Annotated in this window: 107 protein-coding genes, 2 pseudogenes and 1 riboswitch (2 of these 110 only partly in view); of the genes and pseudogenes, 52 read left to right on the top strand and 57 right to left on the bottom strand. The window is 67.2% G+C overall.

Translation table 11 applies throughout. The features are described from left to right. From A2G96_RS26745 to A2G96_RS26700, 13 genes and pseudogenes are all read left to right on the top strand, one after another. A protein-coding gene (locus A2G96_RS26745; protein WP_062803206.1) for a polysaccharide biosynthesis/export family protein crosses the window boundary here: on the top strand, window positions 1–1,754 show its 3' portion. It extends 1 nt beyond the left edge of the window; 1,754 of the gene's 1,755 nt are visible here — the last part of the coding sequence; its start codon straddles the left edge of the window (only 2 of its three bases are visible, at window positions 1–2); its stop codon occupies window positions 1,752–1,754. A 266-nt stretch (window positions 1,755–2,020) separates the two neighbouring features. Next, on the top strand, window positions 2,021–2,632 hold the full coding sequence (locus A2G96_RS33545) for a hypothetical protein (RefSeq protein ID WP_150124258.1): 612 nt from the start codon (window positions 2,021–2,023) through the stop codon (window positions 2,630–2,632). A 10-nt stretch (window positions 2,633–2,642) separates the two neighbouring features. Next, a complete protein-coding gene (locus A2G96_RS33540; protein ID WP_150124257.1) occupies window positions 2,643–3,098 on the top strand; it encodes a hypothetical protein in 456 nt (151 codons plus the stop codon). A gap of 99 nt (window positions 3,099–3,197) precedes the next feature. Continuing rightward, on the top strand, window positions 3,198–5,399 hold the full coding sequence (locus tag A2G96_RS33535; protein WP_150124256.1) for an HAD family hydrolase: 2,202 nt from the start codon (window positions 3,198–3,200) through the stop codon (window positions 5,397–5,399). A gap of 81 nt (window positions 5,400–5,480) precedes the next feature. Then, window positions 5,481–5,621, top strand: a pseudogene (locus A2G96_RS34180) (3-deoxy-8-phosphooctulonate synthase); the annotation flags it as partial. A gap of 85 nt (window positions 5,622–5,706) precedes the next feature. Further along, the gene (locus A2G96_RS26735; RefSeq protein WP_062799342.1) at window positions 5,707–6,810 is read left to right on the top strand and encodes an IS5 family transposase; all 1,104 of its coding nucleotides are present in this window, start codon (window positions 5,707–5,709) and stop codon (window positions 6,808–6,810) included. A gap of 119 nt (window positions 6,811–6,929) precedes the next feature. Continuing rightward, window positions 6,930–7,667 (top strand): 3-deoxy-8-phosphooctulonate synthase, encoded by a 738-nt coding sequence (kdsA, locus tag A2G96_RS26730; RefSeq protein ID WP_062803204.1) that lies wholly within the window; start codon window positions 6,930–6,932, stop codon window positions 7,665–7,667. Between the two features lie 63 nt (window positions 7,668–7,730). After that, window positions 7,731–8,693, top strand: coding sequence for a KpsF/GutQ family sugar-phosphate isomerase (locus A2G96_RS26725; protein ID WP_062803203.1), 963 nt, complete (start codon window positions 7,731–7,733; stop codon window positions 8,691–8,693). After that, complete coding sequence (locus A2G96_RS26720; RefSeq protein WP_231909663.1) at window positions 8,626–10,797, top strand: capsular polysaccharide biosynthesis protein; 2,172 nt, start codon at window positions 8,626–8,628, stop codon at window positions 10,795–10,797. The genes A2G96_RS26725 and A2G96_RS26720 overlap by 68 nt, the downstream gene beginning before the upstream one ends. Window positions 10,798–10,862: 65 nt before the next feature. Continuing rightward, window positions 10,863–12,293, top strand: a complete 1,431-nt coding sequence (locus A2G96_RS26715; RefSeq protein ID WP_231909662.1) for a capsule biosynthesis protein — start codon at window positions 10,863–10,865, stop codon at window positions 12,291–12,293. A 504-nt stretch (window positions 12,294–12,797) separates the two neighbouring features. Continuing rightward, complete coding sequence (locus A2G96_RS26710; RefSeq protein ID WP_062803201.1) at window positions 12,798–13,139, top strand: hypothetical protein; 342 nt, start codon at window positions 12,798–12,800, stop codon at window positions 13,137–13,139. Further along, window positions 13,139–14,317 (top strand): hypothetical protein, encoded by a 1,179-nt coding sequence (locus A2G96_RS26705; RefSeq protein WP_062803200.1) that lies wholly within the window; start codon window positions 13,139–13,141, stop codon window positions 14,315–14,317. Before A2G96_RS26710 ends, A2G96_RS26705 begins: the two co-directional genes overlap by 1 nt. A gap of 19 nt (window positions 14,318–14,336) precedes the next feature. Further along, window positions 14,337–15,698, top strand: coding sequence for a cytochrome P450 (locus A2G96_RS26700; protein ID WP_062803199.1), 1,362 nt, complete (start codon window positions 14,337–14,339; stop codon window positions 15,696–15,698). Window positions 15,699–15,716: 18 nt separating this feature from the next. Here A2G96_RS26700 and A2G96_RS26695 read toward each other — a convergent pair whose 3' ends face one another. Next, on the bottom strand, window positions 15,717–16,766 hold the full coding sequence (locus tag A2G96_RS26695; RefSeq protein WP_150124255.1) for a hypothetical protein: 1,050 nt from the start codon (window positions 16,764–16,766) through the stop codon (window positions 15,717–15,719). A 239-nt stretch (window positions 16,767–17,005) separates the two neighbouring features. Between A2G96_RS26695 and A2G96_RS26690 the strand changes: the two genes are divergently transcribed. The 4 genes from A2G96_RS26690 to alaC all read left to right on the top strand — a co-directional run bounded on the left by A2G96_RS26690 (window position 17,006) and on the right by alaC (window position 20,458). Continuing rightward, complete coding sequence (locus A2G96_RS26690; RefSeq protein ID WP_062803197.1) at window positions 17,006–17,713, top strand: PadR family transcriptional regulator; 708 nt, start codon at window positions 17,006–17,008, stop codon at window positions 17,711–17,713. A 78-nt stretch (window positions 17,714–17,791) separates the two neighbouring features. Beyond that, entirely contained in the window at window positions 17,792–18,619 is an 828-nt protein-coding gene (locus tag A2G96_RS26685; protein ID WP_174549327.1) for a siderophore-interacting protein, read from the top strand. Between the two features lie 73 nt (window positions 18,620–18,692). After that, the gene (locus A2G96_RS26680; protein ID WP_062803195.1) at window positions 18,693–19,085 is read left to right on the top strand and encodes a hypothetical protein; all 393 of its coding nucleotides are present in this window, start codon (window positions 18,693–18,695) and stop codon (window positions 19,083–19,085) included. A gap of 143 nt (window positions 19,086–19,228) precedes the next feature. Next, window positions 19,229–20,458 carry an alanine transaminase gene (gene alaC / locus A2G96_RS26675; RefSeq protein WP_062803194.1) on the top strand — a complete coding sequence of 410 codons (1,230 nt, stop codon included), beginning with the start codon at window positions 19,229–19,231 and terminating at the stop codon, window positions 20,456–20,458. Between the two features lie 13 nt (window positions 20,459–20,471). Here the strand turns inward: alaC and A2G96_RS26670 are convergent, their stop codons facing one another. The 6 genes from A2G96_RS26670 to A2G96_RS26645 all read right to left on the bottom strand — a co-directional run bounded on the left by A2G96_RS26670 (window position 20,472) and on the right by A2G96_RS26645 (window position 26,916). Continuing rightward, window positions 20,472–21,137, bottom strand: a complete 666-nt coding sequence (locus A2G96_RS26670; protein ID WP_062803193.1) for a Crp/Fnr family transcriptional regulator — start codon at window positions 21,135–21,137, stop codon at window positions 20,472–20,474. 14 nt (window positions 21,138–21,151) lie between these two features. Beyond that, window positions 21,152–22,279, bottom strand: coding sequence for an enoyl-CoA hydratase/isomerase family protein (locus A2G96_RS26665; protein ID WP_062803192.1), 1,128 nt, complete (start codon window positions 22,277–22,279; stop codon window positions 21,152–21,154). Window positions 22,280–22,288: 9 nt separating this feature from the next. Then, window positions 22,289–23,059 (bottom strand): enoyl-CoA hydratase, encoded by a 771-nt coding sequence (locus A2G96_RS26660; protein ID WP_062803191.1) that lies wholly within the window; start codon window positions 23,057–23,059, stop codon window positions 22,289–22,291. Next, window positions 23,056–23,961 carry a 3-hydroxyisobutyrate dehydrogenase gene (mmsB, locus tag A2G96_RS26655; protein ID WP_062803190.1) on the bottom strand — a complete coding sequence of 302 codons (906 nt, stop codon included), beginning with the start codon at window positions 23,959–23,961 and terminating at the stop codon, window positions 23,056–23,058. Before mmsB ends, A2G96_RS26660 begins: the two co-directional genes overlap by 4 nt. A 245-nt stretch (window positions 23,962–24,206) precedes the next feature. Continuing rightward, a complete protein-coding gene (locus tag A2G96_RS26650) occupies window positions 24,207–25,730 on the bottom strand; it encodes a CoA-acylating methylmalonate-semialdehyde dehydrogenase (protein WP_062803189.1) in 1,524 nt (507 codons plus the stop codon). Window positions 25,731–25,782: 52 nt separating this feature from the next. Then, window positions 25,783–26,916 carry an acyl-CoA dehydrogenase family protein gene (locus tag A2G96_RS26645; RefSeq protein WP_062803188.1) on the bottom strand — a complete coding sequence of 378 codons (1,134 nt, stop codon included), beginning with the start codon at window positions 26,914–26,916 and terminating at the stop codon, window positions 25,783–25,785. Between the two features lie 151 nt (window positions 26,917–27,067). On the opposite strand from A2G96_RS26645, the gene A2G96_RS26640 reads away from it, so the two are divergent. Continuing rightward, window positions 27,068–28,081, top strand: coding sequence for an AraC family transcriptional regulator (locus A2G96_RS26640; protein WP_062803187.1), 1,014 nt, complete (start codon window positions 27,068–27,070; stop codon window positions 28,079–28,081). Window positions 28,082–28,089: 8 nt separating this feature from the next. Here A2G96_RS26640 and fghA read toward each other — a convergent pair whose 3' ends face one another. From fghA to A2G96_RS26590, 10 genes and pseudogenes are all read right to left on the bottom strand, one after another. Further along, window positions 28,090–28,932, bottom strand: coding sequence for an S-formylglutathione hydrolase (gene fghA / locus A2G96_RS26635; protein WP_062803186.1), 843 nt, complete (start codon window positions 28,930–28,932; stop codon window positions 28,090–28,092). A gap of 13 nt (window positions 28,933–28,945) precedes the next feature. Continuing rightward, window positions 28,946–30,051, bottom strand: a pseudogene (locus A2G96_RS26630) (S-(hydroxymethyl)glutathione dehydrogenase/class III alcohol dehydrogenase). 149 nt (window positions 30,052–30,200) lie between these two features. Beyond that, window positions 30,201–31,583, bottom strand: a complete 1,383-nt coding sequence (locus A2G96_RS26625) for an NTP/NDP exchange transporter (RefSeq protein WP_082819104.1) — start codon at window positions 31,581–31,583, stop codon at window positions 30,201–30,203. 11 nt (window positions 31,584–31,594) lie between these two features. Beyond that, the gene (locus A2G96_RS26620) at window positions 31,595–32,512 is read right to left on the bottom strand and encodes an aldo/keto reductase (protein WP_062803185.1); all 918 of its coding nucleotides are present in this window, start codon (window positions 32,510–32,512) and stop codon (window positions 31,595–31,597) included. An 85-nt stretch (window positions 32,513–32,597) separates the two neighbouring features. Continuing rightward, complete coding sequence (locus A2G96_RS26615) at window positions 32,598–32,978, bottom strand: type II toxin-antitoxin system VapC family toxin (protein WP_062803184.1); 381 nt, start codon at window positions 32,976–32,978, stop codon at window positions 32,598–32,600. Beyond that, window positions 32,975–33,181: a type II toxin-antitoxin system VapB family antitoxin gene (locus A2G96_RS26610; protein WP_062803183.1), complete on the bottom strand. Its 207-nt coding sequence runs from the start codon at window positions 33,179–33,181 to the stop codon at window positions 32,975–32,977. Before A2G96_RS26610 ends, A2G96_RS26615 begins: the two co-directional genes overlap by 4 nt. 164 nt (window positions 33,182–33,345) lie before the next feature. Continuing rightward, the gene (locus tag A2G96_RS26605) at window positions 33,346–34,707 is read right to left on the bottom strand and encodes a GntP family permease (protein ID WP_062803182.1); all 1,362 of its coding nucleotides are present in this window, start codon (window positions 34,705–34,707) and stop codon (window positions 33,346–33,348) included. 227 nt (window positions 34,708–34,934) lie between these two features. After that, window positions 34,935–35,327 (bottom strand): RidA family protein, encoded by a 393-nt coding sequence (locus tag A2G96_RS26600; protein ID WP_012355941.1) that lies wholly within the window; start codon window positions 35,325–35,327, stop codon window positions 34,935–34,937. A 52-nt stretch (window positions 35,328–35,379) separates the two neighbouring features. After that, on the bottom strand, window positions 35,380–36,834 hold the full coding sequence (locus tag A2G96_RS26595) for an N-acyl-D-amino-acid deacylase family protein (protein ID WP_062803181.1): 1,455 nt from the start codon (window positions 36,832–36,834) through the stop codon (window positions 35,380–35,382). Window positions 36,835–36,836: 2 nt separating this feature from the next. After that, window positions 36,837–37,742: a MurR/RpiR family transcriptional regulator gene (locus tag A2G96_RS26590; RefSeq protein ID WP_062803180.1), complete on the bottom strand. Its 906-nt coding sequence runs from the start codon at window positions 37,740–37,742 to the stop codon at window positions 36,837–36,839. A gap of 245 nt (window positions 37,743–37,987) precedes the next feature. Between A2G96_RS26590 and A2G96_RS26585 the strand changes: the two genes are divergently transcribed. The 3 genes from A2G96_RS26585 to A2G96_RS26575 are packed head-to-tail and all read left to right on the top strand — an operon-like array spanning window position 37,988 to window position 40,901. Beyond that, the gene (locus A2G96_RS26585) at window positions 37,988–39,256 is read left to right on the top strand and encodes an amino acid deaminase (protein WP_062803179.1); all 1,269 of its coding nucleotides are present in this window, start codon (window positions 37,988–37,990) and stop codon (window positions 39,254–39,256) included. Between the two features lie 13 nt (window positions 39,257–39,269). After that, the gene (locus tag A2G96_RS26580) at window positions 39,270–40,205 is read left to right on the top strand and encodes a sugar kinase (protein ID WP_062803178.1); all 936 of its coding nucleotides are present in this window, start codon (window positions 39,270–39,272) and stop codon (window positions 40,203–40,205) included. Window positions 40,206–40,256: 51 nt separating this feature from the next. Beyond that, window positions 40,257–40,901: a bifunctional 4-hydroxy-2-oxoglutarate aldolase/2-dehydro-3-deoxy-phosphogluconate aldolase gene (locus tag A2G96_RS26575; RefSeq protein ID WP_062803177.1), complete on the top strand. Its 645-nt coding sequence runs from the start codon at window positions 40,257–40,259 to the stop codon at window positions 40,899–40,901. 85 nt (window positions 40,902–40,986) lie between these two features. Here A2G96_RS26575 and A2G96_RS26570 read toward each other — a convergent pair whose 3' ends face one another. From A2G96_RS26570 to A2G96_RS26560, 3 genes are all read right to left on the bottom strand, one after another. Then, entirely contained in the window at window positions 40,987–41,118 is a 132-nt protein-coding gene (locus A2G96_RS26570; RefSeq protein ID WP_012355947.1) for an entericidin A/B family lipoprotein, read from the bottom strand. A gap of 145 nt (window positions 41,119–41,263) precedes the next feature. Then, window positions 41,264–42,589, bottom strand: coding sequence for a GGDEF domain-containing protein (locus tag A2G96_RS26565; protein WP_062803176.1), 1,326 nt, complete (start codon window positions 42,587–42,589; stop codon window positions 41,264–41,266). 313 nt (window positions 42,590–42,902) lie between these two features. Continuing rightward, entirely contained in the window at window positions 42,903–44,216 is a 1,314-nt protein-coding gene (locus A2G96_RS26560) for a hemolysin family protein (RefSeq protein ID WP_062803175.1), read from the bottom strand. Window positions 44,217–44,242: 26 nt separating this feature from the next. Here A2G96_RS26560 and A2G96_RS33760 point away from each other — a divergent pair, with 26 nt between their 5' ends. After that, on the top strand, window positions 44,243–44,401 hold the full coding sequence (locus tag A2G96_RS33760; protein WP_154676091.1) for a hypothetical protein: 159 nt from the start codon (window positions 44,243–44,245) through the stop codon (window positions 44,399–44,401). Window positions 44,402–44,409: 8 nt separating this feature from the next. Continuing rightward, a complete protein-coding gene (locus A2G96_RS26555) occupies window positions 44,410–45,303 on the top strand; it encodes a helix-turn-helix domain-containing protein (RefSeq protein ID WP_062803174.1) in 894 nt (297 codons plus the stop codon). On the opposite strand, the gene A2G96_RS26550 is transcribed toward A2G96_RS26555, so the two are convergent. Further along, a complete protein-coding gene (locus tag A2G96_RS26550; protein WP_062803173.1) occupies window positions 45,278–45,802 on the bottom strand; it encodes an acyloxyacyl hydrolase in 525 nt (174 codons plus the stop codon). The genes A2G96_RS26555 and A2G96_RS26550 overlap by 26 nt on opposite strands. A 356-nt stretch (window positions 45,803–46,158) precedes the next feature. Further along, window positions 46,159–46,317: riboswitch (FMN riboswitch) on the top strand. 165 nt (window positions 46,318–46,482) lie between these two features. Between A2G96_RS26550 and ribB the strand changes: the two genes are divergently transcribed. Continuing rightward, complete coding sequence (gene ribB, locus A2G96_RS26545) at window positions 46,483–47,190, top strand: 3,4-dihydroxy-2-butanone-4-phosphate synthase (protein ID WP_062803172.1); 708 nt, start codon at window positions 46,483–46,485, stop codon at window positions 47,188–47,190. 103 nt (window positions 47,191–47,293) lie between these two features. Beyond that, window positions 47,294–47,881, top strand: coding sequence for a surface-adhesin E family protein (locus A2G96_RS26540; RefSeq protein WP_062803171.1), 588 nt, complete (start codon window positions 47,294–47,296; stop codon window positions 47,879–47,881). 36 nt (window positions 47,882–47,917) lie between these two features. Here the strand turns inward: A2G96_RS26540 and A2G96_RS26535 are convergent, their stop codons facing one another. Further along, a complete protein-coding gene (locus tag A2G96_RS26535) occupies window positions 47,918–48,343 on the bottom strand; it encodes an RT0821/Lpp0805 family surface protein (RefSeq protein ID WP_062803170.1) in 426 nt (141 codons plus the stop codon). Between the two features lie 201 nt (window positions 48,344–48,544). Here A2G96_RS26535 and A2G96_RS26530 point away from each other — a divergent pair, with 201 nt between their 5' ends. From A2G96_RS26530 to mdoH, 3 genes are all read left to right on the top strand, one after another. Next, window positions 48,545–48,916 (top strand): hypothetical protein, encoded by a 372-nt coding sequence (locus tag A2G96_RS26530; protein WP_062803169.1) that lies wholly within the window; start codon window positions 48,545–48,547, stop codon window positions 48,914–48,916. 378 nt (window positions 48,917–49,294) lie between these two features. Beyond that, window positions 49,295–50,893: a glucan biosynthesis protein G gene (locus A2G96_RS26525; protein ID WP_062803168.1), complete on the top strand. Its 1,599-nt coding sequence runs from the start codon at window positions 49,295–49,297 to the stop codon at window positions 50,891–50,893. Then, window positions 50,866–53,490: a glucans biosynthesis glucosyltransferase MdoH gene (gene mdoH / locus A2G96_RS26520; protein WP_082819103.1), complete on the top strand. Its 2,625-nt coding sequence runs from the start codon at window positions 50,866–50,868 to the stop codon at window positions 53,488–53,490. The genes A2G96_RS26525 and mdoH overlap by 28 nt, the downstream gene beginning before the upstream one ends. 66 nt (window positions 53,491–53,556) lie before the next feature. Here the strand turns inward: mdoH and A2G96_RS26515 are convergent, their stop codons facing one another. Next, complete coding sequence (locus tag A2G96_RS26515) at window positions 53,557–54,144, bottom strand: hypothetical protein (RefSeq protein WP_062803166.1); 588 nt, start codon at window positions 54,142–54,144, stop codon at window positions 53,557–53,559. A gap of 391 nt (window positions 54,145–54,535) precedes the next feature. Here A2G96_RS26515 and A2G96_RS26510 point away from each other — a divergent pair, with 391 nt between their 5' ends. Continuing rightward, the gene (locus A2G96_RS26510) at window positions 54,536–55,759 is read left to right on the top strand and encodes a Bcr/CflA family multidrug efflux MFS transporter (protein ID WP_062803165.1); all 1,224 of its coding nucleotides are present in this window, start codon (window positions 54,536–54,538) and stop codon (window positions 55,757–55,759) included. Between the two features lie 18 nt (window positions 55,760–55,777). On the opposite strand, the gene A2G96_RS26505 is transcribed toward A2G96_RS26510, so the two are convergent. Beyond that, window positions 55,778–56,647 carry a mechanosensitive ion channel family protein gene (locus A2G96_RS26505; RefSeq protein ID WP_062803164.1) on the bottom strand — a complete coding sequence of 290 codons (870 nt, stop codon included), beginning with the start codon at window positions 56,645–56,647 and terminating at the stop codon, window positions 55,778–55,780. A gap of 214 nt (window positions 56,648–56,861) precedes the next feature. Next, the gene (locus tag A2G96_RS26500) at window positions 56,862–58,064 is read right to left on the bottom strand and encodes an ammonium transporter (protein ID WP_062803163.1); all 1,203 of its coding nucleotides are present in this window, start codon (window positions 58,062–58,064) and stop codon (window positions 56,862–56,864) included. 525 nt (window positions 58,065–58,589) lie between these two features. On the opposite strand from A2G96_RS26500, the gene A2G96_RS26495 reads away from it, so the two are divergent. The 3 genes from A2G96_RS26495 (at window position 58,590) to A2G96_RS26485 (ending at window position 60,031) form a co-directional block, all read left to right on the top strand. Next, window positions 58,590–58,844 (top strand): HU family DNA-binding protein, encoded by a 255-nt coding sequence (locus A2G96_RS26495; protein WP_231909761.1) that lies wholly within the window; start codon window positions 58,590–58,592, stop codon window positions 58,842–58,844. Between the two features lie 197 nt (window positions 58,845–59,041). Then, complete coding sequence (locus A2G96_RS26490) at window positions 59,042–59,527, top strand: acyl-CoA thioesterase (protein WP_062804144.1); 486 nt, start codon at window positions 59,042–59,044, stop codon at window positions 59,525–59,527. A gap of 21 nt (window positions 59,528–59,548) precedes the next feature. Next, on the top strand, window positions 59,549–60,031 hold the full coding sequence (locus A2G96_RS26485) for a CreA family protein (RefSeq protein WP_062803162.1): 483 nt from the start codon (window positions 59,549–59,551) through the stop codon (window positions 60,029–60,031). Between the two features lie 24 nt (window positions 60,032–60,055). Here A2G96_RS26485 and A2G96_RS26480 read toward each other — a convergent pair whose 3' ends face one another. The 5 genes from A2G96_RS26480 to A2G96_RS26460 form a co-directional block, all read right to left on the bottom strand. Beyond that, entirely contained in the window at window positions 60,056–60,898 is an 843-nt protein-coding gene (locus A2G96_RS26480) for an acid phosphatase (RefSeq protein WP_231909753.1), read from the bottom strand. 48 nt (window positions 60,899–60,946) lie between these two features. Beyond that, window positions 60,947–62,695, bottom strand: a complete 1,749-nt coding sequence (locus A2G96_RS26475; protein WP_062803160.1) for a class I adenylate-forming enzyme family protein — start codon at window positions 62,693–62,695, stop codon at window positions 60,947–60,949. A 97-nt stretch (window positions 62,696–62,792) separates the two neighbouring features. After that, window positions 62,793–63,557: an SDR family oxidoreductase gene (locus tag A2G96_RS26470; RefSeq protein ID WP_062803159.1), complete on the bottom strand. Its 765-nt coding sequence runs from the start codon at window positions 63,555–63,557 to the stop codon at window positions 62,793–62,795. Between the two features lie 248 nt (window positions 63,558–63,805). Then, window positions 63,806–64,672 carry an arylamine N-acetyltransferase family protein gene (locus tag A2G96_RS26465; protein ID WP_062803158.1) on the bottom strand — a complete coding sequence of 289 codons (867 nt, stop codon included), beginning with the start codon at window positions 64,670–64,672 and terminating at the stop codon, window positions 63,806–63,808. 27 nt (window positions 64,673–64,699) lie between these two features. Further along, window positions 64,700–65,401 (bottom strand): Crp/Fnr family transcriptional regulator, encoded by a 702-nt coding sequence (locus tag A2G96_RS26460; RefSeq protein WP_062803157.1) that lies wholly within the window; start codon window positions 65,399–65,401, stop codon window positions 64,700–64,702. A gap of 216 nt (window positions 65,402–65,617) precedes the next feature. On the opposite strand from A2G96_RS26460, the gene A2G96_RS26455 reads away from it, so the two are divergent. Continuing rightward, window positions 65,618–66,115: an Mpo1 family 2-hydroxy fatty acid dioxygenase gene (locus tag A2G96_RS26455; protein ID WP_062803156.1), complete on the top strand. Its 498-nt coding sequence runs from the start codon at window positions 65,618–65,620 to the stop codon at window positions 66,113–66,115. 251 nt (window positions 66,116–66,366) lie between these two features. Beyond that, entirely contained in the window at window positions 66,367–66,825 is a 459-nt protein-coding gene (locus A2G96_RS26450; protein ID WP_026163989.1) for an HU family DNA-binding protein, read from the top strand. Window positions 66,826–67,072: 247 nt separating this feature from the next. Here A2G96_RS26450 and A2G96_RS26445 read toward each other — a convergent pair whose 3' ends face one another. The 3 genes from A2G96_RS26445 to A2G96_RS26435 form a co-directional block, all read right to left on the bottom strand. After that, window positions 67,073–67,441, bottom strand: coding sequence for a 5-carboxymethyl-2-hydroxymuconate Delta-isomerase (locus A2G96_RS26445; RefSeq protein WP_062803155.1), 369 nt, complete (start codon window positions 67,439–67,441; stop codon window positions 67,073–67,075). A 193-nt stretch (window positions 67,442–67,634) separates the two neighbouring features. Continuing rightward, window positions 67,635–68,231: an HAD domain-containing protein gene (locus A2G96_RS26440; protein ID WP_062803154.1), complete on the bottom strand. Its 597-nt coding sequence runs from the start codon at window positions 68,229–68,231 to the stop codon at window positions 67,635–67,637. Window positions 68,232–68,417: 186 nt separating this feature from the next. Further along, the gene (locus A2G96_RS26435; protein ID WP_062803153.1) at window positions 68,418–70,043 is read right to left on the bottom strand and encodes a methyl-accepting chemotaxis protein; all 1,626 of its coding nucleotides are present in this window, start codon (window positions 70,041–70,043) and stop codon (window positions 68,418–68,420) included. A gap of 244 nt (window positions 70,044–70,287) precedes the next feature. Between A2G96_RS26435 and A2G96_RS26430 the strand changes: the two genes are divergently transcribed. Beyond that, entirely contained in the window at window positions 70,288–72,138 is a 1,851-nt protein-coding gene (locus tag A2G96_RS26430) for an EAL domain-containing protein (RefSeq protein ID WP_062803152.1), read from the top strand. A gap of 32 nt (window positions 72,139–72,170) precedes the next feature. On the opposite strand, the gene A2G96_RS26425 is transcribed toward A2G96_RS26430, so the two are convergent. After that, window positions 72,171–72,926 carry a response regulator transcription factor gene (locus A2G96_RS26425; protein WP_062803151.1) on the bottom strand — a complete coding sequence of 252 codons (756 nt, stop codon included), beginning with the start codon at window positions 72,924–72,926 and terminating at the stop codon, window positions 72,171–72,173. 461 nt (window positions 72,927–73,387) lie between these two features. On the opposite strand from A2G96_RS26425, the gene cls reads away from it, so the two are divergent. From cls to A2G96_RS26400, 5 genes are all read left to right on the top strand, one after another. Then, window positions 73,388–74,824 carry a cardiolipin synthase gene (cls, locus tag A2G96_RS26420; RefSeq protein ID WP_062803150.1) on the top strand — a complete coding sequence of 479 codons (1,437 nt, stop codon included), beginning with the start codon at window positions 73,388–73,390 and terminating at the stop codon, window positions 74,822–74,824. A gap of 124 nt (window positions 74,825–74,948) precedes the next feature. Then, entirely contained in the window at window positions 74,949–75,593 is a 645-nt protein-coding gene (locus A2G96_RS26415) for a TetR/AcrR family transcriptional regulator (protein ID WP_062803149.1), read from the top strand. 368 nt (window positions 75,594–75,961) lie between these two features. Beyond that, window positions 75,962–76,303, top strand: a complete 342-nt coding sequence (locus A2G96_RS26410; protein ID WP_062803148.1) for a hypothetical protein — start codon at window positions 75,962–75,964, stop codon at window positions 76,301–76,303. Between the two features lie 77 nt (window positions 76,304–76,380). Beyond that, on the top strand, window positions 76,381–76,563 hold the full coding sequence (locus A2G96_RS26405; protein WP_062803147.1) for a hypothetical protein: 183 nt from the start codon (window positions 76,381–76,383) through the stop codon (window positions 76,561–76,563). Window positions 76,564–76,688: 125 nt separating this feature from the next. Next, window positions 76,689–77,792, top strand: coding sequence for an IS5 family transposase (locus A2G96_RS26400; protein ID WP_062799342.1), 1,104 nt, complete (start codon window positions 76,689–76,691; stop codon window positions 77,790–77,792). Window positions 77,793–77,938: 146 nt separating this feature from the next. Here A2G96_RS26400 and A2G96_RS26395 read toward each other — a convergent pair whose 3' ends face one another. Continuing rightward, entirely contained in the window at window positions 77,939–78,364 is a 426-nt protein-coding gene (locus A2G96_RS26395; RefSeq protein WP_062803146.1) for a hypothetical protein, read from the bottom strand. 242 nt (window positions 78,365–78,606) lie between these two features. After that, window positions 78,607–79,728 (bottom strand): site-specific integrase, encoded by a 1,122-nt coding sequence (locus tag A2G96_RS26390; protein ID WP_062803145.1) that lies wholly within the window; start codon window positions 79,726–79,728, stop codon window positions 78,607–78,609. Window positions 79,729–79,841: 113 nt separating this feature from the next. Here A2G96_RS26390 and A2G96_RS26385 point away from each other — a divergent pair, with 113 nt between their 5' ends. From A2G96_RS26385 to A2G96_RS26375, 3 genes are all read left to right on the top strand, one after another. Next, window positions 79,842–80,810: a DNA-binding protein gene (locus A2G96_RS26385; protein WP_062803144.1), complete on the top strand. Its 969-nt coding sequence runs from the start codon at window positions 79,842–79,844 to the stop codon at window positions 80,808–80,810. Between the two features lie 93 nt (window positions 80,811–80,903). Continuing rightward, the gene (parS, locus tag A2G96_RS26380; protein ID WP_062804143.1) at window positions 80,904–81,419 is read left to right on the top strand and encodes a type II RES/Xre toxin-antitoxin system antitoxin; all 516 of its coding nucleotides are present in this window, start codon (window positions 80,904–80,906) and stop codon (window positions 81,417–81,419) included. Further along, a complete protein-coding gene (locus A2G96_RS26375; RefSeq protein WP_062803143.1) occupies window positions 81,416–81,889 on the top strand; it encodes an RES family NAD+ phosphorylase in 474 nt (157 codons plus the stop codon). The genes parS and A2G96_RS26375 overlap by 4 nt, the downstream gene beginning before the upstream one ends. A 7-nt stretch (window positions 81,890–81,896) precedes the next feature. Here the strand turns inward: A2G96_RS26375 and A2G96_RS26370 are convergent, their stop codons facing one another. Continuing rightward, a complete protein-coding gene (locus A2G96_RS26370) occupies window positions 81,897–83,474 on the bottom strand; it encodes a fatty acid--CoA ligase (protein ID WP_062803142.1) in 1,578 nt (525 codons plus the stop codon). A 185-nt stretch (window positions 83,475–83,659) separates the two neighbouring features. Here A2G96_RS26370 and A2G96_RS26365 point away from each other — a divergent pair, with 185 nt between their 5' ends. Continuing rightward, window positions 83,660–85,981, top strand: a complete 2,322-nt coding sequence (locus A2G96_RS26365; RefSeq protein WP_062803141.1) for an ATP-dependent DNA helicase — start codon at window positions 83,660–83,662, stop codon at window positions 85,979–85,981. 149 nt (window positions 85,982–86,130) lie between these two features. Next, a complete protein-coding gene (locus A2G96_RS26360) occupies window positions 86,131–86,454 on the top strand; it encodes a thioredoxin family protein (RefSeq protein WP_062803140.1) in 324 nt (107 codons plus the stop codon). Window positions 86,455–86,475: 21 nt separating this feature from the next. Here A2G96_RS26360 and A2G96_RS26355 read toward each other — a convergent pair whose 3' ends face one another. Beyond that, entirely contained in the window at window positions 86,476–86,907 is a 432-nt protein-coding gene (locus A2G96_RS26355) for a VOC family protein (protein WP_062803139.1), read from the bottom strand. Window positions 86,908–87,029: 122 nt separating this feature from the next. Here A2G96_RS26355 and A2G96_RS26350 point away from each other — a divergent pair, with 122 nt between their 5' ends. Then, window positions 87,030–87,914, top strand: a complete 885-nt coding sequence (locus A2G96_RS26350; protein WP_062803138.1) for a LysR family transcriptional regulator — start codon at window positions 87,030–87,032, stop codon at window positions 87,912–87,914. Window positions 87,915–87,921: 7 nt separating this feature from the next. Here A2G96_RS26350 and A2G96_RS26345 read toward each other — a convergent pair whose 3' ends face one another. The 6 genes from A2G96_RS26345 to A2G96_RS26320 all read right to left on the bottom strand — a co-directional run bounded on the left by A2G96_RS26345 (window position 87,922) and on the right by A2G96_RS26320 (window position 93,526). Then, complete coding sequence (locus A2G96_RS26345) at window positions 87,922–88,257, bottom strand: cupin domain-containing protein (protein ID WP_062803137.1); 336 nt, start codon at window positions 88,255–88,257, stop codon at window positions 87,922–87,924. A 124-nt stretch (window positions 88,258–88,381) separates the two neighbouring features. Further along, window positions 88,382–88,723 (bottom strand): hypothetical protein, encoded by a 342-nt coding sequence (locus A2G96_RS26340; protein WP_062803136.1) that lies wholly within the window; start codon window positions 88,721–88,723, stop codon window positions 88,382–88,384. Window positions 88,724–88,904: 181 nt separating this feature from the next. Continuing rightward, entirely contained in the window at window positions 88,905–90,392 is a 1,488-nt protein-coding gene (locus A2G96_RS26335; protein ID WP_062803135.1) for an efflux transporter outer membrane subunit, read from the bottom strand. Continuing rightward, window positions 90,389–91,297 carry an efflux RND transporter periplasmic adaptor subunit gene (locus A2G96_RS26330; protein WP_062803134.1) on the bottom strand — a complete coding sequence of 303 codons (909 nt, stop codon included), beginning with the start codon at window positions 91,295–91,297 and terminating at the stop codon, window positions 90,389–90,391. Before A2G96_RS26330 ends, A2G96_RS26335 begins: the two co-directional genes overlap by 4 nt. After that, a complete protein-coding gene (locus tag A2G96_RS26325) occupies window positions 91,294–91,512 on the bottom strand; it encodes a DUF1656 domain-containing protein (protein WP_062803133.1) in 219 nt (72 codons plus the stop codon). Before A2G96_RS26325 ends, A2G96_RS26330 begins: the two co-directional genes overlap by 4 nt. Window positions 91,513–91,534: 22 nt before the next feature. Beyond that, complete coding sequence (locus tag A2G96_RS26320; RefSeq protein ID WP_062803132.1) at window positions 91,535–93,526, bottom strand: FUSC family protein; 1,992 nt, start codon at window positions 93,524–93,526, stop codon at window positions 91,535–91,537. Window positions 93,527–93,734: 208 nt separating this feature from the next. Here A2G96_RS26320 and A2G96_RS26315 point away from each other — a divergent pair, with 208 nt between their 5' ends. Further along, the gene (locus tag A2G96_RS26315) at window positions 93,735–94,652 is read left to right on the top strand and encodes a LysR family transcriptional regulator (protein WP_062803131.1); all 918 of its coding nucleotides are present in this window, start codon (window positions 93,735–93,737) and stop codon (window positions 94,650–94,652) included. A 10-nt stretch (window positions 94,653–94,662) separates the two neighbouring features. Here the strand turns inward: A2G96_RS26315 and A2G96_RS26310 are convergent, their stop codons facing one another. The 3 genes from A2G96_RS26310 to A2G96_RS26300 form a co-directional block, all read right to left on the bottom strand. Continuing rightward, window positions 94,663–95,100 (bottom strand): hypothetical protein, encoded by a 438-nt coding sequence (locus A2G96_RS26310; protein ID WP_335340567.1) that lies wholly within the window; start codon window positions 95,098–95,100, stop codon window positions 94,663–94,665. Window positions 95,101–95,350: 250 nt separating this feature from the next. Further along, window positions 95,351–97,690 (bottom strand): cytochrome P450/oxidoreductase, encoded by a 2,340-nt coding sequence (locus tag A2G96_RS26305; RefSeq protein WP_062803129.1) that lies wholly within the window; start codon window positions 97,688–97,690, stop codon window positions 95,351–95,353. Between the two features lie 86 nt (window positions 97,691–97,776). After that, the gene (locus A2G96_RS26300; RefSeq protein WP_062803128.1) at window positions 97,777–98,772 is read right to left on the bottom strand and encodes a Bug family tripartite tricarboxylate transporter substrate binding protein; all 996 of its coding nucleotides are present in this window, start codon (window positions 98,770–98,772) and stop codon (window positions 97,777–97,779) included. A gap of 181 nt (window positions 98,773–98,953) precedes the next feature. On the opposite strand from A2G96_RS26300, the gene A2G96_RS26295 reads away from it, so the two are divergent. Beyond that, the gene (locus A2G96_RS26295) at window positions 98,954–99,787 is read left to right on the top strand and encodes an IclR family transcriptional regulator (protein WP_062803127.1); all 834 of its coding nucleotides are present in this window, start codon (window positions 98,954–98,956) and stop codon (window positions 99,785–99,787) included. 4 nt (window positions 99,788–99,791) lie between these two features. On the opposite strand, the gene A2G96_RS26290 is transcribed toward A2G96_RS26295, so the two are convergent. The 7 genes from A2G96_RS26290 to phnG are packed head-to-tail and all read right to left on the bottom strand — an operon-like array spanning window position 99,792 to window position 105,757. After that, on the bottom strand, window positions 99,792–101,018 hold the full coding sequence (locus A2G96_RS26290; protein ID WP_062803126.1) for an alpha-D-ribose 1-methylphosphonate 5-triphosphate diphosphatase: 1,227 nt from the start codon (window positions 101,016–101,018) through the stop codon (window positions 99,792–99,794). A 27-nt stretch (window positions 101,019–101,045) separates the two neighbouring features. Next, complete coding sequence (gene phnL, locus A2G96_RS26285) at window positions 101,046–101,777, bottom strand: phosphonate C-P lyase system protein PhnL (RefSeq protein ID WP_062803125.1); 732 nt, start codon at window positions 101,775–101,777, stop codon at window positions 101,046–101,048. Window positions 101,778–101,782: 5 nt separating this feature from the next. After that, complete coding sequence (gene phnK, locus A2G96_RS26280) at window positions 101,783–102,559, bottom strand: phosphonate C-P lyase system protein PhnK (RefSeq protein ID WP_062803124.1); 777 nt, start codon at window positions 102,557–102,559, stop codon at window positions 101,783–101,785. Next, entirely contained in the window at window positions 102,556–103,458 is a 903-nt protein-coding gene (locus tag A2G96_RS26275) for an alpha-D-ribose 1-methylphosphonate 5-phosphate C-P-lyase PhnJ (RefSeq protein WP_062803123.1), read from the bottom strand. Before A2G96_RS26275 ends, phnK begins: the two co-directional genes overlap by 4 nt. Beyond that, window positions 103,455–104,615 (bottom strand): carbon-phosphorus lyase complex subunit, encoded by a 1,161-nt coding sequence (locus tag A2G96_RS26270; protein ID WP_062803122.1) that lies wholly within the window; start codon window positions 104,613–104,615, stop codon window positions 103,455–103,457. Before A2G96_RS26270 ends, A2G96_RS26275 begins: the two co-directional genes overlap by 4 nt. Before the next feature lies 1 nt (window position 104,616). After that, window positions 104,617–105,234 (bottom strand): phosphonate C-P lyase system protein PhnH, encoded by a 618-nt coding sequence (phnH, locus tag A2G96_RS26265; RefSeq protein WP_062803121.1) that lies wholly within the window; start codon window positions 105,232–105,234, stop codon window positions 104,617–104,619. A gap of 1 nt (window position 105,235) precedes the next feature. Further along, a complete protein-coding gene (gene phnG / locus A2G96_RS26260) occupies window positions 105,236–105,757 on the bottom strand; it encodes a phosphonate C-P lyase system protein PhnG (RefSeq protein WP_062803120.1) in 522 nt (173 codons plus the stop codon). 178 nt (window positions 105,758–105,935) lie between these two features. Between phnG and phnF the strand changes: the two genes are divergently transcribed. The 3 genes from phnF to phnN all read left to right on the top strand — a co-directional run bounded on the left by phnF (window position 105,936) and on the right by phnN (window position 108,106). After that, window positions 105,936–106,670, top strand: coding sequence for a phosphonate metabolism transcriptional regulator PhnF (gene phnF, locus A2G96_RS26255; RefSeq protein ID WP_062803119.1), 735 nt, complete (start codon window positions 105,936–105,938; stop codon window positions 106,668–106,670). 126 nt (window positions 106,671–106,796) lie between these two features. Continuing rightward, window positions 106,797–107,519, top strand: coding sequence for a DUF1045 domain-containing protein (locus A2G96_RS26250; protein WP_062803118.1), 723 nt, complete (start codon window positions 106,797–106,799; stop codon window positions 107,517–107,519). Next, window positions 107,516–108,106, top strand: a complete 591-nt coding sequence (gene phnN / locus A2G96_RS26245; RefSeq protein ID WP_062803117.1) for a phosphonate metabolism protein/1,5-bisphosphokinase (PRPP-forming) PhnN — start codon at window positions 107,516–107,518, stop codon at window positions 108,104–108,106. Before A2G96_RS26250 ends, phnN begins: the two co-directional genes overlap by 4 nt. A 43-nt stretch (window positions 108,107–108,149) precedes the next feature. On the opposite strand, the gene phnE is transcribed toward phnN, so the two are convergent. From phnE to phnC, 3 genes are all read right to left on the bottom strand, one after another. After that, window positions 108,150–108,962: a phosphonate ABC transporter, permease protein PhnE gene (gene phnE / locus A2G96_RS26240; protein WP_062803116.1), complete on the bottom strand. Its 813-nt coding sequence runs from the start codon at window positions 108,960–108,962 to the stop codon at window positions 108,150–108,152. Between the two features lie 105 nt (window positions 108,963–109,067). Further along, complete coding sequence (phnD, locus tag A2G96_RS26235) at window positions 109,068–110,075, bottom strand: phosphonate ABC transporter substrate-binding protein (RefSeq protein WP_062803115.1); 1,008 nt, start codon at window positions 110,073–110,075, stop codon at window positions 109,068–109,070. A 50-nt stretch (window positions 110,076–110,125) separates the two neighbouring features. Continuing rightward, the gene (phnC, locus tag A2G96_RS26230; RefSeq protein WP_062803114.1) at window positions 110,126–110,980 is read right to left on the bottom strand and encodes a phosphonate ABC transporter ATP-binding protein; all 855 of its coding nucleotides are present in this window, start codon (window positions 110,978–110,980) and stop codon (window positions 110,126–110,128) included. A gap of 194 nt (window positions 110,981–111,174) precedes the next feature. Here phnC and ampC point away from each other — a divergent pair, with 194 nt between their 5' ends. Beyond that, window positions 111,175–111,744: the start of a class C beta-lactamase gene (gene ampC / locus A2G96_RS26225; protein WP_082819102.1), read on the top strand. It continues 627 nt past the right edge of the window; only the first 570 of its 1,197 coding nucleotides appear in the window; it begins with the start codon at window positions 111,175–111,177; its stop codon lies beyond the right edge, outside the window.

Genomic DNA, 111,744 nt, shown 5'->3' with positions numbered 1-111,744 from the left:
TGCTTCGAAGAATTCTTGCTATCGCGGTCGCCGCAGCCGGCCTGGCCGGCACCTGCGGCGCGCATGCCCAGGGCGGCATGCGATTGTCCCAATCGCCTGCTGTCGGCCAGATGGAATACGCCGCGCTGGCTGCGCAGGGCGCTACTACGCCCAGTGGCGCCGTGGTCGGAAATCCCGCCGCGATCGGCGGCGTTGCCACGATCCCGGCACGTGCCGACACGCCGCTGCCAGACAGCGCGCCGCAGAACAACGACTACACCGCCAACATGGCCAGCGACGCCTTTGGCGCGCAGCTGTTCACCGGCGCATTCAGCCGCGACAGTGCTTCCGTCTTCAATCCCAGCCATGTCATCTCCGTTGGTGACCGCATCCAGCTGCGCATCTGGAACGGATACAACGTCGACACCGTATTGACCGTTGACGCCGGCGGCAACATTGTTTTGCCGGAAATTGGGCCGTTCCGCGTGCAAGGCATCACCAACGGCAATCTGCAGACCGCCGTCGGTAATGCACTGCGGCGCGTCTTTGCCAGCAAGGTGTCGATCTACGCCAGCCTGCTGGCCGCACAGCCGGTGCGCGTCTACGTTACCGGGGCGGTACGCCGCCCCGGCATGTACGACGGCACCTCCAGCGACAGCGTGCTGCGCTACCTCGATCAGGCCGGCGGCATCGACCCAGACCGCGGTTCCTTTCTTGACGTTGCGATCAAGCGCGGCAACCAGACGCTGGAAGTCGTCAATCTCTATGACTTCCTGCTCAAGGGCGACCTGACCTCGCGGCAGCTGAACAATGGCGACGTCATCTTCGTCCAGTCGCGCAAGAAGACCGTCAAGGTCAGCGGCCTGGCTGAAAACGCTAAGCGCTTCGAATTCCTTGGCGAACAGGCCAGGCTCGACCAGATCGTGCGGCTGGCCAAGCCGCTGCCCGAAGCCACCAACGTCCGCGTGGTGCGCAATACCGGCACGGTCCGCAATGTCGAGTATTTCCCGATCTCGCAGGGCAACCAGATCGACCTGCGCAACGGCGACGAAATCGAATTCACCGCCGACAAGCGGCCCGGCACCATCACCGTCCGCGTCGAAGGCGAACACACCGGCCCGCAGGAATACGTGCTGCCGTATGGCAGCCGCATGGGGCAACTGCTCAGCCAAGTGCATTTCACGCAGGAGTCAGATACCGAAAGCATCCAGCTCTTTCGCCAGAGCGTGAAGGCACGCCAGAAGACGCTGCTTGGTACAACGCTCAAGAGCCTGGAATCGAGCGTGCTGACCGCACGTTCCGGCACGGCGGAAGAGGCCCAGCTGCGCAAGGAAGAAGCCGCGCTGGTGCTGCAGTGGGTGGAACGCGCCAAGAAGATCGAGCCGTCAGGTCAGACGCTGATCGCGAAATCGAGCACCCGCAACGATCTGCTGCTGGAAAACGGCGACATTCTCCGTGTGCCGGTCAAGGATGGGCTGGTGCTGGTCAGCGGGGAAGTGCTGTTCCCGAATGCCGTTGCCTATGACAAGAGTCTGGACCTGGATGACTTTATTCAGCAGGCGGGCGGCTTTTCGCAGAACGCGGATACGTCGCGAATCATCATTGCGCATCGGGATGGAAGTTTCTCGGATGGCAAGAAGGATGATGCGGTGAAGGCGGGCGACGAGATCATGGTGTTGCCGAAGGTTGATTTCAAGACGCGGCAGTTTGCTAAGGACGTGTTTCAGATTCTTTATCAGATTGCGATTAGTGCGAAGGTGGTGCTAGGACTGTAGGCATGAAAGTATTGTGCGTTATCTCGCTTGCATTCGTGAACGCTTCCCCGAGTCCTGGCAAGCGATGGGATGTTGATAAAAGTGGCTGTAGGAGAATTACGTATTTACCTTCTGATGCCGGTATGTGAGCTGCATGAAGTTATTTCCGATGCAAAATACTTGGTAAGTTGGTAAAAAAATTCTAATGAGAAACAACGCATACTAAGCTGTCGGCCAATTGATTGAGTGTTTGGCTATTTGGTGGATCGAAGGACGAGTAAATCGAGATGAAAGCTATGAAAAAAAAGAGAGTGGTGTTTGCTGCCGATTTTTTGATGACGAAAGTCAGCGAGCAAGTCAGTAATCTGCGATGGGTTAAAGATCTGCTTGCACGTCCTGTGCGCGACGCTGTGGGGCTGACGCCATATGTGCTTTGCGCTCAATTTAACAAAGAATTCAACTTTGATAGATCGCGATTCTTCGCGCTGTGCGGCTTGGAGCTAGATGCATTTGCTACCCAGGCATATTTTAATGCCGCTGATGTTGCCGATGAGGCGCTGAAATATGTTTCTCAATGGTTATCGCCAGACGATTTGGTTATCGGCTATGAACTTTCCGAGCAGACTAAGCACGTCTTAGATGTTCTGGGCATTAAATACATCGATTTTTGGCTTCATCCGGTTAGGTTTCTGGATGATGTGCTTTTCGGATTTACTTCAAATTGCCCTAAAATTCAGGCAAGGATCGCAACATTCGATACTCCTGCAGCGCTGTTTTATTCATACGCAGATCGTCTAAAAGTACAAGCTTACAGAGGGTTTAGACGTGTAAATTTTATTGCTCGCGAAAACTCGGCTCTTTTTATCGGGCAAACCTTGGGCGATAAAGGCAATTTGTAGCGACGGGAAGATGCTCACTTTGCTAGATTTTAGCGAGCGATTTGAGGAGATCGCGGCTAGATACAATCACGTCTACTATAGTCGGCATCCATTCGTCAAAAGTGGCGATGAGGAAATATTGAGTTTTATCTCGCGTTTCCGAAACGTGTCCGTTGTTGATGTCCCCTCGTACAGCCTGCTCGCACTGGATGAAATAAAACTTGTCTTTGCAATTTCTTCCTCTGTCGTCGAGGAGGCGCGGTATTTTGATAAGGATATCGAATATCTTTTCAAGCCTGCGGTTCCCCTTGGTACGGATTGTGGGAGGTTTGTGTCTGTATATCAGGATTTTGTGATGCCCCATTTCTGGGCTGAAATTCTGTCCCCAGATTTTCACGTCAACGTATCTGCGCCACTTCGTTATTTAGACGGGAAGGATAAGATCCGCGGATATGCTGTCATTCTACTGGGGATATCGGAACATTGATAAGGTCGAAAGCCTTAAGCAGACCGTCTCCAGCATGCGGAATGGCGATGCTGGAGAAGGTCAAAAAAAAAATAATCCTGAGCACTAAGGGGGCGATTTTTGGAGGATTTTAGAGCGAAGATTGCGACGGCTTCAACCGTCACATTTGATGTGTTTGACACTCTTATTGCCCGTACCGTTCTTTCTCCAGGTGATGTTTTTACACTCATGGAAGAGCGCGTGCGAGAAATTTCCGATGGCCTAATAGTAGACTTTCGACGTTTCAGAGTGCAAGCTGAATCTCGCGCGCGCGAAATTGCTCGAAATGATTTCGGATATCAAGATGTCACTCTCGCGGAAATTTATGCGGAGTTTAAGTCCATGCTTGATATTCCGGATGAGTATATCGGTAAAATATGCGACCTTGAGATCGAGACGGAACATGCCGTGGTGATACCTCGAGCAATCGGTGCTGATATGTTGCGAGTGGCATTACGCGACGGTAAAGATGTGATGCTGATCTCGGATATGTATCTCTCCGCGTCCCAGATCCGTGATTTATTGGCGGCTGTTGGAATTAGTGGCTATGAGGCGATATATGTTTCCAGTGAAATCCGGAAGTCAAAAAAGGAAGGCGATCTTTTTGATTACATAATACAAAGGCATGGCCTTGTTGCGACCGACATTGTCCACGTCGGCGACAATGCCATTGGTGATTTTTCAGTCCCCGCTCATAAAGGTATCGGTGTGACGCGCCTCCGTCGCGCAGAGGAAGCGTTGTTTTCTGAAAAACGAATTGGCATGGCTTTGGCTCCCCTCAAAAAGAGCCGAACTCTATCGGATAGCTTGCTTTTTAGCACAGTTGCACGAGGCGTATTCGATACGCCTGGAAGCGAGGGGCTGGATTCATTTTCAACTGGCGATCCCGTCCGTTTTGGGTACGCGGTATTCGGGCCCACCATCGTCGGATTTGCTTCTTGGATTTACCGAGAAGCCGTGCGCGATGGGGTGAAAGACCTGTACTTTCTATCTCGGGACGGCTGGATTGTAAAAGAGGTCTTCAGCCTCCTTTTCGCGAAGTACTCAGACTGTCCGAAGGTGCATTATTTCCACGCTTCGCGGAGAGCCACGCGGGTAGCCCAGATTTCTGGGCGTGCTTCTATTCTAAAAATTCTCGCGCTGCCAATTTACTCTATTGAAATTGGGCGGTACTTCGAGACGAGATTCGGCTTGAGATTAAGTGATATTCCACTGGAGGTTTTACGAGCTCATGGGGTATCGAGTCATTCGCATCGGATTGGTGCGAAATTTGACAGGGAAAAATTGAAGAATATCGCGCTCGATCTGGAGGTTAATATTCTGCGGGTTGCGAGGGCCGAGCGGCAAGCTTTATGCAAAGCTATGGAGAAAGCGCGTGTGATATCTCCGTATTCAGCTATCGTCGATATCGGATACGCCGGAACAATGCAGAGTGCTTTTAGTTCTCTCGGAGCTAAGGATATAAGAGGGTATTATTTTGCTACTTTTGATTCTGTATTTTCAAATCTGCCGCCGGGTAAAGTAGCAAAAGGTTATATCTGCGAAGGCGCAACGCCCGATCAGGTGAGGCACGGAATTGGTACTCATCGGTTTGTGTACGAATCCGTATTTTGTAGTCGTGAAGGAACATTCATTAGATACGAGGAAGATGAGAGTGGGGATGTGATTAAGGTCTTTGGCCAGCATGAAGATCGAGCCCGAGAGAAATTAGTTGATCTTGCGTATTCAGGTGTGCTGCGGTTGGCTTCAGATCTTTCTCAACATTCGAAATGTCTGTCTTCGCCCTTGTACATAGACTCGAGACCAGCAACGATGGTCTTTGAAAAGTTTATCACTGTGCCGGCGCATACGGATGCGATGTTGTTTGAGGGCGTGAAGTTCGAAGATAGTATGGGGCCCGATACAATCAGGTATCTTGTCCCACCTACTGAAAAGATCTTAGAAAAGAGTATGACTGATGCTGCAATTTGGGCTGAGGGGACACGAGCCCTCGCGGGGCATGTCAAGCGCAACCAAATGCCAAACAGCACAAGAAGCGAACGCTCCGTGAAAACGAATCATGCACCCGCGCGTTTGACAGATCCTCAACATACACCAGTGGTGAAGGCGGCTGCGTGGTGGCAAAAAGGGATCTTAGCTGCCGAGTATTATTTGGCTTCTAAATTCTTGGCAGAGCGAAAGTTTAAAAAATATATTAGGGATCGCGAGATATTTTTCGTCGACTCGCGCAAGGAAGTGATGCGGAAATACTATCGATACTTCGGGAGATTTGCAGCTGCATAGCATTTGTTATATTGAAGCCATTGAGGATTTGGCGATTGATTGCCTTATTGGTTGCGATAAAGAGATTGAGGATTTAAAAGAATGGCGCTGTGCAGAGTCGGAGAATCTGTTGTTTTGGGGAATTCGCTTCCCTTCGTGCTGGTTGGGGGCATAAATGTTCTCGAGTCACGCGATCTAGCACTTCGTGCTTGCGAGGAATATGTTCGTGTTACCGAGAGCCTAGCAGGCCGCTGAAATACCTCCGGTGGACGTCAGCGCGACAACTGGCTGAAGCGTTGATTTGAGGAACCCATCCAACTCCACTTTCATGCGCGGCGCAGATACCTTCACGGAAAGTTTGTTCACTATGCGGAGGCTGGATGATTTCGTGCCGAAGTCCCACCCGCTGCGCTCGATCCGCGCCATGGCCAACCAGGCGCTGGTAAAGATGGACCGGTTGTTCGCACAGATGTACGAGGACGATATCAAGGGTGGCCAGCCCAGCATCGCGCCGGAGAAGTTGCTGCGGGCCATGCTGCTGCAGGTGCTCTACAGCGTTCGCTCCGAACGCCAACTCATGGAGCAGACGCAGTACAACCTGCTGTTTCGCTGGTTCATCGGGCTGTCGATGGACGACACCGTTTGGGTGCCCACGGTCTTCACCAAGAACCGCGAGCGGCTGATCAAGCATGATGCGGTGATCCAGTTTTTCAACGAGGTGCTGGCCATCGCGCAGAAGAAGAACTGGCTGTCGGGCGAGCACTTCAGCGTGGACGGCACGCTGATTCAGGCGTGGGCAGGCCACAAGAGCTTCGTGCGCAAGGACGGCGGCGACGACAAGGACGACAACGACGGCGCCAACTTCAAAGGTCGCACGCGCAGCAACGAGACGCACGAGTCCAAGACCGATCCCGATGCCAAGCTGTACCGCAAGGGCAAAACTGCGAGTGAACTTCGCTATATGGGTCATACCCTGAGCGACAACCGTCACGGCCTGGTGGTGAGCGCCATGGTGACCAATGCGGACGGACATGCTGAGCGCGAGGCCGCGAAGGTGATGCTCAACGATGCCCGACAGGTGACGGACGACCCGAACACCGAAATCACGGTGGGTGCAGACAAGGGCTACGACGCGCAAGAGTTCATTCAAGCCTGCCTGGAACTGAAGGTGACGCCCCACGTGGCACAGAACACCTCGGGGCGCCGCTCGGCCGTTCCTGATGCCATTGCTTGCAGCGCCGGGTATGCCGTTTCGCAGCAAAAGCGCAAGCTGATCGAACAAGGCTTCGGATGGGTCAAGACTGTCGGGCGCATGCGCCAGGTGATGGTGCGTGGACTGAAGCGAGTCGACCAGATGTTCGTGCTGAGCATGGCCGCCTACAACCTCGTGCGCATGCGCTCACTGGGACAAATCCGTCCGCAGTTGCAGTAATCGCGGTAATGAGGCCGGAATCGGGCGCCAAACCGCCGAAAAAATCGATGTAGGGACGTCCCGCTTCCAGATTGTGAAAAATCGCAAGCCTACTGCCTTGCAGGGGGAAGCCTCGCCTCTTGTACGGGGAGTACTTCAGCAACCTGCTAGACATACCTTACACATTCAAAGCAAGCTTCGATAAAGCGAACCGCTCATCGATTCACTCTTATCGCGGCCCTGGACTTGAAGAAGGGCTGAAGATTTTCGAAGCTGTGAAGGCCGCCTTCGATGTGCCGGTCATCACGGACATCCACGAACCTTGGCAAGCCGCACCCGCAGCCGAGGTAGTCGACGTCCTTCAGCTACCTGCATTCTTAGCCCGCCAAACCGACCTCGTTGTCGCTTTGGCGAAAACCGGCAAGCCCGTCAACATCAAGAAGCCTCAATTCCTGAGCCCGACGCAGGTAGTCAACATCGTCGAAAAGTTCAAGGAAGCTGGCAACGACCAACTGATCCTCTGCGACCGCGGAACCTGCTTTGGTTATGACAACCTCGTCGTCGACATGCTCGGTTTCGGCGTGATGAAGCGGGTCACCAACGACATGCCGATCATTTTCGACGTCACGCATGCCTTGCAGCAGCGCGATCCTAATGGCGCCGCGTCGGGTGGCAGGCGCCAGCAAGTCGTTGAACTTGCTCGTTCGGGCATGGCGGTCGGTCTGGCCGGCCTCTTCCTCGAGGCGCATCCGGATCCTGCCAATGCCAAGTGCGATGGACCGAGTGCCTTGCCGCTGGACAAGCTCGAGCCATTTCTGACTCAGGTAAAGGCAGTGGACGACCTGGTGAAGTCGTTCGCGCCGCTTCATATTGAGTAGCAGTTTGTTGTCACCGGTGGGCAATGACCGGCACGCATAACAAGTAGGGAATGTGAGAGAACGATGACTGAAGTCATTGCATTGGCACGCAACGTCGTTGCCACCGAGATCCAGGCACTGGACGGCATGTCGGGGCGGATCGATGCGGGATTCGAGAAGGCGGTCGATATCATCTTGCGTGCGCGCGGCCGCGTGGTGGTGGTCGGCATGGGCAAGTCCGGGCTGATCGGCAAGAAGATCGCCGCAACCATGGCGTCGACGGGTACGCCGGCGTTTTCCGTTCATCCGGGCGAAGCCTTCCATGGCGATCTCGGCATGATCAAGCCGATTGATGTCGTGCTGATGATCTCGAACAGCGGGGAAACGGAAGAACTGATCCGGATCCTGCCGTTTCTCGAGCATCAGCAGAATCCGGTCATCGCGATGACCGGAAAGGTGCATTCGACGCTGGCGCGGCATGCGGATGTGGTGCTGGACATCTCGGTCGAACGCGAAGCCTGCAATAACAACCTGGCACCGACCAGTTCCACCACCGCCACGCTGGTAATGGGCGATGCGCTCGCCGTGGTCCTTTCGGTCAAGCGGGGTTTCCAGCCTGAGGATTTCGCGCGATTCCACCCGGGCGGCAGCCTGGGCCGGAAACTGCTGACTCGCGTAACGGATGTCATGCACAAGGAGAACCTGCCGGTTTGTCGCCCGGATGCATCGTTCCGCGATGTAGTGCATGTCATCAACCGCGGCCGCCTCGGCATGGCGCTGGTGATGGAAGGCGAGCAACTGCAGGGCGTTATCACGGATGGCGACGTGCGCCGCGCGTTCGACTCCGACCGCGACTACAAGGCGATCATGGCGAGGCACATTATGTCCACCGATCCGAAGACCGCCTCGCCGGGCGAACGCTTCGCCGATGCGGAAGCGCGGATCCATGCCGCCAGGATCGGCGCACTGGTGGTGAAGGATGAATCGGACCGTGTCGTCGGCATCCTGCAAATCCACGATCTGGGAAGCGATGAGCCTGCCGTCTGAGGGCGCGATCGGCGTTCTTTCCCACGGCATTCGCCGAATTGAATACCTGTCCGCCTTCCTGGGCGAGCCGGTGGCCCCGGTGCATCCATTGCGAGGCGCAGCGGTACCGCTGTCCGCCGTTGCCGCATGGGGGCGGCGGCCTACCGCCCGCAAGGCCCGGGCGTTCGCGAATTCCCAAGGCATCGAGCGCTTCCTGTGTCTCGAAGACGGCTTTCTGCGCTCGCTGTACCCCGGAGCGTCGTCCCCGACTTGCTCGCTGGTAGTGGATGATCGCGGCATCTATTACGACGCGTCGCAACCTTCCCGGCTGGAGGAGCTGGTTTCCTCGCCGTTGCTGCCGTCCGAGCAGGCAAGGGCCCGGCAACTGATCGAACGCTGGCGCGAGGCGGGCATTTCCAAGTACAACTATGCGCCGGCGCCGGCATCGCTGCCGCCACAGCCATACGTGCTGGTGGTTGACCAGACCGCGAACGATGCCTCGGTGCAGTTTGGCCTGGCGGACGGCGACAGTTTCCGGCGCATGCTCGAGTCTGCGTTGCAGGCATATCCGGATTGCAGAATCCTGGTCAAGGAGCACCCTGAGGTCGCGCTCGGACGTAAACGTGGTTATCTCGGGCAGATCCTCGACCACGGCGGCTATCCGCGCGTGGAGCGGATCCAGGACGACGTCCACGTGGTGCCGCTGATCCGCGGCGCGCGGGCCGTCTTCGCCGTTACCTCGCAGGTCGGTTTCGAAGCGCTCCTGCATGGAAAGACGGTCCATACATTTGGCATGCCTTTCTATGCCGGATGGGGCCTGACGATTGATGCATTGCCGGCCCCGGCGCGGCGGCATCCCGTTTCGGTGGAGCAGCTGGCATTTGCCGCGCTGGTCCGCTACACGCGCTACGTCCAGCCTCATACCGGAAGCCGTTGTCAGGTGGAAGACGCCATCGACTACCTGGCACTGCAGCGCCAGCTGGCTCAGCAGTTTCCGCGGCGCCTGCATGCAGCCGGTTTTTCCCGCTGGAAACGGAAAATCCTGAAGGACTTCCTGCAAGGCCATGAGGTGATTTTTCATCGCGACGTGCGATCTGTACCGCAAGGCGCGACGCTGCTACGCTGGGGCCAGAGTGTCGACACAACGGTGCGACCCGATCTGGCCGTGACCACGGTGGAGGACGGCTTCCTGCGCTCCGTCGGCCTGGGCGCGCAACTGGTCCGTCCGCTGTCATGGGTGTTTGATCGTTCCGGCATCTATTACGACGCGACCTCCGAGTCCGACCTGGAGCGACTGTTGGCGAATGCCGAATTCGGCGTCGCTACTCTTTCGCGCGCAGCACAATTGCGCGAATCCATCATCCGTGCCGGGCTCACCAAGTACAACGTCGGGTCAGGCATGTGGACCCGGCCTGCAGGCGTTGGCCGCGTGATTCTGGTCGTCGGCCAGGTGGAGGCGGATGCGTCGCTGCGTTTCGGGGCCCCTGGCATCCGCACCAACCGCGCGCTGCTCGAGGCGGTGCGCGCCGAGGCACCTGACGCGTATCTCGTCTACAAGCCCCATCCCGATGTCATGAGCGGCTTGCGCGGCAATCGCGACGAGGAAAAGGCGCTCGCCGCGCTGTGCGATGAACTGGTGACGGACTGCCCGATGGATCGGCTCATTGCCGCTGTCGACGGCGTCCATGTCCTGACCTCGCTTGCCGGGTTCGAGGCCCTGCTTCGTGGCAAGCCGGTCACGACGCACGGCGCGCCGTTCTATGCCGGTTGGGGCCTCACGGATGACCGCTGCGAAATGCCGCGCCGGCATCGTCGTCTTTCGCTCGACATGCTCGTTGCGGGTGCGCTGATCCTGTATCCGCGCTATGTCTTGCGCGATGGCAAGCATGGATTCGCGACGCCGGAAATTGTGGTGGACCACATCATGTCGTGGCGCGATGAGGCACCAGCCCGTGCCTCGGGACTCCGGCGCCATTTGATCCAGTCGCTGCTGCGTCCATGGATCCGCTGGCGCGACGGCGCCGCTCGGCGAGACAGTCGGTGGCGCGGGGGAGCCGACGCTGCCGGTCTGGCGCATCCGCAGCATTGCGCGGCGCATCGACGGGTATCTGCGCCAGAACAATAAGACGCTGCAGAACAAAGACAGAATCACCAATAACGGAATACAAGAGCAGCACGAGGGTCGAGGAAATGTTGTCGTTCAGGAAGCCATCCGGAAATATCGACATCCCCAGTCTGTCGAAGGGAAGCGGAGGGACCACTCCGCACGATGCTGCAGGGCCTGCCGCGACGGAGCCGGCAAGCCTGGACCAGATTGCCAGGCATCGCCGCATCCTGCTGCTGCAAGGACCGAACGGCCCGTTCTTCGCGCGCCTGCGCGACCTGCTCACGGCCAAAGGCTGCCAGGTCACCAAAGTCAACTTCAACGGCGGCGACGATGCCTTCTATCGTCGCGGTGACATTGTCAGGTTCGTGCAGCCGATGGTGCTGTGGGAATCAGTGCTCCGTAGCCTGGTTGCGGAACGCCGCATTGACGCCATCGTGGTATTCGGCACCAGCCGCCGTCATCACCGCATTGCCGCGCGGGTGGCTGAGGCTCTGGGCATTGCATTCTGGGCGTTCGAAGAAGGCTACGTGCGCCCCGATTACATCACGCTGGAGTGCGGCGGCGTGAATGCGGACTCTCCGCTGGCTCCGCTTGCGAACGCGGAGATTCCGAAGGTCACTGCGCCGCCGAAGCCCCGCAAGTTCCGGCATTCATTCCGTAAGATGGCGCTGTATTCGTTCTGGTACTTTGCCGGCGGCATGGCCGGTGCGCGCCGCTATCCGCATTACCAGCATCACAAGCCGTTCGGCGTGCATGAACTGGGGCAATGGACACGGGCGGCATACCGCAAGCAGGTATATCGCTGGCAGGAGCGGTCGCTGCGCGAGCAGTTGCTGGCAAACGAGCATCCACACTTTTTCCTGGCTCCGCTGCAGGTGTACAACGACAGCCAGATTCGGGTGCATAGTCCCTGGCGCCGTATCGAGGATTTCATCGAGTGGACAGCGCATTCCTTTGCCGAGCATGCGCCGGCCGACAGCGTGCTGGTGTTCAAGCACCATCCCATGGATCGGGGTCATACCGACTACGCAGCCTTTATTGAGGCATGCGCCGCACGCTTCGGTGCCAGCGGCCGCATCGTCTATATTCACGATGCCCACCTGCCTTCGTTGCTGCACCGATGCATGGGATTGGTGACGGTGAACTCCACGACCGGTTTGCAAGCCTTGTTTCACCGCGTTCCCGTCATTGCGCTTGGTCGCTGCTTCTACGCCAAGCCCGGCCTGACTTACCAGGGGTCGCTGGATGCCTTCTGGAATGATCCAGGCGCTGTCGACATGCGGGTCTATTCGCGTTTTCGCAACTACCTGGTGCGGGTGTCGCAAATCAACTCGTCGTTCTATGCCGACGACATGCTGGTGCCCGTTCCGGAGCAGCGTCGCAAGGATCTGCAAAGGCGAAAACTGGCGCGGCTGCTGTTTGTCGCCGGTCTCGTCGCCGCCGATGCCTATAGCGGTCGGGTCTGGGATATCAACGCAACCGTCAACGTGCTGGCGGCGCTTCTGGTCGGATAACCCATAAATCCGGCCGCGCGGCCAAAGCTCTGCATGACGAGGTCACTGGCCTGTTTCCATCATATGTGTTCGTCACACCAGTCTTGCACAGCGGATTCCATCACAAGGGCGGCAAGGGCAACTATCGCAAGTAGAACAAGGCTGAGGGGCAGCATGCGAGTCCTTTTGTCGAGCGTTCAGCTCCGTGTTCTATTCAACGGCTGGTGCGGGGCAGTCACAAATTGGAGGAAACCCGGATGCCGGCCCGAATTTTCGCATTGAGTAAGCCCCGGGTTTTTTCGCCGCCGAATAGCGGATCGCGGCCAGCAAATTGGATATTGTTTCAAAACTACAACAGTCAAGTCCGTGGCATTCTCGACCCGGCTTGCCGGCCCGATATCCGGCTGTTCCGTGCTTGATCTGTCGCTATACTGTCGGGCGCCTTGGCGCCGTTAGCGGCACCGGATAGCAGGTCCAACCGCATTACCCCCGCTGCGCCCCCAGCCCCCATTCTTCGCCCCCGCCATGAGAGAACGCATCGCCGGCTTCCTGCTGATGATCTTTATCGTCCCGTTGGCCGTCCTCGGATACCTCCTGATCGTCTATATCGGTTTCTTCGGCAAGACCGAGCGCGGTCGGGCAGGGGTGCGGGCGCTCGATCATTTCGTCAATGCGACGCTGTTCAATGGCTATGCCTGGGAGTCGGTGTCTTCGCACGCCTGGCGCGAACAGCATCGCTGGTGGGCCCGTTTCATCATCTGGTTTACCGACAAGTTCCAGCAGGACCACTGCCGGCGCGCCAACAAGCGTGAGCAGCCGATCGTGGACCTGGTACTGAAGAAGAATCTGCACCACCGAACGCAATGATGAGCGCTGCCCTTCAGGAAACACCGGCGCAGGCTGCTCCTGGCCTCGTAAGGCGCCGCAAGGTCTATTACGTCAGCGGCTTCGATCCACGCGGCGCGGCGTTCTATCACCGCCTGTATCGCGAAGAGTCGGCGAAGCAGGCCGTCCATCATGGCGGTTCGGTCGCCGTGGGAAGCCGCTCGCGGCTGGGGGAGCATGTCAGCGCCTGGAACGTCGACAGTGAATGGGATGGCCATCCGGTTTCCACGGAGTACCAGTTCCTGCATTGGGACGACCTGGTGCGTCGGCACTGGGAGCCGAGCCTGCCGCGGCTGGTGTGGTCGACGCTCGCCAGCTATGCGCGCTATATCGGTTGCGGCGCATTCGGCCGCCTCAGCAAGACCTTCCGCGGGCCGTTCTTCAGTGCGTTGTATCCGCTGGTTTATCTGGCGCTGCTGCTGATGCTGTCGCTCGGTATCGGGATTGGCGCTTCGGCGGCGCTGTCAGCGGTGGGAGTGCCTGGATGGCTGGCGGTGGCGGGCGGGATGGCCGCCGGCGCCGTGCTGTTCGGCGGCGGGGTTGCGCTGGCGAACCGCCTGGCGGTGTTCTGGCTGCTGCGGATCTACCGTTTCGTGCAGGCGTGGGGCGAGCGCGAGCCCGAGGATGTCCGCCAGCGCATCGAAGCGTTTGCGGACTGGATCCGCCGTGACCTGGAAGCATCGCCCTGCGATGAGGCGCTGGTGGTGGGCCATAGCGTCGGCTCGATCGTCGGCGTGTCGCTGGCGGCGCGCCTGGCAGATGCGCTGATGCCGGCGCAGCGCCGCGGCCTGACGCTGGTGACGCTGGGGCAATGCATTCCGCTTTTGAGCCTGATGCCGTCGGCCACTGCGTTCCGCCGTGATCTGCAGTGCCTGTCGGCAGAGCGGGAGATGCAGTGGCTGGACATGAACGCCCGTGCCGATTCGCTGTGTTTCTCGCAGGCCAATCCGCTCGATATTTCGGGAATTCCCGGCGCGGCCTCGGGCAGGCCCACCGCGCAGGTGGTGCGCCCGTTCCGCATGTTCGGCAAGCAGGAATACGCGCGCATGAAGCGCAGCAAGCAGCGCTTGCATTTCCAGTACCTGATGGCAAGCGCCTTACCTAACGAGTATGACTATTTCCGGATGACGGCCGGCCCGCGCCGCATCCAGCCTTTCTGACACCCGCAGTTCGCCCCCCATGAATTTCCAGCCCCCGTATCCCAAGCCGCATGTGCGCAAGAGTTCGTTCCTGTTGCGCTTTCTGCGTGGCTGGAATTCCTGGATCGATGTGCTGTTCGAGCGCAGCTATTCGATGAAGATGGGCAAGATCTCGCAGCCCGGCATGGACATCTACATGGTGAACGATGCCGACTGGGTGCGCCGGATCCTGGGGGATGCGCATGCGTATCCCAAGCACAAGCTGATGCACAGGATGCTGGAGCCGCTGCTGGGCACCAGCATCTTCACCACCAACGGTGAGCTGTGGGAGCGGCAGCGCCGTCTGGTGGAGCCGGCGTTCGCGCAGGCGCGGCTCCGGCTGGTGTTCGCGCTGATGGCCGATTCGGTGGCGGGCATGACGCAACGCCTGGATGAGGTGGCGGACGGGCGTTCGTTCGAGGTCGACGGCGAGATGACCTACGTGACGGCGGACATCATCTTCCGCACCATCCTGTCGGAAACTCTGGAAGAATCCGCGGCGAAGGAAATCTACGACGCCTTCCTGGAATTCCAGCATCACGCGCAACGGGCGATGATCCTGATGATCTACCGGTTGCCGCCGCTGTATTCGGCCTGGGCCAGCAAGCGTGCGGCAAAGAAGATCCGGTCGATCCTGTCGGGGATCATCGCGCGACGGATGGCGGAGCGCGACAACGGGCAGGGCAGCGCAAGGCAGGACATCCTGGCCGCGATGATGGACGCTGTCGATCCGGTCAGCGGCGATCGGCTTACCTATGAAGACCTGGTGGACCAGGTCTGCATGCTGTTCCTGGCCGGGCACGAGACTTCGGCCAGTGCGCTGACGTGGGCGCTTTACCTGATGTCGCAATGCCCGCACCTGCAGAACCAGATGCTGTCAGAGATCCAGGCCGCGGTGGGCGAGCGGGAATTCGAGCTGAGCGATATCAAGAGCCTGCCGACGGTTGGCAATGTGTTCCGCGAAACGCTGCGCCTGTACCCGCCGGTGGGGTTCTTCGTGCGCGAGGCCGCGCAATCGCAATGCATCCGCGACAAGTCGGTGAAGGAAGGCTCGCCGATCCTGATTTCGCCGTGGCTGCTGCATCGGCACCGCACGCTGTGGGAGCGGCCGGACGAGTTCGATCCGGATCGTTTCGATACGCCGGCCGGCAAGGAGTCGTCGAAATGCGCATATATCCCGTTCAGCAAGGGGCCGCGCGTGTGCATCGGCGCTGCCTATGCAACGCAGGAAGCCGTGCTGATACTCGCCAGCATCGTTCGCCGGTATCGCGTCGAAGCGGATCCGGGACACGTGCCGAAGGTGGTGGGGCGCGTAACGGTCCGTTCCGGCAACGGGGTGCGAGTCCGGCTGCAGCGCCGCTGACCGTCGTTCTCGCTGCGACTAGAACCCGCTGATCCGCAACCCGATTGAAAACAACCCATAGGTCCGGTCAAGCCGGCTTGCGGTGACCGGGTTGTACAGCATCGGCACGTAGCCCATCAGGCTATTCTGTGCCCCTTGCCCACGCACGAAGACATCGACGTGGCGGTTGATCGCGTAAGACGCCTGCAACAGCACGGTCTGGTTGAACTGGGTCCTGGCCGATCCATACGCCATGTAGCGATTGTCCAGTTCGCGGAAGAAGTACTGGACGTGGTAGCCCGCGGTCAGGCTCCATGCGCCCAGGCCCCAGCGCCATGAGCCGCCCGCGCCGACGAATGCGCCGCTGTCATTGAAACTTCTGCCGGCGTCGACGCCGACATCGGCGGCATTGAGGCGAAAGCCGCCGCCGGACGCGGTGGCGCGGCCCACTCTGCATGGCGCCGCCAGCGTACCGGTCGCCATGTTGTCGGCACCGACCCTGACGTTGTAAAGGCAAGAGCCTTGCTTGAGCGTGCCCTGTATATCGCCGGCCCGGACCCAGCTATAGCCGCCACTGATAAAGCCGGTCAGGGACTGGCTCGGCCACGGCTGACCGGTGTAGACCAGATCGGCCTGCACCTGCGTGTCGTTCGGATGGGCGATGCTGTAGTCGGCGAGCTTGCTTCCCGGCATTGCGCCGGATTTGCGCAGGCTGCCGGTGTAGTTGCCCCAGGCCGACAGGCGCAACGTGAGCTTGCGGCCAGCGTCCGGCGTCGTGATCAGGCCATAGCTGGTCGACGCCAGCCAGCTGTCAATGCCGGCGGAGTCGTCGCCGTGGCTGAGGTGGCGGCGCCAGTAGCCTGCTTCCAGCGACCAGTCTGGGGACAGCTTGTAGCCGAGCCGCAGATGGCCGCCCTGGTAATGGGTGCCCATGTCATACGCCGGTTCGGCGTAATAGCCCCGCGCCGCCGCCCCGACCGGCTCCGCGCTCAGCAGCGCATCCTCCATGGCGCCGAACGCCATTCCCGCTGGCGCCATCATCATGGCGCCGATGCAGGCCCTCAGCCTGCGCTGAATCCTGGCGTCCATCCTTGTCCCCCGATTGGCCTGTTGTTGTTCACTGTCGTGCCGGCCGCTGCGCCGTCTGTCGCGATGCTTGGCGTTAAATGAATGTTGGAAAGCGGCAGGACGATAGACAACCCGGCTTGGTGCGGCGGCGCACGCACGGAAGGCTTGGCGAAGGGAGGGGACGGTAATGTGAAGAGCCTTGACTTTAGCTCGTACGATATATATCGTAAGATATGTCTAGCGACATATAGGAGAGCTTCATGCATCACCACCACCCCCATCACCCCGGCTTCGCTCCCTACCCGGACTTTCTCGGAAGAGCCCGCCATCTCATGATGCGCCTCGCTCCGCACATGGCCCGACACGCCATGGGCCGAGGACACGGCAGCTTCTGGGGTGGCCGCGACGATGATGCCTTCGGCCCCGGCGGCCCTGGCGGCTTCGACGAGGAAGGCTGGCGCCGCGGCCGCAAGTTCAGCGCGGACGACCTGCAATTGCTGCTGCTGTCGTTGCTGGAGGAAAAACCCAGCCACGGCTACGAGCTGATCAAGGCGCTGGAGACGCGTACCAACGGGTTCTACAAGCCAAGCCCCGGCGTGGTCTATCCCGCGCTGACCTACCTGGAAGAAGTCGGCTATGCCACCGTCGACACCGAAGGCAACAAGAAGCGCTACCAGTTGTCGGAGACCGGCAAGGCCCATTTGGCGGCCAATCGCGAGCGGGTCGACGTGATGGTGGCGCGGCTGCGCCATGTGGCGCGCAAGATGGAGTGGATGCGCCGGGCGATGCGTGGCGAGCAGCAGCCTGATTCGGAGCAGGGCGGCTGGCTGCCCGAGCTGATGCAGGCGCGTGCCGCGCTGAAGCAGGCGTTGGTGATGCGCAGTGAAGCCAATGCCGACGAGCAGCGCCGCATTGCCGCGATCCTGGCGCGCGCGGCGGCGGAGATCGAAGCAGGCCCGCAGGCCTGAACCATGGCGCTGACCCTGGCATCGGCCTTTGGCAATCGTGCCCGGCAGGCGCAGGGCGCGCAGACAAGGAATTCCGATATGACGACAAACGCTACTGAATCCGCACGCAACCTGACGGTCGAGCGCGTGCGCCATCCGCTGAAGATACGCCTGCTGCAGGTGGTGCGCACCACGCAGGTATCGCCGCAACTGCTGCGCGTGACGCTGGGCGGCGCCGACTTGCAGGGCTTTGTTTCGGCGTCGTTCGACGATCACGTCAAGGTGTTTTTCCCGGCTGCCGGCGAGGACAAGCCGGTGCTGCCGCAGGTCACCGCGGACGGCATTGCGTTCCCCGAGGGCCAGCCGCGTCCGGCGGCACGCGACTATACGCCGCGCCGCTACGATGCCGCGAAGCAGGAGCTGGACCTCGAATTCGTGCTGCATGGCGACGGGCCCGCGTCGACGTGGGCGGCCCAGGCGCGGCCGGGCCAGTACCTGGGCGTGGGCGGGCCGCGCGGTTCGTTCGTGGTGCCGACGGGGTTCGACTGGCACCTGCTGGTCGGCGACGATACGGCGCTGCCGGCGATCGCGCGCCGGCTGGAAGAGTTGGGCGCCGACACCCATGCCATCGTCGTGGTGGAAGTGGGCGATGCCGCCGCGCAGATCCCGCTGCCGAGCGCGGCGCAGGTCGACGTGCACTGGCTGCATCGCGGGGATGCTCCCGAAGGCAGCCTGCTGGAAGGCGCGCTGCGCAAGCTGGCGCTGCCGCGCGGCGAGGGCTATGTGTGGGCCGCCGGCGAGGGCGCGGCGATGAAGGCGGTGCGCCAGTATCTGGTGACGGAACGCGGCATCGACAAGAAGCGCATTCGCGCCTCCGCTTACTGGAAGCGTGGGGCGTCGGCGGTGCACGAGACGCTGGACGACTGAGCGCGCCAGCGCGGTGTACGCGGGCGCGGGCATGTCCTAAGATGGCGGCATCGCCATTGCCAGGAGCAGCGCCGTGCCATTTGCCATCCAGTCATTGCGCATCGCCGCGGCAGCGGCCTCCATCGCCACGCTGGCCGCCTGTGCGCCGGACTCCGTGCGCAATATCGAGGCCAGGGGCTTCAACGCCTATCTCGATTCGCTGCAGACCGCGTGCCCCAATATGGTGGTCGGCTCCAGCAATATCAGCGAGTGGCTGCGCACCAGCGGCAGCCGGGACGACGACAACTACGTCTACTGGCTGGACCAGACCTCGCGGCTGTACTACCGGCGCATTTCCCCGGCGCAGTATCGCGACTCGGTCAGCGCGGCGCTTGGCGGCAAGTCGGATGCGCGCGCGCTGGACTGCATCGTGCGCAACCTGCCGGCGGAGCGGCCGACGCATCCGCCGGGCGGCAAGCTGCTCTGAACGATCACGCACGATCGCGCATACGGTCGCACATGGCCGTTGTACAATCGCCGCATCCCCGCTAACATGAGTCCCCGGCAGACGAGACAAAGTCTGCCGACGTCGCTCGGACGGTTCCGGGCGCTTACGTAAAGGACTCCCTCATGACTGCCGCTTCCTCCGGCAAGCGCCGCTTTGCGCGCATCGATCGCCTTCCCCCGTACGTTTTCAATATCACCGCCGAGCTGAAGATGGCCGCCCGCCGCCGTGGCGAGGACATCATCGACATGAGCATGGGCAATCCCGATGGCGCCACGCCGGCGCATATCGTGGCCAAGCTGACCGAAGCGGCGCAGCGGCCCGATACGCACGGCTATTCGGCGTCCAAGGGCATTCCGCGGCTGCGCCGCGCGATCTCGCACTGGTACCGCCAGCGCTATGACGTCGACATCGATGCGGATACCGAGGCCATCGTCACCATCGGCTCCAAGGAAGGCCTCGCGCACCTGATGCTGGCCACGCTGGATCGCGGCGACACCGTGCTGGTGCCCGATCCCAGCTATCCGATCCACATCTACGGCGCGGTGATCGCCGGGGCCGATATCCGCTCGGTGCCGCTGGTGCCGGGCATCGACTTCTTTGCCGAGCTGGAGCGCGCCATCCGCGGCAGCTATCCCAAGCCCAAGATGATCGTGCTGGGATTTCCGTCCAACCCGACGGCGCAATGCGTGGAGCTGGACTTCTTCGAGCGCGTGATCGCGCTGGCGCGCAAGCACGACATCTTCGTGGTGCACGACCTGGCCTACGCGGATATCGTCTTCGACGGCTGGAAGGCACCGTCGATCATGCAGGTGCCGGGCGCCAAGGACATCGCGGTGGAATTCTTCACGCTGTCCAAGAGCTACAACATGGCGGGCTGGCGCGTGGGCTTCATGGTCGGCAACCCGGACCTGGTGGCGGCGCTGACGCGCATCAAGAGCTATCACGACTACGGCACCTTCACGCCGCTGCAGATCGCCGCCATTGCCGCGCTGGAAGGCGACCAGCAATGCGTGAGCGAGATCGCCGCGCAATACCAGTCGCGCCGCGACGTGCTGGCGCGCGGGCTGATCGAGGCGGGCTGGCCGGTGGAAATCCCGAAGGCCTCGATGTATATCTGGGCGCGGATTCCCGAACCGTACCGCGCGCTGGGCTCGCTGGAGTTCTCGAAGCAGCTGCTGGCCAAGGCCAAGGTCTCGGTGTCGCCCGGCATCGGCTTTGGCGACTATGGCGACGAGTACGTGCGCTTTGCGCTGATCGAAAACGAATCGCGCATCCGCCAGGCGGTGCGCGGCATCAAGGCGATGTTCCGGGCGGACGGTCTGGTGAAGCCATCGACGGCGGCACAGGCATGAACCTGCGCCGCGCTCAGTAGCGGCGCAGTGCTTCCAGGTCGAGCACATGCACGGCGCCGTGCTCGACCGCCAGCAAGCGTTCGCCCTCCAGCACCTTGAGCGCCGCATTGGCCCGCTGGCGCGAAATCCCCGCCAGCAGGCCCACTTCCTCCTGCGTCAGATACAAGGCCGGACCCAGGCCGGGGCATAGCACCGGATTGAACAGCGTCGCCAGCGCGCGCGCCACGCGGCCCTCGATGCCATGCAGCCGCTCATGCTCGACGGTGGCGATAAACAGGCCGAGCCGTTCGTTGAGCTGGTCGAGCAGGTAGCGGTTGAAGGGCAGGCTGGTTTCCTGCAACCAGCGGAACGTGGCACCGGGCATGCAGGCGATGCGCGAATCGCGCAGCGCCACCACGTCATAGCGCAGCGCCTCGCGCTTGAGCAGCGAGCCTTCGCCGAGCCAGCCGCCGGCCGGCACGCCGGTCAGCGTGGCGCGCTTGCCGGACGGCGCGGCGCAATGCACCTTGACCAGGCCGTCGGCGACGCCCAGCCAGCTGTCGGCGAGGTCGCCCTTGCGGATGACATAGGCGCCTTGCGGCACCGCACGCTCGCGCAGTTCGGCGCGCACGCGCTCGCGTTGCACCGGTGTCAGTGCCGCAGCCCAGGGGCTGCGCGCCAGCAGCGCGTCGAGGCTCACCGCAGCGCATCCGCTCAGTGGGGCAGGGCCAGCGGCTCCTCGCCCGGCGCCCACCACGGCCGGAACAGCGCCTGGACCCGGGCATCGTCCACGGCGTCATAGCTGGTGACGCGCCAGCGCGGGGCGTTGTCCTTGTCGACGATCAGCGCGCGTACGCCTTCGACGAAATCGCCTTGCGTGAAGGTGTTGACCACCACCGCCAGTTCCATGCGGAAGCAGTCGGCCAGGTCCATCCTGGGCCCGCGCAGCAGCAGCTCGCGCGTGGCACACGCGGACAGCGGCGAACGGGTGCGCAGCACGTCGATGGTGCGGGTGGCCCATGCGGTGTAGGCGGGGTCGTCCTGGCAAGCCAGTCCGGCCAGGATCTCCGGCAGCGTGGCATGTCCCGCGAAATGCTGCAGCAGCGCCGGCAGCACTTGCAGCAGCGGCGCTTCGGCGGCGCTGGCAACGGGCTCGCGCACCAGCGCGCGGCGCAGGTCCGTCAGCGTGTCATGGCCCCAGTCGATGCCGGCCAGGGTTTGCTCCAGTTCGTCCAGCGTGGCGCTGCCCACTGCCGCGTCGGCCAGTCCGCACAGCAAGGCATCAGCCGCACCGATGCTCACACCGGTCAGGCCCAGATAGAGCGCCAGCGGCAGCGGCAGCTTCGACAGGAAGTGGCTGGCCCCCACATCCGGCACCAGGCCGATGCCGGTCTCGGGCATTGCCACGCGCGAGCGTTCGGTGACGATGCGCAGATGCGCGGCCTGTGCCAGGCCCATGCCGCCGCCCATGACGATGCCGTCCATCAGCGCCACCAGCGGCTTGGGATAGCGGTGCAGGCGGTAGTCCAGCGTGTATTCGTCGATAAAGAAGCGCTGGTGCAGCGGCGTGCCGTCGCGATAGCTGTCGGTCAGCGCGCGGATATCGCCGCCGGCGCAGAAGGCCTTGGGGCCCGCGCCGCGCAGCACCACCGCGCGGATGGCATCGTCAGTGGCCCAGGCTTCGACCTGTGCGCCCAGCGCGACGACCATCTGATACGACAGCGCATTGAGCTGGCGCGGCCGGTTCAGCGTGGCGATGCCGACGCCGTTGACCACCTGGAACAGCACCTCCGGCTCGGCCACATCCAGGTTGGCGGCCTTGGTTTCTTCGGTCAGGCGCATGGCGCGCTCCTAGGCGTTGCGCCATTGCGGCGCGCGTTTCTCGAGGAAGGCATTGACGCCTTCGCGCTGGTCGGCATCGTCGAACAGGTCGACAAAGCGCTCGCGCTCCAGCGCCAGCGCGGCCTGGCGCGGCACGCCCTGGCGCGCCAGGTGCACCAGCCGCTTGCTGTGCGCGGCGGCGCGCGGGCTGACCTTGCCGGCGCGTTCGGCCATCGCCAGCGCCGTGGCAATGGCCTGGCCGCGCGGCACGACTTCTTCCACCAAGCCGATGCGCAGCGCGGTGGCCGCGTCGACGCGCTCGTTGGTCAGAATCATGCGCTTGGCCCAGCCTTCACCCACCAGCCACGGCAGCGTCTGCGTGCCGCAGCCGCACGGCAGCAGCCCCACGGCGGCTTCGGGCAGCGCCATCTGCGCCTGCTCCTCGGCGATGCGGATATCGCACGCCAGCGCGCATTCCAGCCCGCCGCCCATGGCATAGCCATTGATCGCGGCGATCACCACCGGACGCGCATTCTGCAGGGCTTCGAAGGCGCTGCCGAACTGCTGCGCCATCACGCGCGCGTGGGCGCGGTCACCCTCCGCAAAGCCGTTCAGGTCGGCGCCGGCGCTGAAGAATTTCTCGCCGGCTCCGGTGACGACCACGGCGCGGACTTCCGGGTTGGCGTCGATCCTTGCCACCAGTTCGCGCAACTGTTGCAGGCCTTCAGCGGTGAACGCGTTGGCGGGCGGGCGGCTCAGCGTGAGCGTGGCGACATGGCCGTGCAGGGCGAACTCGATCATTGCTGGTGCTCCTTGTCCGCGGCGGACAGGTACTGGCGGATCACGCCGGAGAAGTCGAGTTGGCCGTCGCCGGCATGGCTCACCGCCTGGTAGACCTGCTGCGCCAGCGCGCCGAGAAACAGCGGCTGCTTCACGCTGCGCGCGGCGTCGTTGGCCAGGCCCAGGTCCTTCAGCATCAGGTCGGCGCCAAAGCCGCCGCTGTAGCCGCGGCTGGCGGGCGCGGTCTCGATCACGCCGGGCCACGGGTTGCAGGTATCCGAGGCCCAGCAGCGCCCGGTGGAGGTATTGACGATGCCCGCCAGCACATTGGCATCGATGCCAAGCTTGACCCCCAGCGCCATCGCCTCGGAGACGCCGATCATGGAGATGCCCAGGATCAGGTTGTTGCAGATCTTGGCGACCTGGCCGGTGCCGGTGCCGCCGCAGTGGACCAGGTTACGGCCCATGCCGGCCAGCACCGGTCGCACCTGCGCGAACAGCGCTTCGGAGGCGCCGACCATGAAGGTCAGCGTGCCGGCCTGCGCGCCGACGGTGCCGCCGGAGACCGGCGCATCGGCCAACGAATTGCCGCGCGCTTCCGCCGCGGCGGCCAGTTCACGCACGGTGGCGGGGTCGATGGTGCTGGAGTCGACCAGCGGCACGCCGGGCCGCACCCCGGCCAGCACGCCGTCTTCGCCAAGGTAGGCGCTGCGCACGTGCGCGGCCGCTGGCAGCATGGTGATGACGAAATCCGCTTCGGCCGCCGCCTTGCGCGCCGAGTCGGCGCTGCCCGCGCCCTCGGCGCGCAGCGATGCCACCGCGGCGGCGTTCAGGTCGAATACGGTCAGCGTGTGACCGGCCTTGAGCAGGTTGCGCGCCATGGGCGCGCCCATGTTGCCCAGGCCGATGAAGGCGATATGCATGGGTGTCTCCGTCGTATCAGGTGTCAATATCCCGCTTGCTTGCTCCCCTCTCCCGCTTGCGGGAGAGGGGCGGGGGTGAGGGTAGGAGTGTCAATTGGCTACGGCGTCAGTCCAAATCCATCTGGCATTCGCATGCCGGGGGTGACGGTGCGATTGCGGTACTGCCGGCGCCGGCCCTCACCCCAACCCTCTCCCGCGAGCGGGAGAGGGAGCACACAAGCGGTTCGCGTCTGGCGTCGTCTCGGTTACTTCAAACTGATCGTCGTATTCACCCCATCATTGACCGTGGCGTCATCAAACCACCGCGCCGTCACCGTCTTGGTCTGCGTGTAGAACTGCACCACCTGCTTGCCGTACGGCCCCAGGTCGCCCAGCTTGGAGCCGCGCGAGCCGGTGAAGCTGAAGTAGGGCACCGGCACCGGGATGGGGATGTTGATGCCGACCTGGCCGACATCGATCTCGCTCTGGAACTTGCGCGCCGCGGCGCCGCTCTGCGTGAACACGCCGGTGCCGTTGCCGAACGGGTTGCGGTTGACCAGCGCGATGGCGTCGTCCAGCGTGTCGACGCCGATCACCACCAGCACCGGTCCGAAGATCTCTTCGGTGTAGATCGACATGTCGGTCTTCACGTCGGTGAAGATGGTCGGGCCGATGAAGTTGCCCTGCGGATATCCCGGAACTTCCACGCCGCGCCCGTCCAGCACCAGCGTGGCGCCTTCGCGCTCGCCGGCGGCGATCAGGCCGAGAATGCGCTCCCTGGCCGCGACCGAAACCACAGGGCCGACATCGGTGCCCGGTTCCACGCCGGCGCCTACCTTGAGCGACTTCGCACGCGCCACCAGGTCGGGCACCCAGTCACGCGCCGCGCCCACCAGCACCACCACCGAAGTGGCCATGCAGCGCTGGCCGGCTGCGCCGAAGCCGGCGCCCGCCAGCGCATTCAGGGTCTGCTCCTTGTGCGCATCGGGCAGCACCACCGCGTGGTTCTTGGCGCCCATCATCGACTGCACGCGCTTGCCGTGCGCGCCGGCGAGGTTGTAGACATGGGTGCCGACGGCGGTGGAGCCGACGAACGACACCGCCTTGATGTCCGGGTGCGTGCACAGCGCATCGACCACGTCCTTGGCGCCGTGCACCACGTTCAGCACGCCCGGCGGCACGCCGGCCTCCAGCGCCAGCTTGACCAGCTCCATGGTCGACAGCGGATCCTGCTCGGACGGCTTGAGCACGAAGGTATTGCCGCAGACGATCGCCATCGGGAACATCCACAGCGGGATCATCGCCGGGAAGTTGAACGGGGTGATGCCGGCGCAGACGCCGATCGGCTGCTGCAGCGTGTAGGTATCGACGGTGGCGGCCACGTTCTCGGCAAAGCCGCCTTGCTGCAGCGTGCCGATGGAGCACGCGTGCTCGACCACCTCCAGCCCGCGGAAGATATCGCCTTCGGCATCGGCCAGGGTCTTGCCCTGCTCGGCGGTCAGGATCGCGGCGATACGCTTGCTGTGCTCGCGGATCAGCGCCTGGAAGCGCAGCATGACGCGCAGCCGCGCGCCGATCGGCGTGTGGCGCCAGCTGGCAAAGGCGCGATGCGCGGCGCCCACGGCTGCCGCGACTTCGCTGGCGGTGGCGAGCGGCACGCGCGCCAGCACTTCCTGCGTCGCGGGATTGACCACGTTGCGGAATTCGGTGGCGGACGAATCCACCCATTCGCCGTTGATCAGCAGCGGTACGGTCGGCACGGCAGTGGCGGTGTTGGGCACGGCAGTCATTGGTTGTCTCCGGAGGATGTTGTTCTGCAGGGGAAGAGGGGAGTAGAGGGGGTCAGAGGCTGCGCGCGATCAGCATGCGCTGGATCTCGCTGGTGCCTTCGTAGATCTGGGTAATGCGGGCGTCGCGGTAATGGCGCTCGACCGGGTAGTCTTCGAGGTAGCCGTAGCCGCCGTGGATCTGCAGCGCCTTCGAGCACACGCGCTCGGCCAGTTCCGACGCATAGAGCTTGGCCTGCGACGCTTCGGACAGGCACGGCACGCCCTCGCTGCGCATGCGCGCGGCGCGATGCACCAGCAGCCGCGCGGCATTCAGTTCGGTGGCCATGTCGGCCAGCATGTTGGCGATGGGAGGATGCTCGCGCAGCGCACGGCCGAACTGGATGCGCTCGGACGCGTAGCGGCAGGCGGCCTCGAATGCCGAGCGGGCGATGCCGATCGCCTGCGCGGCGATGCCGATGCGTCCGCCCTCCAGGTTCGACAGCGCAATGCGCAGGCCCTCGCCGGGCTCGCCCAGCAGCGCGTCGTGCGGGACCACGCAGTCTTCCAGCGTGATGGCGCAGGTGTCCGAGGCGCGGATGCCCAGCTTCTTTTCCGGTGCGTGCACGATAAAACCCGGCGTGTCGGTGGGAACCAGGAACGCCGAGATGCCTTTCTTGCCGCGCTCCGGTTCGGTCGCGGCAAACACCACCGCCACGCCCGCGCGCTGGCCGTTGGTGACAAACTGCTTGCTGCCGTTGAGCACCCAGCCGTTGTCGGTAAAGCGGGCGCGGGTGCGCAGGTTGTGCGCTTCGGAGCCGGCCTGCGGTTCGGTCAGGCAGAACGCGCCGATCAGCTCGCCGCTGGCCAGCCGGGCCAGGTAGCGTTCCTTCTGCGCATCGGTGCCGTAATGAAGGATCGGCCCGCAGCCGACCGAGTTGTGCACGCTCATCATGGTCGCGCAGGCGGCGCAGCCGGCAGCGATCTCTTCGATGGCCAGCGCGTAGGCGACATAGTCGGTATAGGTGCCGCCCCATTCCTCGGGCACGATCATGCCCAGCAGCCCGAGCGCGCCCATTTCGGCGACGATCTCGTCGGGAAGGCGGCCGTCGCGGTCCCATTGCGCGGCGCCGCCGGTCAGCCGTTCGGTGGCAAAGGCGCGCGCGCTGTCGCGGATCAAGGTTTGCTCTTCGGTGTAGTCGCTGTGCATGGCAGATTGGGTGGGCGTTTGGAGCGGCGCTGCAACTCAGGCAGAATGCGCGCTCGGCGTTTGACCTGCGGGCAGTGTAGGAACGCCCGGGGCCGGCTCCTATGCCAAAATCCGCCAATCTTCGTGAACTCGTTTGCCACCCGCCAGCGCCATGGAAAAAGGCAGTGTCGCCATCTGTTTCGTCCACCACGCCATCGCGGGGCTGCGCGCGCGCGGCATCGACCCGGAGCCGGTGCTGCGCGGCGCCGGAATTGCCCCGGCGCTGCTGGCGGTGCCGCAGGCGCGGGTCTCGACCGCCAGCTACAGCGAACTGTGGCTGGCGGTGGCCGCGGCGCTGGACGACGAGTTCTTTGGCCAGGACTCGCGCAGCATGAAGTGCGGCAGCTTTGCCATGCTGTGCCATGCGGTGGCGGGCAGCCGCACGCTGGCGCAGGCGCTGGAGCGCATCACGCGGTACTTCCGGCTGCTGCTCGACGACATCGGCGTGCGGCTCGAGCGCCACGGCGACGAGGCCGCGCTGGTGCTGACCACGCCGAGCGCGCATCTGGGCCGGCAGCCCGGCGTGTTCGCGCAGGAAACCATGCTGATCATGCTGCATGGCCTGATGAGCTGGCTGCTGCGGCGGCGCGTGCCGGTCCGGCTGGCCGCGTTCGCCTATGCCGAGCCGCCGTACAGTGCGGAATATCGCGTCATGTATTCGCGCCAGCTGGCGTTCGCGCAGCCGGCGACGGCGCTGGTGTTCGACGCGACGCTGCTGGAGCAGCCGGTGCGACAGGATGAGCGCAGTTTGAAGGCGTTCCTGCGCGACGCGCCGCACAACGTGGTGGTCAAGTACTCGGACCGCAGCAGCATGGGTGCGCGCGTGCGCAGGCTGCTGCGCAACCAGCGCCCGGATCAATGGCCGACCTTCGAAGACCTGGCCGTCAGCCTGAACCTGTCGGCGTCGTCATTGCGGCGCCGGCTGATGGAGGAGGGCGTGAGCTACCAGGACCTGAAGGATGCGCTGCGGCGCGACCTGGCGATCGAGGCGCTCAGCCATTCCGGGCGCGCGGTCGCCGATATCGCGGCCGAGCTCGGCTTTGCCGAGCCCGGCGCGTTCCACCGGGCGTTCCGGCGCTGGACCGGATCGCGCCCCGGCGCGTACCGCCGCGTGGCGGAAGGCTGAGTCCGCGGCTACAGCTGCGCGGCGTGGTGCCGGATGTGGTCGGCGATAAAGCTGGTGATGAAGTAATAGCCGTGGTCGTAGCCGCTGTGCCGGCGCAGCGTCAGCGGCTGGCCCACGGCCTGGCAGGCCGCGGCGAAAGCGTCCGGATGCAGCTGGCTTTGCAGGAACTGGTCGTCCATGCCTTGGTCGACCAGGATGCCGGCCGGGAACGGCGCACCCTGCTGGCGTGCCATCAGCTCGCTCGCGTCATACTGTACCCACGCGGCGCGGTCGCTGCCGAGGTAGCCGGTAAAGGCCTTTTCACCCCACGGGCAGCGCGTCGGCGCGGCGATCGGCGCGAACGCCGACACCGAGCGGAAGCGCTGCGGATGGCGCTGCGCCAGCACCAGCGCACCGTGCCCGCCCATCGAATGCCCGAAGATGCCGACGCGCGCGGCATCGCCCGGCAACGCGCTGGTCACCAGTTCGAACAGTTCTTCCGCGACATAGCTTTCCATGCGCCAGTGCTTGTGCCACGGTGCCTCGGTGGCATCGAGATAAAACCCTGCGCCCACGCCGAAGTCCCACGCATCCGCTTCGCCGGGCACGCCCGCGCCGCGCGGGCTGGTATCCGGTGCCACCAGCATCAGGCCGTGCTCGGCGGCAAAACGCTGTGCGCCGGCCTTGATCATGAAGGTCTCTTCGGTGCAGGTCAGGCCGGCCAGGTAGAACAGCACCTGCACCCGGGCGCCAGCCTGCGCCTGCGGCGGCAGGTAGACCGAGAAACGCATCGGCAGCCCGATCGCCGCCGAGTCATGGCGATAGAAGCGCTGCACGCCGCCGTGGCAGCCATGTTGCGAGATCAGTTCCATGTCTGCGCCGTCGTCAGTACAACACCACCGAGCGGATCGACTCGCCGCGCTTCATCAGGTCGAAGCCCTCGTTGATGCGCTCCAGCGGCAGCGTGTGCGTGATCAGGTCGTCGATATTGAGCTTGCCTTCCATGTACCAGTCGACGATCTTCGGGACGTCGGTGCGGCCGCGCGCGCCGCCGAAGGCGGAGCCTTTCCATTCGCGTCCGGTCACCAGCTGGAACGGACGCGTCGAGATCTCCGCGCCGGCCTCGGCCACGCCGATGATGATCGACTTGCCCCAGCCCTTGTGGCAGCACTCCAGCGCCTGGCGCATGACCTGGGTATTGCCGATGCATTCGAACGAGTAGTCCGCGCCGCCGTCGGTCAGCTGGATGATGTGGTCGACCACGTTGTCGACGTCCTTCGGGTTGATGAAGTGGGTCATGCCGAACTTGCGCGCCATCGCCTCGCGCGCCGGGTTCAGGTCGACGCCGATGATCTTGTCCGCTCCCACCATCTTCGCGCCTGGATCACGTTCAGGCCGATGCCGCCCAGGCCGAACACCACCACGTTGGCGCCGGCCTCGACCTTGGCGGTGAACAGCACCGCGCCCACGCCCGTGGTGACGCCGCAGCCGATGTAGCAGACCTTGTCGAACGGCGCATCCGGGCGGATCTTTGCCAGCGCGATCTCCGGCACCACGATGTGGTTGGCAAAGGTCGAGGTGCCCATGTAGTGGAAGATGGGCTTGCCGTCGATCGAAAAACGCGAGGTGCCGTCCGGCATCAGGCCCTTGCCTTGCGTCGCGCGGATCGCCTGGCACAGGTTGGTCTTGCGCGACAGGCAGAACTTGCACTGGCGGCATTCCGGCGTGTACAGCGGGATCACGTGGTCGCCGGGCCTGAGCGAGGTCACGCCCGGGCCGACGTCGGTGACGATGCCCGCGCCCTCATGGCCCAGGATTGCCGGGAAGATCCCTTCCGGGTCGGCCCCGGACAGCGTGTAGTAGTCGGTGTGGCAGATGCCGGTGGCCTTCACTTCCACCAGCACTTCGCCGGCGCGCGGGCCGTCGAGGTCGACGTCTTCGATGGTCAGCGGGGCGCCGGCTTTCCAGGCGATGGCGGCTTTGGTTTTCATGGGGGTCCTCCGGGATCAGGAATATGGGGGCATCTTGTGGCTTGGGCGTTGCGCGGCAAAGGCCAGCGCGAACGGCGACGGCAGCCAGGTCCGAGGCCATGACTATACGGTCTTCCTGCGGCCTGAGGCCAGCTTTGGCCGATCAGCGGTCAGCGTCTGCGGGCGGCTAGTTCAGCCGCATGGCCTGCATCACGGCCAAGACCATCACCTGTTGTTCCCAACTGCCCCGCATGCCGTCGCCCCAGCCACCAGCCCAGGCCCGCCCAGCCCACCGCCAGCAACGCACCCGCCAATGCCACCGTCGCCGGATGGCCGGACAGCGCATCGATCGCGGTCTTGACCCAGGCGCTGACCGCATCGCCGGCGCGGTAGACGGCGGTGTCGATGACGTTCTTGGCCTTGTACTTGGTCTCGGCATCGACGACGGTGAACAGCATTTCGCGGCCCGGACGCACCAGCGCATATTCCCCGACGCGCCGCAGGATCATGATGGCGGCGAGCACGCCGAAGGTAGGCAGCAGGGCCAGCACGACGAAGCCCGCGGCGACGGCCAGCGGCACCGCGGTCAGCAGTACGGTAACGCCGTAGCGGCGCGCCATGCGGCCGGTGAAGAACAGCTGGACCAGGATGGTCAGCGCCTGCACCACGGCATCCAGCGCGCTGAACACCTGGGTCTGGCGGGTGCGCTCGGGGAAGGCCTCGGCGACGAGACGGGCCTGCTCGAAGTAGAGGAAGGTGCTGGCCGTGGCCAGCAGGATCACGAACAGGGCGATGCCGAGCAGGTAGCGCGAGCGCAGCAGCAGCGACAGCCCGGCCAACAGCCCGCCGCCGATCGGGTTGGCCGGATCCTGCCCGGCGCTGGAAGCAACCTGGCCAGGCTGCCCGACTCCGGCACCGGCACGGCGGCGCCAGCCGAACAGCCAGCCCACGCCCGGCAGCGTGGCGGCCAGCAGGGCGGCCGACAGCAGCATCAGGCCGGTCAGGCCGATGTGCGGCACCAGCCAGCCGCCCAGCACCGGCCCGGCCAGTCCCCCCGCACTGGCGCCGGCGGCCAGCAGCGCGAACAGGCGGCGCGCCTGCTCGGGCCGGAACACATCGGCCATCAGGCTCCAGGCCACCGACACCACGAACAGGTTGAATACGGATAGCCACACATAAAACACGCGCGCCAGCCAGACGTTGTCGGGCAGGGCGCGCGTGGCCATGGCAAAGGCCAGCAGGTTGGCAATGAAGAAGGCGTATACCCATGGCACGAAGCGGCGCCGCGGCAGCCAGGCGCAGACCGCGCCGTACAGCGGGATCGCCGCCAGCATCACGACAAAGGTGGCGGTGAACAGCCATTGCAGGTTTTTCACGCCGCCGGCGATGCCCATGGTCTCGCGCACCGGACGCAGCATGAAGTAGCTGGCGAACAAGCAGAAGAAGAACAGGAAGCCGGCCACCACGGCGCCGGCTTCGCCGTTGCGCACGCCGAAGCCGCGCCACAGCCGGGCCAGGCTTCCGGTGGGTGCGTCGCGCGCGGGCTCGTCCACGGCAGGGCGGATCAGCGCAGCAGTGCCGCGATGCGCTCGCGCTGGCCCGGATCGGGCATGCGTCCGAGCCCGGCGCCGAGGTTGTCGGCCATGTTGCGCGGCTTGGAGGTGGCCGGGATTGCCGCGGTCACCGCCGGATGGCTGACGACGAACTTCAGGAACAGCTGGCCCCAGGAGCCGCAGTCAATGTCGCCGGCCCATGGCGGCAGCGGGCGCTCCTTGACCACGCGGAACAGGCGGCCGTCCTGGAACGGACGGTTGACCAGCACCGCCACGCCGCGCGCCTCGCACAGCGGCAGCAGCGTGCGCTCGGCATTGCGCTCGCCCACCGAGTAGTTGATCTGGACGAAATCGACACGCTCGGCGCGCACGATCTTCTCCAGCGCCTCGTGGGCGTCGTCGCGGTAATGGGTGATGCCCAGGTAGCGGATGCGGCCCTGTTCCTTCAACAGCCGCAGCCAGCGCAGGTTGCCCTGCCAGTCGATCAGATTGTGTATCTGCAGCAGGTCGACCTTGTCGACGTGCAGGTCGGCCAGCGACCGTTCCCATTGCGCCTGCGCCGGTGCGCCTGAACGGGCCGAGATCTTGGTGGCCAGGAAGACCCGGTTGCGCGCATTGGCCGCGCGCAGCAGGTCGCCGGTCACGGCTTCGGCGCTGCCGTAGCTGGGCGCGGTATCGACCACCGAGCCTTCGGTCTGCAGCAACAGCCCCATGACCTCCGCCAGCGGCTTGCGTTCGTCGGGGCCAGTGCCGACGTCGAAAGTGTCGGCGGTACCCATGCCGATCACGGGCAGGGCTTCGGTGGTGCCGGGAATGGTGCGGCGCAGGGGCGCGGCAACGGTGGCGGCATGGGCAGGCAGTGCTGGCCCGAACCCTGCTGCGGCCAACCCGGCGGCCACGCCAAGGAAGGAGCGACGGTCGATCGACATGGGATGGTTTCCCGGCGAGTCACTGACTGGTTGACCTTAGGCGGTGAGCCCGGCCATGTAAACCGTTGCGTGTGCGGCGCAATCCCTAGTGCAGGCGAGGACGATATTCCACGCCAAACCTGGTGGTCAAAGCGCTCAGGCGCTGGTCCAGCGTCCACAGGCGGGCGCCGGGGGTAATCAGGGTCGAAGCCAGCAATGTGACATCCACCAGGCCGCAACCCAAGCCATACAGTTGCTCTCGCTCGACCAGTGCGATGACTTCCGCCAGCGTCGCTTGCTTGGTGGCCTGCAACAGCCCGATGTCGCCGAGCGTCTGTGCCCGCGGCGACGGTGGCGTGCCGCAGGCCAGTTCGGCCAAGACCAGGGGGTGGGTCAGCACCTGGTCCGCCTCCATCAGGCGGATCAGGGCGTCATTGCGCTGCCGGAAATGGCCCACCCATACCGAGGTATCGACGAGCACGTTCATTTGGCGCCGGGTTCGGGATTGCGGCGCGGTATGTCTTGCATGCCGGGCGCTGCGCCGCCGAGGGCCGCGAGGCGCTTGGCGGCCTGCACCCGAACGAAAGTCTTGATTGCCTCGCGAAACAGGTCTGCTTTGTCCATACCGGGGTCCGCCATCTCCAGTGCTTGTTCATACAGGGCGTCATCGATCGTGACGGTGGTGCGCATCGCAGGCTCCTTGAATCAGATTTGATGCTAATATGCATCAAAAATGGAATCAGGGCAAGGCCGCAATCGCTTGCGGAGTCGCGCGCCGACGACACGCTTGCAGTATTGGCTGACCGGGCCAGGGCGTCGATGAGAGATGTCGCATTCCGCGGCAAGCCATGCCGTCAGACCACCGTGGCCAGGCCCAGCGTCAGCAGCAGCGCCACCACCGAGATGATGGTTTCGCAGACCGACCAGGTCTTGAAGGTCTGGGCCACGGTCATGTTGAAGTACTCCTTGACCAGCCAGAAGCCGCCGTCGTTCACATGCGACAGGATCAGCGAGCCGGCGCCGGTGGTCAGCACCAGCAGTTCCGGGCGGGTGCCGGGCACGCTCGCGGCAATCGGCGCGACGATGCCCGCGGCGGTGGTCATGGCAACCGTTGCCGAGCCCGTGGCGATGCGGATCATCACCGCGACCAGCCAGCCCAGCACCAGCACCGACACGTTGGCGCCGGTGGCGACGTCGACGATGGCGGTGGAGATGCCCGAGTCGCGCAGGATGCGGCCGAAGCCGCCGCCGGCACCGACCACCAGCGTGATGATGGCGGTGGGCGCCACGCACTCGTTGGTGAACTTGAGGATGGTCTCGCGATTGAAGCCCCGCGCCTTGCCGAAGGTGTAGAAGCTCACCAGCGCGGCGATCAGCAGCGCCATCACCGAGTTGCCGATCAGCTTCAGGAAGTCGTTGGCGAAGGTCTTGGGCGTGGTGAACAGGTCGGCCCAGCTGCCGATCAGCATCAGCACCACCGGCAGCAGGATGGTGAACACCGTGATGCCAAAGCCCGGCAGCTGGTGCGATTCCTTGACGCGCTCATCCTCTTCGGTGAACTGCTCGGCCAGCGGGTTGTATTCGGGCAGCTTGACGTAGCGGTCCATCAGCTTGGCGAACAGCGGGCCGGCGAGGGCTGCGGTCGGGATGCCCACGATCAGCGCGTACATGATGGTCTTGCCGATATCGGCGCCGTATGCGGTCACCGCCAGCAGCGCCGCCGGGTGCGGCGGGATCAGGCCGTGCACCACCGACAGGCCGGCCACCATCGGAATGCCGACCAGCACCATCGACGTGCCGGTGCGCTTGGCGACGTTGAAGGCGATCGGCACCAGCAGCACGAAGCCCACTTCGAAGAACACCGGCAGGCCGACGATAAACGCGATGGTGGCCATGGCCCAATGCACGTTCTTCGCGCCGAAGAAATCGATCAGCGTGTTGGCGATGCGCTCGGCGCCGCCGGACTCGGCCATCATCTTGCCCAGCATGGTGCCCAGGCCCACCACCAGCGCGATATGGCCGAGGGTGCCGCCGACACCGGCTTCAAACGACTTGACGATCTCGCTCATCGGCATGCCCACGGCAAAGCCGAGCAGCACCGAGACGACGACCAGGGTAATGAACGGGTTGAGCTTGTAGCGCGCGATCAGCACCACCAGTGCGATCACTGCGATCAGCGCATACACCAAGAGCGTGGTTCCGGTGACGGCACCCATATTGTCTCCTTGCGTGGAAAAGAGCCGCTTGTGGCGGCAGCAGAGGGTTTGGCTTTCTTGTTTTCTCTCCCGTTTGCGGGAGAGGCGGTGGGGAAGAGGGCGTGCGCGTGGCAAGCACCGGGGCGGTTCACTTCGTGGTGGCGCCGGCCCTCTCCCCCGGCCCCTCTCCCGCGTGCGGGAGAAGGGAGCAAACAGTGCGGAAGCTGTGAATCAATCTGGCAGCGGGCTCAGGCCGCCGGCTTCTTGTAGGCGATGCAGTCGACCTCGACCTTGCAATCGACCACCATGCTCGACTGCACGCAGGCGCGCGCGGGCGGGTTGGCGCCGAAGTATTCCTTGAAGATCTTGTTGAACGAGGCAAAGTCGCGCGTGTCGTCCAGCCATACGCCGCAGCGCACGACATGCTCGGGGCCGTAGCCGGCCTCGGCCAGGATCGCCAGCACGTTCTTGATGGCCTGGTGGGTCTGGGGCACGATGCCGCCGTCGATGACCTCGCCGTTGACCATCGGCACCTGGCCGGAGACGTAAAGCCAGCCATCGGCCGCGACCGCGCGGGCAAAGGGCATGTGCTGGCCGCCGGTACCGGTGCCGCCTTCGACGCCGAATCGTTTGATGTCCATGGGTACTCCTGGAATGGGTTGTGTAGGGGAGGGAAGCGGCGGTGCGTGCGGGTCAGTCCGCACCGCGGGGCAGGAACCGGCCGGCGCGCACGCCGGTGCTCTGGCGCTGCTGCCATGACAGCTCGCCGTTGACCCAGACCGAGGCAATGCCCTCGGCCGGCTGCATGGGATCGGTAAAGCTGGCGGCGTCGCGGATGGTGGCGGCGTCGAACAGCACCAGGTCGGCCCAGTAGCCCTCGCGCACGAAGCCGCGCTGGTGCAGGCCGAAGCGCTCGGCCGACATGCCGGTCATCTTGTTGACGGACACGGTCAGCGGGAAGAGCTCGCGGTCGCGCGCGTAGTGGCCTAGCACGCGCGGGAACGCGCCCCACAGGCGCGGATGCGGCAGCGGGTCGTTGGGCAGCCCGTCCGAACCGACCACCGTGGCCGGATGGCTCAGGATGCGGTCGACGTCGGCGTCTTCCATGCAGTGATAGACCGCGCCGGCGGGCATCAGCCGGCGCGCGGCTTGGTGCAGGTCGACCTGCCATTCGGCGGCGATGTCGGCAAGCAGGCGGCCGCCCATCTCGGGCGCGCCTTCGGACCAGGTCACCATGATGTCGAAGTCGCCGGTGACCTGCTTCAGGTCGAGCGTGGACGAGCTCGCGGTGTACGGGTAGCAGTCGCAGCCGACCGGCTGCCAGCGCTGCGCGGCGTCGAGCGCGTCCAGCACTTCGGTGCTGCGGCCCCAGTTGGCCACGCCGGCGCATTTCAGGTGCGAGATCACCACCGGCACGCGCGCATGGCGGCCGATGCGGAAGGCCTCGTCCATGGCCTCGAGAATCTCGGCGAATTCGCTGCGCAAGTGGGTGGCGTAGAGCGCGCCGGCCTTGGCCAGCGGTTCGGCCAGCGCCAGCACTTCCTCGGTCGGCGCACTGAAGGCGTTGGCATAGGCCAGGCCCGTCGACAGGCCCAGCGCGCCGTGCCGCAGCGCTTCTTCCAGCTGAGCGCGCATCGCCTCGATTTCCTGCGGCGTGGCGGCGCGATCGAAGCGGTCCATATGGTTGCTGCGCAGCGCGGTATGGCCGACCAGCGCGGCAACGTTGACCGCGGGCTGCGCGGCCTCTACCGCATCGACATAGGCCTTGAAATCCGGATAGCGGAAGGCGTCGGCATGGCCGAGCAGGTTCATCGGGTCGGGCGGATCGCCTACCAGCGTGACCGGCGCGGCGCTGATGCCGCAGTTGCCGACCACCACCGTGGTCACGCCCTGCGACAGCTTGGGCGTCATCTCCGGCTGGCGCACCACGTTGGTGTCGTCGTGCGTGTGCACGTCGATAAAGCCGGGCGCGAGCACCAGGCCATCGCCCTCGACCACATGCGCGGCCGCATCGGTGTCGATCGCGCCGGGGGCATCGATGCGGGCGATGCGGCCATCGCGCAAGGCCACGTCGGCCAGGCGCGCGGCCGCGCCGGAGCCGTCGATCAGCGTGACGCAGCGGATCAGGGTATCGAACAGGTGTGGCATGGTCAGTCTCCCAGCGGCTGGCGGCTGTCGGGGCCCTTGCCGGGGCCGCTGTCGCCGCGGTGGCTGTCGAGCACGTACTTGAGCCGGCGCAGGCGCTCCTTGCTCTGGTCCGGCTGCAACAGTGCGCACTGCGTGGCCAGCACGTCCAGCACCATCAGCATGGCGTAGCGCGACGCCGATGGCTTGAAAATGAAATCCGTCTCCAGCGTGCGCACCGGCAGCAGCACGTCGGCGCGCGCGGCCAGCGGCGAGCCCAGCGCGGTCACGGCTACCAGGCGGGCGCCGTACTCGCGTGCGATATCGCAGCTGGCCAGCATCTCCGGCACGCGGCCACTGGCCGAGAACGCCAGCACCACGTCGTCGCGGCCCAGCGTGGCGGCCACCATCTTCTGCAGCAGCGCGTCCTGGTAACTGGCCACCGGCAGGCCCAGGCGGGCCAGGCGGTGGCGCGCTTCGTCGGCCATGAACGACGAGCCGCCGCCCATGCCAAAAGCGTAGACCATGCGTGCGCCCAGCAACAGGCGCGCGGCCTGCTCGATGCGCTCGGTATCCAGCAGCCCGCGGTTGGCTTCCAGCGCGGTGAGGATGTCGGCGTGGATGCTGTCGGCAAGCGTGGCCGGCGCGGCTTCAGCGGCGGGTACGTTGCCGGGCTGCAGGAAGCGCGCGCCCACCGCCGCGGCCTGGGCCAGGCGCAGCTTCAGGTCGCGCACGTCGCGGCAGCCGATGGCCTTGGCAAAGCGCGTTACGCTGGCCTCGCTGACGCCAGCCTGGCGGGCCAGTTCGTTGATGCTCGCCGCCGCCGCGCCGGCCAGGTCTTCCAGCACCACCTGCGCCACCTTCTGCTCGGCCAGCCGCAGCGCGGGGCCGCGCTCGGCGATGCGGGTCAGGATGTCGAAGGGCGCGGTCATGGTCGGTATGGGGGCGAGGGGGCGAGGGGGCGAAGCGTTGAAGTGGGTTCGAATCGTTATGTGACGAGATCTGCAGTCCGCGCGGGCAGGGGCTATAACAGTGACTGGCGCCTGATGGCGAGCGCTCTTCCTGGTGCCGCACGGTTGCTGCAGCAGCGCCGTGTGTTACTTTATAACAGGGATGAAATATCTTATTTTCAGGGCTATCATTACGTCAATCAGATTTTTTCAGGGTGATGACAGGGATGCGTGAAATAAAGTATCAGGCTGGCGTGATCGATCCGCTCAACAAGGCGCTGGGCCGGATGGAGGCCCCGATTGCTCCGGACGCCGCTGGCCAGACCGGCTGGAACCTGTTGCAGGAAGAACTGAGCCTGCCGGCAGCGGTGCTCTATGAAGACCGGCTTGCGCACAACCTGGAGTGGATGCGCCGCTTCATGAACGAATATGGCGTGCAGCTGGCGCCGCATGGCAAGACCACCATGGCGCCCAAGCTGTTTGCCCGGCAACTCGATGCCGGCGCCTGGGGCATCACCCTGGCTACCGCGCACCAGACCGCGGCGGCGCATGCGCACGGCGTCAAGCGCGTGCTGATGGCCAACCAGCTGGTCGGCCGCCGCAATATGGAAATCATCGCGGACCTGCTGCGCGATCCGGCGTTCGAATTCTTCGCGCTGGTGGATTCGGCCGAACTGGTCGACCAGCTCGGCAAGTTCTTCAAGGAGCGTGGACAGACGCTGCAGGTGCTGCTCGAGCTGGGCGTCGAAGGCGGGCGCACCGGCGTGCGCGACGACGCGCAGCAGCAGGGCGTGCTCGACGCGCTGGCGCGCTGGCCCGACGCCTTGTCGCTGGCCGGCGTGGAAATCTACGAGGGCGTGCTGAAGGAAGAGGCCGATATCCGCAGGTTCCTGCAGCGCACCGTGGCGGTGACGAAGCAGCTGGCCAAGCAAGGCCGCTTCGGCCGCAGCCCGGTGGTGATGTCGGGCGCGGGCTCGGCCTGGTACGACGTGGTGGCCGAGGAATTCGCGCGCACCGACATCGGCGCGCCGATCGACATCGTGCTGCGCCCCGGCTGCTACCTGACGCACGATGTGGGCATCTACCGCGCCGCGCAGCAGCGCATCCTGGCGAGCAACCCGGTCGCGCAGAAAATGCGCGAAGGTTTGCTGCCGGCGCTGCAGCTGTGGGCCTATGTCCAGTCGATTCCGGAACCCGACCGCGTCATCATCGGCATGGGCAAGCGCGATGCCGCCTTCGACGCCGGCATGCCGATCCCGGCGCGCCGCTACCGTCCGGGTGAAGAGGCGCCGGTGGATGTGCCCGAGCATTGGGAGGTCACCGGCATGATGGACCAGCACGCCTACCTGCAGATCCGGCCGGGCGACGACATCCGGGTCGGCGACATGATCGCCTTCGATATCTCGCACCCGTGCCTGACCTTCGACAAATGGCGCCATATCCCGGTGCTGGATCGCGACCTGCGCGTGATCGACATCGTGCAAACCTTCTTCTGAGGCAAGCCGCCCCATGAGCATCGATATCCTGGCCTATGGCGAGCCGCTGGTTGAATTCAACCAGCAGCCGGACGATCCGTCGCGCTACCTGCAGGGCTTTGGCGGCGATACCTCCAACTTCTGCATTGCCGCTGCGCGCCAGGGCGCGAGCACCGGCTATATCTGCGCGGTCGGGGCCGATACCTTCGGCGAGCGGCTGCGCGCACTGTGGACGCAGGAACGGGTCGACACGCGGCATGTGCATGTCGACGCCAGCGCTCCCACCGGCGTCTACTTTGTCTCGCACGACAGCCACGGCCACCGCTTCGACTACCTGCGCGAAGGTTCGGCCGCGAGCCGCTACCAGCATGAACAGCTGCCGCTCGGCGCCATCGCCGCGGCGCGCTACCTGCATCTGTCCGGCATCAGCCTCGCCATCAGCACCAGCGCCTGCGATGCCGGCCTGGAGGCGATGGAGCACGCGCGCAAGGCCGGTACCAGGGTCACGCTGGACACCAACCTGCGGCTGCGCCTGTGGTCGCTGGCGCGCGCGCGCGGCATCATGCGCGAAGCGTTCCGGATGACCGACGTATGCCTGCCCAGCTGGGACGACATCACCGTGCTGACCGGGCTGGACGACCGCGACGCCATCGCCGACTACCTGCTCGGCTGCGGCATCGGCCTGGTCGCGCTGAAGCTCGGCGAAGAGGGCTCGTACATCGCCACGCCCGAGTCCCGCAGCCTGGTGCCGGCCTATCCGGTCAAGCCGGTCGACGCCACCGGCGCGGGCGACTGCTTCGGCGGCAGCTTCGTCGCGCGGCTGGCGGCGGGTGCCGATCCGTTCGAGGCCGCGCGCTATGCCAACGTGGCGGCAGCGCTGTCGACCACCGGCTATGGCGCGGTGGCGCCGATTCCCGATGCGCAGACCGTGCTGGCGCGGCTGGCGCAGTCGGTATCGGTGATCGCCTGAGCCGCTGCCCGAACCTGATGCTTTCCTGAACCCATATACCGCGAGATCGCCATGTCAAACCAGACTTCCCCGCTGCTTCAACGCCTTGCCGACGTGCCGGTGATCCCGGTGCTGGAATTCCAATCGGTCGACGAGGCCCTGCATGTCAGCGAGGCGCTGGTGACCGGTGGCCTGCCGCTGCTGGAGATCACGCTGCGCACGCCGGTGGCGCTGGAAGCGATCCGTGCCGTCGCCGCGGCGCTGCCGCAAGCCTGCGTCGGCGCCGGCACGGTGCTGAGCGTGGAGCAACTGCATGCGGTGCGCGATGCGGGCGCCCAGTTTGCGGTCTCGCCCGGCCTGACGCCGACGCTGGCCGCGGGCGCGCGCGGCGCGGGAATCTCGCTGCTGCCGGGCGTCGCCACCGCCAGCGAGGCCATGGCGGCGCTGGAAGCCGGCTTCACTTTCCTCAAGTTCTTTCCGGCGCAGGCCGCTGGCGGGGTGCCGATGCTGAAGTCGCTGGGCGGGCCGCTGCCGCAGCTGCGTTTCTGCCCGACCGGCGGCATCGATGCCGCGCTGGCGCCGTCGTACCTGGCGCTGCCCAATGTGGTGTGCGTGGGCGGGTCGTGGGTGGTGCCCAAGGATGCCGTCGCCGGGGGCGACTGGGGCCGCATCCGCGCACTGGCCGAGCAGGCCCGGGCTCTGCGCGGCAAGCCCTGAGCCGGCGCGCAGCAAAGCAACACTGCAAAGCAAAACGGCACGCCATCGGGCGTGCCGTTTTGCTGTCCAGGCAGCCCTGGCCGGCTTACTTGTGGCGTTCTGCCGAGCTTTCCAGCTTCTGGCCGCCGCGCTGAATGTCCTGGCCGAGCCCCGCCATCGTGTTGCAACCGGCCAACAGAGTGGCAAACAAAACGCACCAGATCCAACCTTTCTTCACGCCGGGCTCCTTTCGATAGGGTCGAGAATCGAGCGATTCTCCGAGTTTTGGAATTGACGCAGATTTTACCGCTGCTGCGCGCGGCTTTGATAGCCGGTATGTCGCAATTTGTAAATCGTGCAACCCCACCTGCGGGGCCTGCTGGTCAGGCCGGCGGCGCCAGCAAGGTGCGGGCGCGCTGCTGGATCGCCGCATGGGTCTGCATGAGCCAGACGGCCGGGAACGGCTGCGCCAGCAGGTAGCCCTGCACGCTGTGGCAGCCCCAGCCACGCACCGCTTCCAGCTGCTGGCGGGTTTCGATGCCCTTGGCGCAGACCGAGGTGCCGGTCCGCCGCGCCGCGCGGCAGGCTTCGCGCAGGCTGTCGGCACTGCGGCTGGCCTCGCGGGCATGGCCGAGACCCCTTGCGTCCAGCGTGACCGCGTCCGGACGCAGCGCCGCCAGCGCGTCGCGGCAGGCCGGGCTGTCGTCGAAATCGCCCAGCGCCAGCTGCAGCCCGCGCCGGCGCAGCGCGGCAAAGCGGTCGATCAGGTCGGCGTCGGTCGGTACGGTGCTGGCCGGCAGCTCGATGCACAGGTTCTGCGGCACGATGCCGCCCGCGTCGAGCGCCTGCGCCAAAGCTTCCACCATTTGCGGGCGATGCAGCTGCGCGCTCGGGGCCAGCAGGGTGAACTGCAGCGGGGCAAGGGTCTCGGCGGCGCGGATCAGCGGCAGCACGCTCTCGAGCAGCCAGTTGCCGATGCGGCCGACCAGCCCGAGCGCTTCGACGGCGGGCAGGAAGTCCTGCGGCGCCACGCGTCCAAGCACCGGATGCTGCCAGCGCAGCCGCACCGTATAGCCGCTGACGGCGGCGCCGGCAAGGTCGGCGCGTGGCTGCAGCTGCAGGCTCAGCTCGCCGCGCTCGAGTGCGTCGGGCAGCGCCGCCAGCAACGGGGCCGCGGGCGGAGACAGCCGCTTGTCGGCGCGTGCCAGGCCGGCGCCGCCCTGGCGGTTGACCCGCAGCATGGCGTCGAACGCCTGCTGCAGGCTGCGCTCGGCCGGGATGTCGGCATGGTCGGTGGCCACGCCGATGCTGCACGACAGGTGCAGCTCGAAGCCGTCCACGGCGAACGGCCGGGACAGGTCGTCGGCCACGCGGCTGGCCACCTGGCCAGGGTCCGGCACGCCCGCGGGCAGCGCGGTGACGATCACCAGGTCGGCCGCGGCCATCCAGTGCATGAACGCGCCCGGCGGCAGCAGGCAGGCAATGCGCGCCTGCACGATGCCACGCAGCCGGGCAGCGCGGCCAGTCCCGAGGGTGTCACAAGCGTTGGCGAAGCGGTCCAGGCGGATCGCCAGGATCGCCGCCGGCGGACCGGCCTGGGCGCGGCGCGCGCTCAGCGCGCGTACCAGCACGGACGGTTGCATCGCGCCATTGCCGCTGCTGGCGCCGCCGGCAGCGCTGTCGACGAGGTCGTCGGCATCAGGATCCATGCATGATGTTGCGGGCCGCCAGGCCATGGCTGGCGGCGCACGCGTCTCCCCGTGTCTGAAATGGTTCTTCGGCAGGCCGCCGGCGCGCTGCGGTCGCAGTGGTCGCCCCGATGAGCCATGCGTGCCGCGGCCGCTTGCGGGCCGCGAAGCCCGATCATAAGCGAAGGGCAGGGGGAGGGAGGTTGCCGATTGCGCCAAAGTGATTTGGCGGCAACCTGCATTTGATTTGGATCAATGCGGCGCCATCGATCCAGGGAAGATGCGATTGACGCCGCGGCGTAATGGTGATTACGGGTGATTCCGACCTCGGTCCTCAGCCCGTGGTTTCTTCCTCGGGCCCGTCCTGCGGCGGCAGGCGCTCGGCCAGCACCTTGTCGATGCGCTTGCCGTCCATGTCGACGATCTCGAAGCGCCAGTCGCCCCATTGCACCGTGTCGGCAATCTGGGGCAGGCGCCCCAGCAGCAACAGCAGCATGCCGGACAGCGTGTGGTAGCGCTCCTTTTCCTCCTCGGGCACCTGGCGCAGGCCGATGCGGTCTTTCAGCTCGGGGATCGGGATCAGGCCATCGAGCAGCCACGAGCCGTCATCGCGCTGGACTGCCCATTGCTCGCCGGCGGCCTCGGCCTTGAATTCGCCGGTGATGGCCTCGATCAGGTCCTGCAGCGTCACCAGGCCCAGCACCTCGCCGTACTCGTCGATGACAAAGGCGATCTGCCCGCCCGAGGCGCGGAAGTTTTCCAGCAACTCCATGCCGGTCACGCTTTCGGGCACGAACACCGCGGGCTGCACCGCTGCCTGCAGGTCGGCTTCCTCGCCGCGCAGCCGGCGCGCCAGCAACTGGCGCGCGCTGACCACGCCGATGATGTCGTGCATGCCGCCACGCACCACCGGGAAGCGCGAATGGTCGGATTCCTCGATGCGGCGCAGGTTCTCGTCCAGCGTGGCTTCCACGTCCAGGTAGACCACGTCGCCGCGGGGCACCATCAGGGACGCCAGCTGGCGGTCATCGAGCCGGAACACGTTGCGCACCATGGTGTGCTCATGCTGCTCGATCACGCCGGCTTCGGAGCCTTCGACCAGAAGGGCATGGATTTCCTCCTCGGTCACGCCGGGGCCGCGGTCGACCTGGGTGCCGAGCAGCCGCAGCACCAGCCGCGTGGAGCTCGACAGCAGCTTGACGAAGGGCGTCGAGGCCACGGCCAGCCAGCCGATCGGGCGCGCCACCAGCCGCGCGATGGCCTCGGGCGCCATCTGGCCCAGGCGCTTGGGCACCAGTTCGCCCAGCACGATGGAAAAATAGGTCAGGCCGGCCACCACGATCGCGGTGGCGACATAGCCGGCGGTGGTCTCGGAGATGCCGAAACCTTGCAGCCACAGTCCCAGCGGCTGCGCCAGCGTCGATTCGCCGACCACGCCGTTGAGCACGCCGATCGAGGTGATACCGATCTGCACGGTCGAGAGGAAGCGGGTCGGATCCTCGCCCAGCTTCGCCGCGGCAATGGCGCCGCGGTCGCCGTTCTCGATCTGGCGTTGCAGGCGTGCCTTGCGGGCTGTTACGAGTGCAATCTCGGACATCGCAAACAGGCCGTTCAGCAGGATCAGCGCCAGTAATATGGCAATTTCCATCAGGGTGCGCGCCCTCTGCGCGCCGGGTGTCTGAAAAGATCAAGCATACCATTCGCCTGTTACACGACATCGCCACTGTGATGCGCCCGCCGCAAACGGTGGCGGGTTTCCGGCCATCGGCTACGTTTCTGGATGGCTGCGATTACCTGCCAGGTATTCGCGGCGAGGCCGCCGCCATGCTGTAATAGCTCGCATGGAAACGCTGACCCCTGCCTCCGAGGCCACCCTCGACTTCCCCGGACTATTGCGCTACTGGCGCGGCAAGCGCGGCTACAGCCAGCTGGCGCTGTCGCTGGCAGCCGGGGTCTCGCAGCGCCACATATCCTTCCTCGAGTCCGGGCGCGCCCGTCCCAGCCGCGAGATGGTGCTGGCGCTGGCCGAGCGCCTGGGCGTGCCGCTGCGCCAGCGCAACCGGCTGCTGCTCGCCAGCGGCTTCGCCCCCGCTTACAGCGAACACGCGCTGACTGCGCCGCCGTTGCAAATGGTGCAGCAGGCCATCGCCCTGATCCTGGCCAAGCAGGAGCCGTACCCGGCCGTGGTGCTGGACCGCTTCTGGAACCTGGTCGATGCCAATGCCGCCTACCGGCGCATGTTCGACACCTTGCTCGGCGGCCGCCCGCCGGCATCGCTTGACGGCGATCCACACCGGATCAACCTGATGCTGACGGTGTTCGACCCCGACGGCCTGTGGCCGGTGATCGAGAACGCGCGCCAGGTCGGCCGCTACCTGTTGCGGCGCGTCTGGCAGGAGCTGCAGGTGCAGGCGCACGACCAGACCGCGCGCGCGCTGTTCGCACGCATCGCCGACTGGCATCCGGACATGGTGGGCCCGGGCGGCGTGCTGCTGCCCGAGGACGACGGCAGCGACGGCCCGCCGCCGCCGTTGTTGCCGGTGGTGCTGCATGCGGGGGCGTTCCGAGCGTCGTTGTTCTCGACGCTGACCACGCTCGGCATTCCGCAGGACGTCACGCTGCAGGAACTGCGCATCGAATGCTTCTTCCCGGCCGACGACGCCACGCGCATCCTGTTTGAAACACAGGGCGGGGCGCATGACCTGCCCGTCAGAAGCGGTAGCGTAGGTAGATGACGTGGAAGGTGGTGCCAGGATTGGGCTCCTTGATGCCGCCATTGGACAGATGCTGGATGCGGTAGCCCGCGGCAAAGTTGCGGTCCTTGCCGAGCATCACGCCAAGGCCCGCGTATTCCGAGAACTGGAACGCGCTGGAGATCACGTGATCGTCGGAGGTGCGCGTGCCGCTCAGCAGCCGCGCGCCCACCGACAGTTCCAGGAACGGCACCCAGCTGTGGCGCCACCATGCGATCCGCGCCACCGGCGATGCGCCGAACTCCCACAGATCGTTAGGATTGTTGTTGCTGTCGCTGAGCCAGCGCGCAACGTTGACCTCCCATTGCAGGTCGACCTGCCATCCTTGCGGATTACCCCACGCCAGGCCGGAATCCCACAGCATGGCGATCTCCGCCTTCTGCACGTGATGGCTGTCGTCGAAGCCGTAGCCAAGCTGGATCGCAGGCGCCGCGCGCGCGGCTGTGCTCAGGCAGCCGGCCAGCGCAAGCAACGCCGCCACGGCGGCGCGGCGCGGCCGTCGCCAGCGCCCCGCGGAGAAGATTGAAAGGGAAGGAATGCAACTCGCATGGCTGTCTTGTCTGGCTTCTTGGTCTGGTCGGCGCATGGGAAGCACGCGGAAAAGATGCTGCGTTGTTGTCAGGCAGGCCATGGGAAAACCGCCGCTTGCAGCCCCCGGGCGCTGCCTCCTTACCCTATTTGTAGTACACCGGACGGCACGTTGCCGAGGCCGAACGTGGCCGGCGCCACGGCGCGGGCCGTTCGAGGATACGGACTCCGCGCGTGTCCGGCAGTGACCGGGGACAATCGTGCTAACATGCGCGGGCCGGTGCCGGCCGTCTGGCCGGCCCGGTTACGTTACGTCTTCAGGGCGGGGTGAAAGTCCCCACCGGCGGTATGCCGCGACGCGCAGCGCGTGTCCGGCGAGCCCGCGAGCGCTCGCATTCCCGTGCGAGGTCAGCAGACCTGGTGAGAAGCCAGGGCCGACGGTCATAGTCCGGATGAAAGAAGATGAACGGAGCTTGCCCGCGTGGCCCGGCGCCTGCCTGGTCCGTGGTCTGCCGAGCCGTGCGCGCGCAGGGCGAGGCGGTTCGTGCGCGTGCGCTCGGCATGGCGTGCGGGCCTTGCAGTTCCGTTGACCCTTCCCCTGGAACGCCCATTGATGCTGAACAGGAGCGTTTCATGTCTAGCTTTTCCACCGAAGCCATTGCCCCCGCGGTGTCCGCGGATGCCCAACCCATTGCCGCGGTCGCCACGATCGCAGGCGCCGATCCGCGCGCGCTCGAGCTGCGCATCGAGCAGGCCCTGGAGGCCATGCGCGAAGGCCGCCCCGTAGTGCTGCTGGATGACGACGACCGCGAGAACGAGGCCGACCTGATCCTTGCCGCCGAGCGCCTGACCCAGGCCAACATGGCCATGATGATCCGCGAATGCAGCGGCATCGTGTGCCTGTGCCTGCCAGCGGACAAGGTCCGCAGCCTGGGCCTGCGGCCGATGGTCGAGCACAACCGCAGCCAGTACGGCACCGCCTTCACCGTGTCGATCGAGGCGCGCGAGGGTGTCAGCACCGGGGTCAGCGCGGCCGACCGGATCACTACCATCCGCGCGGCGATTGCCGAGGACGCGAGCGCCGATGCCGTGGTCAGCCCCGGCCATGTGTTCCCGCTGGTGGCGCGCGACGGCGGCGTGCTCGAGCGCCGCGGCCATACCGAAGGTTCGGTCGACCTGGCGCGCATGGCGGGGCTGTCGCCCGCCGCGGTGCTGTGCGAGCTGATGAATCCGGATGGCACCATGGCGCGGCGCGCGGAAGCGCTGGCCTTTGCCGAGATGTACCGCTTGCCGGTGCTGACCATCGAGGACCTGGTCGCCTGGCGGCGCCTGCACGGCTGAAGGCCGCCGCGATGCATGGATCGCGGCGTGTCCGCGCGCCGCAATGCATGCATCCTGTGCGACAATGCGGATCGCTTTTTCCCGTCTACATGAGGGTAATTCCATGATGTTCCGCATAATTCGACACGCAGCCGCGCTGGCCGGCTGCGTGTTCGGCCTGGTCCTGCCGCAGGCGCACGCCGATGACGGCGCGATGCCGGCCACCGACGTGGCACCGGCCTCTGCCTCCCGGCCGGCCGCTGCCGCCGGCCTCTACGAATGCCAGGTTCCAGGCTCCGGCACCGTGTTCCGCTCCACTCCCAGGGAAGGTTGCCGCCTGGTTGCCGCGCCCGATCCCGGCGCGCCCGACCCGCAGCGCTGGCTGCCGCTGATGGGTGCCAATGGCGTGATTTCTTATTTCGATCAGTCGGCGGTGCGCCGGCAGGGCACGCAGGTTGGCGTGGTGGTGATGCGCAATTCGCCGTCGGGCGTGATCCGCACCGCCAGCGGCGAACCGATTCGCTCTTCGCTCAAGCGCATGGTGCTGAACTGTGCCACGTCGATGTTTGCCGTGGTCGAGCAGACGCTCTACAGCAAGCGCTTTGCGCGCGGCGAATCGCTCTACACCATCGGCGCGCCGCAGTCCGGCACCTTCCAGGTGGCCGGCCCCGGCACCATCGCCGGGGAGCTGCTGCGCAAGCTGTGCCGCTAAGCCGGGGCCGCGCGGCACTGCCTGCTGCCAGCCCGCTCAATCGCCCACGTGGCGCGATTTCCATTGCCCGTTGGATTGCTTGCAGAACCAGCCGCTCCAGTGCTCTTCGGCACTGCCGCGCTTGAGCTCTGACTTCAGGCGCCGGCACGGCTGGCCCTTGTCGGTCTTGCTTTCGACCGGCGTGATGGTGCCGTCGATCTGCTGGCGCCGTCCCGCGGCCGGATAGGTCCATGCCACCGACTGGCCGTCGGCGGTATCGTTCAGCGCGGTACGCACCGTCTTGGCCAGCGACGCGCCTTCCTTGTCGTTGAGCGTGCCGATGATGGTGCCGCTCAGGTAGTTGTCGAAGTACGCATGCGCCGGTGCGGCGCAGAGCAGCACGGCCCCCAGCGCGCCTGCAACTGCGGCACGCAGGGCCGGGCGGGCGAGGCTGGCAGAGGATGAGGTTTGCCGAGTCAGCATGGCGGTTCCTTGTGGCTACATGGTGGCGTTCGAGTGGCATTGTAAGCGCAATGCGCGGCGGTGGACGACGACTGCCGGCGCGCCTCGCCAATTGCGTCCACCGGGCCGCGGTTGACACCTGCCTGCCCCTGACCTAGCGTTGATTTCTGCCCCATCGTGCCGCCGGCATGGCGGGCGCCCATTGCTGCGAGAGGAGATCCCATGACGCTGCGCTATCTCACAATCGGCCTGGCCGTCGCCTGCGCCTTCGGCACGGTGCACGCCCAGACCGCGGGCAAGGCCGACCAGTTCAGCCCTTACACCGACGGTGCCAAGCAGGACAAGTTCAGCACCTACACCGATGGGGCGAAGCAGGACAAGTTCAGCCCGTACACCGACGGCGCAAAAAGCGATAACGTGACCGCGCTCAACCCAGGCGCCAGGCCCGACCAGATGGAGCCGATCCAGGGCGGGGCGCAGAAGTCGTTCGACTCGTTCAGCCAGGGCGGCATGAACAGCGGCAAATTCGATCCCTATTCCGAAGGCGCCAAGAGCGGCAAGTTCGACCCCTACAGCGAGGGCGCAAAAAAGTAACAGTGTATTAAACGGGCCGGACGCGGGCCTGACGCGTTCCGGCCCGCATCGGTGCGCAACGGGGGCTGCCGATCGAGGCCGACCGCGCCGAGGCTCGCGGCGATGTGACCTGATCGCCCGCAAAGCCATGCGTGGAGCGGCTTTCGGGCAACCCGGCCAACATTTTGTTTCAAACCTTGCGTGATCGAAACGTGACTTTTGCGTCTCGAATTGCTATGGTTTATTGCGCATCGCAACAAACCGGACACGGTGCCCCGCGGGCAGCCTGCCCCGCGTCAGGGCCTCGCCACTCGGCGCCGGGCTCATCTCTTGCCGTGTCCTTCATCGTTCAGGCCGCCGATGCCGGCCACTCCGATTCACCCGCTCACCCTGGCATACATGTCACAGATCGCCACGCCACGAATAGCCGTACCGTTAACCTTGCCCGCCGCCGGGCCGCAAGCCCGCCGCCGCGCCGCGCGCGCCGGAGGGCGGATCGCGGCCTGGCTCGGCGGCGGGGCGCTGGCACTGTGCGCGATGGCGGCCCATGCGTTCGACTTCGACACCGTCGCGTCGCGCGCGCGCCAGCTGGCGGCATCGCCTTACAAGGCACCGGCGCAGAACCTGCCGCGCGAATTGCGCGAGCTGACCTACGAGCGCTACCGCGAGATCGAGTACAAGCCCGAGCGCTTCGCCTGGCGCGGCACGCGTTCGCCGTTCGAGCTGTCGTTCTTCCACGAGGGCATGGTGTTCGACCAGCCCGTGCGCATCCATGAAGTGGTGGGCAACAGCGTGCGCGAATTCCGCTTCGACCCTTCCGCGTTCAACTACGGCCCGCACAAGGTCGATGCCGCCAAGCTGAAAGGGCTCGGCTACGCCGGCTTCCGCATCCTGTATCCGCTGAACCAGGGCAAGCGCAAGGACGAACTGGCGTCGTTCCTCGGCGCCAGCTACTTCCGCGCGCTCGGCAAGGACCAGTGGTACGGGCTCTCGGCCCGCGGCCTGGCGGTGGATACCGCGCTCAACTCGGGCGAGGAATTTCCGCGCTTCGTCGAATACTGGATCGAACGCCCGGGCGCCAATGCCAAGGAAATCACCGTCTATGCGCTGATGGATTCGCGCCGCATGAGCGGGGCGTACCGCTTCACCATCAAGCCCGGCGCCGAGACCGCGATGGAGGTCAAGTCGCGGCTCTACCTGCGCGAGAACGTGACCAAGCTTGGCCTCGCGCCGCTGACCAGCATGTATCTGTTCGGCGAGAACCAGCCGGCGCCGGCGCAGGATTTCCGGCCGGAGGTGCATGACTCGGACGGGCTGTCGATCCACCTCGGCACCGGCGAATGGGTCTGGCGTCCGCTGGTCAATCCCAAGCGGCTGCTGGTGACGTCGTTCGCGGCGATCAATCCGCAAGGCTTCGGGCTGATGCAGCGCGACCGCAGCTTCAACAGCTACCAGGAGATCGGCGCGTGGTATGAGCGCCGGCCCAGCGGCTGGGTGCAGCCGCGCGGCAACTGGGGCTCGGGCCGGGTCGAGCTGGTGCAGATCCCGACCCCGGACGAGACCAACGACAACATCGTCGCGTACTGGGTGCCCGACAACCCGCCCAAGCCCAAGCAGGCCTTCGACTACGAATACCGCCTGCTGTGGCAGAAGGACGGCGAGCAGGAGCCGCCGCTGTCGTGGGTGACGCAGACCCGCCTGGGTCAGGGCCAGACCCGCAGCAAGGAGGACACGAGCTTTTCGCTGGTGGTGGACTTCGAAGGCCCGGCCTTCCGCAGGCTGCCGGCGGACGTTCGCATCGACCCGGTGGTTTCGGCCGATGCCAACGGCGAGCTGTTGAAGACGTCGGTGCAGCGCAATGACGCGACCGGCGGCTGGCGCATGACCATGCTGATGCGCCGCAAGGACGAAACCAAGCCGGTAGAGTTGCGCGGCTATCTTCGCAACGGCAATACAACCCTGTCCGAGACGTGGAGCTACATCTTACCCCCCGCCTAAAGCAGCGACCGGCCCAGGCGGCGGCATGCGAGCGCTATCTCGACCGCCTGCCGGTATCGCCTGAAATGCGCAGCGAACTGCTGGCCGAAAGCGCCGGCATGGCCGCCGCGGCGGCACCCGCCACGCCGCGGGCTTCGGTGGCGCCGGTGATCCCGGTCACGGCCGACGGCCGCGACGCGCAGGAGGCGATCACGCGCCTGCAGTCGCGCCTGGCCGGCAAGGAAGCGCCGCCGGCGCACGGCAGCAGCGCCTACGCCTCGGTGCCGCGGCGCTTTGCCATGGCCTACGGCAATCCGCAGGTCGGCGGCGCGCCGCTGCTGCGCCGGCGCGAAGACGGCACCGTGAAGGCCGACACCGGCCCCGCGCCCGAGCGCAGCTCGATGGTGCCGCGCCAGTGGCCGCCCCATATCGTCACCGGCTGGCTGCGCAATACATGGCGCCGCATGCTGGGCCGCCCGCCGGTTCCTGAAACGTGGGACACGCTGCACGACGGCCCCGACGCCGAAGGCAAATGGCATCCCGCCGGCTCGCACCGGCGCTGGGTGCTGCTGGCACTGGTCGCGGTCCAGACCGTGCTGGCCACGTACTTCATGACCAACGTGCTGCCTTACCACGGTGCCGATCCGCTCGAGATTGCCATCCTGGTGCTGTTCGCCATCCTGTTCTCTTGGGTGTCGGCCGGCTTCTGGACCGCGATGATGGGCTTCCTGGTACTGGCCAAGGGCGGCGACAAGCATCTGATCTCGCGCTCGGCGGTGCCGGACCGGCCCGACGCGCCGATTGCGGCCGAGGCCCGTACCGCGATCATCATGCCGATCTGCAATGAAGACGTGACGCGCGTCTTCGCGGGTTTGCGCGCCACCTATGAATCGCTGTCGCGCACGCCGCACCTGTCCAACTTCGATTTCATCGTGCTGTCGGACAGCGGCAATCCGGACCTGCGCACCGCCGAGCACGATGCCTGGATGGAGCTGTGCCGCGCCGTCGGCGGCTTCGGCCGCATCTTCTATCGCTGGCGCCGCCACCGCGTGAAGCGCAAGACCGGCAACGTGGCCGATTTCTGCCGCCGCTGGGGCAGCAAGTACCGCTACATGGTGGTGCTCGACGCCGACAGCGTGATGAGCGGCGACTGCCTGGCCACGCTGGTGCGGCTGATGGAAGCCAACCCGGGTGCCGGCATCATCCAGACCGCGCCGCTGGCGGTGGGCCGCGAAACGCTGTATGCGCGCGTGCAGCAGTTCGCCACGCGCGTGTACGGGCCGCTGTTCACCGCCGGGCTGCACTACTGGCAGCTGGGCGAATCGCACTACTGGGGCCATAACGCCATCATCCGCGTCAAGCCGTTCATCGAACATTGCGCGCTGGCGCCGCTGCCGGGCCGCGGCCCGCTGTCGGGCGAGATCCTGTCACACGATTTTGTCGAGGCCGCGCTGATGCGCCGTGCCGGCTGGGGCGTGTGGATTGCCTACGACCTCGAGGGCTCGTACGAAGAACTGCCGCCCAACCTGCTGGACGAGGTCAAGCGCGACCGCCGCTGGTGCCAGGGCAACCTGATGAACTTCCGGCTGTGGCTCAAGCAGGGCTTCCACGTGGTGCACCGCGCGGTGTTCCTGACCGGGATCATGGCGTACCTGTCCGCGCCGCTGTGGTTGCTGTTCCTGCTGCTGTCGACGGCGATGCTGGCCAAGCATGCGCTGGTGCCGCCGGAATACTTCACGCAGCAATACCAGCTGTTCCCGACCTGGCCCGAGTGGCATCCGGAAAAGGCGCTGGCACTGTTCTCGGCCACGGCCACGCTGCTGTTCCTGCCCAAGCTCGCCAGCGTGGCGCTGCTGATGAAGCAGGCACGGCGCTATGGCGGCGCGGTGCAGCTGTTTGCCAGCATGCTGATCGAGGTGCTGCTGTCCGCGCTGCTGGCGCCCACGCGCATGCTGTTCCATACCAAGTTCGTGATCGCGGCGTACAGCGGCTGGGGCATCTCGTGGAAATCGCCGCCGCGCGAGGACGCCGAGACCACGTGGGGCGAAGCGTTCCGCCGCCACGGCTGGCATACCGCGCTGGGGCTGGCGTGGGGCGGGCTGGTGTACTGGCTGAACCCGTCCTATGTGCTGTGGCTGCTGCCGATCGTCGGCTCGCTGGCGCTGTCGATCCCGCTGTCGGTGATGCTGTCGCGGGTCTCGCTGGGCCGCGCTTCGCGCAACGCCGGGCTGTTCATGATCCCGGAAGAAACGCTGGTGCCGCGCGAGATCGTCGAAACCCAGCAGCATGTCGAAAACGCCGCCGAACCGCCCAACTTCGTCGACGCCGTGGTGGACCCGGTCACCAACGCGCTGATGTGCGCGACCGCGACGCCGCGCGTGGTGCAGCCGGAATCGGCGCGCAAGCGCCACGACAGCCTGGTCGAGCATGCGCTGACGCACGGGCCGCGCGCGCTCACGCCGGCGCAGAAGCACGTGCTGCTGGGCAACCCGTTCGCGCTGGCGCGGCTGCATGAACTGGTGTGGGGCTCGCCGCTGGCCGATGCTGGCTGGAAGGACACGCGCATGCTGGTGCGGCGCGCCGCCAACGTGGTGCCGCTGCGCCCCCGCGCCGCCTGAGGCGTGTTGCCTGAAACAAGAACGGCCCGCATCAGCGGGCCGTTCTTGTTGGCACTGGCGCGCGGCTCAGCGCAACGCAGCGCTGCAGATCGGGCCGTTGATATAGACGTCGCCGATGCGGCGCTCGCCGCGGTCCTTGCGGGTCATGTAGCGGAACAGCATGCTGACGCCGAGCTTGGTCAGGATCTCGACATCGCGGTTGGCGCAGATATTGCGCTGCAGCGGCGCGGCGTAGTTGACCTCGAAGCTGGCCAGGTCGAGCATCGGCCCGCGGTAGTTGGTCAGTTCCAGCTGGAACAGGACGTGTTTGCCCGGGACCGACTGGCAGCGGCGCAGGCGGGTCTCGCCGTCGATCTCGATCGGCAGGGCATCGTTGAGCTGGCGGCAGGCGCGCGCCAGCACGTTGTCGGGGCGCGTGGCATTGCGCAGCAGTTCGGGCACGCCGGCGGCGCCGGTGTTCTGGCCCGTGGCTGCACCCTTGAGCATGCGCGCCACCGGGTCGGCTTCATCGGGCGCGGGAACCAGCAAAGGGACGCTGGCACTGCGCAACTGCGCGGGCGCCGCCCTGGCCGTCTCAGGCAGGGGCACCAGCAGCACGGCCGCAAGAGCGGCGGTGCCTAGCGAAGCGGAAAGCGGCGTTTGTCGTATTCTCATGCAGGCTAATGTTGCGGGGACCTGTACTGTCGTCCCTCTCTGCGAGGCCGACGGCGAGTCTTACGCCGACAGGCTGGCATTGTACCCTCCGCGCCGGCGCGCATGAAAGTCGCGCCCCGCCAGCGCGGCAGCGTTGCCGCCAGGCCATGCCCAGGAACACCAGGGCGTGACTCCACTATTCACCAATCCTGCCAGGTTTGCCAGCTTTGCCGGACTCGACCCGGGCGATGAAATGTAGCGGGGCGGTCTTTCCGCGCGAACGGCCGCATGCCAGCGTCGCCGGGCCAGCGGCTGCATTGGTTATGTTGTGCAACAATTGCGTCTTTCAGCGGGGTTGCCCGTGCCGCAGGGCCGTGCAGCTCAGCGCCCTCGCCCTCGGATAATGTCCTCCATGCCCCATTCCCCAAGCGCCGCGTCGACGCCGCGTTTCCCTGCCTGGCTGCTGATCTGCGGCTCGCTGATGGCGATCGCGCCGCTGTCGATCGACATGTACCTGCCCAGTTTCCCGACCCTGGCGGGCGATCTGGGCGTCGACATCGGCCAGGTCCAGCTGACGCTGGGCACCTTCCTGGTCGGGCTGGCGATCGGGCAGGCCTTCTATGGTCCGTTCAGCGACCGCTTCGGCCGCAAGCCGCCGCTCTATATCGGGCTATGTCTTTACATCATCGCCGCGGTGGGCTGCGCGCTGGCGCGCAACGTGGAAGCGCTGATGCTATGGCGCTTCCTGCAGGCGCTGGGGGGCTGCGCCGGCATGGTGATGGCCCGGGCGGTGATCCGCGACCGGCTCGAGGCGCATGAATCCGCGCGGGCGTTTTCGTCGCTGATGCTGGTGATGGGGGTGGCGCCGATCCTGGCACCGATCATCGGCGGCGCGGTGTTGACGGTATCGGGCTGGCGCGCCATCTTCTGGGTGCTGGCGGGGGCCGGGCTGCTGATCCTGCTGCTGGTTCACCTGCGCATGGAGGAATCGCTGGACCGCGGCCATGTAGCGCCGCTGCGGCTCGGCACCGTCGCGCGCAGCTACGCGGAACTGCTGCGCGACCGGGAGTTCCTGGGTTACTCGCTGTCGGCCGGCTTCGGCTCGGCCGGCATGTTTGCGTATATCTCGGGCTCGCCCTTCGTGCTGATCGAACTGCACGGCATCGCGCCGTCGCACTACGGGTTTGTGTTCGGCGCCAATGCGCTGGGGCTGATTACGATGTCGCAACTCAATGCCCGGCTGGTACGCGGGCGCTCGCTCGACCAGGTGCTGGGAGCCACGCTGCTGGCAGCGCTGGCCGCGGGGCTGGTGCTGGCGCTGGCCGCACTGGCGGGGATGGCGGTGCTGCCGGTGCTGCTGGGCGGATTCTTCGTGTTTATCGGTGCGCTGGGCTGCGTTTCGCCGAACGCGTCGGCGCTGGCGCTGGCGCACCAGGGGCATCGCGCCGGCACGGCTTCGGCGCTGATGGGCACGTTGCAGTTTTCGCTCGGCACGCTCGGCGGCGCCGCGGTCAGCGTGTGGCGCGACGGCAGCGCGCTGCCGCTGGGCGTGGTGATGGCCGCGTGCGGCGCCGGCGCGGTGCTGATGCGCCATTACGGGCGCTCGGGCGCACGCGCGCGTCCGGGCACCCGCTGAAACCGCCGCCGCGCCGGTTCAGGCGGCCTGCTGTGCCGCGGCTTGCTCCGCGGCGGCGTGCGGCACCCCGGCCTGTTGCACCACCACCATGTGCGCCGGCATCGGCGCGGCGTAGCCGGCCTGGCCGAAGCATTCGCGGATGACGCGGTTGGTGTCGAAATAGACTTGCCAGTAGTGGTCGTTATGGCAATAGGGGCGTACCGCCAGCACCGGGCCGACCAGCGTGAACTCGAGGATTTCGACGTCGACCGGCGGCTCGGCCAGCACGTTGGGGATCTCGGCGATGCGGGTCTTCAGCAGCGCCACCGCCTCGGCGACGTCGGTGCTGCCGGCCAGCTGCGCTTTCAGTTCCACGCGCCGGAACGCATTGGCGGTGAAGTTCTGGATGGTGTCGCTGAAGATCTTGTTGTTGCCGATCACGGTCTGGACGTTGTCCGGCGTATCGAGCGTGGTGGCGAACAGGCCGATTTCGCGCACGGTTCCGGTCACGCCGCCGATGGTGACGAAGTCGCCCACCTTGAACGGCCGCAGTACCACCAGGAAGGCGCCCGCGGCGAAGTTTGCCATCAGCCCCGACCAGGCCATGCCGATGGCCACGCCGGCAGCGGCGATCAGCGCGGCAAAGGTGGTGGTCTGGATGCCGAAGTAGCCGAGGATGCCGATCACCAGCACCACGTTCAGCGTCACGGTGACGATGGAACCGACATAGCGCAGCAGCGTCGGATCGACCTTCTGCTTGCCCAGCGCATTCTGCACCAGGCGCACGACAAAGTGGATCAGCCAGCGGCCAATGACCCAGAAGGCGAGGGCCGCCAGGATCTTGACGCCGAATTCGGTGGCGTAGGAGACCACCAGGGTCTTGAGGTTGTCGAAGGTAGAGGCGTCCATCGGCTTATTCCTTTCGTGTTGGCGTGACCGGCCGGCCGCCGGCCCAACATCCCCCAAACCAGCCGGCTGCGGCGTGCGAGCCCCTGCGCGTTGCGCGCAATGACCGGGCACGGCAATTATTGAGAGGCCGTGCGCGGAAGCGCAAGCAAATAATTGTTAAGACAAGGCGCGTTACACGGCTCGCCGGTTTATATCGGAAAGCCTTTGGCGGGTATTACCAGTTGGTTTCGCGCTCGGGGGTCGCGGAAATGCGGTGCAGCGTCAGGTCGGCGCCGTTGAACTCGCCCTCGGCGTCTAGGCGGATGCCTACCAGCCGCTTCAGCGTGCCGTAGACCAGCGTGCCGCCGGCCAGTGCGACCACGATGCCAAGCAAGGTGCCGAGCAACTGCGCGCCAAGCGATACCCCGCCAAGTCCCCCCAGCGCCTTCGCGCCGAAGATGCCCGCGGCAATGCCGCCCCAGGCGCCGCACAGCCCGTGCAGCGGCCACACGCCCAGCACATCGTCGATATGCCATTTGTTTTGCGCCAGCGTGAACATATAGACGAACAGCGCGCCGGCCACGGCGCCGGTCACCAGGGCGCCCAGTGGATGCATCAGGTCCGAGCCCGCGCATACCGCCACGAGGCCGGCCAGCGGCCCGTTGTAGACGAAGCCCGGATCGTTGCGCCCGGCCAGCCAGGCAGCGAGCGTACCGCCGGCCATCGCCATCAGAGAATTGATCGCAACCAGGCCGCTGATCTTGTCGACGGTCTGCGCGCTCATGACGTTGAAGCCGAACCAGCCCACCGCCAGAATCCAGGCGCCCAGCGCCAGGAACGGGATGTTCGAGGGCGGATGCGCGCTGATGCGGCCGTCATTCTGATAGCGGCCGCGGCGCGCGCCCAGCAGCAGCACCGCCGGCAGCGCAATCCAGCCGCCCAGCGCATGCACCACCACCGAACCGGCAAAGTCGTGGAAGGGCGCGCCGGCCACGCGCGCGATCCAGTCCTGCACGCCGTAGCGCTGGTTCCACACCATGCCCTCGAAAAACGGGTAGACAAAACCCACCAGCACGAAGGTGGCGACCAGCTGCGGATTGAAACGCGAGCGTTCGGCAATACCGCCCGAGATAATCGCCGGAATCGCCGCGGCAAAGGTCGCCAGGAAAAAGAACTTGACCAGCTCATAACCGTTCTTCTGGGCCAGGGTTTCGGCGCCGGCAAAGAACTGCACCCCGTAGGCAATGGTGTAGCCGATAAAGAAATAGGCGATGGTGGAAACCGCGAAATCCACCAGGATCTTTACCAGCGCATTGACCTGGTTCTTCTTGCGCACCGTGCCGAGTTCGAGGAACGCAAAGCCGGCGTGCATGGCCAGCACCATGATGGCGCCCAGCAGGATAAACAGCGCGTCGGTGCCGGTCTTCCAGTTGTCCATAGTGACCTCATGCTCAAAATGGGCGCACCAGTACGCAAAAAGCGTTCCACTGACCGCTGCATCCTGGTGCCGCTTGCACCGTGCCGGGTAAAAAACCGCACCGGCCTGCCGCATGCGGCCGATTCCCCGGGAACTCCGTGCCGTCGGAACGCTGCCGGCAGCCGGGCACCTCTGCGCCCGAATGGAACCGACAAGGTGCGTCCGGTGATCCGTTGTGGTGCGTCGCCCCATTTGGGGGAATCTGTCCTATGCTGTTTAGTTTTGAGGGCCCGATTTCGGGCGACTGCTCCCGGCCCGGCAAAATGCGGCGCCTGGCAAGCGCGAACAGCAGTGGAAATTGCCCGCTAACCGGCCTCAAGCAAGGATTTGCGGGTTTTTTTGTCGCATTGGTGCCACTGGGGATTGCTCAACGCGCGAAGGGCAGATTAGACTGCGCCGATCGATGGCCTGCCGCCAGGCACGCCCATCGGTGACGACGACCAACAAGGGAAATCAGCCATGAATAAAGGTGAACTGGTATAGGCCATCGCCGCGGAAGCAGAATTGAGCAATGCCGCCGCCGAGCGTGCGCTCAACGCAGCGCTGGACAGTATCAAGAAGGCAGTGGCAAAGGGCGATTCTGTAACGCTGGTGGGTTTTGGCAGCTTCAGCGCCGGCAAGCGCGCTGCCCGTACCGGCCGCAATCCGCGCACCGGCGAAACCATCAAGATTCCGGCCGCCAAGACGGTCAAGTTCTCGGCAGGCCAGGGTTTCAAGGACGCCGTGAACAAGAAAAAGTAAGCAGTTTGCGTCCATAGCGAAAGAAGCGGCCTGGCAGGCCGCTTTTTTTGCGCCCGATGCGCCGGATGCGCCGGATGCGCCGGCAGACCGGTCGCCGACGCCGCGCCATCCCCGCCATCAACGGCGCGGCGATCCGGGTTAAACTGCCGGCGCCCGCAGCCGGCAATCCCGCCCCCGCAATCTTCGTATCCCGCATCATGAATGACCTGTCCCACCAGCTTTCCATGACCGTGCTGATGACGCCCGACATGGCCAACTTTTCCGGCAACGTCCACGGCGGCACCATCCTCAAGTACCTGGACATGGTGGCGTATGCCTGCGCCAGCCGCTACGCCGGCCGCTACGTGGTCACGCTGTCGGTGGACCAGGTGGTGTTCCGCCAGCCAATCCATGTGGGCGAGCTGGTGACCTTCCTGGCATCGGTCAACTACACCGGCCGCAGCTCGATGGAGATCGGCATCAAGGTGGTGACCGAGAACATCCGCAGCAAGCTGGTGCGCCATACCAACAGCTGCTATTTCACCATGGTGGCGGTGGACGACAACGGCAGCCCCGCCGAGGTGCCGCCGCTGGAGCCGCGCGACGAGGTCGAGCGCCAGCGCTTTGCCGCCGCGCAGCAGCGCCGCGCGCTGCGCCAGGAAATGGAAAAGCGCCACGGCGACATCAAGTCGTCGGTGAACTGAGTACCGATGCGTGATACAGCCATGAAGTCTCAACACAAACTCGTTCGCCTCCTGCTTGCAGGCGTCTGCGCCAGCGCCGCCGCGGGGGCCATTGCCGAGGAGATCGGCAGCGTCAGCACCAATTTCCGCATGACCGGCTCCGACAAGGTCGTGATCGAAGCCTATGACGATCCGCAGGTGGACGGCGTTACCTGCTACGTGTCGCGCGCCCGCACCGGCGGCATCAAGGGCCAGCTCGGCATGGCCGAAGACCCGCCCGAGGCCTCGATCGCGTGCCGGCAGGTGGGCCCGATCGGCTTCAAAGGGCCGATCAAGCAGCAGGACAATGTCTTCTCCGAGCGCATGTCGATCCTGTTCAAGGCGCTGCACGTGGTGCGCGCGGTCGACCGCAAGCGCAATACGCTGGTCTACCTGACGTATTCGGACCGCATCGTCAGCGGCAGCCCGCAGAACAGCGTGACCGCCGTGCCGGTGCCGGCCGGCACGGTGATTCCGGTGAAATAAGCGCGCCGGCCGGGGCGCAGGTCATCAGCGGGCCAGCGCAGCGGTTTCCGCCTGGCAATCGCGCGAGGGCCGCGCGCCCGCGGCGCGCGCGGCAGCGACTTCATTGCGGGCCCGCTCCAGGTCGGCGCGGAAGGTGGGATCGGCATGCAGCCGCGCCACCGTGGCGGCTGCCATGGTGCGGCCCGCGTTGACATCGCTCTGCCAGTGCACGTTGCACACCACGCGGCTTTGCCCGAAGGCCTGGCCGCGCGCCAGCAGCTCATTGGCGCGCGCCGGCTCGATCTCGGTCAGGATCAGCGCCCAGGCCCAGCCGATGGCGCTGTGACCGGACGGGTAGGAGCCATCCTTCTCCAGCTTGGCGGCCTCGGCCTGCGTGCACATCGGCGTCTTGGTGGCCACGAACGGGCGGGTGCGCTTGTAGTGATCCTTGGCCTTGTACGTGGACAGGCCGGCATCGACCAGGCTGCGGCGCAGCAGCATGGTCAGGTAGGGCGTGTCCTTCTCGCTGACGGGTACCCCCAGCGCGCAGGAGAAGGTGCTGGCAGCCTGCGGGAAGGTCAGCACGGCATCGTCGGACGCCAGTTGCCAGCGCGGCGACCCGCGCAGCGGACCGGCCTGGCGCGCGGCGTCCTCGTCCAGCGCCAGCGCTGCCGAACCCGTCGCCGGTGGCGGGGGCAGCAGCTTCAGGCTGTCGGGGCGCGCATCGGCGGCGAGGTAGCCGGCCGGCACGCCGGGTCGCAGCTCCGGCACCGCGGCCAGGTTGGTGCCGCCGGCGGCGCAGCCGGCCAGCAGCGCGGCGAGCGCTGCCGCGCCCAGGGCCCGCAAGGGTTGGGAGAGGGAGGAATCCGGCTTGGCTTGGTCCGTCAATTTTTCGTCCTGTTGATGGGTCGGATCGATGCGGTGGCTCCGCTTAGCTTACGCGGCGGCGTCGAACAGCTTGCGCAGGTTCGACTTCATGATCTTGCCATTGGCATTGCGTGGCAGCATCTCGTGGTAAATCAGGATACGCACCGGCACCTTGAATGCTGCCAGCCGCTCGCGCACGAAATCCTGCAGCTCGGCTTCGCTCGCCTGCATGCCCGGCTTCAGGCTGACCACGGCGGCCGGCTCCTCACCCAGGGTCCGGTGCGGCAGCCCGACCACCGACGCATCCATGACCGCGGGATGCTCGTACAGCGCGCTTTCCACTTCGATGCAGTAGATGTTCTCGCCACCGCGGATCAGCATGTCCTTCATCCGGTCGACGATATAGACGTAGCCTTCCTCATCCAGCCGGGCAATGTCGCCGGTGCGCAGCCAGCCGTCGACAAAGGTCTGGGCGGTGGCCTCGGGCTTGTTCCAGTAGCCGCGCACGACATTGGCGCCGCGTGCCATCAGCTCGCCGGTTTCCCCTGGCGGCAGCGCCTGGCCGCGGCCGTCGACCACCTTCATCTCGCCGATCGGCAGCGCCGGGCCGCTGCTGTCGGGGCGCATCACGTATTCTTCGGCGCTGTGGCTGGTAAAAGTCGACGAGGTTTCGGTCATGCCCCAGCCGATGCCCGGCGCGGCCAGCGGGAAGACTTCGCGGATGCGCCGGACCAGCTCGGGCGAGGCCGGCGCGCCGCCGTAGTTGATGTTCTCGAGCGACGACAGGTCGAAGCGGCCGCGCTCGGGATGCTCCAGGATCTGCCAGGCGATGGTGGGGACGCCGCCGGCCGCGGTGCAGCCCTCGCGTTCGATCAGTTCCATGCCGCGCAGCGCGTCCCAGCGATGCAGCAGCACGATCTTGCCGCCGGTGGCGATGGCGCCGTTGAGCACCGCCATGCAGCCGGTGACGTGGAAGAACGGCACCGCGAGCAGCATCGATTTCTGCGGCGCGGCCGGATCCGGCGCCGGGATCGGCTCGCCACGGCGCAGCAGGTTGCGCAGCGGACTGAAGCCGCCGGCCACCGCGACCGAGGTGGAGTTGCGGTGCGTGCCGACCGCGCCCTTCGGCTTGCCGGTGGTGCCGGAGGTGTAGAAGATGGTGGCGTCGTCGTCGGGGTCGATGTCGACCGCAGGCGGCGCCTGCTCCGGCAGCGTCGCCCAAGTCGACGACGGGCCGATCACGCTTTCCAGCGCCGTTACGCGCGGGTCGGCCGGTGCGGCGCCCGCGCGCGAGACGTAGATGCGTTCCAGCGCCGGGCAACCCGGCAGGTGTTCGAGGATGCGGTCGAGCCGCTCGGCATCGACGATGGCGATGCGGCTGCCGGAATCGGCCAGGCCATATTCCAGCTCCTGGCCGGTCCACCACGCGTTGAGCGGGGTCACGATGGCGCCCGTCAGCAGCGCGCCGTAGAACGCCACCGGCCATTCAGGCAGGTTGCGCATCGCCAGCGCCACGCGGTCGCCCTTGCGCACGCCGTCGCGCACCAGCGTGTGGGCCATGGCGATGGCGGCACGCAGGAACGCATCGTAGGAGACGCGCTCGTTCTCGTACACCACGAAGGTGCGATCGGCAAACGCGCGCGTGGCCAGCAGCAGCTCGCGCAGCGTGGGCGGCGCGTTCTTCCAGACCGTGGTGGGGATGCCGCGGATCACGCGCGTCTCGGTTTCGAACGGCGCGCCCGGCGCGGTCAGGCGGGCGTGGGCCTCGGCCAGCGACATGACCGGCCAGGTGCCGGCCGACTGCGGATTGCTCGACATGGACTGCCTCCCGGAACTGCACTGCAGGTTGAGGGAAATGCAGGAAAGCGGCCGGCGCAGTCAGCGCCGGCCGCTTTGAAACGCTTGCGGCTAAGGTTCAGATGGTCACGCCGCCGTCCACCACCATGGCCTGGCCGGTCATGAAGGTGCTGGCCGCGGAGGCCAGGAACACGGCCGCGCCGGCGATCTCGATGGGCTCGCCGATGCGGCGCAGCGGCGCGCCCTGGGTGGACTGCTTGTAGCGCTCGGGATCTTCCCACAGCGCGCGCGCGAAGTCGGTCTTGATCAGCCCGGGCGCGATGCAGTTCACGCGCACATTGTGCGGCCCGAACTCGACCGCGAGATTGCGCGCCAGCTGGAAGTCGGCGGCCTTGGAAATGTTGTAGACGCCGATGGTGGGCGAGCCGCGCAGGCCGCCGATAGACGACACGATGATGATCGAGCCATCCTTGCGGTCGATCATCTGCGGCGCCACCATCTGGATCAGCCAGTGGTTGGAGATGACGTTGTTGTCCAGCACCTTGCGGAACTGGTCGTCCGAGACCCCGCTCATCGGCCCGTAGTACGGATTGGACGCGGCATTGCAGACCAGCACGTCGATCTTGCCGAAGGCGCTGTTGGTCTCGTCGACCAGGCGCTGCAGGTCTTCCTTCGAAGAGATGTTGGCCGGGACCGCGATCGCGGTCCCGGCGCCATGGCGGGCGTTGATCGCATCCACCACTTCCTGGCAGGCCTCGGCCTTGCGCGAGGAAATCACGACCTTGGCGCCCTGTACGGCCATCTGCTCGGCGATGGCGCGGCCGATGCCGCGCGAAGAGCCCGTGACGATGGCAACCTTGCCCGTCAGATCGAACAATGACATGGAGTCTCCTGTATGGCTGCGCCGGCGCCAGCGATGCTGGCCGGCTTGTGCTGGCGGCGGGGTGCCGCGCTGTTGTGCTGCGGACGCGCCCGCAGGCGGCATCGCCGGGACATTATGTGGCGCGGCCATGCCCGCGTCCACAGCGCCGGGTGGCGGTTACAGGCCTTATCAGCATTCTTTCTGCCGGCAATGCGCGCGGTGCATGAAGCCGTTGCTGCAGTGCGGAGCGGCTGCCAGTCAGCTGCAATTCAACTGCCGGCCGACGCCGTCGCAGGCGCCAGCAAGTCAGGCAGCGCAGCCATCAGGCCCTGGCGCAGCTCGTCGTCCAGCACGATGCCGAAGCGCTCCGACAGCGCCTGGACCACGGCCTCGGCATGCGGCAGGTGTGTGCGGTGTACGCTGCCGTCCGGAGCGCGCTCGGCCAGTTCGCCGTTGGCCAGCGTCACGCGCGTGCCGCCGTCGGTGCGCGCGGCCATCAGGCGCTGCAGGAACACGCTGTCCGGGTGCGTCGAGACATACCAGTTGCGCGCGACGAAATCGATCGGCGGCTGCGGCGTCAGGTCGAAGCGGTAGACCGGGATCCAGCCGGCATCGCCACGCGCTTGCAGGTCGTAGCTGTGGAATGCGCTGGTGCCGGCTTGCGCTGGCGAGGGCGCCAGCCGGTAGGGAAAGCCATCGTCGGCCGGCTCGGACAGCGGCATCGCCCGGAACGGCGTGGGGCCGCCGAAGCCGACATCGACCAGATAGCTGCGGTGCGCCACTTCCACGCGCAGCAGCATGTGCGAGGTCATGGTCGGCACCTCGTCCGGCACGCCCCAGCGCACGCGCGCGGCCAGCGGCGTGACCGCGTAGCCCAGCGCGCCCAGCCCGGCGCTGAGCAGCGTATTGAGTTCAAAGCAGTAGCCGCCGCGCCGGCGCGTGACCAGCTTGTCGAACACGGCGTCGAGGTCGATGCGCACCGGGCGGCGCAGCAGCGGGTCGAGGTTCTCGAACGGGATGCTGGCCAGGTGCGCGGCCAGCACCGCGTCCAGCGCCTGCAACGTGGGCGAGGGCGGCGCGTCGATGCCGAGGCGTGCCAGCCAGGCGTCGAGTTGGGTGGCGTCGAGAGTTGTCATGGTGTCGGGGGCTCCGGTACGGTGCAGTCAGTTGAGCGTTTCCAGCGCGGGCAGGTCGAGCAGTTCGATGCCGCCATATTGAAGACGCAGCAGGCCGTGCGCCTCCAGCTCGCGCAGCGCGTGGTTCACGGTCTGGCGCGACAGGCCCAGCATCTGCGCCAGCTGCTCTTGCGCAATGCGCACGCGCCGCGTGGCAATGCCAGCGGGCAGGTTGCCGTAGCCATGCGCGATCGCCGCCAGCCGGCGCGCAACGCGGGCCACCGGCGGCAACAACTGCGCTTCCTCGACATAGTGGAAGGCCTCGCGCGTCTTGGCCGCCAGCAGTTGCCCGAACGCCTGCCACCATGCCGGCTGCTGCGCGAGGCGCTGCGCCAGGGCGGTGCGCGGCACGTGCCACAGCGTGGCGGCGCTGGCCGCGCGTGCGTCATGCGTGCGCGGCAGGCCGTCGAACAGGCAGATCTCGCCGAACCAGGTGCCGGGTTCGAGCAGGCCCAGCATCGCGGCCTTGCCCGATTCGCCGCTCGCATGGATCTGCATGGTGCCGCTGGCAACACAATACAGGCCATCGAAGCGGTCGCCGCGCGCAAACAGGGTCTCGCCGGCGAGCAGACGGCGCAGGCTGCCGTCGTCCAGCAGCGCCTGCCGCAGCGCCGGCGGCAACTGGCTGAACCACGCACCTGCACGCACCGCGGCGAGCGGGTCGCTGCATGGCAACATCGGACTGGACATCGTGTCTGGGGGTTGCGTCCTGCGGTCGTGTGGGGCGGGCAGAGCGGGGTATGGCGGCGTGCCAGCCGCATGCCCGCCTGCATGTCCGGGCACCTGGCGGAATGTCAAAAACCCGACAGACCCGCCGGTGCGCGACCACTACTATAAATCCACCTCGCGCCAGCCGCGCGCGCACCCGCACACCCGCACGCCATAACGCAGCCAAGGAGACGCCCCGTGAAAACCCTGATCGAACATCTCGCCAACTACGCCGCCTACCATCGCGATCCGCGCAACGTCTTCACGCATTTCATCGGCATCCCGATGATCGTGCTGGCCGTGACCACGCTGCTGGCGCGGCCGGCGCTGGCTCTCGGCGATGGCAGCGCCGTGCTGACCCCCGCCATGCTGCTGCATATCCTGGCGTGCCTGTTCTACCTGCGGCTGTCGCTGGGCTTCGGCGTGGCGATGGCGCTGGTTCTCGCGGTGTTCCTCTACGCCGGCGCGCAGATCGCGGCGATGCCGACCAGCTGGTGGCTCGCGCTCGGCGTCGGGCTGTTCGTGGTGGGATGGGTGATCCAGTTCATCGGCCACTATTACGAAGGGCGCAAGCCCGCCTTCGTCGACGACCTGGTGGGGCTGCTGATCGGCCCGCTGTTCCTGGTCGCCGAAACGGCGTTTGCGCTGGGCCTCGCACGCGAAACGCGCGACGCCATGGCCGCCCGCGCGCACTGAGCAGGGGCTGCCGCGCCGGTCCCCGGATCGCCAAAGCGGGGGGACGTAGGCCGTTTTCGCGCTCGACTGAGGCAAAGCCGCGACAAAACCCGGGGTTTTCACCGGGTTTTGCGTGTCGCATGCATGAAAACCCCTTGACGTACGGCACTTTCCGCTATGATTCAGTGGGCGTCGATCAGGCGATTGCGCAACGCTCAGCAGCAATGCAAAACACCTGCCGGCATCCATCTGTTCAACTTACGAATATCGATATGGCGACCAAAGCGAAACCGACCGCGAAGACTGCAACCAAGCCCGCCGCCAAGAAGGCTGCGGCAACCAAGGCACCCGTGAAGGCTGCCGCCAAGAAGGCCACGCCGGCCAAGAAGGCTGCTCCCGCCGCTGCGCCCGTTGCGCGCCCGCTGAAGGACACCTTCAACAAGTCGAGCCTGGTCGCTCACCTGGTAGCCCAGACGGAACTGGAAGCCAAGACCGTGAAGACGGTGCTGGCCCACCTGGAAAACACCATCGTCGGCGCGCTGAACAAGAAGGGCGCTGGCGAGTTCACGCTGCCCGGCCTGCTGAAGGTCACGGCGCAGCAAGTGCCGGCCAAGAAGAAGCGCTTCGGCAAGGACCCGTTCACCGGTGAAGAGCGCTGGTTCCCGGCCAAGCCGGCCAGCGTCAAGGTCAAGGTCCGTCCGCTGAAGAAGCTGAAGGACGCCGCAGCCTGATCTGCGCCAGTTGTCCAGAAAGAAAAGGAGCCGCTTGCCGGCTCCTTTTCTTTCTGGCCGCCGGCACCAATCCGGCAGCGTTTAATCCAGGTCAATTCGGTGGCCATGTCGCCCACCTAGAATCGACTACGTCATGGGTGCGGGGGCGCTCCCCATGACAGAGCTTCGGGAGTCTTCCTGAAGCTTCCGCCCGCGGCTGCAACGGCCGCGGGTTTTTTATTGGGCGGCCGCCAGACGGCGCGGCAGGTCAGGCCACCAGTTGCTTGGCGTAGGTGGCGCGCACCATCTCGCAGACCTCTACGGACACCTGCACGTTCTGGCCGGTGCCGCCGCCCGAGCGCACGGCTTCGGCAATCACATCGCAGACCGCTTGCGCCAGCGCCTGGCGCACGGCGGTATCGCGCCCGTCCAGGATCGACAGGCGCGCATGGACAAAGGCCCGCTCGACGGCATCGATGCCCTGGCGGTAGGTCGACAGCGTGATGCAGCGCGACTTGATATCCGCCTCCTGGAACTGGCCGGAAGCCAGCAGGGCGGCATTGGCCTCATCCAGCAGCTCTTCCTGCGAGCAGTTCAGGCGGGTGTTTTCGGTCAGTTCGATGACGAGGTGAGGCATGGCGGGTCCTGGCACATAGCTCCGGCATGGGGCCGGCGACAGCGAGCATGATACGGGATCGTTGCAGCGAGGATGCGCCGGAGCGACGGATCCCGTCGGTCATCCCGTCGCTCGGCATCGTTCATTGCAGATCGCCGGATGCAAAACGGGGCGCCCGTGGGCGCCCCGTCGGGGACTGCATGGCAGTGTCGGATCAGGCGTGGACGGCCGTCGCTTCGCGTGCCGGTGCCAGCGCGCTGCCGAAGCGGGCAGGGTCGTCGCGCGCCAGCTGCTGCAGCTGCGCCAGCTTGGCCTTGAGGCCGGCATCGAGCTTGGGCGCCGGCATCACCGTCGACGGGCAGGCCACGCCCAGGATCTCCAGCGCCTGCTGGAAGTTCTCCAGGGTCAGGCCCACCGCCGGATCGACCGTGACCAGGTGCTCGCGCAGCGCCTCGGGCATCGACTCGGCCGCGGCGCAGGACAGGATCACGTAATGGACCGGGCGCGCTCCCTGCGCGAAAAACGCTTCGATCTCGGCGCCGTGGCCGCCAGCGACCGGCGGCGTCATGGCTTCGACCTGCAGGTCCAGCTGTTGCAGGATGGCGGCCGGGGTGCCCCGGCGCCAGGCATCGGATACCACCACACGGGCGCCCGCCACGCCGAACAGCCTGCGCACGAACCCAAGCGCGACCGGGTCGAAAAACCTCACGTCGCGCGGCGTGCCCGAATCCGGAATGCCGCCGAGGCGGGCGCGGGAGCGGTCGGAGTACAGGACGCCGGGTACGTCCAGCATGATCAGTCGTTCAGCCATGGTTTCCTGTGCGGGTGCCCAGTTCAGTTGGTGTGAAGCAAGGTTACTCGCCGCAACCGGGCTGTCACGTTACCGGGGCTGGTTCAGTTGCAACATATCTGTAACTTCGTCGCGGAAGACGTAAATGCCGGTTACGTCGTCATGACAAATGTTTCGCCCCGACACATCTTGGCGGCGCCTGCCTGGTCACGGCTGCCGGAAGCGAAAGCGCGCCACGTCGCTGGCCAGCGCCGCGGCCTGCTGGTCGAGCCGCGCCGCCTGGCCCGCGAGTTCGTCGACCAGCGCAGCATTCTGCTGGGCCGTCTGGCGTAGTTGCGCCGCCGCCTGCCCGGCGCCCTGCACGCTTTCGGCCTGCTCGTCCGCGAGCGTGCGCAAGCCCTCCGCGAGCGCATGGCTGTGGCCCACCGTCGCGGCGATGCGGTCCATCGCCGCCACCACGCTGCCGCTCAGGCTGGCGCCTTGCTGGATCTCGTGCGTGGCATTGCCGATGATGCCGCCGATCTCGCGCGCCGCCTCGGCGCTGCGCTGTGCCAGCGCGCGCACTTCCTGCGCCACCACGGCAAAGCCGCGGCCCGCCGGGCCCGCACGCGCCGCTTCCACGGCGGCGTTCAGCGCCAGGATATTGGTCTGGAACGCGATGCTTTCGATCACGCCGACAATCTCGGCGATATGGCGCGAGTGGCCGTGCAGGGCGTCCATGGCAGCGCGCATGCGCTGCACCACGGCCGCGCCGTCGTCGGTGGCGGCGCGGGCGGCGCTGGCCATCTCGCTCGATTCGGTGGCCTGCGCATGCGCGGCGGCGACATGCGCGGCCAGCGCCTGCATGCTGTCGGTGGTCGCATCGAGCGCGCTCGCCTGCTGCTCGGTACGTGCCGACAGGGCCTGGTTGCCCGCCGCGATCTGCTGGCTGGCCGCGGTGATCTCGTGGGCGCTGGCCTGGATCCGCGCCAGCACGCCGGCGAGCTGGTCGCGCATGCTGGCCACATGGTGCAGCATGCTGCTGTGGTCCGCCGGGCGCAGCGCGATCGGGGCGGTCAGGTCGCCGGCGGCAATGCGGCGGGCGATCTCGGCGGCATCGCGCGGCTCGCCGCCCAGTTCGGCACGCAGGCTGCGCGCGGCAATCCACGCAAGCGCGGCGGCAGCGAGCAGGCTGGCGCCGAGCAAGGCCGCCATCCAGGCCTGCGCGCGCAGCTGGCTGGCGGCGACGCTGGCAACGGTGGCGGCGGCCTGCTGCTCCTGCTGGCGGCGCACGGCCTCGACCTGGGTGCTGAGCCGCTGCAGTTGCTCGGTGACGAAATGGCCGTCGACCGAAACCGCGCTGTCGAATTGCAGCGGATCCAGCGGCTGCTTGCGCAGCAACGCCACGTAGGCGTGGGCCAGCTCGCTGGCGCGCTGGCGTTCGCGCAGCAGTGGCGCCGCCTGGGCGGGGGCGGCCCGCTGCACGCCGGCCAGTGCCGCATCGAGTTGCGCCAGCGCCGCCGCGATCTCGTCGGCGGCGCCGTCGCGCTCGGTGCTGCTGGTGGCCATGGTCAGCGCCAGCTGCGCGCGCCCGAGCGCGGCCAGTGCCGATTGCGCCCGCTCCGCCGAGATCGCGCCGTGCATGTCGTGCTGGTACAGGGTATCGGTGCGCGCCTTGATCGAGACCAGGTTGGCGATGCCGGTCAGGCCGACCGCGGCGCCGAACAGGTAGACCAGGGCAAAGGCAGCGCACAGGCGCGCCACCAGCGGCAGGCGGCCCAGCCGCGCCAGCCAGCGCGCGGGGGCAACTGCCCGAAGCTGGCCGGGCAGGGATGTCTTGAAAACTTGCAACACGGAGATGACTCCAGACGGGCGCACCGGCGTGACCAGCCTGCGCGGCCCGGGCTTGACCCGATTCGCCGCTGGCGCCGTCCTCTGTACGGGACGGTCGCCGCGGCGCACGGATCGTCGTCGATCAACGTGACGCCAACGTGACATGCTTCCAATATGGACTGTCATCGCGCTGTCATGTGGATGTCATGCAATGTGGGCCGCACTGCGCCTCCCCGCTCCCGCATCATTCCCCCGCTTGCTTCCTATGAATGGCCTGACCGTCGCCACGCTCCAGCACGACCCTGCCTCCGACGCCGCCAGCGTTGTCCCGGGCGGGACCGTGCTTGCGCCGGCGCGCCTGCCGCCGCTGCACGCCGTGTTCCAGCCGATCGTGCAGGCGGACAGCGGCGCCATCCTTGGCTACGAAGCGCTGATCCGCGGGCCCGTGGGCTCGCCGTGGGCGGCCCCTGACGCGCTGTTCCGGCTGGTGCAGGGCGTTCCCGCCACCATCGCGCTGGAGGTGGAAGCGGCGCGCACCGCGCTGGTTGCGTGGCGCGGTTTCGATCTGCCCGGCAAGCTCTTTCTCAATTTCAGCCCGCAGACCTTGCGCCACCTGCTGGCGGACCGGGGGCGGCTGATGGCGGCGCTGCTCGAAGCCGGCATTGCACCGTCGCGGCTGGTAATCGAGGTCACCGAGCAGACCCCGATCGGCGACGCCGCCAGCTTTGGCATGGCCATGGCGGTGCTGCGCGAACTCGGCATGCAATACGCGCTGGACGATTTCGGCACCGGGCACGCCAACCTGGACTTGCTCGCGCACCTGTCGCCGCATTTCGTCAAGATCGACAAGTCACTGGTGCGCGGCATCGCGTCGTGCTCGCGCCGGCTGGAGATCCTGCGCGCGCTGCTGCGCATGATGAGTGCCTTTGGCGGGCGCGTGATCGCCGAAGGGATTGAAGACGAAGACGAGCTGGCCGTGGTGCGCGACCTCGGCGTGACCGGCGCCCAGGGCTATTACGTGGGACGGCCGGTGGCGCAGCCGGCGGCGCAGGCCGCGCTGCATGTGCGGCAGGCGCTGGCGTCGCGCCGCATTGCCGTGTTTCCGCAGATGGTGCGCTCGGGCTGGTCCGGCATCACCGCGGGACGGCTGCTGCGGCCGGCGCCGACGGTGTCGCCGTCGGCCAGCAACGATGCGGTGCTGCGCACCTTCCAGGACCAGCCCGAACTGCAGGCGGTAGCGGTGGTCAATGACGAGGGGCGGCCGCTGGCCATCATCGGCCGCCAGGCGTTTATCGACCGCTACGCGGCGCCGTTCCATCGCGAGCTTTATGGCAAGAAGGCCTGCATCGCCATGGCCAGCCGCGATCCTGCCTGCTTCGACCAGCGCGCCAGCCTGGAAGACATGGCGCAGATCCTGTCGGGCGAGAACACGCGCTCGCTCGCCGACGGCTTCGTGATCACCGACCAGGGCCGCTATATCGGGCTGGGCACCGGCGCCGACCTGATCCGGGCGATCACCGAGGTGCGCATGGAAGCGGCGCGCTACGCCAATCCGCTGACCTTCCTGCCGGGCAATATCCCGCTGAACCAGCATATCGAGCGGCTGATCGAGGCCGCCAGCGAATTCCATGCCTGCTATGTCGACCTGAACCACTTCAAGCCCTTCAACGACAAGTACGGCTACTGGAAAGGCGACGAGATGCTCAAGGGCGCGGCCGCGATCCTGGCCGAGGCGTGCGACCCGGCCCGCGACTTCCTGGGCCATGTGGGGGGCGACGATTTCCTGGTGCTGTACCAGAGTGCCGACTGGGCCGAGCGCATGCGCGCCGCAATCCTGCGCTTCAACGATGCGGCGCGCGCCATGTATGCGCCGCCCGACCGCGCCGCCGGCGGCATGCATGGCGAAGACCGGCACGGGCGGCCGGTGTTCTTTCCTCCGGTATCGATGGCGGTGGGGGTGGTGTGCGTCAGCGGCGAGGGCGTGGCCGGACTGCAGCGCCTGGGCAGCCAGCAGATCGGCGCCGCGGCGGCAGCGGCCAAGCGCGAAGCCAAGCGCTCCGCCGACGGCATGGCCGTGCTCGACTTCCTGGCGCTGTCGGCGACGCTGCCGGCGTAGCCCGGCTCAGTTGCCCGGCTCAGTTGCCCGGCTCAGTTGCCCGAGGGCCGTGGCGCGGTGGTTCGCGTCCCGGCCTTCGGCAGCCTGGGCGCGATGCTCTCTTCGAGCACGTCGAGCCGGTAGCCATGCGCGTAGACCACCGTGATCACGATGCCGTTGGCCACGCCGATGCGCAGCGTCTTGCGCAGCCGCGAGATCAGGCCCGCCAGCGCCCGCGACAGCGGCGGCAGTTCATGCCGCCAGATCGCCTGCTGGATGCGCTCGGCGGCCAGCACGCGGCCGACATTCGAGAACAGCATCATGGCCAGGTCGAATTCCTTCGGCGTCATGGCGATGCGCTCTCCGCGCAGCGTGGCGAAGCGCCCCATGCTGTTGAGTTGGTAGGGACCGGCCTGCACCACCAGGCCCTGGCGTACGCGTTCGCCGGTCACGCGCCGGCGCAAGGCGGTGATGCGCGCCATCAGCACGCGCGCATTGAGCGGGCGGCAGACGTAGTCGTCGGCGCCAGCGTCGAGCGCATCGACCAGCTTGTCTTCGCTGTCGTCGGCAGCCAGCAGGATGATCGGCACATCGCGCGAGCGCGCGCTGCGCACGGCGCGCACCACTTCCAGCGCCGGCAGGTCGGGCAGGGCGTCGTCGATCAGCAGCATGTCGTACAGCTCCTGGCTGATGCGGTGGATCAGCTCGCGGCCGGTCTCGAACACGCGGCAGCGGAAGCCGGCGCCCTCCAGCAGTTCGGCCACGGTACGGAGTTGGGGCGAAAAGCCCATCAGCAGCGCAATATTCATCGGAGGCGGACCACAGGGCAGGATACGAACCGTCAGGCGAAAGCCGGCAATGACGCCCGGGCCGCGGTCGGACAGCCGGGCCGCGGCACCGTGATGGCACCGCGTTGCCTAGCCGGAAAGCGTATTAAAAGTGCGGTACGAAAAACAATCAGACATTGCTGAAATATCTGTCGATTTTCGCGGTTCGCCGTGATCGGAGCGGAGGCGACGGAGAAGCTGCGGCGGCGGCGGGCCGCTACGGAAAGTTGTCCACAGTTCCTGTGGACAAACAGGGGCACGCTGCCCTGACAGCGGCCTGGCACCGTGATGCCATCGGCATGCCAAAAAAGAAGGCAGCTCCGAAGCAGCCTGCCCCGAAGAGGCAGCTCCGGCTGGCGGCGCACCAGGTGGCGCCAACATCCGGACCGGGCTGTGCCAAAATAGCGCGCATCGCGATCCGGTCAGCGGACACAAGCCCACCGATGCTGCAGAGCCCGAGTGTCATCGCCATCATCGTGCTGGCCTTTCACGTCGTAGGCGTGGTGGCCGCGCTGCATGCCGTCATGACGGTGCGCACCGCGCCGGGCGCGATTGCCTGGGCCGGCTCGCTGCTGATGATGCCGTATTTCACCCTGGTGCCTTACCTGATCTTCGGGCGCAGCACCTTTGCCGGTTATGTCGACGCGCGCCGCTTCAACGACGACCGGCTGCGCGAAATCCGACACGGCATGACCCCGCGCGAGCGCGAGGCACGCAGCGCGTGCGTGGTCCACGCGCCGGTGCAGGCCTGCATGCGCGCGCTGCCGCGCCTGACCGGCATGCCGTGCCTGGCCAACAACGATGTGCGGCTGCTGATCGACGGCGAGCAGACCTTCGAGGCCATCTTCGCGGCGATGGCGCGCGCCAGGCAGGTGTTGATCGTGCAGTTCTTTATCGTCCACGACGACGCACTGGGCCGGCAACTGCAGGCGCTGATGTGCGAGCGCGCGCAGGCCGGCGTCAAGGTGTACTTCCTGTTCGACCGCATCGGCTGCCACGCGATGTCGCGCCGCTACGTGCGCACGCTGCTCGATGCCGGGGTCGAGGCGCGGGCGTTCTCGACGCATCGCGGTTTCGTCAACCGGTTCCAGCTCAATTTCCGCAACCACCGCAAGCTGGTGGTCGTCGACGGCAGCGAAGCATTCATCGGCGGCCACAATGTCGGCGTCGAATACCTGGGCCAGCGTCCGCCGCTGGCGCCCTGGCGCGACACCCATATCGCGCTGCGCGGCAGCGCCGTGCTCGACTTGCAGATGGCCTTTGCCGAAGACTGGTACTGGGCCGCGCGCGAGGTGCCGCATCTGCTGATGCCGCCGCCCGAGGCGGGCGGCAGCATGACCTGCCAGGTGGTGCCGTCGGGGCCGGCCGATGCGCAGGAAACCTGCTCGCTGTTCTTTGTCGAGGCGATCCAGTCGGCGCGTCACCGGCTGTGGATCACGTCGCCGTATTTCGTGCCGGACGAGGCCGTGTTCGCGGTGCTGCGGCTGGCGGTGCTGCGCGGCGTGGATGTGCGCATCCTGATCCCGGCGCGGCCGGACCACCTGGTGGTCTATGCCGCCTCGACGCTGTACGCGCACAAGGCTATTGCCGCGGGCATCAAGATCTATCGCTATCAGCCTGGCTTCCTGCACCAGAAGGTGATTCTGATCGACGACGAGGCCGCCGCCATCGGCACCGCGAACCTCGACAATCGTTCGTTCCGGCTCAATTTCGAGCTGATGGTGATGACCGCGGACGAGGGCTTTGCGGCGCAGGTGGCCGCAATGCTCGAGGCCGATTTCGCGCAGGCCCGCCGGGTCGGGCTGGACGAGTTCCTCGCCGCGCCGGCACCGCTGCGCGTGGCGATGCACGTCGCCTCGCTGTTCGCGCCGATCCTCTGAGCCCTGGGGCTGCGCCGGCCCCGCCATCGTAAGCGCAACAAGCTTGTGACAGTTTGATTGTGTACACTGTTCACTATAAGACTCTGCACATCATGACCTGTCATTCGTTTTCCGGGAGGCCCGCATGAACCGGGAAGCCTCCGCACCGCCCGCACGGGCGACCTACCGCCATGGCGACCTGCGCCGCGCGCTGCTCGATGCCGGCATCGACCTGGCACGCGAGGGCGGCCCCGACGCCATTGTGCTGCGCGAGGCGACGCGGCGCGCCGGCGTAGTGCCCAATGCCGCGTACCGCCATTTCGCCAGCCGGCAAGACCTGTTGCAGGCGGTGCGCGCCTCGGCCCTGTCTTCGCTGGCGATCGCCATGGAGGCCGAAATCGGCGGGCTGCGCCCGGGCCGCGGCGCCGCCGCGCATGCGCGCGCCTGCCTGCGCGCGGTCGGCACGGGATACCTCCGCTTTGCCCTCACGGAAACCGGCCTGTTCCGCACGGCGTTTTCGGTGCCGGACGAGGTCGAGGACGACGCCGACCCGGCCAAGGCCGGCAACAGCGGCCTGAACCCGTTCCAGTTGCTGGGCGCGGCGCTGGACCAGCTGGTGGAGGCGGGGGTGCTGCCGGCCGAGCGCCGCCCGGGCGCCGAATACCTGGCATGGTCGGCCGTGCACGGGCTGGCGATCCTGCTGATCGACGGCCCGCTGCGCAGCCGCGCCAGCGAGCAGGCGGAGATCCTGGGGCAGCGCGTGCTCGAGATGGTCGAGAAGGGGCTGTAGCCCGAAATCGCGGCGTAGATCGCGGCGTAGAGCGCGGCGTAGAGCGCGGCATAGAGCGCGGTACAAAAAAAATGCCACGATGGCGGGGACCATCGTGGCAACGTAAGGAGCCAGGAAGGGGGGCAACCTGACTCGATCGGGCACCCAGGGTCGGGTGCAAGAGCAATGTATTCCGTTGTTTCTCACATGAATATCGGACACTTCTTAAATATGCCTTTGTTTTGTTCCGATATAGGCGCCCGCACGTCCATGGGTTGGCGCAGCGTGTCAGGCCGGGGCGGCTCACCGGAATGCAGGGGCGGTCGCGCGGTCTAACTTTCGTGCCTGGCGGGTCCGGCAGGCCGAACGCTGACGGTGGGGAGGGCATCATGCGATACGGAATCGGAGTGGCCCTGGTCGCGGCTGCGCTGGCAGGGTGCGTGACGTACCCGTATGGCGGCGACCCGTATCCGGCATATCCCGCCTACGCGGTGTCGACGCCGTACTACCAGGCCTATCCGGCCTATCCCGCCTATCCCGCCTATCCGGCATACGGCTATCCGTACTACCGACCGTGGCCCGCCTATGGCAGCTTCGCCTTTATCTATGGCGGCGGACGCGGCGGCCATCACTGGCATGGCAATGGCCACCGCGGGCGCGGTGGCTGGCATGGCGGGGGGCGCGGGGGTGGCAGAGAAGGCGGCAGAGGCGGGGGCGGCAGGGGCCGCTGAGCGGTGGGCGTCCGCATGGCAATGCCATGCCGCCAGGGTTACCATCGGCTCAAGGTCGCCAACGGAGTCTTATTGCCATGAGCAAGCCCGCACAGAAGCAACAGCCCCAACCGACGAAGCCGGCGCGGCAGCCATCCAGAGACGAACGGATCGAGCGCGAACTGGATGAGGCGCTGGAAGAAACCTTCCCCGCCAGCGACCCGATCGCGGTCGACACCGACGGGCCACGCCGGCCCGGCAAGTCGAAGCCAGAGAAGTAAAGCGCAGGAAAATAATGCGTCCGGATGCGCGGACGCGCTAGCAGGCCGCTGAAATACCTCCGGTGGACGTCAGCGCGACAACTGGCTGAAGCGTTGATTTGAGGAACCCATCCAACTCCACTTTCATGCGCGGCGCAGATACCTTCACGGAAAGTTTGTTCACTATGCGGAGGCTGGATGATTTCGTGCCGAAGTCCCACCCGCTGCGCTCGATCCGCGCCATGGCCAACCAGGCGCTGGTAAAGATGGACCGGTTGTTCGCACAGATGTACGAGGACGATATCAAGGGTGGCCAGCCCAGCATCGCGCCGGAGAAGTTGCTGCGGGCCATGCTGCTGCAGGTGCTCTACAGCGTTCGCTCCGAACGCCAACTCATGGAGCAGACGCAGTACAACCTGCTGTTTCGCTGGTTCATCGGGCTGTCGATGGACGACACCGTTTGGGTGCCCACGGTCTTCACCAAGAACCGCGAGCGGCTGATCAAGCATGATGCGGTGATCCAGTTTTTCAACGAGGTGCTGGCCATCGCGCAGAAGAAGAACTGGCTGTCGGGCGAGCACTTCAGCGTGGACGGCACGCTGATTCAGGCGTGGGCAGGCCACAAGAGCTTCGTGCGCAAGGACGGCGGCGACGACAAGGACGACAACGACGGCGCCAACTTCAAAGGTCGCACGCGCAGCAACGAGACGCACGAGTCCAAGACCGATCCCGATGCCAAGCTGTACCGCAAGGGCAAAACTGCGAGTGAACTTCGCTATATGGGTCATACCCTGAGCGACAACCGTCACGGCCTGGTGGTGAGCGCCATGGTGACCAATGCGGACGGACATGCTGAGCGCGAGGCCGCGAAGGTGATGCTCAACGATGCCCGACAGGTGACGGACGACCCGAACACCGAAATCACGGTGGGTGCAGACAAGGGCTACGACGCGCAAGAGTTCATTCAAGCCTGCCTGGAACTGAAGGTGACGCCCCACGTGGCACAGAACACCTCGGGGCGCCGCTCGGCCGTTCCTGATGCCATTGCTTGCAGCGCCGGGTATGCCGTTTCGCAGCAAAAGCGCAAGCTGATCGAACAAGGCTTCGGATGGGTCAAGACTGTCGGGCGCATGCGCCAGGTGATGGTGCGTGGACTGAAGCGAGTCGACCAGATGTTCGTGCTGAGCATGGCCGCCTACAACCTCGTGCGCATGCGCTCACTGGGACAAATCCGTCCGCAGTTGCAGTAATCGCGGTAATGAGGCCGGAATCGGGCGCCAAACCGCCGAAAAAATCGATGTAGGGACGTCCCGCTTCCAGATTGTGAAAAATCGCAAGCCTACTGCCTTGCAGGGGGAAGCCTCGCCTCTTGTACGGGGAGTACTTCAGCAACCTGCTAGGGCAGCTGGCGCAGCTGCCCGATCACGGACATCAGCCGCCCGTGCGCGACGATGACGCCGGACTCGTCCTGCAGTGCTTCCTGGTAGCGCTTGCGGAACGCGGGATCGGCGCCGTCGCTGAAGAGTTTTTCGGCGGCGCGCCCGACGGCACGGCAGGTGTCGTCGTGGTGTTCCTTGGACTCGAGCTCTTCGTCGATCTCGATGATCAGGCGCGACAGCGGGTCGAGCCAGCGAAAGTAATTGTCTTCAGTCACCAGCTGGACAAACAGGCCGGCCGGAATCGGGCCGTTCAGGCGTTCATACTGCGCCCGGTCATAGCCGATGACTTCCTTGTGAACCTGCAGCAGGGCCGCGCGCAGGGCCTTCAGGCCTGAGCGGCGCGTTTCCTGCGTGGCGAGGAATTGTTCGTTGGGCATGCCCATCTCCGCGTTTCCACTTGATCGGGTCCGGTCAGCGGCGCGTCGTCGCATGCCTGTACCGCCAGCGCTTGGGTGGCGGTGACTGTCTGCCGGATGTTCCGTGCGCGGCGTCCAGCCTGTGCCGGCACCGTCCCGCGCGCCTGCCAGTATAGGCAGGCCCCGCGGGGCGAGCCAGAGGCGCCGGCTAGCGAAATACCCGTATTTGCGCCGGCCCCGGCGCATGGTTGGCGGACATGGCGAGTCGCTCAGGGGCCGTCGGTCGCATCCGGTGCCAGCAGGTCGGCCGCGCGCGAGCGCCGTGCATCGGCCGCGCGGAAGTAGCGCACCACCGTCGATACGCTGGCATGGCCGGTCATGGCCATGGTTTCAGCCAGCGGCACTTGCTGCGCCGCCGCTTCCGTGACAAAGCCCGAGCGCAGCGAATGCGCGGAATAGTCGCCATCCAGCCCCGCCAGCGCGCAACGCGCCTTGACGATGCGGCTGACCGCTGCATCCGACAACCCTTCTCCCACATGCCCGCCGCGCCGGATGCGGCGAAACAGCGGGCCGTGTTCGATCCCCGCGGCGGCCAGCCACGCCTCCAGCGCCTGCCCGGCGGCGCCGGTGACGGGCTTGGCGGTATCGGCGCGCTCGCTGCCCGACTGGTTGGTCTTCGACCAGCCCAGCACATAGACATAGTCCGCGGGCCCCACGCGCGTCAGGTTGTCCATGGTGGCGCGCGCGACTTCCGAGCGCCGGCGCCCGCCGCTGGCCCACGCGAACAGCAGCAGCGCGCGGTCGCGCAGCCCGGCCAGCGAGCCATCGCAGGTATCGAGCAGGCGCAGCAGCGGCGCGCGCGTCAGGGCGGCCTTGCGCGCCTGCCGGTGGCCGCGCCGCGCGTAGGCGCGCCGGGTGCTGGCCATCAGTTCGCGCACGCCGGCATCGGCGCAGGGGTTGGGCAGGCCTTGCAGCTGGTGGGCCTTGGCGATGACCGCGAGCCGGTGGGTCAGCGTGGACAGCGCGGGCGGGCCGGGTCGTGCCTTGCATCCGTCAGCGACCAGCGCCTGGTCGATCGCTGCGGGCATCTCGCAGACAGGGCCCTGCGGCGTCTGCCGCGTGGCGTGGTCGACGATGAACTGGATAACGACCGCGGGCGCAAGCGGAAGCCGCACTGGCTGCCGGTAGCGCAGGGCATACCAGGCAGACCAGTAGCGAAGTGCGGAGCGGTAGCTTGCCACCGTGTTTCGGGATTCGCCTTCCTGACGCAACGCGTTGGCCGCCTGCTCGGCGAGAGGATCCAGTTGGGACGTGCGGAGCGGGGCCGGTAAGTCGACATCAGAGGGAATCGGTGGAAAGTATGCCTCGTGGGCGGCTCGGGTTCTGATCATATTAAATATGATGTATGCTGTAATATATCATACATAAATATGAGATAACAGTCGATAAGTCTCCATTATCGAACCTTATTTGTGATTTTTCAGTGACTAGCCGAGTCCCACCTATGGAAACGCTCCGCAGCCGAGGTATCACCCGCGATGACGTCTGGCAGGCCGCCGACAGCCTGCTGAAGGCCGGCCAGCGGCCGACCATCGAACGCATCCGCCTGCATCTGGGGCGGGGCTCGCCAAACACGGTGAGTCCGCACCTGGATGCATGGTTTGCCGCCCTGGGCGGGCGGATCCAGGATCCGCAGGGTTTCGCGCCGGCGCCAGGCTGTCCCGAGCCTGTCACCGAAGCCGCGCGCTACCTGTGGGAGGCGGCGCTGCAAAGCGCCAGGGCCTCGGCCGAGGCCGCGTTGGCGCAGCGCGAAGCCGCGCTGGTGGAAGCCAGCACGGCGCTGCAGCAGGAACGCGAAGCGCTGGCGCAGCAGCGCCAGGTCATGCAGGCGCGGCTCGAAGGCGCGGAGGCTGCCATGGTGGAACTGACGCGGGCGCGCGACGAGGCGACCGAGCGTGCCGCGCGCGCCGAAACCGCTGCCGCCGCATGGCAGCAGCAGGCCGAAGCGCTGCGCGCCGAGCATGCCGCGGCGCTGGCGGCGCGCCAGGCCATGCAGGACGATTTCGACGCCCGGCGCGCCGCGTGGGACCAGGAACGCGAAACGCTGATGCAGCGCACCGCCGCCAATGAGCGCCGCATGGCGCTGGAACTCGATGCGGCGCGGGTGGCCGCCAGGGAGGCGCAAAAGCTGCTCGAGGCCGAGCGCAAGGCGGCGGTCGAGCGGCTGAGCCGGGCCGCCGAGGCGGCGTCGCGCCAGGGCAGCGAGATGAACCGGCTCGGCCAGGCGATTGCGGTGCTCGAGGAAAGGGTGCGCCAGCGCGAAAGCCTGCTGGCGGAGTACCGCGAGCAGGCCGTCGCGGCGCCCGCTGAAGCCGGGGCCGCTGCGGCCGCCCCCACGCCGGCGCGGCGGAGCCGGCCGGCCCGCGTCGCGCTGTCCGCCGCCAAGGGGCGGCGACGTGGCCGCGGGCTGTAGCCACGCGGCGCTTCCCCGTAAAATGGGCAGCATAAGGCATGTGGGCATTAGCTCAATTGAGCTAGACTGAAAACTCATTTGATGAGGTTCGCCATGCCGCTCAAGCTCACGCCCGAAGGCCATTATCCGCCCGCCCACGAACGCCGGCCCGCGCGCGAACTCGGCGTCAATAGCTACCTGGCGGTCTACGAGGCCACGCTGTCGACCGAAGGCGCGATGTCGGTGATCCACGCCATCCGCGAAGGCGTACCGGCTTCCGACCTCAACCGGCTGGCCGAATCCATGGGCACGAGCAAGGAACAGCTGATCAAGACGCTGGACCTGCCGCGTGCCACCGTCGACCGCAAGGCGCGCGCGCACCAGAACCTGTCGAGCGAGCAGAGCGAGCGCGTGCTCGGCATGGTGCGGCTGGTTGGCCAGGTGCAGGCGCTGGTGGAAGGCTCGGGCGATGCGCGCGGCTTCAATGCGGCGCAGTGGGTGGCGCAGTGGCTGGAGCAGCCGTCGCCGGCGCTGGGCGGGCAACGTCCCGCCGCGCTGATGGATACCGTCGCGGGCCAGCGCATCGTCTCCGACCTGGTGGCGCGGATGCAGAGCGGGGCCTACGCTTGAGGCCGGCCTGGCGCATCGCGACCGACACGCCCCTCTACACCGCGGACGATGCCAGCGGAGCCGGCGCGAAGGCGACCGGGGGACGCTGGAACCGGCAGGGCACGCCGCTGATTTACGCGGCGTCCAGCATTGCGCTGGCGTGCCTGGAAACGCTGGTCCACCTGGGCTCGGCCGGCCTGCCGCTGAACCGCTACCTGGTCCGCATCGATATTCCCGACGACTTGTGGGCCGAGGCAGGCCACTTGACGGCTGCCAGCGCACCGGTCGGCTGGGATGCCATTCCCGCCGGCAAGACCAGCCTCGACACCGGCGAGGCCTGGGTCCGCGCCGGCACCAGCGCCTTGCTGCTGGTGCCTTCGATCGTGATTCCCGAGGAGTACAACGTGCTGGTCAATCCCTTGCACGCGGATGCCGGGCGGCTGGCCTATGCCAAGGTGCGCCGCTGGCATTACGACGCGCGCCTGGCCTGAGGCGCGGTCAGGCCGCGCCGCCGGCGCGCAGCAGGTGCTTCTGGATCTTGCCGCTGGTGGTCTTGGGCAGCGCTTCGACGAAATGGTAGCGGCGCGGCCGCTTGTAGGCGGCAAGCCGGTCGCCTTGCAGCAGGAAGGCATCGAGCTGTTCCGCGCTGGGCGCGGCGCCGCCGCGTGCCACCACATAGGCGCCGACCACGTGGCCCCAGGTGGGATCGGGCTCGCCAAGTACCGCGACTTCGAGCACGCCGGGATGTTCGATCAGGGCATCTTCCACCTCGCGCGGATAGACGTTCTCGGCGCCGGAATTGATCATGTAGTCGATGCGGTCGCGGATCCACAGGTAGCCGTCGGCGTCCAGGCTGCCGAGGTCGCCGGTGTGGTACCAGCCGTGCGCCAGCGCGCGTGCGTTGGCGTCCGGGCGGTTCAGGTAGCCCTTCATCATGCACGGGCCCCGCACCAGCACTTCGCCGACTTCGCCTGGCGCGCACGGCTGCGATGGGTCGGTCGGTGCGCCGTCGTCGCGCAGCCTTGCCACCACCAGTTCGTGGCCAAGTGCGGGCAGCCCTGCCGAGCCGGCACGGCTCAGTTGTTCGTGCGGGTAGAGCACCGACATGCACGGTCCCATTTCCGTGGTGCCGTAGACCTGCACCAGCCCGGCGCCGACTTTGCGGTCCCATTCGCGGATCAGGTGCGGCGCCATCGAGGCGCCGCCATACTCCACCAGCCGCAGGGAGGACAAGTCGCGCGTGGCGGCGTCAGGATGGTCGAGCAGCATGCCGACCATGGTCGGCGCCGCGAAGAAGTGCGTCACGCCCTCGGCTTCGACCAGTTGCCACGCCTCGCCCGCGTCGAAGCGGCGCTGCAGTACCTGGGTGGCGCCGACCTGCAGCCGCGGCAGGAAGCTGGTGTGCAGCTCGGCGGTGTGGTTCAGCGGTGCGATCGACAGGCCGACGTCCTCGCGCGACAGCATCATGGCCTGGTGCATCATCGCGTTGTGCTGCAGCTTGCTGCGATGGCTGTGCATGACGCCCTTGGGCCGGCCGGTGGTGCCGCTGGTGTACATCAGGATGCAGGGGTCGTTCTCGTCGACCGTCACCGTCGGCGGCGTGTCGGGCTGGCCTGCCGCCAGCGTGTCGAGCCGGTGCGTGGCGTAGGCGGGCGCCGGGTCGGCGTCGGCATAGAGGCGCAACGCGGTGCCGGGCGCCAGTTCGGCGGCCTTTTCCACGACGGCCGCGCCTTCGCGTTCGAACAGCAGCGCCCTGGCGCCGCCGTCGTTCAGGATGTAGGCCAGTTCCTGCGCCGCCAGGCGGTAGTTGACCGGATTGAAGACCGCGCCGAGGCGGGCCGTGGCCAGCAGCGCAAAGACGAAGGCGGGCGTGTTGTAGAGGAAGGCCGCCACCACGTCGCCCTTGCCGATGCCTAGCGACTGCAAGGCATGCGCGTGGCGGTTGACCTCGGCGTCCAGCTGGGCATACGTCCACGCGCGCCGCCCGGCGCCGATGCCGCTGACCAGCGCGGTCTTGCGCGGCAGGTTGCGCGCGCACCAGGTAAGGGTGTCGCCGAGGGTGATGCCGCAGGTCAAGGTCGGGCTCCGTCGTGTCCGCTGCCGGGCTGGCAGGTGCTTGTTATCTTGTCAGCCGGACAATATAGAGCGGCGCGTGGGGCACATGGAAATAACGATTTGCTCTTTCTTTATGCCTGTCGGGCGGTAAGGGCGTTCCTCGGCCAGGCTGCTACTGTATATTTATACAGTTTCCGCTGTACCCATTGCCTGTGTCTGCCGCCACCGCGCCCCCTCCCGTCACACCCGCACCGCCCGCTGCGCCAGCGCAGCCCGCGTACGTCGTCGCCGTGCGTGCGCTGTGCGAGTTCACCGCCAAAGCGGGCGACCTGGACCTGCGTTTCGTGCCGACGCCGTCGGCGCAGGAAGGGGTGGCGGGGCATGGCGTGGTGACCAGCCGTCGCGGCGCGGGCTATCAGGCGGAAGTGGCGCTGTCCGCGGATTTCGGTCCGCTCCACGTCCGCGGCCGTGTCGATGGCTATGATCCGGCTGCCAACCGGCTCGAGGAAATCAAGACGGTCCGCGGCGACGCCGCCGTGCCGGACAACCACCGCCATCTGCATTGGGCCCAGGCCAGGATCTATGGCTGCCTGCTGTGCCGCAAGCTGGGGCTGCCCGGGCTGGAGATCGCGGTGGTCTATTTCGATATCGTCAGCCAGCGCGAGCACCCGGTGGTGGCGCATTTCGACGCGCCGGCGCTCGAGGCATTTTTTGTCCAGTCCTGCGAGCGCTTCCTGCACTGGGCCCGGGCCGAGCTGGCGCACCGGCAGGCGCGCGACGCCGCGCTGGCGCAGCTGGCGTTTCCGCACCAGGGCTTCCGCCCGGGCCAGCGCGAACTGGCGCAGGCGGTCTACAACGCCAACCGCGCCGGGCGCCACCTGCTGGCGCAGGCGCCCACCGGCATCGGCAAGTCGGTCGGGACGCTGTTCCCGGTGCTCAAGGCCATGCCGGGCCAGCGGCTCGACAAGGTGTTTTTCCTGTCGGCGCGTTCGACCGGGCGCGCGGTGGCGCTGCACGCTGCCGCGGCCCTGCGCGGCCACGGCGCGCAGCCGCTGCGCGTGCTCGAACTGGCTGCGCGCGACAAGGCCTGTGAACATCCGGAGCTGGCCTGCCATGGCGAATCGTGTCCGCTGGCGCGCGGCTTCTATGACCGCCTGCCGGCCGCGCGCGAAGCGGCCCGCGCCGTGCCGGTGCGCGACCGCGCCGCGGTGCGCGAACTGGCGCGGCAACATGCCATCTGCCCTTACTACCTGGCTCAGGAGCTGGTGCGCTGGAGCGACGTGGTGGTGGCCGACTACAACTACTACTTCGACCGCAGCGCGATGTTGTATGCGCTGACCGTGGCCAATGGCTGGCGCGCCAGCGTGCTGGTGGACGAAGCCCATAACCTGGTCGAGCGCGGCCGCGCGATGTACACCGCGGAACTCGATCCGCAAGCGCTGCGCGAACTGCGCCGCGGCGCGCCGGCGCCGCTGTCCCGGCCGCTGGCAAGGTTGGCGCGGCAGTGGAGCACCCTCGCGCGCCAAGGTGACGATGCCTACGAGGTCCTGCCGGAAGTGCCCGCGGCGTTTCGCCGCGCGCTGGACGAATGTTGTGCGGCGGCGCTGGCCTACATGACCGAGCATCCGGGCGCGCACGATCCGGCGCTGCAGCGCTTCTACTTTGACGCACTGCATTTCGCCCGCCTGGCCGAACAGCTCGATGCGCATTCGCTGTTCGATATCCAGCGCACGCCGCGGCGCCGCGGCCATCATGCGCGGCTTTGCCTGCGCAACGTGATCCCGGCCCCGTTCCTGCGCCCGCGCCTTGCCGCCGCGCATTCGGTCACGCTGTTTTCCGCGACCCTCGATCCGGCGGACTATTACTTCGACACGCTGGGCCTGCCGTCCGATTGCGCGCGCGTGCAAGTGCCATCGCCGTTCCGTGCCGAGCAGCTGTCGGTGCGGATTGCCGCGCGCATCTCCACGCGCTATGCGCGGCGCGAGCAGTCGCTGCCGGACATCGTCGCGCTGATTGCCGACCAGTTCCGCGCGCGCCGCGGCAACTACCTGGCCTTCTTCAGCAGCCACGAATACCTGCAGCAGGCCGTCGCCCGCTTCGCCGGGTCGCACCCGGACATCCCGCATTGGGTCCAGGCGCGCGGCATGGACGAAGCCGCGCAGGCGGCGTTCCTGGAGGCCTTTGCGGAAGGCGGCGAGGGCATCGGTTTTGCGGTGCTCGGCGGCGCCTTTGCCGAGGGTGTCGACCTGCCGGGCGCGCGCCTGATCGGCGCCTTCGTCGCCACGCTGGGGCTGCCGCAGTTCAACGCCGTCAACGAGCAGTTCCGCGCGCGCATGGAGCAGGTGTTCGGGCAGGGCTACGCCTATGCCTACCTGTATCCGGGATTGCGCAAGGTGGTGCAGGCGGCCGGCCGGGTGATTCGCACGCAGCAGGACCAGGGCGTGCTGTATCTGATCGATGACCGCTTTGCCGCGGCGGAGGTGCGGGACCTGCTGCCGTCATGGTGGGAAATCGTGTCGGCGGCGTAGAAATTACACGCTGGCGCCGCGGATGCGGCATGCTGGCGCCGTAGCTCCGCCTCAGGTCGGCCTCAGTTCAGCTTCAGGCCGGCCTCGTGCTGGCCTGGAACGAATCTGGCAGGCACACCGTCACGCGCCAACCGAAGAAAGGAATCACCATGCCGATGACCCAACACTATGCCGCCACCGAGCCGACCCGCACCGAAGTGGACACGCTGTCCGGCGCCACCGTGCTGGAGTTTGGCGCGCCGTGGTGCGGCTATTGCCAGCGGGCCCAGCCGGCGCTGGCCGAAGCCTTCGCGGTGCATCCGGACCTGCGCCACCTGAAGATCGAAGACGGCAGCGGACGCCCGCTGGGCCGGTCGTTCCGCATCAAGCTGTGGCCGACGCTGGTGTTCCTGCGCGACGGCCAGGAAGTCGCCAGGCTGGTGCGCCCGACCGAGGCCGAACCGATCCGCGAGGCGATGCGCCGCATCGCCTGACCGCCGCGCGCTGGCGCCGGCTTACTTGGCGAACACCTGGCTCAGGTCGCCAAAGGCCTTGAACTCGAGGGCGTTGCCCGACGGGTCGAGGAAGAACATGGTGGCCTGTTCGCCGACCTGGCCCTTGAAGCGCATGTGCGGCTCGATCACGAACCGGGTGCCGGCCGCGCGCAGGCGTTCGGCCAGCGCCTCCCACTGGTCCATCGGCAGGATCGCGCCGAAATGGCGCACCGGGACGTCGTCGCCATCGACGGCGCTGGTGGCACGGTGGCCGCATTCCTCGGGCGACAGGTGCGCCACCACCTGGTGGCCATAGAAGTTGAAATCCACCCACGCCTCGGAACTGCGGCCTTCCGGGCAGCCCAGCAATCCGCCATAGAAACTGCGCGCCTCGGCCAGGTCGCGCACGGGAAACGCCAGGTGGAACAGGGGGATCGTGGAAGTCGTGCTCATGGGGCTTTATGGAGGGAATGGTTCTGAACGGGCTGCGAATCGGCCTGCGCGTTGATTGTAGTCAGCACAACCCGTAATATGAAGCGAATCATTTTTGCCCTGAGCATCAAAGATTTCGATAGATGATCCGCTACTTCCAGACCTTCCTGACGGCTGCCGAAAGCGGGTCGTTTTCCGCCGCGGCGGCACGGCTGGCGCTGACCCAGTCGGCCGTCAGCACGCAGATCCGGCGCCTCGAGGAAGACCTGGACTGCCGCCTGTTCGAGCGCACCGGCAAGTCGGTCGTGCTCAGCGAAGCGGGGCGCAAGCTGCTGCCGGAGGCGCGCCGCTTTGTCGAGCTCTATGCCGCGATGAAAGACCGCGCCGGCCCGCACGCCGATGCCGCGCCGGTCGAGCTTGGCGCGGTGTCGACGGTGCAGGCCACCTTGCTGGCCGAGGCGATGCGGCACTTCCGCCAGCGCTTCCCGGACTCGCACGTCAACGTGGTGCCCGGCATGTCGACCCAGCTGCTGACGCAGGTCGATGCGCGCGAGCTCGACGTGGCGGTGCTGATCCGGCCGCGCCTGGGTTTGCCGCCGGACCTGAAGTGGGTGCCGCTGGTGCGCGAGCGCTTCGTCGGCATCGGCCCGGCCGGCTCGCCGCAGGAACTGCGCGCGCTGCTGGAGGCGCTGCCGTTTATCCGCTACAACCGCCACAGCACCGGCGGCCAGCTGGTGGACCGCTACCTGAAGCGGCAGCGGCTCTGGGTCAGGGAAGGGATGGAGCTGGACGAGCCGGCGGTGATCCTGCAGATGGTGGCGGCGGGCCTGGGCTGCGCCATCATCCCGGCCGAACTGGTGCCGCTGCGCGAGACCGCCGGGGTGGTGCAGGTGCCGCTGCCGGGCGGGCCGCTCTATCGCGAGGTAGGCGTGCTGGTGCGTGAAGCGGCGCTGCGCCGCGCGCCGGTCGCGGCGCTGATCGACGCCTTCGTGGCGGCGAGCGCGCGCCGGCAGCCGGTCGAGGCTTAGGTAAAGCTCAGAGGCTGCCGGGCAACACCATCGTCACCAGCACCGAGGCATCCGACACCGCCGTCACGTCGTAGCGCACGCAAGGCCCCAGGTACAGCAGGTCGCCCTGGTGCAGCTGGCGTTCGGAGCCGTCCACGCGCACGCGGACCTCGCCTTCGAGGCATTGCACGGTCATGGGTCCGTCGACCGCGTGCGGGGGCACATGCTTGCCGGCCTTCAGCACCAGCCGCATCACTTCGAGGGGACCTTCCTTGAACAGGGCCTGGGTGGCGGTCTGGTCCAGCCGCACGCCCAGGGGCAGCACGCTGGCGATCTGTCCGGAAGCTAGGTGGGGAAGGGACATGCGCGGCTCCTCGCGTCTGGTGGGGTGGCTTGTCAGGCGCGCCGTCGCGGGGCGGCGGCACGCCTTCTCAATCTAGCACCGGAGCGCGCGCATCCCTAGCACGCAGCGTGGTGTCGCCGCCAGATCAGGCCGTGGCGGCAGCGGGTGCGCTGCGATGGGCCGGCGCCTCCGACACACCGCTGCGGTCCAGGCCTGCAACTTCCAGGCTGGTGGCGCGGTGGGCGCCGTCGGTGAACGGGTCACGCCGGTCATTGACGCGCGCGCCATCGGTGAAGGGGTCGCGCCGGTCGTTGACGCGCGCGCCGTCGGTGAACGGATCGCGCTTGCCATTGTGCAGGGCGTAGCCGTAGCGGTCGCCGGCAACGCCGCGATCGTTCAGGCCTTGCGCCAGGGCGGGGGTGGCGGCGCTGATGGCTGCGAGGGAGAGGGTCGTGGCAAGAAGGGCTTTGAGAGCGTTTTTATGCATGTCTGCTGTTTTTTGGGGTAAGGGGACGGCCAGCCCGCAATGGGCCGCGCAGGCTGGCGGGTTTGCTGCCTGCACCGTCCGGATTCGCCTTGTGGGCGGTGCCGCGCCTGGTTGTTTGCCCGGCACGGGACGAAGTGTAGTCACCCCTGTCTATTCCTGTGATGATTTAACTGGTCATCGTTCAGTCGTTTTTTTCATCCGTCGATCCTGGCACGGCAGCCAGCTTGCGCGCGGTCTGCCAGCCGCCGCCGAGGGCCAGGAACAGGTCGACCTGCCGCGCGGCAACCTGGCCCGCGGACGCCGCCAGCGCGGCCTGCGCGGCAGCGAGGTCGCGCTCGGCGTCAAGATGCGCCAGGTAGGGCAGGCGCCCGGCCTGCCATAGCCGGCGCTGCTGCCGCGCGGCTTGTGCGGCGTGCTCGCTGGCGGCATGCAGGGCCGTGTGACGTTCCAGTTCGCGCGTGTAGCCGGCCAGCGCGGTCTCGGTTTCCTGCAGCGCGCGCAGCACCACGCCGTCGAAGCGCGCCAGCGCGGCATCCGCGGCGGCTTCCAGGCCGCGGATGCGGTGCCGCACGCCATTGGTGGGCCAGGTCCAGCTCAGCAGCGGCCCCACGCTCCAGCGCGCCGTGGGTCCGCTGCCAAGATGGCTCAGCACGCCGGTCAGTCCGGCGCTGGCGCCGATGCGGATCGACGGATACAGGTCGGCCGTAGCCACGCCGATGCGCGCGGTGGCGGCAGCGAGCTCGCGTTCGGCCTGGCGCACGTCGGGGCGCCGTCGCAGCAGCGCGGCGCCGTCGCCGACCGGCAGCGGCGCGCGCAGCACGGGCTCGGCGTCGCACGCCACCTCGGCCTCAGCCAGCGCCGCCGGCGCCAGGCCCAGCAACAGCGCCAGCCGATAGCGCGCGGCGCTGCGTGCCGCTTGCAGCGGCGGCAGCACCGCGCGCAGCGCTTCGCCGCGGGCAAGCTCGCGCGCGACCTCGGCGGGCCCGGCGCGGCCCGCAGCGAGCAGGCGGCGGGTGGCGTCCAGCGTGCGCTGCTGCACCGCCAGCTGCTCCGTGGCGGCATGCAGGTCATGCGTGGCGGCGCAACCTTGCACGTAGGCGCGCACGGTCTGCGCGGCGACGGTGACGCGCACCATGTCCAGTGTCGCCTCGCTGGCCTGCGCGCCGGCCAGCGCGGCCTCGTCGGCGCGCGCCAGCTTGCCGAAGAAGTCGATCAGGTAGGACGCGCCCAGCCCCAGGTCGCCCAGGTTGAATACTGGTGGCTGCGCCTGCTGCAAATAGCTCTCCCCCGACAGCTGCGCACGCGACACGCCGGCGCCGGCGTTGCCCTGTGGCAGGTTTTCGGCTTCGACTTCGTGCAGCAGCGCAAGCGCGCGGCGCAGGTTGGCGTTGGCGGCGCGGATATCGGTATTTGCCGCCAGCGCCTTCATGACCAGCCGGTCGAGCCGTTCGTCGTCATAGAGGCGCCACCAGTCGTCAGGCACGGGGGCGATCGCCACGTCCGGTCCCTGTGCAGACTGCAACGGGCCATTGGCCGCGGTCGCGCGTACCGCCGCGTGATCGGGCACGCGATAGTCCGGTCCCACCGTGGTGCAGGCACTCAGGCACGCAATCAGGCACGCAATCAGGCACGCAATCAGGCATGCCACCCAGGCACGACGCGGCCTCACGATCGCGGCCCCGTGCGGCGCGCGGCGCCGTTGTCTGGGGCCGGCTCGCGCACCGCCACGGTGGCGGTGCGCCCGGAGACCAGGCGCACGTCGGCAGGGACGTCTTCCAGCACGATGCGCACCGGCACGCGCTGCGCCAGCCGCACCCAGTTGAAGGTGGGATTGACGTTGGGAAGCAGGTTGGAACCCGCGCTGCGGTCGCGGTCCTCGATGCCGGCGGCGATGCTGTGCACGTGGCCGCGCAAGTGGCGCGGCTCGCCCATGATATGCACGTCGACCGGGCTGCCGATGTGGATGCGGTGCAGCCGGGTTTCCTCGAAATAGCCTTCCACGTGGAAGGAGCCGGCATCGACCATCGACAGCACCGGTCGCCCGGTCGAAACATAGTCGCCCAGCCGCGGCAGCCGGTCGTTGAGATAGCCCGCCACCGGACTGCGCACGCTGGTGCGTTGCAAGTTCAGCCGGGCCAGCCGCACCGCGGCTTCTGCCTGCGCCAGCGCGGCCTGGCCTTGCTCGACGCGCGCACGCCCCTGCTCGGCGACTTCGGCGGAAACCACGCCGTCCAGGTCGCGGTTGCGCGCGGCTTCGCGCCGTGCCTGCGCCAGCGCGGCACGCTGGGTCGCCAGCGTCGCCAGCGCCTGTTCCAGGGCGAGCGCGTAGCGGTCGCGGTCGATCTCGAACAGGACTTCGCCGGCCTGCACGTACTGGTTGTCGCGCGCCAGCACGCGCGTGACCAGCCCCGATACGTCGGGCGCCACCTGGACGATGTCGGCACGCACGTGGCCGTCGCGGGTCCAGGGCGCGGCGGTGTAGTAGTCCCACAGGTGGCGCAGCACCAGCAGCGCGGCGATGGCGGCCAGCAGCGTCGGCAGCACGGGAAGCAGGGAGCGGAGTCGGAAGGTCATGACGGCAGTCCGGGCACGGCGGCGAATATGGCAGCCACGGCGCCCAGGACGATCACATAGAGAGAAAGATTGAACAGCGAGCGGTGCCAGATATGCCGGTAGCAGCCCAGCGCGGCCAGCACCATGCGGATTGCCGTGGCCGCGGCGAAGGCCAGCACGGCCAGCACCAGCACGCCGGGCACGAACACGCCGTAGAGGTCGATTTCACTAAGCATGGGTGCAGCGAAGAAGGTGGGATCAGCGGGACAAGGTCATGGCGGGAAGCGGAAGCAGCGTGACCTGCAGCACCACCAGCGCGCCCAGCGTGCCGTGCTGGCCTGCGCGGCCGCTGGCCGCCACCGCTGCCATGGCTTCGCCCATGGCAGTGGTCAGTGCTGCCGGCACCGGTACGCGCCGGCCCGCGCGCCCTTGCGCACGGAAATGCCGCGCCACCGCGGCCAGCACCCGGCGCACCGGCTTGCGCGCGGGCGCCGGCAGGTCCGGCAAGGCCTTGCGCAGCGCCAGTGCGCAATAGCCGACCTGCAACGCATGGAAGCCGTCGGTAGACAAGGGATCGCCGGCTGCGCCCAGCCGCGGCACCAACTGGCCCAGCCGGTCCAGCATGCGCGCGCCCAGCCGCGCATCGCCATCGCTGGCACGCAGCGTGGCGGCCTGCGCCAGGTCGTGCCAGCTGGCGCGCACCAGCCGCCGTGCCGCCGCGCGCGCGCCGAACGGGCGTGCCGCCACCGACCACAGCGGCGCGAACACCATGGCCGCGGCGCTGGCCAGGCAGGTATTGAAGAGGGCGAGGAAATCCGCGTCGAACACCGCCTGCACATTGGCAAACGCGGCGGTGTTGACCGACAGCAGCATCGCGATCAGCTGGAACCCCGGCCGCGCAATCAGCAGGCCGATGCCGAGATAGGGCAGCGCCAGCAGCGCGGCCAGCGCTTCGAAGGTGTGCGCATGCGGCACCACCAGGAACAGGTAGCCGGATGAAATCAGCAGGCAGATCGCGCTCCAGCGCACGAAGGCGCCGGCCATGCGCCGCGGCTCGTCGACCGCGGCAAAGAAGCAGCACGCGATCGAAGCCACCACCACCGCGCCGGCGCCGTCCTCCCAGCCCGACAAGATCCACAGCAGCCCGGCGCAGAACACCGCCAGCCCGCTGGACAGCGCGCCGAACAGCAGCATGCCGTGATCATGGTGATGGCCGGCAGCTTCCGCAGCGGCTTCGCCGAGTGGCAGCGGCGTGCCGGCGCGGTGGTCGCCGATGCCTTGCTGCAGCGCGCGGCATTCGCCGTACAGGACGTACAGGCGCTGCAACTGGTCGGCCGCCGTGGCGGCAAGGCGATCGTGCCAGCCGCTCGCGTCGGGTCCGCACAGCATCCGCCAGCCTTCGGGCGCAGCCGCAGGCGCCGTGGCGGCCTTGTCGCCCAGCCATGCCGCCGTCGCCGCCAGCGCCTCGTGCAAATCTGCAGGGATGTCGCGGGCATGGCAGCGCAGCGCCTGCAGCACGCTGTCAAGCGACGACAGCAGCGGCATCAGCATGGTCATGCGCCGGCGCAGCGCGCGCGCGTAGCGCAGCGTGTGGCTGCCTTCGGTGTCGTAGGCGAGCTGGCTGATCAGCTGGTCCAGTTGCAGGATGTCGGCGGCCAGCTGGTGGCGGCTGTGGTCGGCGCGCGGGCTGCCGGCAAGGATGTCCGAGGCCCAGGCCGCGGCATCGGCCAGCCACGCATCGGCACGCGCGCGCAGCGCCGGCGCGACCTTGGCCGGAAACACCACCGAGCCCACCAGTCCGGCGCAGACGATGCCGATCACGATCTCCTCGATCCGCGCCACGGCGATGTCGAAGATCTGCGCCGGCTGGCTGACCGCCGGCAAGGCGACGATCGGCAACGTGTAGGCTGCCAGCAGGCACACGTAGCTGCGCGGCGTGCGCTGCAGCAGCGACAGGTACACCAGCACGCTGATCCACAGCCCGATCGCGCCCATCAGCACGATCGGCATGCTGACCAGTTGCGGCACCGTCGCCACCGCGGCGGTGGCGCCCAGCACCGTGCCGGCAACGCGATACGCCGCCTTGGAGCGGGTCGCGCCGGTGAGCGGATGCGAGACGAAGTACACCGTCGCCATGGCCCAATACGGCCGCGCCAGCCCCAGCGCCAGCGCGATGTAGAGCGCCAGCATCGCAGCGGCGAATGCCTTCAGCGAGAACAGCCACTGTCGTGCATTCGGCCAGCTAGCCATGGAGCGGGGTCTTGAAGGGAAGGTTGGGGGCGCTTGCCGCCGCCTGCCGCTCCGCGCTTCATTGGGGGCGCGCTTTGGGCAGGGGCGACATGTTGGGAGCGAAGTGTAGCCGCACTGTAGCCGCACATTCAGCATTCCATTCATGATTTAATATTGGCTTTTCCATTCGCGTTATTCATGGAGAGGCGCGTCCGTCCTCCACGCCAACATGCCCATCGATATCCGCGCGCTGCGCTATTTCGTCGAGACCGCGCGGCTGCGCAGCTTTACCCAGGCCGCCTCGTCGCTGTTCGTGACCCAGTCGACCATCAGCAAGATGGTCCGCCAGCTCGAGGACGAGGTCGGCCAGCCGCTGCTGATCCGCGAAGGCAAGAGCGTGCGCCTGACCGACGTCGGCCGCGTGGTCTACGAGCGCGGCCAGGAGGCGCTGGGCGTGGTGCACCGGCTGACGCTGGAGGTTGCCGACCTGTCCTCGCTGGGGCGGGGGCAGTTGACGGTCGGCATCCCGCCGATGGTCAACCTGTTCTTCTCGCCGGCGGTCAGCGCATTCCGGCAGCGCTATCCCAACCTGTCACTGACGCTGGACGAGCACGGCGGGCAGGTGGTGGAGCAACTGGTGGCCAGCGGCGAGCTGGAGGTGGGCGCCACGGTGCTGCCGGGCGACAGCGGCCTGGCGCTGGAAACGCGCCAGTTCGGCCGCTATCCGATCTGGGCGGTGGGGCCGCGCAAGGCGGCCTGGGCGCGCGGACGCACCGTGTCGCTGGCGGCGCTGCGCGACGAGCCGCTGGTGATGCTGACCGAGGGTTTCTCGCTGACGCGCAAGCTGCGGCAGGCCTTCGTGGAAGCGCGCATCGAGCCGCGCGTGGTGGCGCGCAGCGGGCACTGGGACTTCCTCGCGTCGATGGCGGCGGCGGGGCTGGGCACTACCTTCCTGCCGCAGCCGCTGGCGGAGCGCCTGCAGGCGCAGGACACGCTGGCGATGGCGCGCCTGACCGAACCCGCGGTGGACTGGACCATGGCGCATATCTGGTCGCCCGGGCGCTATCTGTCGCACGCGGCGCGGGCGTGGCTGGCGGTGTGCGAAGAGGTGCTGGGGAACGGGCGAACCGAGGGGCGGGCGGGCTGAGCCTGTCGCCTTACTTGCCGCGGCACTGCTCGGGCGGGATGTCGAGCAGCACCAGCGGCTTCTGTCCGGCCGCATAGTGGTAGCGCAGCCGGATCCCCAGCTTGCCCAGCACCGGCACATCCGGGTTGCGGCAGATGCCGCGCTCCAGGATCGGCTTGGCCGTCGCCATGAAATCACGGGTGTCGTCGCGGCTGGCATCGATGCCGGAGACTTTCAGGTGAAAGTCGACGATCTTGCCGGGCCGCGCCACGCAGCCGTCGAAGCGCGTGGTGTCGTCGAGGTCGACCGGGCCGGCGCGCATCAGCTCCTGGCAGGCCAGACGCAGTTGCCGGTCGGCGTCGCCGGTGGTCAGGCGCGTGACCCCATGCATGCCGGTCGGCTTGCCGCGCACGGTGCCCAGCAGCAGCGTGGCAAGCTCAGACAGCGGCGGCAGTGGCGATGGGGACACGGTGGCGGCTTGTGTGGCGGCTGGTGGGGCGCAAAGAGCAAGTGCCGTGGCCAGCAACGACAGGTTGACGGCGATGCGGCGCCAGCGGCAGAGAGCGGGAGCGGGAACGGCGTGGACGGCGGCGGGGTCAGGGGGCATGACGCAGACAGAACGGGGGCGGCGGTTGCGCTGCTACTTTAGCCCTGTGTCCTTGCGGCCGTTGTCAGGCTTTGTCCTACGCTGCAACAGTACGCTTGCCGGGCCCGCGCGCTCAGAGCTCCAGCACCAGCCGGCCGCCGCCGCAGGCGCGCGAGCAGCACGCCATCATGCGATGGTTGGCGTCGCGCTCGGCGCGCGTCAGCACCACGTCGCGGTGGTCGACCTGGCCGGCCAGCACGCGCACTTCGCACGAGCCGCAAAGGCCTTCCTCGCAGTCGCTCTGCACGTCGATATTGGCGCCGCGCAGCGCGCCCAGCAGGGTCTGCCCCGCCGGCACTTCCAGCACCAGGCCGGAGTCCTTCAGCTCCACGGTAAAGGGCTGTTCCTTCGATGCATCCAGGGTGCCCAGCCGCGAGACGAAATGCTCGACGCGCAGCGCCTCCGCCGGCCACGCCGCGCAGCATTCGGCCAGCGCATCCAGCAGGCGCTGCGGGCCGCAGGCATAGATCTGCGTGTCCGCGTCAGGCTGCCCCAGCAGCTTGCCAAAGTCGGCGCGCCGGCCTTCGTCGCTGGCGTGGACCTGCAGCCGCGTGCCGTGCAGCGCCTGCAGTTCATCAAGCATGGCCATGGCCTGGCGCGAGCGCCCGCAGTAATGGAAGGTGTAGTCGATGCCGAGCGCGCGGGCGCGCCGCGCCATCGCGCTCACCGGCGTGACGCCGATGCCGCCGGCGATGAAGATCGCCCGCCCGCATTGCTCATCGAAGCGGAAATGATTGCGCGGGCCGCGGATGCGCAGCCGGTCGCCCGCCCTGACGCTGCCGTGGACCCACGCGGAGCCGCCGCGGCTGGCGGGATCGCGCAGCACCGCGATCTCGAGCGCCGCCGCATCGTCCGGATCGCCGCACAGCGAATACTGGCGCGACAGCCCGGTGTCGCCGCATTCCACATCGATATGCGAGCCGGGCGCCCAGCGCGGCAGCGGCTTGCCGTCGGGCGCCACCAGCCGCAGCCGCAGCACGCCGTCGGCGGCGGGCGTGGCGCGCTCGACCAGCACCGTGCGGGCGATGGTGTGCGCCGACGGCTCGCCGATGCGCACCGGCTGGCGCACCGCCAGCAACGCCGGGTCGCGGCGCTCGGGATTCTGCGCGGGGTCCCATTCCACCAGCAGGTGCTCCGGCCCGCGGAACGAGGTGTTGGGCACGTAGGTGAAGGTCTGCTCGGCCAGGCGCATATGCGGCAGCCGGCGCGTCAGCTCTTCCAGGAACACCTGCATCTCCATGCGCGCCAGGTTCTTGCCCATGCACTGGTGCGAGCCGTAGCCGAAGGTCAGCTGCTCGCTGGCGTTGTCGCGGCGGATGTCGAACAGGTCGGCATCGGCGAAATGGCGCTCGTCATGGTTGGCCGACGAGGTCACGATCAGCAGCTTGCTGCCCGCCGGCAGGCGGATGCCGCCCACTTCGGCGTCGCGCGTGACCAGCCGGCGCCATGCTGCGACCGAGCCGTTATGGCGCAGGCATTCCTCGACCGCGTTGGGGATCAGCGCGGGGTCTTCGCAGAGCTCGCGCCAGGCGTCGGGATGCTGCAGCAACAGCTTGATGGCGTTGGCCGAGGCGTTGGCGGTGGTCTCGTGCGCGGCGACGATGCCGGCCATCATCATCGAATGCAGGTAGGAGTCGGTCACCACCTCGGGCAGTTCCTTCTGCTTGCGCAGCCCGTACTGCATCCAGCCAGGGCCGGACGGGTCCTCGCGCATCTTGTCGAGGATGCGGCCGGCCAGCTGCCAGAAGTTGCCGACGGCGTGCGCCACCGCCACCTGTTCCTCGGGCTTCGGCCGGCCCCAGGTGTTGACGGTATGGGCAATGGAGTACTGGCGCAGCAGGTCCATGTCCTCTTCGGGCACGCCCAGGAAATGCAGCGCCACCGTCAGCGGCACCTCCCACAGCATCTGGTCGACCAGGTCGGCGCGGCCATCGTCGATAAAGCGGTCGACATACTCGCGCGTCAGGCGCCGCACCAGCGGTTCGTGGTGCGCCAGTTCGGCGGGCGTGAACGGTGCCATCAGCGCGCGCCGGCGCGGCATGTGGGCAGGCTCGTCCTCGTTGACCAGCGTGCGGTTCATGGCGTAGCCGTAGCTGGCCAGCACGGCGTTGGCTTCGTCGCCGGTGGGGGTGATCTTTTCCAGCGCGATCGACGGGCTGAAGGTCAGGTTGTCGCGGAAGATCGCCTTGATGTCGTCGTAGCGCGTGACCACCCAGTAGCCCAGCTGCGGGCTGTAGAACACCGGCTCCTGCTCGCGCGACCAGCGCACGTATTCGGGCGGGTCCTGCTGGTAGCCGTCGCCGAAGGGGTCGAACTGCGCCGCGTTGTGGCTGACCGGGCAGCCGTTGGGCGCGGCCAGGGTGCTGTGGTCGATCGGGCAGCCGCGGGCGGCGCCGGTGGCGGAGATGGTCATGCTGCGGACTCCTGGCAGAAATCGATGCCTGGCAAAAAGCGCTGCCGTCCGGGCGCGCCGGACGGCAAGCGGTGTTGCGGCCGGACTCAGTTGTCCAGCGTGATCTTCAGGTCGCGGATCAGCTTGGTCCAGCGCCCGGACTCGCTGCGCAGCAGCTCGCTGAACTGCGCCGGCGTGTTGCCGACGGGCTCGACGCCAAAGTCGACCAGCCGCTTGTTGACCGCCGGCTCGCGGATGGCTGCGACCACGTCTTTGTTGAGCGTATTGATCACCTCCGGCGGCGTGCCGGCCGGTACCACCATGCCCACCAGCGCGGCGGCTTCGACGCGCGCATAGCCCAGCTCGGCAAAGGTCGGCACGTCGGGCAACTGCGGCAGGCGGGTGGCATTGGCCACGGCCAGCGGGCGCACCTTGCCGCCCTTGATAAAGCCGGCGCCGGCGGCGTAGTCGACCATCATCGCGGCGACCTGGCCGGCGGCCACGTCCGACAGCGCCGGCGCCGCGCCGCGGTACGGGGCGTGCGTCATCGGCAGGCCGGCTTCCACCTTCAGCAGCTCCATCGCCAGGTGGTGCGGGCTGCCCGCGCCGGCCGAGCCGTAGTTGATGCCGCCCTGCGTGGACTTTGCCTGCGCGATGAAGTCCTTGGCTGTTTTGGCCGGGCTGCCGGCGCCCACCACCAGGATCATCGGGAAGCGGCCCAGCAGCGTCACCGGGGCCAGGTCCTTGGCGGGATGGTAGGACAGCGACTTGTACAGCACCGGGTTGAACACCAGCGTGCCGTTGTCGGCCGACAGCACGGTATAGCCGTCGGCAGCGGCGCGTGCGGTCTCGGCGGCGCCGATGGCGGTATTGCCGCCCGGCTTGTTGTCCACCACCACCGGTTGCCCGACCTTGGCCGACAGCCCCTGGCCGATGGTGCGCGCGAGGAAATCGGAGCCGCCGCCGGCGGCATACGGGACGATCCAGCGGATCGGCTTGGCGGGATACGGATCGGCGGCGTGAGCGGCACTCGCGGCCAGCATCGGCAAGGTCAGCGCGCCGATGGCGAGGCGCACGGCAAGGGCAAGGCGGGGGCGGGGCATGGTTGTTGTCTCCTGAAGGATGGACCGGGTCGTTGCCTGGTGTTTTCTGTTTTGCGTAAATCATATACGCATTGCGTAACGATTGAATGCGGGTTAACCTTGAACCGGCTTCCCGTCACGGTGTGGCATCGTCCGCTGTCGCCGTGAACCCCCCGCACCCATCGCGTAGCCCGGTCCCGCCATGCCCCGAACCAAAGCCCCTGAACCCGTCATCGAAACCGCCGCGACCCGCACGCGCGAACGACGCCAGCGCGTGCAGTCGGCCGTTACCGGCATGGCCGTGTTAAAGGGCCTGGCGCGGCTGGGCGGGCGGGCCAGCCTGACCGCGCTGGCCGCGCAGATCGACGAAAGCCCGGCCAAGGTGCACCGCTACCTGGTCAGCCTGGTGGAAGAAGACCTGGTGGCGCAGGAGCCGGGCACGCAGCAGTACCACCTGGGCTTCGAGGCGCTGCAGATCGGCATGGCGGCGATGCGCCAGGCCGACCCGATCCGGCTGGCCGAGGCGTCGCTGGTGCGGCTGCGCGAGACCCTCGAGGTGACCTGCTTCGTCGCGGTGATGGGCAACAAGGGCCCGACCATCATGCGCTTCGAGGAACCGGGCCTGCCGGTGACGGTGAACGTGCGCGCCGGTTCGGTGATGCCGCTGCTGTGGTCCGCGACCGGACGCGTGTTCCTGGGGCTACTCGATGAAAAGGGTGTGCTGGCACAGGCGAGGGAAGAACTGGCGGCCGCCAGCCCGGCGCGGCTGGCGCAGCTCGATGCCGGCGACCCCATCGGCGCGTTGCGCCGCGCGGTGCAGGCCGACGACTGCGCCTGGGTGCGCGACACCAACCTGACCGGCATCAGCGCGGTAGCCGCGCCGGTGCGCGACTACACCGGGCGCGTGTGCGCGGTGCTGACCGCGCTCGGCGCCACCGGCGGCTTCGACCCCGCCATCGACGGACCTATCGGCAGCGCCGTGCGGCGCGAGGCGCGCGCGGTCAGCGCGGCGCTGGGGTTCAACCCGGAGGGCTGAGCGGTCAGGCGGTCGCGTGCTCTCGTGCGGCACCCGGCCGGCGCGGCATGGCCGCCTCGCCGGCCGGCCGCAGCGACGGATATCCGGCCACAAACACCAGCCGCCCGGCCGACCACGTGTGCGTGACCATCGGCTGGCCCGCCACCTCGGAAACCGCGATCACGTCGGCGCGCAGGCCCGGCGCCAGGCGGCCGCGGTCGTCCAGCTGGCAGGCATCGGCGGGGTGGGCGGTGACCAGCGCCAGCGCCTGGTTCAGCGGCAGCCCGGCCTGGCGTCCGGCGGCATACGCGGCGGCGATCAGGGTCGAGGGCTGGTAGTCCGAGCACAGGATGGTGCCGGCGCCGGCCCGGATCGCGTCGATGGCGCGCATCGATCCGCTCTGGCTCTTGCCGCGCAGCACGTTGGGCGCGCCCAGGATGGTTGGCAGCGCATGGGCGCAGGCGGCCTGCGCGGTTTCCAGGTTGATCGGGAACTCGCTCATGCGCACGCCCAGCGCATGCATGGCGGCGATGCGCTGCGGCGAATCGTCGTCGTGGCTGGCGGTGGGAATGCCCAGCGTATGCGCCGCGGCCACCAGCCGGTCGACGCGCTCGTGCGCGCCCTCCATCGCCGCGGCCTTCTGGCGCGCGGCATCGGTGGCTGCGTCGCGGCTCATGCCGTGGTTGCCCATCATGTAGGCCAGGTAGGCGTCCATGGTCTTGAACTGGCCCTGGCCGGGCGAGTGGTCCATTACCGAGAGCAGGTCGACCACGCCTTCGGCCATCAATGCTTCCAGCACCGGCACGGCGCCGGCGTCGGCGACCTCGTAGCGGCAGTGGATGCGGTTGTCGACCAGGCTGTGCTGCCGGTAGGCGGCGATGGTGCGCACCACCGTGGCCGCGGTATCGACGTTGCGCACGCCGAACTGGTTGCCGGCGAACGACAGCGCGTGATAGGGCGTGGTGATGCCGGCCGCGGCGTTGCGGCGGTCGACCTGCGCCACGGCGAAATCCAGCGGAAACAGCACGCTGGCGCGCGGCTCCACCTCTTTCTCGATGGCGTCGCAATGCACGTCCACCAGGCCGGGCATCACGGTATGGCCATGCAGGTCGACCACGGTGGCGTGGGCGGGCACGGCCGCGGGCGCCGGCTCGATCGCCGCGATGCGGCCATCCTCGAGCAGCAGCGCGCTGTCGTGCAGCATGCGGTCCGGCAGCACCAGGGTGGCGTGGGTCAGGTAGGTCGCAGGCATGTCTGGCTCCGTTCGGGGCGGTTCGGTTCAGGCGAGGGCGGTAGCGGTGGCTGGGTGCAGTGGCAGCAGGCGCGTGGCCACGGCGTCGCGCACGGCTTCGTCGTGGAAGATGCCGATCAGCGCGCGGCCTTCGGCCAGCGCTTCGCGGATCAGCGCGACCACCACGGCGCGGTTGTCGGGGTCGAGCGAGGCGGTGGGCTCGTCCAGCAGCAGGATCGGATGGCCGCCGATCAGGCCGCGCGCGATATTGACGCGCTGCTGCTCGCCGCCCGAAAAGGTGGCGGGCGGCAGCTCCCACAGCCGGCGCGGCAGGTTCAGCCGCGCCAGCAGCTCGGCCGCGCGGGCGCGCGCCTCGTCCTCGCCGGCGCCGCGCTGGCGCAGCGGATCGGCCACCACGTCGAGCGCGCCCACGCGCGGGATCGCGCGCAGGAACTGGCTGACATAGCCGATCACGTCGCGGCGCAGCTGCAGCACGCGCTGCTCGCTGGCACGGCCGAGCTCGACCCACGGCGCGCCGTCGGCGCTGGTATCGCGCAGCCGGATGCTGCCTTCGGTGGCCAGGTAGTTGCCGTACAGGCAGCGCAGCAGCGTGCTCTTGCCGGTGCCGGACGCCCCGGACAGCACCAGGCATTCGCCGCGCGCGGCATCGAAATCGATTGCGCGCAACACCGGCAGGCGGATGCCGCCCTGGTTGTGCAACGTAAACATCTTGCCGAGGCCGCGCACCTCGACCAGCTTCTGTGGTTGTTCTGCGTGCATCGTGCTCAGCCCTGCAGGATGGAAGAAACCAGCAACTGCGTGTACGGATGCTGGGGATCGTCGAGGATCTGGTCGGTCAGGCCCTGCTCGACCACGCGCCCGCCCTGCATCACCAGGGTGCGGTGCGCCAGCAGCCGGGCCACGGCCAGGTCGTGCGTGACCAGCACCGCGGCCAGGTCCAGGTCCGCCACCAGGCGGCGCAGCAGGTCCAGCAGGCGTGCCTGCACCGACACATCGAGCGACGCGGTGGGCTCGTCCATGAACACCAGGCGCGGATGCGTGACGAGGTTGCGCGCGATCTGCAGCCGCTGCTGCATGCCGCCGGAAAACGTGCCGGGCACATCGTCCAGCCGCGCCAGGTCGATCTCCATCTTTTCCAGCCAGTTGCCGGCGACTTCGCGCAGGTTGCCGTAGTGGCGCTCGCCCACGGCCATCAGCCGCTCGGCGATATTGGCGCCGGCGCTGACCTGCATGCGCAGGCCGTCGCGCGCGTGCTGGCGCACGAAGCCCCAGTCGGTGCGCGCCAGCAGCCGCAGGCGCGCGCTCGACAAGGTGGCCAGGTCGGTCAGGCCGGACTCGCGCATGGCGTAGCTGACCGTGCCGCGCTGCGCCGGCGCCTGCATCGACAGCGCCTGCAGCAGCGTGCTCTTGCCCGAGCCCGATTCGCCCACCACGCACAGCACTTCGCCCGGATACAGGTCGAAGCTGACGTCATGGCAGCCGTGCAGGCCGTCCCAGGTGCGCGTCAGGTTGCGCACCGACAGCAGCGGCGCGGCGCTCATTGCGCACCTCCGGCAGCGGTGTCCACCACTTGCGCGGCCTGGCGCCCGGCGCAGTACTCGGTATCCGAGCACACGAACCGGCGCGTGCCGGCGTCGTCGGTGATGATCTCGTCCAGGTAGCTGTCGGTGGCGCCGCACTGCGCGCAGCAGTTGGACCATGACTCGACGGTGAAGGGATGGTCGGCAAAGTCCAGGCTCTTGACCGCGGTGTACGGCGGCACCGCGTAGACGCGCTTTTCGCGGCCCGCGCCGAACAGCATCAGCGCCGGGCTGCGGTCCAGCTTGGGGTTGTCGAACTTCGGGATCGGCGAAGGCCGCATCATGTAGCGCTGGTTGACGATCACGGGGTAGTCGTAGGTGGTGGCAATGTGGCCGTGGCGGGCGATGTCCTCGTACAGCTTGACGTGCATCGCGCCGTATTCCGCCAGCGCGTGCATGGTGCGGGTCTCGCCTTCGCTCGGCTCGAGCCAGCGCAGCGGCTCCGGGATCGGCACCTGGAACACCACGGTCTGGCCCGCGCGCAGCGGCGTTTCCGGAATCCGGTGGCGGGTCTGGATGATGCTGGCCTCGCTGGTGCGTTCGGTGGTCGGCACGCCGGTGACGCTGGCGAAGAAGCGGCGGATATTGATGGCGTTGGTGGTGTCGTCCGAGCCCTGGTCGATCACCTTGAGCACATCGTCCTTGCCGATGATCGCGGCGGTCACCTGGATGCCGCCGGTGCCCCAGCCGTATGGCAGCGGCATCTCGCGGCTGCCGAACGGGACCTGGTAGCCCGGGATCGCCACCGCCTTGAGCAGGGCGCGGCGCAGCATGCGCTTGGTCGATTCGTCGAGGTAGCCGAAGTTGTAGTGCTGGTCGCGGGCGATGCCCGCTGCCATGGTGGTGTCGGCGGCGCTCATGCCAGCGTCTCCTCTTGCTGCTGTGGCTGGGGTTGCGATGGCGGTTGCGACGGTGCCGTCACGGGCGCCGGCATGGCGCTATCCGGCGCGTCCGCGCCCTCGGCGCGCAGCCGGCGCAGCAGCTCCAGGTTGGCCTGGAAGTCCACGTAGTGCGGCAGCTTCAGGTGCTGCACGAAGCCCGAGGCCTCGACGTTGTCGCTGTGGTACAGCATGAATTCGATATCGTTGGCAGGCGCGTCGGCGGCCTCGCCGAGCGCTTCGGCGCGCATGGCGCGGTCTACCAGCGCCATCGACATCGCCTTGCGCTCGTTGTAGCCGAACACCAGCCCATAGCCGCGCGTAAAACGCGGCGCCTCGTCGGCATTGCCGGCGAACTGGCTCACCATCTGGCATTCGGTCAGCTCGATCTCGCCGATGGTGACGGCAAAGCCGAGCTCTTCGACGAACAGTTCCACCTCGGCCGTGCCGTAGCGGATTTCGGCCGCGAACGGGTGCGAGTTGCCGTAGCCGCGCTGGGTCGAGTAGCCCATCGACAGCAGGAAGCCCTCGTCGGCACGCGCCAGGTTCTGCAGGCGCGCGGCGCGGCCGGCGGGGAAGGTCAGCGGCTCGCGCGTCAGGTCGGGCGGCGCGGGGTCGCCTTCGGGAATCTCGTCGGCTTCGACCAGCTCGTCCGCTTCCAGCAGGCTGGTCACGCGCGGCATCGCGGCGGCGAGCGGCTGCTGATCAGCGGGCATGGGCTGCGGCGCGCGGCCGGTTTCGAGCGAGAAATCCAGCAGCCGCTGCGTGTAGTCGTAGGTGGGCCCCAGCACCTGGCCGCCCGGCACGTCCTTGAAGGTCGACGAGATCCGGCGCTGCAGCCGCATCGCGCCGGTATCGAGCGGCTGCGTATAGCCGAAGCGCGCCAGCGTGGTGCGGTACGCGCGCAGCAGGAAGATCGCCTCGATCTGGTCGCCGGCGGCCTGCTTGAGCGCCAGCGCCGCCAGGTGCGGGTCGTACAGCGAGCCTTCGGCCATCACGCGCGCCACCGCCAGCGGCATCTGCTCGCGGATCTGTGCCAGCGTCAGTTCCGGCACCGCGGTATCGCCGCGGCGATAGGCGTCGAGCATCCGGTAAGAGTTGAGGATGGCGCGTTCGCCCCCTTTGACGGCCACGTACATGTCAGTCCTCCACGATGGTGGTGCGCGTCAGTGCGCAGAACCGCTCGCCGCTGCACAGCAGCAGGTCGACGCCGAGCGGGAAGCCGGCGTTGTTGGCGCGCCAGGCCGCGCGAAAGCCCGCGGGCAGGCCGGCAACACGCAGCGCCTGCGTGTGCGCGATGCCGGGGCCGCGCAGCGTCAGGGTCTCGCCGTCGGTGAGCGCGGCCACTTCCACCAGCAGCGTGGCCGAGCGGTCTGGGAAGGCCGGGTCGCCCTGCGCGCAGTCCGCCAGCGCCGGCATCGCATAGCCGGCCGGCACGCAGACGAAGGCAGCGGCGCCGGGCGCTTGCGCCAGCCGGCAGCCGCAGTGAAAGCGCAGGAAGTCGCGCGCCGCGGCCGGCATGGCGGCGGGCAGCCAGACCGGCGTATCGGCATCGGCCAGTGTCAGCAGCAGCGCGGCCAGCGCCGGCGACAGGCCGTCGGGCAAGCCGCTGCGCGCCGGCAGCGTCTGCAACTGGCCCGGGTGGGCAAACGCCTGCAGCGCGGCGCGAAACACCTGCTGGGCGTCGTCGACCGGATCGTTGAAGCCGGGCAGCAGAGCGGCGGCCGGCGTGGACAGCATCGGTTGATCGCTGTGCATCTCAGTCTTCTCCGCGGACCATGGTGAAGAACTCGACGCGCGTCTGCGCGGCCGTGGCCGCAGCGTGCGCGGCGCGGCTGGCGTGTGCATCGGCCAGCGGAGCGAGCACCAGGTCCTGCACGCGTTGGTGCCAGGCCGGTCGCTGCAGCAGCGCGTCCAGCACCGCGGCCTGCTCGGCATGGCGCTCGCTGCGGCCCTGGACATAGGCGATGCCAGCGGCAGCGGCCCCATCGATAGCGGCGCCGGCATCCTCCAGCACGACCGCGCAGCGCGTCACCGTGATTTCGCCAAGGTTGAACTGGGCCCCGGTGCCGCCGGCGCGGCCCCGCACCATGGCCATGCCGGGCTCGGGCTTGCGCAGCAGCCGGTAGGCGGGCAGGGCCTGCGCTTGCGCAAGCCGTTGGTAGGCGGCGTCGAGCGCTTCGGTTGGCGCGGTCGCCAGGATCCGCAGCCAGGCGGCGCGGGCAGCATGGGCAGCTTGGGCGGCCGGCACATCCGGCCGCGCGGTTTCGCTTTGCATCATCACCCCTATACGTCTATACGTTTAGATGTCGTTGCTGGAACACGCCGCCACTAGACCACAGCCAAATGAACGTTTCATGACGGGGCAGGGGATTGCTCGGGCACGCTGCCAGCGCGGCCTGACTCAGGCACAATCGCACGGCATGAGTTAACGCTTGATGACAAGAGGGCAGCGCAAGATGTCTGATCGAGAAGTGGAACGGGGTTCGGGCGTCGCGGTGTGGCGCCAGATTGGCGAGGCGCTGGCGGACGACATTCGCAACAAGCTGTACCTGCCGGGTGAGCAATTGCCGCCGGAGCCTGAGCTGGCCAACCGCTTCGCCGTGAACCGCCATACCATCCGCCGTGCCATGGGCGAGCTGGAACTGAGCGGGCTGGTGCGCATCGAGCAGGGCCGCGGCACCTTCGTGCAGGAACACGCGATCGACTACGCCATCGGGCGCCGCACGCGCTTCTCGCAAAACCTTGCGGCGCAGGGCGTGCGCGGCCATACCGAAATCGTCGCCAGCCAGGTGGTGCGCGCGCCGGACATCGCGAAGCAGCTGGGGCTGGCGCGCACCGCCGAGCTGCTCCATGCGCAGATGATCGGCAAGGCCGAGGACCGCACCATCGACGTGGCCGAGCATTACTTCGACGTGAAGCGCTTTCCCGGCATCGACGAGGTGCTGCGCGCCAAACAGTCGGTATCGCGAGCGCTGGCGCAGTTCGGCATTGCCGATTACACGCGCAAGTGGTCGCGCATTACCGCGGCGATGCCGAGCGCGCCGGTGGCGCGGATGCTGAACCAGCCCAAGACGCGCCCGGTGCTGCAGGTCGAGGCGCTGAACGTCGATATCGACGGCAATCCGGTGCAGTACAGCGTGGTGCGCTTCGCCGGCGACTGGGTGCAGCTGACGGTGTCCGACCGCGACTGAGGCGCTCGTGCCGCATTGGTCTAGACATCCGGCTGTCATCTGCCTGCGCTACTGTCTGCGGTCAACCCCACCAAACCGGGGCAGTCTGCGCCTGCGCGTGCATGATGCCGCTGGTAACCTTGCCGAATGACCCAAACCGCGTACCGTTACGCCATCTACCTGTCGCCATCCGGCCCCCTGGCTATCTTCGGCAATCATTGGCTGGGGCGCGACGCCGACACCGGGGCCACGCTGCCCGCGCCCTCCGACCTGCCGGCCGCGCCGCCCGAGTGGATCAAGGCGCCGGCCCACTACGGCCTGCATGCCACCCTGAAGCCGCCGTTCCGGCTTGCCGAAGGCGCCAACGGCGCGATGGTCGATGCCGCCGCGCGGGATCTTGCGCGCCGGCAAGCGCCGTTCGACGCACCGCTGGCGCTGCGCGCGCTGCGGGGCTTTGTCGCATGGACGCTTGCGGAGGCCTCGCCGCCGATGCAGGCGCTGGCCGATGCCTGCGTGCTGGCCTTCGATCCCTTGCGCGCGCCGCCGTCGGCGCAGGAGCTGGCCAGGCGCGCGCCGGACCAGCTGAGCGATGAAGAGCGCCGCATGCTCGACGCATGGGGCTACCCGTATGTGTTCGGCACCTTCGTGTTCCATATCACGCTGACCGGCATGCTCGATGCCGCCAGCCAGCGCGCCGCGATCGCGCAGCTCGAAGCGGCCAGCGGCAAGCTGCTGCAGGCGCCGCTGCATGTGGACCGCATCAGCATCTTCGTGCAGCCGGCCCCGGGCGAGGACTTTGTCGTCGGCCGCCATTACGGCTTCGACGGCAGCACCGCGTACGGCGCCGGCGCGGCGTACCTGGACGCATGAGCGCGGCAATCGTGGCCGACGGAAACGGCCTGTTCTACCTGATGGGTCCGTCCGGCAGCGGCAAGGACTCGCTGCTGCGCGCGCTGCGCGAGCGCCTGGGCGCGGACCACCGCATTGTCATCGCCCATCGCTACATCACCCGCGCCGCCGACGCCAACGAGGCCTCGGTGGCGCTGACGCCCGAGGAGTTCCACCGCCGCCGCGCGCTGGGCTGCCTGGCGCTGGACTGGCACAGCCACGGCCTGCACTACGGCATCGGCATCGAGATCGAGCAGTGGCTGGCGCGCGGGCTGACGGTGATCGTCAACGGCTCGCGCGAGTACCTGCCGCAGGCGGTGGCACGCTACCCCAGGCTGTGCGCGGTACACGTGCGGGTGCGGCCGGAGGTGCTGGCCGCGCGGCTGCGCCAGCGCGGACGCGAAGCGGAAGACGCGATTGCGAAACGGCTGGCCCGCGCGCGGCAGGCGTTCGCCGTGCCGGCGGGGTGCCGGCTGGTCGAGATCGACAACAGCGGCGGGCTGGAGTGCGCGGTGGCGGCGCTGGCGGACCTGCTGGGCGCCGCGCCTGCGGCGGGGCGGGAGGCCTGAGTCCAGGCCCGGTGTTCAAGCTGGTGTCAGTTCGGGCCGCATCTCAGACCAGCACCTTGCGGATCTGGGCCGACAGGATGTCGATGGCCGAGACAAATACGATGATGATGATCATCACCGCGCAGGTCTGCCCGTACTGGAAGCTGCGGATGATTTCCCACAGCACGGTGCCGATGCCGCCGGCGCCGACGATGCCCACCACCGACGCCGAACGCACGTTGGACTCGAAGCGGTACAGCGCGAACGACAGCCACAGCGGCAGCACCTGCGGAATCACGCCGTAGACGATTTCCTCGACCGGGCCGGCGCCGGTGGCGCGCACGCCTTCGACCGGGCGCGGGTCGATGGCTTCGACCGCTTCGGCAAACAGCTTGGCCAGCACGCCGGTGGTGTGGATCCAGATCGCCAGCACGCCGGCGAACGGGCCCAGCCCGACGGCGACGATAAACAGCATCGCGAACACCATCTCATTGATGGCGCGGCACGCATCCATGATGCGGCGCGCGGGCTGGTAGACCCAGGCCGGCACGATATTGGCCGAGCACAGCAGCCCCAGCGGCACCGCCATCACGACCGACAGCGCCGTGCCCCACAGCGCGATCTGCACCGTGACCAGCATCTCGTCCAGGTAGTGGCGCCAGTCGCGGAAATCGGGCGGGAAGAAATCGGCCGCGAACCTGGCCATGTTGTCGGAATCGCGCAGCAGGTCGAGCGGGCGCATGTCGGCGCCTTGCCACGACAGGGCCAGCATGGCCAGCAGCACCGCCCAGGTCAGCGGCACGGCAAGGGGCGTGCGCGGCGGGCGCACATGGCTTCGGGGCGTGGGAGGCAGGCCTGGCGTGGCGGAGACGGTCATGGAGCGGTCCGGATACAGCGGGGATTGGAAAGCGGTGCGAGGCGGGCGGCGCTGCGCCGCCGGCCCCGCTGAGACAGGTCGAACAGTGTGGTGGCAGCGAACGGCTTACTGCGTGCTGCCGGCGCTGCCGGCGGCCTTGTCCAGCTCCGCCAGGCGGCGGGTCACTTCGGACAGGCGCTTTTCCTTGTCGGCGGCGGCCAGCGTGGTGTCGGATTCGATCTTGGCCTTTTCGCGCGCCAGCTCGATCTGGCGGATCGGCACCAGCTGCGCATCGTTCGACGCGCGGAAGCCCTGGTAAGTCAGCGCGGCCAGCACCTGCTTTTCGCGCGCGGCGTCGGTGCCCTTGCCGTAGTTGACGAAGAAGGTCTGGATCTTCTTCTTCAGTTCGGGCGCCAGGTCCTTGCGGTAGACCATCGGGTCGGCCGGGATCAGCGGCGACTTCCACAGCACGCGCACCTGGTCATAGGCGTTCTTGCCCGTGTTGATGCGGTAGCGCTCCATGTTCTCGGTGTTGTTGACGGCCACGTCGACCTGCTTGTTCAGCACCGACAGCAGGTTGGTTTCATGATTGCCGATGCGCACGGCCTTGAACAGCGTCTTCGGCTCGACCTTGTTGGCGTTCCACAGGTAGAAGCCCGGCACCGCCGTGCCCGAGGTGGAGTTCGGGTCGCCGGCGCCGTAGGTCAGGTCCTTGCCGCGCCTGATCACGTCCTCGACGCTTTTCAGGTCGCTGTCCTTGTTGACCACCAGCACCGACCAGTACCCCGGGTTGCCGTCCTTGTCGATCACCGACGCAAACACCTCGCCGCTGGCGCGGTCCACCGCTTCCATCGCCGACTTGTTGCCAAACCACGCGATCTGCACCTTGTTGAAGCGCATGCCTTCGATGATGCCGGCATAGTCGGAGGCGAAGAACGGCTTGACGGGCACGCCCAGGGCCTTGCTCAGGTCATCGATCAGCGGCTGCCACGCGGTTTTCAGGTTCGACGACGACTCGGTCGAGATAAAGCCGATGTTCAGGCTTTTGGCCTCCTGGGCAAAGGCGGGCAGGGCGGGCAGGGCAACCGCGGCCGTGGCCGTGGCCGCGACGGCGATAAAGGTTCTGCGAAGCATGGGCAACTCCGGTGGAAAGCGGTTTGGGGGAATGGGGCTGCGGCAGCCGTTCAGGCGGCCGCCAGGTTCATCGTGACCAGCGCCGGCGCCGGCATCGGCGCGGCGTTGTCGTCGTCTTCGGGCGCGGCATCGCGCAGCAGTTCGTCGGCCTCGGTGCCGTAGAGGTCGCGCAGCATGGCCGGCGTCAGCGCGGCCGAGGGGCCGTCATAGACCACCTTGCCGTGGCGCAGCGCGACCACGCGCGGGCAGTAGCGCATGGCCACGTCCACCTGGTGCAGCGACACCACCACCGCCACCTTGCGCGTGCGGTTGATCTGCCTGAGCAGCGACATCACGCGGCGCGAGGATTCCGGATCGAGCGAGGCGATCGGCTCGTCGGCCAGGATCACGCTGGCGTTCTGCACCAGCGTGCGCGCAATCGCGGCGCGCTGCTGCTGACCGCCCGACAGCGTCGAGGCGCGCTGAAAGGCATAGTCGTCTATACCAACTTGCGCAAGCGCATCGAGCCCGCTGCGGATTTCATCGGCCTTGAACATGCGCAGCAGCCCGCGCCACTTCGGTACGCGCGCCAGCATGCCGACCAGCACATTGGTGATCACCGGCAGGCGTCCCACCAGGTTGAACTGCTGGAACACGAAGCCGATCTCGCGCCGTACCTGGCGTACGTTGCCGGCCAGGCGGCCGTTGCGCTGCACGTGGCGGCCGTTGACCAGGATCTCGCCCGCGCCAGCGTCGCCGGTGACAAAGCCGGCCACGTGGCGCAGCAGCGTAGACTTGCCGGATCCGGACGCGCCCAGCAGCGCGACCATTTCGCCCGGTGCGACCTGCAGCGTGACATCGTCAAGCGCCTTGCGGTCCGCACGGAACGATTTGCTCAGCCCGCGGACTTCAATTGCGTGCGTCATGTCGACTCCCCTGACTTGAATGACCTGCGCATTCTGGCGGGGGTGGATGACAGAACGATGACTGGGGGAGCGATACGGAACGGTCGTTCGGCCACCGGTTTTGGGCGGGCAAGGCTGGGGAGCCGGTAAAGTCTCGTTTATTTCCCGCGCCCGGCTGCGCTGCTTGCCGGCGCACCACGGCCAGACGATCTGCTATGAACCAAACTCTTCAAAAGGCAATGCATGCCATTGCCGCCGCCGCGGCGCTGCTTGGCGGCGCCAGTGCCCATGCTGCCGAGCGTGTCGATGCGGCCGCGCTCAAACGCGTCGTCGACGCGGCGATCCAGCCGGTGATGCAGGCGCACGATGTGCCGGGCATGGCCGTGACCGTCACGGCCGGCGGCAAGCAGTACGACTTCCACTACGGCGTCGCCGCCAAGAGAGAAGGACGCAAGGTCGACGCCGATACGCTGTTCGAGATCGGCTCGGTCAGCAAAACCTTCACCGCGACGCTGGCCGCCTATGCGCAGGCCCGCGGCGACCTGTCGCTGACCGACAATGCGGCGAAATACCTGCCGCAACTCGCGGGCAGCAGCGTGGGCGCGACCAGCCTGCTGGACCTGGGCACGTACGCGGCCGGCGGGCTGCCGCTGCAGTTTCCGGAGGGCGTCACCGATACCGGCAAGATGGTCGATTATTTCCGCGACTGGCGTCCCCGCTACGCCCCAGGCACCCACCGGCAATACTCGAATCCCAGCATCGGCCTGTTCGGCTACCTGGCCGCG

This window comes from Cupriavidus nantongensis, assembly GCF_001598055.1.
Taxonomy (GTDB): Bacteria; Pseudomonadota; Gammaproteobacteria; order Burkholderiales; family Burkholderiaceae; genus Cupriavidus; species Cupriavidus nantongensis.
This window is presented reverse-complemented; position numbering and strand designations above follow the sequence as displayed.

What these genes read in the sequence shown, in the direction of transcription:
- A2G96_RS33545 (WP_150124258.1), top strand. Translation starts at nt 2,021, where the DNA reads ATGAAAGCTATGAAAAAAAAGAGAGTGGTGTTTGCTGCCGATTTTTTG.
- A2G96_RS33540 (WP_150124257.1), top strand. Translation starts at nt 2,643, where the DNA reads ATGCTCACTTTGCTAGATTTTAGCGAGCGATTTGAGGAGATCGCGGCT.
- A2G96_RS26735 (WP_062799342.1), top strand. Translation starts at nt 5,707, where the DNA reads ATGCGCGGCGCAGATACCTTCACGGAAAGTTTGTTCACTATGCGGAGG.
- A2G96_RS26725 (WP_062803203.1), top strand. Translation starts at nt 7,731, where the DNA reads ATGACTGAAGTCATTGCATTGGCACGCAACGTCGTTGCCACCGAGATC.
- A2G96_RS26720 (WP_231909663.1), top strand. Translation starts at nt 8,626, where the DNA reads ATGAATCGGACCGTGTCGTCGGCATCCTGCAAATCCACGATCTGGGAA.
- A2G96_RS26715 (WP_231909662.1), top strand. Translation starts at nt 10,863, where the DNA reads ATGTTGTCGTTCAGGAAGCCATCCGGAAATATCGACATCCCCAGTCTG.
- A2G96_RS26710 (WP_062803201.1), top strand. Translation starts at nt 12,798, where the DNA reads ATGAGAGAACGCATCGCCGGCTTCCTGCTGATGATCTTTATCGTCCCG.
- A2G96_RS26705 (WP_062803200.1), top strand. Translation starts at nt 13,139, where the DNA reads ATGAGCGCTGCCCTTCAGGAAACACCGGCGCAGGCTGCTCCTGGCCTC.
- A2G96_RS26700 (WP_062803199.1), top strand. Translation starts at nt 14,337, where the DNA reads ATGAATTTCCAGCCCCCGTATCCCAAGCCGCATGTGCGCAAGAGTTCG.
- A2G96_RS26695 (WP_150124255.1), bottom strand. Translation starts at nt 16,766, where the DNA reads ATGGACGCCAGGATTCAGCGCAGGCTGAGGGCCTGCATCGGCGCCATG.
- A2G96_RS26690 (WP_062803197.1), top strand. Translation starts at nt 17,006, where the DNA reads ATGCATCACCACCACCCCCATCACCCCGGCTTCGCTCCCTACCCGGAC.
- A2G96_RS26685 (WP_174549327.1), top strand. Translation starts at nt 17,792, where the DNA reads ATGACGACAAACGCTACTGAATCCGCACGCAACCTGACGGTCGAGCGC.
- alaC (WP_062803194.1), top strand. Translation starts at nt 19,229, where the DNA reads ATGACTGCCGCTTCCTCCGGCAAGCGCCGCTTTGCGCGCATCGATCGC.
- A2G96_RS26665 (WP_062803192.1), bottom strand. Translation starts at nt 22,279, where the DNA reads ATGCGCCTGACCGAAGAAACCAAGGCCGCCAACCTGGATGTGGCCGAG.
- A2G96_RS26660 (WP_062803191.1), bottom strand. Translation starts at nt 23,059, where the DNA reads ATGATCGAGTTCGCCCTGCACGGCCATGTCGCCACGCTCACGCTGAGC.
- mmsB (WP_062803190.1), bottom strand. Translation starts at nt 23,961, where the DNA reads ATGCATATCGCCTTCATCGGCCTGGGCAACATGGGCGCGCCCATGGCG.
- A2G96_RS26650 (WP_062803189.1), bottom strand. Translation starts at nt 25,730, where the DNA reads ATGACTGCCGTGCCCAACACCGCCACTGCCGTGCCGACCGTACCGCTG.
- A2G96_RS26645 (WP_062803188.1), bottom strand. Translation starts at nt 26,916, where the DNA reads ATGCACAGCGACTACACCGAAGAGCAAACCTTGATCCGCGACAGCGCG.
- A2G96_RS26640 (WP_062803187.1), top strand. Translation starts at nt 27,068, where the DNA reads ATGGAAAAAGGCAGTGTCGCCATCTGTTTCGTCCACCACGCCATCGCG.
- fghA (WP_062803186.1), bottom strand. Translation starts at nt 28,932, where the DNA reads ATGGAACTGATCTCGCAACATGGCTGCCACGGCGGCGTGCAGCGCTTC.
- A2G96_RS26620 (WP_062803185.1), bottom strand. Translation starts at nt 32,512, where the DNA reads ATGTCGATCGACCGTCGCTCCTTCCTTGGCGTGGCCGCCGGGTTGGCC.
- A2G96_RS26615 (WP_062803184.1), bottom strand. Translation starts at nt 32,978, where the DNA reads ATGAACGTGCTCGTCGATACCTCGGTATGGGTGGGCCATTTCCGGCAG.
- A2G96_RS26610 (WP_062803183.1), bottom strand. Translation starts at nt 33,181, where the DNA reads ATGCGCACCACCGTCACGATCGATGACGCCCTGTATGAACAAGCACTG.
- A2G96_RS26605 (WP_062803182.1), bottom strand. Translation starts at nt 34,707, where the DNA reads ATGGGTGCCGTCACCGGAACCACGCTCTTGGTGTATGCGCTGATCGCA.
- A2G96_RS26600 (WP_012355941.1), bottom strand. Translation starts at nt 35,327, where the DNA reads ATGGACATCAAACGATTCGGCGTCGAAGGCGGCACCGGTACCGGCGGC.
- A2G96_RS26595 (WP_062803181.1), bottom strand. Translation starts at nt 36,834, where the DNA reads ATGCCACACCTGTTCGATACCCTGATCCGCTGCGTCACGCTGATCGAC.
- A2G96_RS26590 (WP_062803180.1), bottom strand. Translation starts at nt 37,742, where the DNA reads ATGACCGCGCCCTTCGACATCCTGACCCGCATCGCCGAGCGCGGCCCC.
- A2G96_RS26585 (WP_062803179.1), top strand. Translation starts at nt 37,988, where the DNA reads ATGCGTGAAATAAAGTATCAGGCTGGCGTGATCGATCCGCTCAACAAG.
- A2G96_RS26580 (WP_062803178.1), top strand. Translation starts at nt 39,270, where the DNA reads ATGAGCATCGATATCCTGGCCTATGGCGAGCCGCTGGTTGAATTCAAC.
- A2G96_RS26575 (WP_062803177.1), top strand. Translation starts at nt 40,257, where the DNA reads ATGTCAAACCAGACTTCCCCGCTGCTTCAACGCCTTGCCGACGTGCCG.
- A2G96_RS26565 (WP_062803176.1), bottom strand. Translation starts at nt 42,589, where the DNA reads ATGGATCCTGATGCCGACGACCTCGTCGACAGCGCTGCCGGCGGCGCC.
- A2G96_RS26560 (WP_062803175.1), bottom strand. Translation starts at nt 44,216, where the DNA reads ATGGAAATTGCCATATTACTGGCGCTGATCCTGCTGAACGGCCTGTTT.
- A2G96_RS26555 (WP_062803174.1), top strand. Translation starts at nt 44,410, where the DNA reads ATGGAAACGCTGACCCCTGCCTCCGAGGCCACCCTCGACTTCCCCGGA.
- ribB (WP_062803172.1), top strand. Translation starts at nt 46,483, where the DNA reads ATGTCTAGCTTTTCCACCGAAGCCATTGCCCCCGCGGTGTCCGCGGAT.
- A2G96_RS26540 (WP_062803171.1), top strand. Translation starts at nt 47,294, where the DNA reads ATGATGTTCCGCATAATTCGACACGCAGCCGCGCTGGCCGGCTGCGTG.
- A2G96_RS26535 (WP_062803170.1), bottom strand. Translation starts at nt 48,343, where the DNA reads ATGCTGACTCGGCAAACCTCATCCTCTGCCAGCCTCGCCCGCCCGGCC.
- A2G96_RS26530 (WP_062803169.1), top strand. Translation starts at nt 48,545, where the DNA reads ATGACGCTGCGCTATCTCACAATCGGCCTGGCCGTCGCCTGCGCCTTC.
- A2G96_RS26525 (WP_062803168.1), top strand. Translation starts at nt 49,295, where the DNA reads ATGTCACAGATCGCCACGCCACGAATAGCCGTACCGTTAACCTTGCCC.
- A2G96_RS26515 (WP_062803166.1), bottom strand. Translation starts at nt 54,144, where the DNA reads ATGAGAATACGACAAACGCCGCTTTCCGCTTCGCTAGGCACCGCCGCT.
- A2G96_RS26510 (WP_062803165.1), top strand. Translation starts at nt 54,536, where the DNA reads ATGCCCCATTCCCCAAGCGCCGCGTCGACGCCGCGTTTCCCTGCCTGG.
- A2G96_RS26505 (WP_062803164.1), bottom strand. Translation starts at nt 56,647, where the DNA reads ATGGACGCCTCTACCTTCGACAACCTCAAGACCCTGGTGGTCTCCTAC.
- A2G96_RS26500 (WP_062803163.1), bottom strand. Translation starts at nt 58,064, where the DNA reads ATGGACAACTGGAAGACCGGCACCGACGCGCTGTTTATCCTGCTGGGC.
- A2G96_RS26490 (WP_062804144.1), top strand. Translation starts at nt 59,042, where the DNA reads ATGAATGACCTGTCCCACCAGCTTTCCATGACCGTGCTGATGACGCCC.
- A2G96_RS26485 (WP_062803162.1), top strand. Translation starts at nt 59,549, where the DNA reads ATGAAGTCTCAACACAAACTCGTTCGCCTCCTGCTTGCAGGCGTCTGC.
- A2G96_RS26475 (WP_062803160.1), bottom strand. Translation starts at nt 62,695, where the DNA reads ATGTCGAGCAATCCGCAGTCGGCCGGCACCTGGCCGGTCATGTCGCTG.
- A2G96_RS26470 (WP_062803159.1), bottom strand. Translation starts at nt 63,557, where the DNA reads ATGTCATTGTTCGATCTGACGGGCAAGGTTGCCATCGTCACGGGCTCT.
- A2G96_RS26465 (WP_062803158.1), bottom strand. Translation starts at nt 64,672, where the DNA reads ATGACAACTCTCGACGCCACCCAACTCGACGCCTGGCTGGCACGCCTC.
- A2G96_RS26460 (WP_062803157.1), bottom strand. Translation starts at nt 65,401, where the DNA reads ATGTCCAGTCCGATGTTGCCATGCAGCGACCCGCTCGCCGCGGTGCGT.
- A2G96_RS26450 (WP_026163989.1), top strand. Translation starts at nt 66,367, where the DNA reads ATGGCGACCAAAGCGAAACCGACCGCGAAGACTGCAACCAAGCCCGCC.
- A2G96_RS26445 (WP_062803155.1), bottom strand. Translation starts at nt 67,441, where the DNA reads ATGCCTCACCTCGTCATCGAACTGACCGAAAACACCCGCCTGAACTGC.
- A2G96_RS26440 (WP_062803154.1), bottom strand. Translation starts at nt 68,231, where the DNA reads ATGGCTGAACGACTGATCATGCTGGACGTACCCGGCGTCCTGTACTCC.
- A2G96_RS26430 (WP_062803152.1), top strand. Translation starts at nt 70,288, where the DNA reads ATGAATGGCCTGACCGTCGCCACGCTCCAGCACGACCCTGCCTCCGAC.
- A2G96_RS26425 (WP_062803151.1), bottom strand. Translation starts at nt 72,926, where the DNA reads ATGAATATTGCGCTGCTGATGGGCTTTTCGCCCCAACTCCGTACCGTG.
- cls (WP_062803150.1), top strand. Translation starts at nt 73,388, where the DNA reads ATGCTGCAGAGCCCGAGTGTCATCGCCATCATCGTGCTGGCCTTTCAC.
- A2G96_RS26415 (WP_062803149.1), top strand. Translation starts at nt 74,949, where the DNA reads ATGAACCGGGAAGCCTCCGCACCGCCCGCACGGGCGACCTACCGCCAT.
- A2G96_RS26410 (WP_062803148.1), top strand. Translation starts at nt 75,962, where the DNA reads ATGCGATACGGAATCGGAGTGGCCCTGGTCGCGGCTGCGCTGGCAGGG.
- A2G96_RS26405 (WP_062803147.1), top strand. Translation starts at nt 76,381, where the DNA reads ATGAGCAAGCCCGCACAGAAGCAACAGCCCCAACCGACGAAGCCGGCG.
- A2G96_RS26400 (WP_062799342.1), top strand. Translation starts at nt 76,689, where the DNA reads ATGCGCGGCGCAGATACCTTCACGGAAAGTTTGTTCACTATGCGGAGG.
- A2G96_RS26395 (WP_062803146.1), bottom strand. Translation starts at nt 78,364, where the DNA reads ATGGGCATGCCCAACGAACAATTCCTCGCCACGCAGGAAACGCGCCGC.
- A2G96_RS26390 (WP_062803145.1), bottom strand. Translation starts at nt 79,728, where the DNA reads ATGATCAGAACCCGAGCCGCCCACGAGGCATACTTTCCACCGATTCCC.
- A2G96_RS26385 (WP_062803144.1), top strand. Translation starts at nt 79,842, where the DNA reads ATGGAAACGCTCCGCAGCCGAGGTATCACCCGCGATGACGTCTGGCAG.
- parS (WP_062804143.1), top strand. Translation starts at nt 80,904, where the DNA reads ATGCCGCTCAAGCTCACGCCCGAAGGCCATTATCCGCCCGCCCACGAA.
- A2G96_RS26360 (WP_062803140.1), top strand. Translation starts at nt 86,131, where the DNA reads ATGCCGATGACCCAACACTATGCCGCCACCGAGCCGACCCGCACCGAA.
- A2G96_RS26355 (WP_062803139.1), bottom strand. Translation starts at nt 86,907, where the DNA reads ATGAGCACGACTTCCACGATCCCCCTGTTCCACCTGGCGTTTCCCGTG.
- A2G96_RS26350 (WP_062803138.1), top strand. Translation starts at nt 87,030, where the DNA reads ATGATCCGCTACTTCCAGACCTTCCTGACGGCTGCCGAAAGCGGGTCG.
- A2G96_RS26345 (WP_062803137.1), bottom strand. Translation starts at nt 88,257, where the DNA reads ATGTCCCTTCCCCACCTAGCTTCCGGACAGATCGCCAGCGTGCTGCCC.
- A2G96_RS26340 (WP_062803136.1), bottom strand. Translation starts at nt 88,723, where the DNA reads ATGCATAAAAACGCTCTCAAAGCCCTTCTTGCCACGACCCTCTCCCTC.
- A2G96_RS26330 (WP_062803134.1), bottom strand. Translation starts at nt 91,297, where the DNA reads ATGACCTTCCGACTCCGCTCCCTGCTTCCCGTGCTGCCGACGCTGCTG.
- A2G96_RS26325 (WP_062803133.1), bottom strand. Translation starts at nt 91,512, where the DNA reads ATGCTTAGTGAAATCGACCTCTACGGCGTGTTCGTGCCCGGCGTGCTG.
- A2G96_RS26320 (WP_062803132.1), bottom strand. Translation starts at nt 93,526, where the DNA reads ATGGCTAGCTGGCCGAATGCACGACAGTGGCTGTTCTCGCTGAAGGCA.
- A2G96_RS26315 (WP_062803131.1), top strand. Translation starts at nt 93,735, where the DNA reads ATGCCCATCGATATCCGCGCGCTGCGCTATTTCGTCGAGACCGCGCGG.
- A2G96_RS26305 (WP_062803129.1), bottom strand. Translation starts at nt 97,690, where the DNA reads ATGACCATCTCCGCCACCGGCGCCGCCCGCGGCTGCCCGATCGACCAC.
- A2G96_RS26300 (WP_062803128.1), bottom strand. Translation starts at nt 98,772, where the DNA reads ATGCCCCGCCCCCGCCTTGCCCTTGCCGTGCGCCTCGCCATCGGCGCG.
- A2G96_RS26295 (WP_062803127.1), top strand. Translation starts at nt 98,954, where the DNA reads ATGCCCCGAACCAAAGCCCCTGAACCCGTCATCGAAACCGCCGCGACC.
- A2G96_RS26290 (WP_062803126.1), bottom strand. Translation starts at nt 101,018, where the DNA reads ATGCCTGCGACCTACCTGACCCACGCCACCCTGGTGCTGCCGGACCGC.
- phnL (WP_062803125.1), bottom strand. Translation starts at nt 101,777, where the DNA reads ATGCACGCAGAACAACCACAGAAGCTGGTCGAGGTGCGCGGCCTCGGC.
- phnK (WP_062803124.1), bottom strand. Translation starts at nt 102,559, where the DNA reads ATGAGCGCCGCGCCGCTGCTGTCGGTGCGCAACCTGACGCGCACCTGG.
- A2G96_RS26275 (WP_062803123.1), bottom strand. Translation starts at nt 103,458, where the DNA reads ATGAGCGCCGCCGACACCACCATGGCAGCGGGCATCGCCCGCGACCAG.
- A2G96_RS26270 (WP_062803122.1), bottom strand. Translation starts at nt 104,615, where the DNA reads ATGTACGTGGCCGTCAAAGGGGGCGAACGCGCCATCCTCAACTCTTAC.
- phnH (WP_062803121.1), bottom strand. Translation starts at nt 105,234, where the DNA reads ATGCACAGCGATCAACCGATGCTGTCCACGCCGGCCGCCGCTCTGCTG.
- phnG (WP_062803120.1), bottom strand. Translation starts at nt 105,757, where the DNA reads ATGATGCAAAGCGAAACCGCGCGGCCGGATGTGCCGGCCGCCCAAGCT.
- phnF (WP_062803119.1), top strand. Translation starts at nt 105,936, where the DNA reads ATGTCTGATCGAGAAGTGGAACGGGGTTCGGGCGTCGCGGTGTGGCGC.
- A2G96_RS26250 (WP_062803118.1), top strand. Translation starts at nt 106,797, where the DNA reads ATGACCCAAACCGCGTACCGTTACGCCATCTACCTGTCGCCATCCGGC.
- phnN (WP_062803117.1), top strand. Translation starts at nt 107,516, where the DNA reads ATGAGCGCGGCAATCGTGGCCGACGGAAACGGCCTGTTCTACCTGATG.
- phnE (WP_062803116.1), bottom strand. Translation starts at nt 108,962, where the DNA reads ATGACCGTCTCCGCCACGCCAGGCCTGCCTCCCACGCCCCGAAGCCAT.
- phnD (WP_062803115.1), bottom strand. Translation starts at nt 110,075, where the DNA reads ATGCTTCGCAGAACCTTTATCGCCGTCGCGGCCACGGCCACGGCCGCG.
- phnC (WP_062803114.1), bottom strand. Translation starts at nt 110,980, where the DNA reads ATGACGCACGCAATTGAAGTCCGCGGGCTGAGCAAATCGTTCCGTGCG.